The sequence below is a fragment of the Azoarcus sp. Soil_N_20 genome, from assembly GCF_057656155.1.
Genome location: NZ_JBDGKX010000006.1, coordinates 114,125 through 228,512, shown reverse-complemented (window position 1 = coordinate 228,512; position 114,388 = coordinate 114,125). Strand labels below are relative to the sequence as shown.

The 114,388-nt window shown below is 67.8% G+C and carries 97 protein-coding genes, 1 pseudogene and 2 riboswitches (2 of these 100 cut by a window edge); of the genes and pseudogenes, 58 read left to right on the top strand and 40 right to left on the bottom strand.

What is annotated here, in order from left to right; translation table 11 throughout:
- Window positions 1–36, bottom strand: a riboswitch (cyclic di-GMP riboswitch) (it extends 51 nt beyond the left edge of the window).
- A gap of 377 nt (window positions 37–413) precedes the next feature.
- Both AC3A35_RS14125 and AC3A35_RS14120 read left to right on the top strand, forming a co-directional pair.
- Window positions 414–1,382 carry a TAXI family TRAP transporter solute-binding subunit gene (locus AC3A35_RS14125; protein ID WP_487436771.1) on the top strand — a complete coding sequence of 323 codons (969 nt, stop codon included), beginning with the start codon at window positions 414–416 and terminating at the stop codon, window positions 1,380–1,382.
- 153 nt (window positions 1,383–1,535) lie between these two features.
- Window positions 1,536–4,136 (top strand): TRAP transporter permease, encoded by a 2,601-nt coding sequence (locus tag AC3A35_RS14120; RefSeq protein WP_487436770.1) that lies wholly within the window; start codon window positions 1,536–1,538, stop codon window positions 4,134–4,136.
- 54 nt (window positions 4,137–4,190) lie between these two features.
- Here AC3A35_RS14120 and AC3A35_RS14115 read toward each other — a convergent pair whose 3' ends face one another.
- The 5 genes from AC3A35_RS14115 to argS all read right to left on the bottom strand — a co-directional run bounded on the left by AC3A35_RS14115 (window position 4,191) and on the right by argS (window position 8,573).
- Window positions 4,191–4,607 (bottom strand): PilZ domain-containing protein, encoded by a 417-nt coding sequence (locus AC3A35_RS14115; protein WP_487436768.1) that lies wholly within the window; start codon window positions 4,605–4,607, stop codon window positions 4,191–4,193.
- 73 nt (window positions 4,608–4,680) lie between these two features.
- On the bottom strand, window positions 4,681–5,463 hold the full coding sequence (locus tag AC3A35_RS14110) for an SDR family oxidoreductase (RefSeq protein ID WP_487436767.1): 783 nt from the start codon (window positions 5,461–5,463) through the stop codon (window positions 4,681–4,683).
- Window positions 5,464–5,499: 36 nt separating this feature from the next.
- A complete protein-coding gene (locus AC3A35_RS14105; RefSeq protein WP_487436766.1) occupies window positions 5,500–6,147 on the bottom strand; it encodes a thiol:disulfide interchange protein DsbA/DsbL in 648 nt (215 codons plus the stop codon).
- Window positions 6,148–6,218: 71 nt separating this feature from the next.
- A complete protein-coding gene (locus tag AC3A35_RS14100; RefSeq protein WP_487436765.1) occupies window positions 6,219–6,797 on the bottom strand; it encodes an SPOR domain-containing protein in 579 nt (192 codons plus the stop codon).
- Window positions 6,798–6,809: 12 nt separating this feature from the next.
- Window positions 6,810–8,573: an arginine--tRNA ligase gene (argS, locus tag AC3A35_RS14095; protein ID WP_487436764.1), complete on the bottom strand. Its 1,764-nt coding sequence runs from the start codon at window positions 8,571–8,573 to the stop codon at window positions 6,810–6,812.
- A gap of 151 nt (window positions 8,574–8,724) precedes the next feature.
- Between argS and AC3A35_RS14090 the strand changes: the two genes are divergently transcribed.
- From AC3A35_RS14090 to ubiT, 8 genes are all read left to right on the top strand, one after another.
- Window positions 8,725–9,102 carry a hypothetical protein gene (locus tag AC3A35_RS14090; protein ID WP_487436763.1) on the top strand — a complete coding sequence of 126 codons (378 nt, stop codon included), beginning with the start codon at window positions 8,725–8,727 and terminating at the stop codon, window positions 9,100–9,102.
- A gap of 167 nt (window positions 9,103–9,269) precedes the next feature.
- The gene (locus tag AC3A35_RS14085; protein WP_487436762.1) at window positions 9,270–11,366 is read left to right on the top strand and encodes a TonB-dependent receptor domain-containing protein; all 2,097 of its coding nucleotides are present in this window, start codon (window positions 9,270–9,272) and stop codon (window positions 11,364–11,366) included.
- Window positions 11,367–11,478: 112 nt separating this feature from the next.
- Window positions 11,479–13,011 carry a ubiquinone biosynthesis regulatory protein kinase UbiB gene (gene ubiB / locus AC3A35_RS14080; protein ID WP_487436761.1) on the top strand — a complete coding sequence of 511 codons (1,533 nt, stop codon included), beginning with the start codon at window positions 11,479–11,481 and terminating at the stop codon, window positions 13,009–13,011.
- 106 nt (window positions 13,012–13,117) lie between these two features.
- On the top strand, window positions 13,118–15,235 hold the full coding sequence (rocD, locus tag AC3A35_RS14075; RefSeq protein WP_487436760.1) for an ornithine--oxo-acid transaminase: 2,118 nt from the start codon (window positions 13,118–13,120) through the stop codon (window positions 15,233–15,235).
- Between the two features lie 171 nt (window positions 15,236–15,406).
- The gene (locus AC3A35_RS14070; protein WP_487436759.1) at window positions 15,407–16,867 is read left to right on the top strand and encodes a high affinity choline transporter 1; all 1,461 of its coding nucleotides are present in this window, start codon (window positions 15,407–15,409) and stop codon (window positions 16,865–16,867) included.
- A gap of 93 nt (window positions 16,868–16,960) precedes the next feature.
- A complete protein-coding gene (gene ubiU, locus AC3A35_RS14065; RefSeq protein WP_487436758.1) occupies window positions 16,961–17,974 on the top strand; it encodes a ubiquinone anaerobic biosynthesis protein UbiU in 1,014 nt (337 codons plus the stop codon).
- Window positions 17,975–17,979: 5 nt separating this feature from the next.
- The gene (locus tag AC3A35_RS14060; RefSeq protein ID WP_487436757.1) at window positions 17,980–18,876 is read left to right on the top strand and encodes a U32 family peptidase; all 897 of its coding nucleotides are present in this window, start codon (window positions 17,980–17,982) and stop codon (window positions 18,874–18,876) included.
- Window positions 18,877–18,891: 15 nt separating this feature from the next.
- Complete coding sequence (gene ubiT / locus AC3A35_RS14055; protein ID WP_487436756.1) at window positions 18,892–19,407, top strand: ubiquinone anaerobic biosynthesis accessory factor UbiT; 516 nt, start codon at window positions 18,892–18,894, stop codon at window positions 19,405–19,407.
- Window positions 19,408–19,483: 76 nt separating this feature from the next.
- On the opposite strand, the gene AC3A35_RS14050 is transcribed toward ubiT, so the two are convergent.
- The gene (locus tag AC3A35_RS14050) at window positions 19,484–21,121 is read right to left on the bottom strand and encodes a bacteriohemerythrin (protein ID WP_487436755.1); all 1,638 of its coding nucleotides are present in this window, start codon (window positions 21,119–21,121) and stop codon (window positions 19,484–19,486) included.
- Between the two features lie 331 nt (window positions 21,122–21,452).
- On the opposite strand from AC3A35_RS14050, the gene AC3A35_RS14045 reads away from it, so the two are divergent.
- The 7 genes from AC3A35_RS14045 to AC3A35_RS14015 all read left to right on the top strand — a co-directional run bounded on the left by AC3A35_RS14045 (window position 21,453) and on the right by AC3A35_RS14015 (window position 29,047).
- On the top strand, window positions 21,453–22,388 hold the full coding sequence (locus AC3A35_RS14045; protein ID WP_487436754.1) for a ComEA family DNA-binding protein: 936 nt from the start codon (window positions 21,453–21,455) through the stop codon (window positions 22,386–22,388).
- Between the two features lie 362 nt (window positions 22,389–22,750).
- Complete coding sequence (locus AC3A35_RS14040; RefSeq protein ID WP_487436753.1) at window positions 22,751–23,197, top strand: Lrp/AsnC family transcriptional regulator; 447 nt, start codon at window positions 22,751–22,753, stop codon at window positions 23,195–23,197.
- Between the two features lie 375 nt (window positions 23,198–23,572).
- Window positions 23,573–24,655, top strand: a complete 1,083-nt coding sequence (locus AC3A35_RS14035) for a TRAP transporter substrate-binding protein (RefSeq protein WP_487436752.1) — start codon at window positions 23,573–23,575, stop codon at window positions 24,653–24,655.
- Between the two features lie 20 nt (window positions 24,656–24,675).
- Entirely contained in the window at window positions 24,676–25,209 is a 534-nt protein-coding gene (locus AC3A35_RS14030; protein ID WP_487436751.1) for a TRAP transporter small permease subunit, read from the top strand.
- On the top strand, window positions 25,206–26,531 hold the full coding sequence (locus AC3A35_RS14025) for a TRAP transporter large permease (protein ID WP_487436750.1): 1,326 nt from the start codon (window positions 25,206–25,208) through the stop codon (window positions 26,529–26,531). Before AC3A35_RS14030 ends, AC3A35_RS14025 begins: the two co-directional genes overlap by 4 nt.
- A 54-nt stretch (window positions 26,532–26,585) precedes the next feature.
- Window positions 26,586–27,422, top strand: a complete 837-nt coding sequence (locus AC3A35_RS14020; RefSeq protein ID WP_487436748.1) for a sulfite exporter TauE/SafE family protein — start codon at window positions 26,586–26,588, stop codon at window positions 27,420–27,422.
- Between the two features lie 38 nt (window positions 27,423–27,460).
- Window positions 27,461–29,047, top strand: coding sequence for a gamma-glutamyltransferase family protein (locus tag AC3A35_RS14015; RefSeq protein ID WP_487436747.1), 1,587 nt, complete (start codon window positions 27,461–27,463; stop codon window positions 29,045–29,047).
- A 100-nt stretch (window positions 29,048–29,147) separates the two neighbouring features.
- Here the strand turns inward: AC3A35_RS14015 and AC3A35_RS14010 are convergent, their stop codons facing one another.
- The 7 genes from AC3A35_RS14010 to atzF are packed head-to-tail and all read right to left on the bottom strand — an operon-like array spanning window position 29,148 to window position 37,244.
- Window positions 29,148–29,852: a GntR family transcriptional regulator gene (locus AC3A35_RS14010; RefSeq protein ID WP_487436746.1), complete on the bottom strand. Its 705-nt coding sequence runs from the start codon at window positions 29,850–29,852 to the stop codon at window positions 29,148–29,150.
- A complete protein-coding gene (locus AC3A35_RS14005; protein ID WP_487436745.1) occupies window positions 29,839–30,831 on the bottom strand; it encodes an oligopeptide/dipeptide ABC transporter ATP-binding protein in 993 nt (330 codons plus the stop codon). Before AC3A35_RS14005 ends, AC3A35_RS14010 begins: the two co-directional genes overlap by 14 nt.
- On the bottom strand, window positions 30,815–31,849 hold the full coding sequence (locus AC3A35_RS14000; protein WP_487436744.1) for an ABC transporter ATP-binding protein: 1,035 nt from the start codon (window positions 31,847–31,849) through the stop codon (window positions 30,815–30,817). The genes AC3A35_RS14005 and AC3A35_RS14000 overlap by 17 nt, the downstream gene beginning before the upstream one ends.
- Entirely contained in the window at window positions 31,846–32,751 is a 906-nt protein-coding gene (locus AC3A35_RS13995) for an ABC transporter permease (RefSeq protein ID WP_487436743.1), read from the bottom strand. Before AC3A35_RS13995 ends, AC3A35_RS14000 begins: the two co-directional genes overlap by 4 nt.
- Entirely contained in the window at window positions 32,714–33,727 is a 1,014-nt protein-coding gene (locus AC3A35_RS13990; RefSeq protein WP_487436742.1) for an ABC transporter permease, read from the bottom strand. Before AC3A35_RS13990 ends, AC3A35_RS13995 begins: the two co-directional genes overlap by 38 nt.
- Before the next feature lie 47 nt (window positions 33,728–33,774).
- A complete protein-coding gene (locus tag AC3A35_RS13985) occupies window positions 33,775–35,376 on the bottom strand; it encodes an ABC transporter substrate-binding protein (RefSeq protein ID WP_487436741.1) in 1,602 nt (533 codons plus the stop codon).
- A gap of 32 nt (window positions 35,377–35,408) precedes the next feature.
- Window positions 35,409–37,244: an allophanate hydrolase gene (atzF, locus tag AC3A35_RS13980; protein ID WP_487436740.1), complete on the bottom strand. Its 1,836-nt coding sequence runs from the start codon at window positions 37,242–37,244 to the stop codon at window positions 35,409–35,411.
- 309 nt (window positions 37,245–37,553) lie between these two features.
- Here atzF and AC3A35_RS13975 point away from each other — a divergent pair, with 309 nt between their 5' ends.
- The 7 genes from AC3A35_RS13975 to AC3A35_RS13945 all read left to right on the top strand — a co-directional run bounded on the left by AC3A35_RS13975 (window position 37,554) and on the right by AC3A35_RS13945 (window position 42,690).
- Window positions 37,554–38,576 (top strand): VanZ family protein, encoded by a 1,023-nt coding sequence (locus tag AC3A35_RS13975; RefSeq protein ID WP_487436911.1) that lies wholly within the window; start codon window positions 37,554–37,556, stop codon window positions 38,574–38,576.
- A gap of 32 nt (window positions 38,577–38,608) precedes the next feature.
- The gene (locus AC3A35_RS13970) at window positions 38,609–38,935 is read left to right on the top strand and encodes a (2Fe-2S) ferredoxin domain-containing protein (RefSeq protein WP_487436739.1); all 327 of its coding nucleotides are present in this window, start codon (window positions 38,609–38,611) and stop codon (window positions 38,933–38,935) included.
- Window positions 38,932–39,600, top strand: a complete 669-nt coding sequence (locus AC3A35_RS13965) for an alpha/beta hydrolase (protein WP_487436738.1) — start codon at window positions 38,932–38,934, stop codon at window positions 39,598–39,600. Before AC3A35_RS13970 ends, AC3A35_RS13965 begins: the two co-directional genes overlap by 4 nt.
- A gap of 15 nt (window positions 39,601–39,615) precedes the next feature.
- Window positions 39,616–40,227 carry a glutathione S-transferase gene (locus AC3A35_RS13960; RefSeq protein WP_487436736.1) on the top strand — a complete coding sequence of 204 codons (612 nt, stop codon included), beginning with the start codon at window positions 39,616–39,618 and terminating at the stop codon, window positions 40,225–40,227.
- The gene (locus AC3A35_RS13955; RefSeq protein WP_487436735.1) at window positions 40,227–41,234 is read left to right on the top strand and encodes an ATP-binding cassette domain-containing protein; all 1,008 of its coding nucleotides are present in this window, start codon (window positions 40,227–40,229) and stop codon (window positions 41,232–41,234) included. The genes AC3A35_RS13960 and AC3A35_RS13955 overlap by 1 nt, the downstream gene beginning before the upstream one ends.
- Window positions 41,235–41,402: 168 nt before the next feature.
- Entirely contained in the window at window positions 41,403–41,720 is a 318-nt protein-coding gene (locus AC3A35_RS13950) for an antibiotic biosynthesis monooxygenase family protein (protein ID WP_487436734.1), read from the top strand.
- Window positions 41,721–41,904: 184 nt separating this feature from the next.
- Window positions 41,905–42,690: an ABC transporter permease gene (locus AC3A35_RS13945; RefSeq protein WP_487436733.1), complete on the top strand. Its 786-nt coding sequence runs from the start codon at window positions 41,905–41,907 to the stop codon at window positions 42,688–42,690.
- Between the two features lie 24 nt (window positions 42,691–42,714).
- On the opposite strand, the gene AC3A35_RS13940 is transcribed toward AC3A35_RS13945, so the two are convergent.
- Together AC3A35_RS13940 and AC3A35_RS13935 are read right to left on the bottom strand one after the other, a co-directional pair.
- Window positions 42,715–43,764, bottom strand: a complete 1,050-nt coding sequence (locus tag AC3A35_RS13940) for a universal stress protein (protein WP_487436732.1) — start codon at window positions 43,762–43,764, stop codon at window positions 42,715–42,717.
- Between the two features lie 33 nt (window positions 43,765–43,797).
- Window positions 43,798–44,301 (bottom strand): annotated as a pseudogene (locus tag AC3A35_RS13935) (fumarylacetoacetate hydrolase family protein); the annotation flags it as partial.
- 253 nt (window positions 44,302–44,554) lie between these two features.
- On the opposite strand from AC3A35_RS13935, the gene AC3A35_RS13930 reads away from it, so the two are divergent.
- The 5 genes from AC3A35_RS13930 (at window position 44,555) to AC3A35_RS13910 (ending at window position 50,009) form a co-directional block, all read left to right on the top strand.
- Window positions 44,555–44,737 carry a hypothetical protein gene (locus tag AC3A35_RS13930; RefSeq protein ID WP_487436731.1) on the top strand — a complete coding sequence of 61 codons (183 nt, stop codon included), beginning with the start codon at window positions 44,555–44,557 and terminating at the stop codon, window positions 44,735–44,737.
- Between the two features lie 171 nt (window positions 44,738–44,908).
- Entirely contained in the window at window positions 44,909–45,517 is a 609-nt protein-coding gene (locus tag AC3A35_RS13925; protein WP_487436730.1) for a TOL_0243 family YfiR-like periplasmic protein, read from the top strand.
- Window positions 45,514–47,454 carry a sensor histidine kinase, YfiR-like protein-associated gene (locus tag AC3A35_RS13920; RefSeq protein ID WP_487436729.1) on the top strand — a complete coding sequence of 647 codons (1,941 nt, stop codon included), beginning with the start codon at window positions 45,514–45,516 and terminating at the stop codon, window positions 47,452–47,454. Before AC3A35_RS13925 ends, AC3A35_RS13920 begins: the two co-directional genes overlap by 4 nt.
- A gap of 16 nt (window positions 47,455–47,470) precedes the next feature.
- Entirely contained in the window at window positions 47,471–49,567 is a 2,097-nt protein-coding gene (locus tag AC3A35_RS13915) for a putative bifunctional diguanylate cyclase/phosphodiesterase (protein ID WP_487436728.1), read from the top strand.
- Window position 49,568: 1 nt separating this feature from the next.
- The gene (locus tag AC3A35_RS13910; RefSeq protein WP_487436727.1) at window positions 49,569–50,009 is read left to right on the top strand and encodes a response regulator; all 441 of its coding nucleotides are present in this window, start codon (window positions 49,569–49,571) and stop codon (window positions 50,007–50,009) included.
- Between the two features lie 54 nt (window positions 50,010–50,063).
- On the opposite strand, the gene AC3A35_RS13905 is transcribed toward AC3A35_RS13910, so the two are convergent.
- On the bottom strand, window positions 50,064–52,055 hold the full coding sequence (locus AC3A35_RS13905) for a TOL_0244 family TonB-dependent receptor (RefSeq protein ID WP_487436726.1): 1,992 nt from the start codon (window positions 52,053–52,055) through the stop codon (window positions 50,064–50,066).
- A 349-nt stretch (window positions 52,056–52,404) separates the two neighbouring features.
- On the opposite strand from AC3A35_RS13905, the gene AC3A35_RS13900 reads away from it, so the two are divergent.
- Window positions 52,405–53,583 (top strand): DUF1615 domain-containing protein, encoded by a 1,179-nt coding sequence (locus AC3A35_RS13900; RefSeq protein WP_487436725.1) that lies wholly within the window; start codon window positions 52,405–52,407, stop codon window positions 53,581–53,583.
- Between the two features lie 98 nt (window positions 53,584–53,681).
- Here the strand turns inward: AC3A35_RS13900 and AC3A35_RS13895 are convergent, their stop codons facing one another.
- Window positions 53,682–54,179 (bottom strand): VOC family protein, encoded by a 498-nt coding sequence (locus AC3A35_RS13895; protein ID WP_487436724.1) that lies wholly within the window; start codon window positions 54,177–54,179, stop codon window positions 53,682–53,684.
- A gap of 605 nt (window positions 54,180–54,784) precedes the next feature.
- Here AC3A35_RS13895 and AC3A35_RS13890 point away from each other — a divergent pair.
- Window positions 54,785–55,897, top strand: coding sequence for a substrate-binding domain-containing protein (locus AC3A35_RS13890; protein ID WP_487436723.1), 1,113 nt, complete (start codon window positions 54,785–54,787; stop codon window positions 55,895–55,897).
- Window positions 55,894–57,930: an ATP-binding protein gene (locus tag AC3A35_RS13885; RefSeq protein ID WP_487436722.1), complete on the top strand. Its 2,037-nt coding sequence runs from the start codon at window positions 55,894–55,896 to the stop codon at window positions 57,928–57,930. Before AC3A35_RS13890 ends, AC3A35_RS13885 begins: the two co-directional genes overlap by 4 nt.
- Before the next feature lie 27 nt (window positions 57,931–57,957).
- Here AC3A35_RS13885 and AC3A35_RS13880 read toward each other — a convergent pair whose 3' ends face one another.
- From AC3A35_RS13880 to AC3A35_RS13865, 4 genes are all read right to left on the bottom strand, one after another.
- Window positions 57,958–58,746: an enoyl-CoA hydratase-related protein gene (locus tag AC3A35_RS13880; RefSeq protein WP_487436720.1), complete on the bottom strand. Its 789-nt coding sequence runs from the start codon at window positions 58,744–58,746 to the stop codon at window positions 57,958–57,960.
- 19 nt (window positions 58,747–58,765) lie between these two features.
- Window positions 58,766–60,931 (bottom strand): acetate--CoA ligase family protein, encoded by a 2,166-nt coding sequence (locus AC3A35_RS13875; RefSeq protein WP_487436719.1) that lies wholly within the window; start codon window positions 60,929–60,931, stop codon window positions 58,766–58,768.
- A gap of 1 nt (window position 60,932) precedes the next feature.
- Window positions 60,933–61,715 (bottom strand): enoyl-CoA hydratase/isomerase family protein, encoded by a 783-nt coding sequence (locus AC3A35_RS13870; protein WP_487436718.1) that lies wholly within the window; start codon window positions 61,713–61,715, stop codon window positions 60,933–60,935.
- An 89-nt stretch (window positions 61,716–61,804) separates the two neighbouring features.
- A complete protein-coding gene (locus tag AC3A35_RS13865) occupies window positions 61,805–62,767 on the bottom strand; it encodes a MurR/RpiR family transcriptional regulator (protein WP_487436717.1) in 963 nt (320 codons plus the stop codon).
- A 329-nt stretch (window positions 62,768–63,096) separates the two neighbouring features.
- Between AC3A35_RS13865 and AC3A35_RS13860 the strand changes: the two genes are divergently transcribed.
- Window positions 63,097–66,147 carry an EAL domain-containing protein gene (locus tag AC3A35_RS13860; protein WP_487436716.1) on the top strand — a complete coding sequence of 1,017 codons (3,051 nt, stop codon included), beginning with the start codon at window positions 63,097–63,099 and terminating at the stop codon, window positions 66,145–66,147.
- Between the two features lie 60 nt (window positions 66,148–66,207).
- On the opposite strand, the gene AC3A35_RS13855 is transcribed toward AC3A35_RS13860, so the two are convergent.
- Window positions 66,208–67,611 (bottom strand): aspartate ammonia-lyase, encoded by a 1,404-nt coding sequence (locus tag AC3A35_RS13855; protein ID WP_487436715.1) that lies wholly within the window; start codon window positions 67,609–67,611, stop codon window positions 66,208–66,210.
- Between the two features lie 135 nt (window positions 67,612–67,746).
- Window positions 67,747–68,649 (bottom strand): LysR substrate-binding domain-containing protein, encoded by a 903-nt coding sequence (locus AC3A35_RS13850; protein ID WP_487436713.1) that lies wholly within the window; start codon window positions 68,647–68,649, stop codon window positions 67,747–67,749.
- Window positions 68,650–68,915: 266 nt separating this feature from the next.
- On the opposite strand from AC3A35_RS13850, the gene AC3A35_RS13845 reads away from it, so the two are divergent.
- Together AC3A35_RS13845 and cuyB are read left to right on the top strand one after the other, a co-directional pair.
- On the top strand, window positions 68,916–70,271 hold the full coding sequence (locus AC3A35_RS13845) for a dicarboxylate/amino acid:cation symporter (RefSeq protein WP_487436711.1): 1,356 nt from the start codon (window positions 68,916–68,918) through the stop codon (window positions 70,269–70,271).
- Window positions 70,272–70,335: 64 nt separating this feature from the next.
- Window positions 70,336–71,802, top strand: coding sequence for a cysteate racemase (gene cuyB / locus AC3A35_RS13840; RefSeq protein ID WP_487436710.1), 1,467 nt, complete (start codon window positions 70,336–70,338; stop codon window positions 71,800–71,802).
- A gap of 24 nt (window positions 71,803–71,826) precedes the next feature.
- Here the strand turns inward: cuyB and AC3A35_RS13835 are convergent, their stop codons facing one another.
- Window positions 71,827–72,462, bottom strand: a complete 636-nt coding sequence (locus AC3A35_RS13835) for a dioxygenase family protein (protein ID WP_487436709.1) — start codon at window positions 72,460–72,462, stop codon at window positions 71,827–71,829.
- A 151-nt stretch (window positions 72,463–72,613) separates the two neighbouring features.
- Here AC3A35_RS13835 and AC3A35_RS13830 point away from each other — a divergent pair, with 151 nt between their 5' ends.
- Both AC3A35_RS13830 and AC3A35_RS13825 read left to right on the top strand, forming a co-directional pair.
- Window positions 72,614–73,093 carry a metallophosphoesterase family protein gene (locus tag AC3A35_RS13830; RefSeq protein WP_487436708.1) on the top strand — a complete coding sequence of 160 codons (480 nt, stop codon included), beginning with the start codon at window positions 72,614–72,616 and terminating at the stop codon, window positions 73,091–73,093.
- 436 nt (window positions 73,094–73,529) lie between these two features.
- Window positions 73,530–74,126 (top strand): hypothetical protein, encoded by a 597-nt coding sequence (locus AC3A35_RS13825; protein WP_487436707.1) that lies wholly within the window; start codon window positions 73,530–73,532, stop codon window positions 74,124–74,126.
- 20 nt (window positions 74,127–74,146) lie between these two features.
- Here the strand turns inward: AC3A35_RS13825 and AC3A35_RS13820 are convergent, their stop codons facing one another.
- A complete protein-coding gene (locus tag AC3A35_RS13820) occupies window positions 74,147–76,249 on the bottom strand; it encodes a 3-hydroxybutyrate oligomer hydrolase family protein (RefSeq protein WP_487436706.1) in 2,103 nt (700 codons plus the stop codon).
- A gap of 234 nt (window positions 76,250–76,483) precedes the next feature.
- Between AC3A35_RS13820 and AC3A35_RS13815 the strand changes: the two genes are divergently transcribed.
- The 4 genes from AC3A35_RS13815 (at window position 76,484) to AC3A35_RS13800 (ending at window position 81,307) form a co-directional block, all read left to right on the top strand.
- Window positions 76,484–77,191 carry an alanyl-tRNA editing protein gene (locus AC3A35_RS13815; RefSeq protein WP_487436705.1) on the top strand — a complete coding sequence of 236 codons (708 nt, stop codon included), beginning with the start codon at window positions 76,484–76,486 and terminating at the stop codon, window positions 77,189–77,191.
- 278 nt (window positions 77,192–77,469) lie between these two features.
- Window positions 77,470–78,897: an AAA family ATPase gene (locus AC3A35_RS13810; RefSeq protein WP_487436704.1), complete on the top strand. Its 1,428-nt coding sequence runs from the start codon at window positions 77,470–77,472 to the stop codon at window positions 78,895–78,897.
- A 2-nt stretch (window positions 78,898–78,899) separates the two neighbouring features.
- Window positions 78,900–80,474, top strand: a complete 1,575-nt coding sequence (locus AC3A35_RS13805) for a VWA domain-containing protein (protein WP_487436703.1) — start codon at window positions 78,900–78,902, stop codon at window positions 80,472–80,474.
- On the top strand, window positions 80,471–81,307 hold the full coding sequence (locus AC3A35_RS13800; protein WP_487436702.1) for a Rossmann-like domain-containing protein: 837 nt from the start codon (window positions 80,471–80,473) through the stop codon (window positions 81,305–81,307). Before AC3A35_RS13805 ends, AC3A35_RS13800 begins: the two co-directional genes overlap by 4 nt.
- Before the next feature lie 137 nt (window positions 81,308–81,444).
- Here the strand turns inward: AC3A35_RS13800 and AC3A35_RS13795 are convergent, their stop codons facing one another.
- Window positions 81,445–81,981 (bottom strand): outer membrane lipoprotein, encoded by a 537-nt coding sequence (locus AC3A35_RS13795; RefSeq protein ID WP_487436701.1) that lies wholly within the window; start codon window positions 81,979–81,981, stop codon window positions 81,445–81,447.
- Between the two features lie 387 nt (window positions 81,982–82,368).
- A riboswitch (cobalamin riboswitch) is annotated at window positions 82,369–82,564 on the top strand.
- 48 nt (window positions 82,565–82,612) lie between these two features.
- Here AC3A35_RS13795 and bluB point away from each other — a divergent pair.
- From bluB to AC3A35_RS13760, 7 genes are all read left to right on the top strand, one after another.
- The gene (gene bluB, locus AC3A35_RS13790) at window positions 82,613–83,365 is read left to right on the top strand and encodes a 5,6-dimethylbenzimidazole synthase (protein WP_487436700.1); all 753 of its coding nucleotides are present in this window, start codon (window positions 82,613–82,615) and stop codon (window positions 83,363–83,365) included.
- Between the two features lie 180 nt (window positions 83,366–83,545).
- A complete protein-coding gene (gene pqqA, locus AC3A35_RS13785) occupies window positions 83,546–83,620 on the top strand; it encodes a pyrroloquinoline quinone precursor peptide PqqA (protein ID WP_002924740.1) in 75 nt (24 codons plus the stop codon).
- 60 nt (window positions 83,621–83,680) lie between these two features.
- The gene (gene pqqD, locus AC3A35_RS13780) at window positions 83,681–83,974 is read left to right on the top strand and encodes a pyrroloquinoline quinone biosynthesis peptide chaperone PqqD (protein ID WP_487436699.1); all 294 of its coding nucleotides are present in this window, start codon (window positions 83,681–83,683) and stop codon (window positions 83,972–83,974) included.
- The gene (pqqE, locus tag AC3A35_RS13775) at window positions 83,943–85,097 is read left to right on the top strand and encodes a pyrroloquinoline quinone biosynthesis protein PqqE (protein WP_487436698.1); all 1,155 of its coding nucleotides are present in this window, start codon (window positions 83,943–83,945) and stop codon (window positions 85,095–85,097) included. Before pqqD ends, pqqE begins: the two co-directional genes overlap by 32 nt.
- 92 nt (window positions 85,098–85,189) lie before the next feature.
- On the top strand, window positions 85,190–85,699 hold the full coding sequence (locus AC3A35_RS13770) for a hypothetical protein (protein WP_487436697.1): 510 nt from the start codon (window positions 85,190–85,192) through the stop codon (window positions 85,697–85,699).
- On the top strand, window positions 85,677–86,915 hold the full coding sequence (gene serC / locus AC3A35_RS13765; protein ID WP_487436696.1) for a 3-phosphoserine/phosphohydroxythreonine transaminase: 1,239 nt from the start codon (window positions 85,677–85,679) through the stop codon (window positions 86,913–86,915). The genes AC3A35_RS13770 and serC overlap by 23 nt, the downstream gene beginning before the upstream one ends.
- Window positions 86,912–87,754, top strand: coding sequence for a dihydroorotate dehydrogenase (locus AC3A35_RS13760; protein ID WP_487436695.1), 843 nt, complete (start codon window positions 86,912–86,914; stop codon window positions 87,752–87,754). The genes serC and AC3A35_RS13760 overlap by 4 nt, the downstream gene beginning before the upstream one ends.
- Here AC3A35_RS13760 and AC3A35_RS13755 read toward each other — a convergent pair.
- The 6 genes from AC3A35_RS13755 to AC3A35_RS13730 form a co-directional block, all read right to left on the bottom strand.
- The gene (locus AC3A35_RS13755) at window positions 87,744–89,945 is read right to left on the bottom strand and encodes a 4Fe-4S binding protein (RefSeq protein ID WP_487436694.1); all 2,202 of its coding nucleotides are present in this window, start codon (window positions 89,943–89,945) and stop codon (window positions 87,744–87,746) included. The genes AC3A35_RS13760 and AC3A35_RS13755 overlap by 11 nt on opposite strands.
- 20 nt (window positions 89,946–89,965) lie before the next feature.
- Window positions 89,966–90,532 carry a hypothetical protein gene (locus tag AC3A35_RS13750; RefSeq protein WP_487436693.1) on the bottom strand — a complete coding sequence of 189 codons (567 nt, stop codon included), beginning with the start codon at window positions 90,530–90,532 and terminating at the stop codon, window positions 89,966–89,968.
- A gap of 148 nt (window positions 90,533–90,680) precedes the next feature.
- A complete protein-coding gene (locus tag AC3A35_RS13745; protein ID WP_487436691.1) occupies window positions 90,681–91,016 on the bottom strand; it encodes a thioredoxin family protein in 336 nt (111 codons plus the stop codon).
- Window positions 91,017–91,152: 136 nt separating this feature from the next.
- Window positions 91,153–92,265, bottom strand: a complete 1,113-nt coding sequence (locus AC3A35_RS13740; protein WP_487436690.1) for an alkene reductase — start codon at window positions 92,263–92,265, stop codon at window positions 91,153–91,155.
- 38 nt (window positions 92,266–92,303) lie between these two features.
- The gene (locus tag AC3A35_RS13735; protein WP_487436689.1) at window positions 92,304–92,597 is read right to left on the bottom strand and encodes an ArsR/SmtB family transcription factor; all 294 of its coding nucleotides are present in this window, start codon (window positions 92,595–92,597) and stop codon (window positions 92,304–92,306) included.
- A gap of 175 nt (window positions 92,598–92,772) precedes the next feature.
- The gene (locus AC3A35_RS13730) at window positions 92,773–93,780 is read right to left on the bottom strand and encodes a LysR family transcriptional regulator (protein ID WP_487436688.1); all 1,008 of its coding nucleotides are present in this window, start codon (window positions 93,778–93,780) and stop codon (window positions 92,773–92,775) included.
- A 287-nt stretch (window positions 93,781–94,067) separates the two neighbouring features.
- On the opposite strand from AC3A35_RS13730, the gene AC3A35_RS13725 reads away from it, so the two are divergent.
- The 3 genes from AC3A35_RS13725 to AC3A35_RS13715 are packed head-to-tail and all read left to right on the top strand — an operon-like array spanning window position 94,068 to window position 100,051.
- A complete protein-coding gene (locus AC3A35_RS13725) occupies window positions 94,068–95,264 on the top strand; it encodes an efflux RND transporter periplasmic adaptor subunit (RefSeq protein ID WP_487436687.1) in 1,197 nt (398 codons plus the stop codon).
- A 10-nt stretch (window positions 95,265–95,274) separates the two neighbouring features.
- Window positions 95,275–98,502: an efflux RND transporter permease subunit gene (locus AC3A35_RS13720; protein ID WP_487436686.1), complete on the top strand. Its 3,228-nt coding sequence runs from the start codon at window positions 95,275–95,277 to the stop codon at window positions 98,500–98,502.
- Window positions 98,503–98,521: 19 nt separating this feature from the next.
- Window positions 98,522–100,051, top strand: coding sequence for an efflux transporter outer membrane subunit (locus tag AC3A35_RS13715; RefSeq protein ID WP_487436685.1), 1,530 nt, complete (start codon window positions 98,522–98,524; stop codon window positions 100,049–100,051).
- Between the two features lie 200 nt (window positions 100,052–100,251).
- Here the strand turns inward: AC3A35_RS13715 and AC3A35_RS13710 are convergent, their stop codons facing one another.
- The 4 genes from AC3A35_RS13710 to AC3A35_RS13695 form a co-directional block, all read right to left on the bottom strand.
- On the bottom strand, window positions 100,252–101,028 hold the full coding sequence (locus AC3A35_RS13710) for a ferredoxin--NADP reductase (RefSeq protein WP_487436684.1): 777 nt from the start codon (window positions 101,026–101,028) through the stop codon (window positions 100,252–100,254).
- Window positions 101,029–101,234: 206 nt separating this feature from the next.
- Window positions 101,235–102,044 carry a helix-turn-helix domain-containing protein gene (locus tag AC3A35_RS13705; RefSeq protein ID WP_487436683.1) on the bottom strand — a complete coding sequence of 270 codons (810 nt, stop codon included), beginning with the start codon at window positions 102,042–102,044 and terminating at the stop codon, window positions 101,235–101,237.
- A gap of 3 nt (window positions 102,045–102,047) precedes the next feature.
- Window positions 102,048–104,180: a cation:proton antiporter domain-containing protein gene (locus AC3A35_RS13700; RefSeq protein ID WP_487436682.1), complete on the bottom strand. Its 2,133-nt coding sequence runs from the start codon at window positions 104,178–104,180 to the stop codon at window positions 102,048–102,050.
- Between the two features lie 188 nt (window positions 104,181–104,368).
- Window positions 104,369–105,091 carry a winged helix-turn-helix transcriptional regulator gene (locus AC3A35_RS13695; protein ID WP_487436681.1) on the bottom strand — a complete coding sequence of 241 codons (723 nt, stop codon included), beginning with the start codon at window positions 105,089–105,091 and terminating at the stop codon, window positions 104,369–104,371.
- A 101-nt stretch (window positions 105,092–105,192) separates the two neighbouring features.
- Between AC3A35_RS13695 and AC3A35_RS13690 the strand changes: the two genes are divergently transcribed.
- Both AC3A35_RS13690 and AC3A35_RS13685 read left to right on the top strand, forming a co-directional pair.
- The gene (locus AC3A35_RS13690; RefSeq protein WP_487436680.1) at window positions 105,193–106,134 is read left to right on the top strand and encodes a carbon-nitrogen hydrolase family protein; all 942 of its coding nucleotides are present in this window, start codon (window positions 105,193–105,195) and stop codon (window positions 106,132–106,134) included.
- Between the two features lie 29 nt (window positions 106,135–106,163).
- Window positions 106,164–106,598, top strand: a complete 435-nt coding sequence (locus AC3A35_RS13685; protein WP_487436679.1) for a GFA family protein — start codon at window positions 106,164–106,166, stop codon at window positions 106,596–106,598.
- 39 nt (window positions 106,599–106,637) lie between these two features.
- Here AC3A35_RS13685 and AC3A35_RS13680 read toward each other — a convergent pair whose 3' ends face one another.
- Window positions 106,638–107,159 carry a hypothetical protein gene (locus AC3A35_RS13680; protein WP_487436678.1) on the bottom strand — a complete coding sequence of 174 codons (522 nt, stop codon included), beginning with the start codon at window positions 107,157–107,159 and terminating at the stop codon, window positions 106,638–106,640.
- A 65-nt stretch (window positions 107,160–107,224) separates the two neighbouring features.
- On the opposite strand from AC3A35_RS13680, the gene AC3A35_RS13675 reads away from it, so the two are divergent.
- The 3 genes from AC3A35_RS13675 (at window position 107,225) to AC3A35_RS13665 (ending at window position 108,899) form a co-directional block, all read left to right on the top strand.
- Entirely contained in the window at window positions 107,225–108,160 is a 936-nt protein-coding gene (locus tag AC3A35_RS13675) for a LysR substrate-binding domain-containing protein (protein ID WP_487436676.1), read from the top strand.
- 66 nt (window positions 108,161–108,226) lie between these two features.
- A complete protein-coding gene (locus AC3A35_RS13670) occupies window positions 108,227–108,655 on the top strand; it encodes a GFA family protein (RefSeq protein ID WP_487436675.1) in 429 nt (142 codons plus the stop codon).
- Between the two features lie 43 nt (window positions 108,656–108,698).
- Window positions 108,699–108,899 (top strand): hypothetical protein, encoded by a 201-nt coding sequence (locus AC3A35_RS13665; RefSeq protein ID WP_487436674.1) that lies wholly within the window; start codon window positions 108,699–108,701, stop codon window positions 108,897–108,899.
- Window positions 108,900–108,982: 83 nt separating this feature from the next.
- Here AC3A35_RS13665 and AC3A35_RS13660 read toward each other — a convergent pair whose 3' ends face one another.
- Window positions 108,983–110,104, bottom strand: coding sequence for a porin (locus AC3A35_RS13660; RefSeq protein WP_487436673.1), 1,122 nt, complete (start codon window positions 110,102–110,104; stop codon window positions 108,983–108,985).
- Between the two features lie 670 nt (window positions 110,105–110,774).
- Between AC3A35_RS13660 and AC3A35_RS13655 the strand changes: the two genes are divergently transcribed.
- Window positions 110,775–111,176, top strand: a complete 402-nt coding sequence (locus AC3A35_RS13655; RefSeq protein ID WP_487436672.1) for a group III truncated hemoglobin — start codon at window positions 110,775–110,777, stop codon at window positions 111,174–111,176.
- 33 nt (window positions 111,177–111,209) lie between these two features.
- Here AC3A35_RS13655 and AC3A35_RS13650 read toward each other — a convergent pair whose 3' ends face one another.
- Together AC3A35_RS13650 and AC3A35_RS13645 are read right to left on the bottom strand one after the other, a co-directional pair.
- Window positions 111,210–112,211, bottom strand: a complete 1,002-nt coding sequence (locus AC3A35_RS13650; protein WP_487436671.1) for a M48 family metallopeptidase — start codon at window positions 112,209–112,211, stop codon at window positions 111,210–111,212.
- Complete coding sequence (locus AC3A35_RS13645; protein WP_487436670.1) at window positions 112,211–113,728, bottom strand: YjgN family protein; 1,518 nt, start codon at window positions 113,726–113,728, stop codon at window positions 112,211–112,213. Before AC3A35_RS13645 ends, AC3A35_RS13650 begins: the two co-directional genes overlap by 1 nt.
- A gap of 210 nt (window positions 113,729–113,938) precedes the next feature.
- On the opposite strand from AC3A35_RS13645, the gene AC3A35_RS13640 reads away from it, so the two are divergent.
- Window positions 113,939–114,388, top strand: the start of a protein-coding gene (locus AC3A35_RS13640) for an ATP-dependent helicase (protein ID WP_487436668.1). Its footprint extends 1,662 nt past the window's final position; only the first 450 of its 2,112 coding nucleotides appear in the window; the start codon lies at window positions 113,939–113,941; its stop codon lies off the right edge, out of view.

Below are 114,388 nucleotides of genomic sequence, written 5' to 3'. Positions count from 1 at the left end.
CGTCCCCGCCTTTCGACGGGTTTGCCTTTTTCAGGCCGCGACAACAAATACGTTGGCGCGAATATTAATTCGATGTGACGGCAACTGGATTGCCACTAAAGTATTGTTACGCTTTCACATCGCATGCACCATGTCAACGACCGCTCGTGGCTTTTCTTTAGGCCCTTTTGCGACTTTTTTAACGATGATGACCAAATATGCCTAACAGGCAAGACATGGGCATCGGCGACATCGATCGGAGGGGCACGCCCCGATGCGGACTATCCCTAACTGACAGGCGAGTATTTTTGTGAAACCCTGAACTTCAGGTCGTATGCTGGACGCCGTGCAGGTGCCCTTTCAGTGCCATCGCTCTGCTGAAGATACCGCCCACGGCGCACCATTTTTCTATCACTCCCAACGAGGATGAGACTATGAAGGTCTTCACCGCAATCGCAGCCGCAGTCGCGCTCGCCAGCACTGTCGGCGCTGTTCCCGCGCACGCCCAGCAGAAATTCGTGACCATCGGCACCGGTGGCGTCACCGGCGTGTACTATGCCGCCGGCGGCGCGATCTGCCGCCTGATGAACAAGGATCGCGCCAAGCACGGCATCCGCTGCTCGGTCGAGAGCACGGGTGGCTCCGTGTATAACGTCAATACGATCAAGGCCGGCGAACTCGACTTCGGCGTCGCCCAGTCCGACGTCCAGTACAACGCGGTCAAGGGGCTCAGCCAGTTCAAGGATGGCGGCCCGGTCACCGAACTGCGTTCCGTCTTCGCCCTGCATCCCGAACCGCTGACCGTGCTCGCCCGCAAGGAAGCCGGTGTGAGCAAGTTCGAGGACTTCAAGGGCAAGCGCTTCAACGTCGGCAACCCTGGATCGGGCCAGCGCGCCACCGTGGACATGCTGTTGCCGGCGATCGGGATGAAGACCTCAGATTTTTCGCTTACCTCGGAGCTCAAGCCCGACGAGCACGGCGCCGCGCTGTGCGACAACAAGATCGATGGTTTCGCCTATGTCGTCGGCCACCCTGCCGCAAACATCCAGGATCCGACCACGACCTGCGGCGCCAAGTTGGTGCCAATCGTCGGTGCCAGCGTCGACAAGCTGATCAAGGACTATCCGTACTACGCCGCGGTCACCATTCCCGGCGGCATGTACGCGGCCAACCCCGACCCGACCAAGACTTTCGGCGTGGTCGCGAGCTTCGTAACCTCGGCCAAGGTGTCGGACGACGTGGTCTACACCATGGTGAAGGCGGTGTTCGACAACTTCGAGGACTTCAAGAAACTGCACCCGGCGTTTGCCAACCTCGAGCCCAAGAGCATGGTCAAGGATGGCCTGTCGGCCCCGCTGCACAACGGCGCGGTGAAGTACTACAAGGAAAAGGGCTGGATGTAATCCGACGCGCCGACGCCCCGGTGCCGGCGCGATCACCAGGCATCGCGGCAAGACCTCTCGGTTTGCGATGATGCCCGCACCGACTCGCGCAGCAACGTGTCGACAGCATGTTGCTGCGTTTGCGTATTACCCGACCCCAGGGAGGTACGGCACATGGCTCGCCCGGACACAAAACACACCACACTCGAACTGACCGACGAGCAGCTCCGGCAGATCGTCGCGGAGGCGGACACAGGCGGCCGAAAGCCGATCGGCCTTGCCGCCGCAATCATTGCCGGCACAGCCCTCGCATGGTCGTTGTTCCAGCTCTGGATCGCATCGCCGCTGCCGTTCGTGTTCGGTTTCTTCGTCCTCAACGACACCGAATCCCGCGCGTTGCACCTCGCCTTCGCAGTCTTCCTCGGATTCCTCGCCTACCCGGCCTTCAAGCGTTCGCCACGTGACCGCATTCCGCTCGCGGACTGGTTGTTTGCCATCGTCGGCGGACTGTGTGCCAGCTATCTCCTGCTGTACTACCGGGAACTGGCAGGCCGCCCCGGCCTGCCCACCGCACTGGACCTCGGGGTCTCGGTCTGTGGCATGATCCTGCTGCTCGAAGCGGCGCGGCGCGTACTGGGCGTGCCACTGGTCATCCTCGCCACGGTCTTCCTCGGCTATATCTTTCTCGGCCCCTACATGCCGGACGCCATTGCCCACCGCGGCGCCTCGCTGGGCAAGGGCATGAGCCATATGTGGCTCACCACCGAAGGCGTTTTCGGGGTCGCGCTGGGCGTATCGACGAGCTTCATCTTCCTGTTCGTGCTGTTCGGATCGCTGCTCGAAACCGCCGGCGCCGGCAACTACTTCATCAAATCGGCGATCTCCCTGCTCGGCCACCTGCGAGGCGGCCCGGCGAAGGCCGCCGTACTGGCCTCGGCCGCGACCGGCGTGATCTCGGGCTCGTCGATTGCCAACGTCGTGACCACCGGCACCTTCACCATCCCGCTGATGAAGCGCGTCGGCTATGCGCCCAAGAAGGCCGCCGCCGTCGAAGCCGCGGCGTCGGTCGATGGCCAGATCATGCCTCCGGTGATGGGCGCGGCCGCCTTCCTGATGGTCGAGTACGTCGGCATCCCCTACACCGAGGTGCTCAAGCACGCCTTCCTGCCCGCGATCATCTCGTATATAGCGCTGTTCTACATCGTTCACCTGGAAGCGATGAAGGCCGACATCCGCGGACTGCCACGCCGGGTCATCCACCCTGCAGGCCGTCGCATCCTGTCCTTCGGCCTCACCGTCAGCGGCCTATTGATTCTGGCTGGCGTCGTGTATTACGGCCTGGGCTGGATCAAGAGCGTGGCCGGCGACTTTTCGTTTGTCATCATTTCGCTGCTGATGCTGGCCGTCTACATCGGACTGCTGTGGTACTCCGCACAGCAGCCCGAGCTGCACATGGATGACCCCAATTCGCCGCTGATCGAACTGCCCGAGACCGGCCCCACGCTGAAGACCGGGCTCTACTTCCTGCTTCCGGTGATCGCCCTGATCTGGAATCTGATGGTGGAGGAGCTCTCGCCTGCGCTATCGGCATTCTGGGCAACGACTTTCATGATCTTCATTCTTCTCACCCAACGCCCGCTGCAGGCCATGTTTCGCGGTACCGGTGAGCTCGGGGCTGCCTTCCGCCGCGGAGTCGATGACCTCTACACCGGCCTCGTGAGCGGCGCGCGCAACATGATCGGCATCGGCATTGCCACTGCAACCGCCGGCATCATCGTCGGGACTGTCACCCTGACCGGGGTGGGGCTGGTACTGACCGAACTCGTCGAGATCATCTCCGGCGGCAATCTGCTGATCATGCTGGTGCTGGTCGCGGTCATCTGCCTGATCCTCGGCATGGGACTACCGACCACCGCCAACTACATCGTGGTGTCGACCCTGATGGCGCCGGTGGTTGTGGAGGTCGGAGCCCAGAGTGGCCTGCTCGTACCGCTCATCGCGGTCCACCTGTTCGTGTTCTACTTCGGCCTGATGGCCGACGTCACCCCGCCGGTCGGGCTCGCCTCCTACGCGGCGGCCGGCATTGCGCGCTGCGACCCGATCGCGGCGGGGCTCCAGGCGTTCTTCTACTCGATCCGAACCGCGATCCTGCCCTTCATGTTCATCTTCAACACCCAATTGCTGATGATCGGCGTCGACTCATGGTGGCTGTTCGCACTAACCGTCTCGAGCGCGATCCTCGCCAATCTGATGTTCGCTGCAGCGACCCAGGGCTGGTTCCTCGCTCGCAACCGAATCTGGGAATCCGCCCTTCTGCTGCTCGTTACCTTCAGCTTGTTTCGCCCCGGGTTCTGGATGGACATGGTGTATCCCCCCTATGACGCGGTGCCATCCACGCAATTGACCACGCTCGTCGAACAAGCTCCGCGCAATGGCAATCTGCGGATATTCGTCGAAGGCCTGAGCATTGAAGGCGACGACGTCGCGAAAGGCGTGCTACTCCCGCTCGGCAACACCGGCAGCGCTCGCGAGCGCCTCGCAGCCATGGGGGTCACGGTGATGCAATTGGGCGAAGAAATCCAGGTCGCTGCAGTGAAGTTCGGCAGTCAGGCGGAAAAGCTCGGACTGGAACAGGGACTGAAGATCACCCACATCGAAGTTCCGGCCGAACGCCCCGCCAAGGAATGGGTGTTCGTCCCTGCGCTGCTCGTGCTCGGCCTGGTCGTATGGTCCCAGCGCCGCCGCCGGGAAGCTCCGGCCGCGGTCGTCGCGTAGCCTTACGCCGCGCCGGGCGGCATCAATGCCGGTCGGCGCAGTATCGCCTGCGGCCTAGACCAGAGAGCGCCCGCGAACGATCGCGGCGGCATCTTTCTCGCTGATCCGGACGGTCGCATTCACAATCACATGGGCCACCAGCCATTCGTTCAGGCGTTCGGCACCGGCTTCATCCAGCGTCGTGAACCGGCAGCCGGCGGTCAGATTCCCGCCGTCCGCAATCTGGTTCACCACCTCCGCCCAACCGTTGATTTCGTCAGGAATGCCGTCACGCTGCAGGACGAACTGAAAGCTCGATCCAGTGCTCAGCGTCGGCAACGCAAGTAGCGAGAAACCTTCGAGCGAAAGGTCGTTCAGGGCAACCCGCTGCCCATCGAGCACAACCCGGAAGCAGGGATCTCCCCGACGCCGGGCCACGAAGCGCTGGCGAGCACGGCGCTCGGCGGTATCATCGATCAGCGGTGCATTCATCGCGCGTATTCCCGAAGCAGGTAGAGGCGAAAATGGTAGCGCAGCTTCGTCCGCGCAGTCGTGATGTATTGACTCACAAGGGCAGACCGCGCGGCTTACGCCCGGCACGGGCAAACAGGGGATCGAACAGGGCGCGCGGGAGGAGGCGCAGCAGCCTTGCCACCACCCCCATCTGCCAGGGCACCACGGCGTAGCGCTGGCCCCGGTCGATGACTCGCGCGATCCGCCGGGCAGCGACATCGACCGGCAGGATGAACGGCATCGGATAGGGGTTGACCATGGTCATCGGCGTTCGAATATACCCCGGAGCCACGGTCACCACCCGAACCCCGCTGCCATGCAACTCCACCCGCAGGCTCTCGAGATAGGCCAGTGCACCGGCCTTGGAGGCGCTGTAGGCACCGGCACCGGGCAGACCACGAATTCCCGCGACCGACGCGATCCCGACCAGTCGGCCACTGCCGCGGCTGCGCATGGCCTCGACGAAGGGCTGGAAGGTGGCCGCCATGCCGAGCAGGTTGGTACGCAACACACGTTCGAACGCATCGAGATCCGCGGCCGCCTCGGTCAAGGTGCCGACTGACACCCCGGCGTTGGCGATGACGATGTCGGGAACCCCGACCTCGCTGACGAACCGTGCGGCTGCACTGCCGATGGCCTGCACATCGCCGACATCGGCAACGAACAACCGGTGCTCGCCGGGCAGCGCCGCGACCAGTGCACGCATCGGGCCGGCGCGACGTGCCACCAGGCCCAGGCTTGCCCCCTGCGCGGCGTAATCGCGCGCAAGCGCCGCACCCAGACCGCTCGAGGCCCCGGTGATGAATACTCGCTTCGGCTCAATCGCCTCAGTCACCGCTGCGGCGGCGACGGCATGACTGACTCGACGACATCAGCCGCGACGCGGCTCGGTGCGCACCCGGGCGAGCAATTGATCGACCTGCTTCAGGGTGGCTTCGTGGCTGCCGGTCATCGACGCCGCGGTCAGGAAACGGCCATCCACCGCCATCGTCGGCACGCCCTGGATCTTGTAGGCACGCGCCGCCTGGTCGGCACGCTGGACCATGGACTGCACGCCGAAGGACTTGTAGGTGTCCATGAAGGCCTTGACGTCGACCTTGCGCTTGCCCGCCCACTCACGCACACCGTCCTCGGTGTGCAGCGGACTCTTGTCTTCCTGCACCGCGACAAAGACTGTTTCGTGCAGACTCTCGACCTGGCCTGTGACCTCGAGGGTGTAATACAGGCGCGCCAGACCCAGCAACTGGGGGTTACCCCAGATCGCAGGCACCCGGATAAAACTCACATCGGCAGGCAGACGCTTGATCCACTGCCCCAGCAAGGGATCGAAATCACGGCAGTGCGGGCAACCGTAGTGGAAGAACTCGATCACCTCGATCGTGCCCTTGGCCGTCGTCGGCACCGCGGGATCCAGGGTCTGGAACCCCGGCCCCGCAGCGCGCTGGGCGAACACCTGAGCTGCGGGGCTGGCGAGAAGCGCAAGCGCACCGAGTTGCTGAAGGGCATGACGACGATTCATTCTTTACTCCTGGTCGATAACTTGGATTCAGACGCACGCGACGCGGCATTGTTCCGCGCCCGGGGCAGATATCACTGGCTGGCGCGGGTCACCGTGGCGTTGAAGCCGGCCTCGGCGAGCCGGCTACGCACCGGATTCATCTCTTCGGGCCCGGCGAACGGCCCGATCCTCACCCGATGCACGATACGGCCGTCTGCCAACTGACCGCGCTGGGAGCTCGCCTCGACACCCGCCAATGCCAGCCGGGCCTTCAGGTTGTCGGCCTCCGCCGCATTCTCGAAGGCACCAAGCTGCAGGTACACACGATCGGCCGGTTTGGCCGGCGGTGGCGTGCTCGGTGCGGCGGCGGGCGCCTGTGCAGCGGGCACATTGTCGCCCTGCGGCAGGATCTTGTAGAAGTCGAAATCCTGCTTCACCACCGGACGATCCCCCGGCTTGCCTGGCAGGGCAGCCGGCGGCTGATCCGCGGTCGGCATGCGCGGTGCCGCCGGCGTGGACTGGAACGGATTGGCGCGGGTGAAATACCACGCGGCGCCCGCGGCTATCAGCGCCCCCATCATCAGGCCGATGAAAATACCGATCAGGGTACCGCCGCCGCTGCGCGCGGGCGGGCGGGCGGGTTTGCGCGTGGTTTTGCGGTCTCGACTCACAGCTCTCTCCGCTTACATCGACCGGGGCGCAGACACGCCCAGCACGGCGAGGCCGCTCACCAGCACCTGCCGTACGGACTCGGCCAGCGCGAGGCGGGCGAGCTTGAGTGCCTCGTCCTCGACCAGCATGCGCTCGGCGTTGTACCAGCTGTGGAAGTCGGCCGCGAGATCCTTCAGGTAGAAGGCGATCTGGTGCGGCGCGTAGTCCTCGGCAGCCGACTGCACGACTTCCGGGAAGGTCGCGAGACGGGCACAGAGCGCAAGCTCACGCTCGTTCTGCAGTTGTTCCAGATCGGCCGTCGCCAGTTCGGCGCGCTCGCCGCCCCACTGGGCGAGTACCGAGCACACCCGGGCATGGGCGTACTGCACGTAATACACCGGGTTTTCGTTGCTCTGGCTCTTGGCCAGATCGAGGTCGAAGTCGAGGTGCTGGTCGGACTTGCGCAGCACGTAGAAAAAGCGGCAGGCGTCGTTGCCGACCTCCTTGCGCAACTCGCGCAGGGTGACGAACTCGCCCGAGCGGGTGGACATCGAGGTCTTCTGCCCGTCGCGGTAGAGCACGGCGAACTGCACCAGCGCCACATCGAGCTTCTCCGGGGGCAGGCCGAGGGCGGCGATCGCACCCTTCACCCGCGGGATGTATCCATGGTGATCGGCGCCCCAGATGTCGATCATGCGGTCGAAGCCGCGTTCGTACTTGTTCAGGTGGTAGGCGATGTCGGAGGCGAAGTAGGTGTACAGGCCGTTCTCGCGCTGCACCACGCGGTCCTTCTCGTCGCCGAAGGCGGTCGAACGGAACCAGCGCGCGCCGTTCTGCAGATAGACGTGGCCCTGCTGTTCGAGTTGCTTCACCGCACGCTCGACCAGACCGGTATCGAACAGGCTCTGCTCCGAGAACCACTTGTCGAAATGCACGCCGAACTCGGCCAGATCCTCGCGCCCGTCGCTCAACTGCTCGTTGAGCGCGAAACCATGCACCCACGGATAGTCCTCGCCGAGCAGGCCCTTGGCGTTGGCAATCAGCGCGTCGAGATGAAGCTCGCGCTGCTGCTTGGCCTCGTCATCCTTGCGATCGGCCGCCGGCAGACCGGGGGTGCCTTCGAGGAGCTGCGCCGCAGTGACCCGGGCAAAGCGATCCTGGTGGGCATCGCGCAGTTCGCGCGCCATGTCCGCCACATAGTCGCCTTGGTAGGCATTGGGCGGAAACGGGATCTCGATACCGAAACCGGCGAGATAGCGCAACCAGGTCGACAACGCGAGGATGTCCATCTGGCGCCCGGCGTCATTGACGTAGTACTCGCGGGTGACGTCGTAGCCGGCAAAGTCGAGCACGTCCGACAACGAGGCGCCGTACGCCGCACCACGGCCGTGGCCGACATGCAGCGGTCCGGTCGGGTTGGCGGAGACGAACTCCACCTGCACCTTCAACCCCTTCTTCGCGCCACGGCCGAAATCCACGCCTCCCGCCAGCACGGCGCTCACCACGGCGGTCTTCGCCGCCGCGGACAGGGTAAAGTTGATGAAGCCGGCACCGGCCACCTCGGTCTTCGCCACCAGCGTCGACGCCGGCAGCTCGGCCAGCAGCAGGCCGGCCAACTCGCGCGGATTGCGTCGCAGCGGTTTGGCCAGCTGCAACGCGAGGTTGGTGGCGAAATCGCCATGGTCCGCCAGTTTCGGGCGTTCCAGCAGGATCGCGGTATCGGCCAGATCCGGGGCAACGCTTTTCAGCGCGGCTTGCAGCAGATCGGCAAGTAGTACTTTGGGGTCGGCGCTCATCACGGGTGTCGGGACATCTAAACCGGTGATTATAGCGGATCGGTCAACGCTGCCTGCCGCCAACGTGTGAGCGCGAATTGCAGGCGACAGCCAGCTATGGGTCGCGAATCATCTGCAACACCGTTGCGTTTACTTCATCCCCGCTCCTACAATGGCGCCGATGCGCTGCCCGTCCTTCCTCTTCCCGCTGTTGCTGAGCCTGATCCTCGCCCAGGTCGGCGGTCACGCGCACCGGATCGCCCACCTCGGCGAGCAGCCGACATCCGCTCCGGCGATCGACCAGCCGACCGGCACGCGCGCCGCCGTCGCGGCCAAGAACCTCACCGTCAACGACGACGGCGAGCATCCGTACGCGACCGTCTGCGCCGACTGCCTTGCCCTCTGCGGTCTCGACCTGGCGCTGACGCGAGCCGCCGCTGCGATGCCGGCCGCGCCCGCCGACAGCCACCCAGCAGGCCGTCCGGCCATCGCAGCACACAGCTGCGCCGGCCTGCGCCCGCGCTGTCGCGCCCCCCCGACGCACGCGTAAGCCGTTCCCCGCGAGTCGTCTCATGGCCGCCGATGCGGCCCGATTCCGCTCGCGTCACGTCCCACTTCCGCAAGCGGGCGCCATGCCACGATCCCTCTTTCGCCCCGTTGCCTGACGCGGCGGGCGGATCGCGCGCGGCCGCCCCAAAACCGCGTCCAGGAACCTTCATGCACACCAAGCTCCACCCGCTCCACCTGGCTCTGCTGCTCGCCCTCGCCAGCCCGACAAACAACGCCACCGCAGCCTCGCCCGCCGCAGCGCCCGGCAGCAACCCGAATACCTCGGTCGACAACCAGGCTTCCGGGCCGACCCCGACCCTCGACCCCGTGGTCGTCTCCGCCAGCGCGCTGGAGCTCGGCATCCTGGACATGAGCACGCCGGTGAGCGTGCTTTCCGGCGATGAACTCGTGCTGCATCGCGCCGCAACCCTGGGCGAAACGCTGGCCCGCGAGCCGGGCATCCGCAGCACCCATTTCGGGGCCGGTGCGAGCCGCCCCATCATCCGCGGCATGGACGGTCCGCGCGTGAAAGTGCTGTCGGACGGGGCCGAGGTCATGGACGCGTCGACCATCAGCCCCGACCACGCCGTTGCGCTCGAACCCATGCTCAGCGAACAGATCGAGGTGCTGCGCGGCCCGTCGGCGCTGGCCTACGGCAGTGGCGCCATCGGCGGGGTGGTGAACGTGCTCGACCGCAAGATCCCGAGCGCGATTCCCGAACGCGGGGTCGAGGGCAGCGTCGAGGTGCGCGGCAATACCGCCGCGCATGAAGGGGCCGGTGCTTTCGAGGTGAGCGCCGGCGCCGGCAGTTTCGCCATCCACGCCGAAGGCCTCAAGCGCGACGCCGGCGATTATCGGGTCGGACATGGCTGGTCGGAAGGCCGCCGCGTGGACGGAAGCGCCAACAAGACCGAAACCGGCAGCCTCGGCCTGTCGTGGATCGGCGACCGCGGCTGGCTCGGACTGGCCTACACCCATCAGCACAACGAATACGGCCTGCCCGGTCACAGCGGCGAGCTCGAGGAGTGCCACGCCGAGGGTGATCGCCTGGACTGCGGCGACGGTGCGGACGACGACCACGATCACGAGGCGGCGCACGGCGAGGTGCCGTTCGTGGATCTGATCAGCGCGCGCTGGGACCTGCGCGGCGAATACCGCGAGCCCTTCGCCGGCTTCGCCCGGATCCGCGTGCGCGCCAGCCATACCGACTATCGTCACGACGAGATCGAGGGCGGCGAGGTCGCCACCCGCTTCCGCAACACCGCCCACGACGGACGGATCGAACTGGAACACCATGCGCTCGCCAGCTGGCGCGGGGTCATCGGCCTGCAGACTTCGCGCCGCGACTTCAGCGCCACCGGCGAGGAAGCCTACCTCGAACCCACGCTCACCGGGAAACACGGCCTCTACGTCGTCGAAGCCCTCGAAGCCGGCGCCTGGCGCCTGGAAGCCGGCCTGCGCCGCGAATGGCAGCAGATCGACAGCGATGCGGCGGCCCGTGATCGCAGCCACCACGGCAATTCGCTGTCGCTCGGCGCCCTGTGGACCTTCACCCCCGGCTACACCCTGGGCGCATCGTTCGCGCGCGCACAGCGCCTGCCCACCGCCGAAGAGCTCTACGCCGACGGGCTCCACCTCGCCACCCGCACCCTGGAGCGCGGCAACGCCGAGCTCACGCCCGAGACCTCGCACAACCTCGACCTCAGCCTGCGCAAACTCGCCGGCGACACCACCTTCTCGGTCAGCGCCTTCCGCAACCGGGTGTCCGACTACATCTATGCGCGCACCCTGGATGAACACGAGGGCCTGCAGCTGATCGAGTACGCCCAGCGCGACGCCACCTTCACCGGCATCGAAGGCCAGATCCGCCAGCGCCTGAACGCCATGTTCGGCCTCACCCTGTTTGGCGATCACGTCCGCGCGCGCCTGAGCGGTGGCAGCGGCAACCGCGACCTGCCGCGCATCCCCGCGCATCGCGTCGGCCTGCGCCTGGATGCGCACTGGCAGGGCTGGAAGGGAGAGGCCGAAGCCTACCGCGTCGGCCGGCAGGACCGGATTGCCGACTTCGAAACCAGCACCCCCGGCTACACCATGTTCAACCTCGGACTGAGCTACAGCGGACGCTTCGATGCGCTGCCGTACAGCGTCTACCTGAAGGGCACCAACCTCACCGACCAGCTCGCCTACAGTCACACCTCCTTCATCAAGGACGCGGCCCCGCTCACCGGACGCAACCTCACCGTGGGCGTGCGCGTGTCGTTCTGACCCGGCATGTCGGCCGTCCGCAGGGTCGGGCCGGCCGACATGCCGACGGCGCCCTTTCGCGCCCCCCGCTTTCCGGCTACAGTCCGGCCTTTGCGGCTGCCCCCTCCTCCCCGTGCGCATTCTCCGTCTCGCCAAGATCGTTTCCGTCAGCCTGCGCTTCGGCCTCGACCGCATGATCCTCGACGCGGATGCCAGCGGACGTCTCGGCCGGCTGTGGCACAAGGTGTTCTTCTGGCGCACCTATGACGAACCGCGCGCGGTGCGCTTGCGACGCGCGCTCGAGTCGCTCGGGCCGATTTTCGTCAAGTTCGGGCAGATGCTGTCGACCCGCCGCGATCTGCTGCCACCCGACCTTGCCGACGAGCTGGCGATGTTGCAGGACAAGGTGCCGCCCTTTCCGACGGAGCAGGCGCTGGCCCTGCTGCGGGACTTCTACGGCAGACCGGTCGACGAGGTGTTCCGCAACTTCAACCGCACCCCGGTGGCGTCGGCCTCGGTGGCGCAGGTGCACTTCGCCGAACTGCCCGACGGCACCGAAGTCGCGGTGAAGGTGCTTCGCCCCGGGATCGAGCGCGTCATCGCGCACGACCTGGCGCTGCTCGAAGTCGCCGCCATGGTGCTGGAAAAGATCTGGCCCGAGGGCCGGCGGCTGAAGCCCCGCGAGGTGGTCGCCGAGTTCACCAAGTACCTCAACGACGAACTCGACCTGATGCGCGAGGCCGCCAACTGCTCGCAGTTGCGGCGCAACTTCAAGGACTCGCCGCTGCTGGTCGTGCCCGAGGTGTACTGGGACTGGTGCGGGCGCAAGGTCATGGTGATGGAGCGCATGCACGGCGTGCAGATCTCCCAGACCGAGGCCCTCAAGGCCCAGGGCACGGACCTGTCCGCGCTGTCCCGCGCCGGGGTCGAGATCTTCTTCACCCAGGTGTTCCGCGACGGCTTCTTCCATGCCGACATGCACCCCGGCAACATCTTCGTCCGCCTCGACGGACGCTACATCGCGCTCGATTTCGGCATCATGGGCACGCTCAACGAGGTGGACAAGGCCTACCTCGCCACCAACTTCCTCGCCTTCTTCAAGCGCGACTATCACCGGGTCGCACTGGCCCACATCGAAGCCGGCTGGGTGCCGGCCAAGACCCGCGTCGACGAGTTCGAAGCGGCGATCCGCACCGTATGCGAGCCGATTTTCGACAAGCCCTTGAAGGACATCTCCTTCGGCAAGACCCTGCTGCGCCTGTTCCAGACTGCCCGCCGGTTCGAGATGGAAGTCCAGCCGCAGCTGGTGCTGCTGCAGAAGACCCTGCTCAACATCGAAGGGCTCGGTCGCCAGCTCGACCCCGAACTCGACCTGTGGAAGACCGCAAAACCCTTCCTGCAGCGCTGGATGGACGAGCAGATGGGCTGGCGCGCGATGGTGCGCGGGGTGAAGGAGGAAGCGCCGGGCTGGGCCGCCACCTTGCCGCAACTGCCACGCCTGGTGCATCACGCCCTGACCGACAGCGGCAAGCAGCAGGCCGCGCAGCAGCAGCAACTCGACGAGATCGCCCGGCTCCAGCGCCGCCAGGGGTGGACGCTGACCCTGGTGGGACTGCTTGCGGCCGCCTTGCTCGCAGTGGAGGCATACCGGCTGTTGAGCGCCTGAGCCGGGACGTTCGGCGGTCGAGACGCGAACGATTCCTCGCCAACGTCATCAAATGGAGGCAACGTCACGCAAGCACCCGCCATCGGGGCGGAATGGGAGGTGCACCATGACGAAGACAGGCAATCTACCGGCCGGGCCGCATGCCCTGCTGGCCATCATCGGCGCGGCGTCCGCACTCGGCGCTCCTCCATCCGGCGCGGCGGACGGCCCCGAATCGCTGCGCCTGCACGGCTTTCCCGAACGCCTGGCGAATGCCGGAATCCTCGCCGAGTGGACCGAAACGGTGCGCCCCCTCGAGCATCCACCCAACGATGCGGACATGGCGACCCGTCTGCGCGCCAACGCCGCCTTTGCCCACCGCCTCGCCGACCATGTCGCCGCGCTCGACCCGGCGTACTTTCCACTGGTCATCGGCGGCGATCACGCGGTTGCGGTCGGCACCTGGCGCGGGATCGCACGCCGCGCCGGCGGGGCACCCGGGCTGATCTGGATCGACGCCCATCTCGACAGCCATACCGACCAATCCACCCACTCCGGCAACATCCACGGCATGCCGCTCGCTGCGCTGCTCGGGGAGGGAGATCCGACCCTGGCCGGGGTACCCGGACCACGGCTCGATCCGGCACGGGTCTGCATCATCGGCGCCCGGGCCTGGGAGCCCGAGGAGCGTGAGCGCCTGGATCGCCTCGGCGTACGCATCTTCGACATGGCCGAGATCCACACCCGCGGACTGCCCACGGTGTTCTCCAATGCCCTGTCGATCGTACGCGCGGCAGGTGGACAAACCGGTTTCGGCCTCAGTCTCGACCTCGATGCCCTCGACCCGATCGCGCTGCCCGCGGTGACCTGCCCCGAGGGTGCAGGCATCGCGCCGCAGGCGTTGGCCGACGTGCTGCTCACGCTGCGCAGTTGCGGCGACTTCATCGGCATGGAGATCACCGAATACCGGCCCGATCTCGACCCCGACGGCAGTGGCGCGCGCTGGGTGGCCGAACTGGCCTGCGCCGCGCTCGGTCCCGCCACCTACTGGTTGCGCGAGAAGGAGCGTCACTTCGGCGCCAACAACTATGCCCCGCTGCCGGTGGTGTTCCATCGCGGTGAAGGGGTGTGGCTGTGGGACGTCGAGGGCCGACGCTATGTGGACATGATGAGCGCCTACTCGGCGGTCAGCTTCGGCCACAGCCACCCGCGCCTGCTGCGCGCGCTGGAAGACCAGGCCCGGCGCCTGGCCCTGACCTCGCGCGCCTTCTCCAACGACCGCCTGCCCCTGCTGCTCGAACATCTGTGCGCCACTTTCGGTTACGAGCGCGCACTGCCGGTCAATACCGGCCTCGAGGCGGTCGAAACCGCACTCAAGGCCGCGCGCAAGTGGGCCTATACGGTCAAGGGGGTGGCGCCGGAGCGCGCCGAGATCATTGCCTGCGACGACAACTTCCACGGCCGTTCGATCACCATCGTCGGCCTGTCGTCCAAGGAGCAGTACCGCGAGGGCTTCGGCCCCTTCCCACCCGGCCTGCTGCGCATCCCGTTCGGCGATGCCGCCGCGCTGGAGGCGGCGATCACCCCCGAGACCGCGGCCTTCCTGGTCGAGCCGATCCAGGGCGAAGGCGGCATCATCGTGCCGCCGGCGGGCTACCTCGCGCACTGCGCCGACATCTGCCGCCGCTATCACGTGTTGCTGATCGCCGACGAGGTTCAGACCGGACTCGGCCGTACCGGTCGCCTGCTCGCCTGCGATCGCGACGGCGTGCGACCCGACGGCCTGATCCTGGGAAAGGCGCTCGGCGGCGGCCTGCTGCCGGTATCGGCCTTCCTTGCCGACCGCGCGGTCATGGACGTATTTCGCCCCGGCGACCATGGCTCCACCTTCGGCGGCAACCCCTTGGGTGCCGCCGTTGCGCTCGAGGTCCTTGCGCTGCTCGCGGAAACCCGTCCCTGGGAACAGGCCGAACGTCTTGGTGAGCGCCTGCGCAACCAGTTGATTGCAGCGCGCCTGCCCTGCGTACGCGAGATCCGCGGCCGCGGGCTGCTGGTTGGCATCGCCCTCGACCCGGTGACGGCGCCGGCACAACTGGTGGCCGAGCGCCTGCTCGCCCGCGGCATCGCCACCCGCGACACCAACGGCAACGTGATCCGCCTGGCGCCGCCGCTGACCATCGACGAGGAGACCCTGGACACCGCCGCCGGCATCGTCATCGACACGCTTTCCGCTCTCGGGCACTGAGTCTCGATTTCAGGCACCTGCGGCAGCGCACCATCACGGTGCGCCGGCGCAGCGATAAAGACTGTATTTTCAGGCTGTTAAAGCTCAATCCAGCGCCCACTTTCGGCGATTCGTTGTTACACTTCCGCGCTCCGAACCCCGCGTTCCTTCTACTCCGGAAGAGGCCTGTCCATGTTGCTCTGGCTCGTCGTCGCCTATCTGCTCGTCTCCATCGGTATCGGCCTGGTCGCCGCGATGCGGGTGCACAATGCCCGCGACTACATCACCGCCGGGCGCAATCTGCCGATGGCGGTGGTGCTGGCGATGGTGTTCGCCACCTGGTTCGGTGCCGAGACCGTGCTCGGCATCTCCGCCACCTTTCTTGAAGAGGGTTTTCGCGGCCTGATCTCCGATCCGCTCGGGGCCTCGGTGTGCCTGATCCTGTTCGGGCTGATCTTCGCGCGCCCGCTGTACCGCATGAACCTGCTCACGCTGGGCGACTTCTTCCGCCAGCGTTACAACCGCAGCACCGAATTGCTGCTGTCGATCTGCATCGTGCTCTCCTATCTGGGCTGGGTGGCCGCGCAGATCACCGCGCTCGGCCTGGTGTTCAACGTGCTGTCGCAGGGTGTCGTATCGAACAACGAAGGCATGCTGATCGGCGCCGCGGTGGTGCTGCTCTATACCTTGTTCGGCGGCATGTGGTCGGTGGCGATGACCACTTTCGTACAGATGATCGTGATCGTGCTCGGCCTGTTCTACGTCACCTGGCTCGCCGGCGACATGGCCGGCGGCTTCACCCATGTGGTCGGCCAGGCCGCGGCCGAAGGCAAACTCGACTTCCTGCCCACCCTCGATGCGGTGGACATGATCGGCTGGATCGCCGCCTTCCTGACCATGGCGCTCGGCTCCATCCCGCAACAGGACGTGTTCCAGCGCGTCAACTCGTCGCAGAACGAACGGGTCGCGGTATGGGGCACCACCCTCGGCGGGGTGTCCTATTTCTTCTTTGCCGCGGTGCCGCTGTTCCTCGCCTACACCGCGCAGATCATCGACCCGGCGATGGTCGAGCGCCTGATGGCAGAAGACTCCCAGCTCATCCTGCCGACCCTGATCCTGCAATACATGCCCTTTGCCGCCCAGGTCATCTTCTTCGGCGCGCTGCTGTCGGTGATCATGAGCACCGCTTCCGGCACCCTGCTCGCGCCGTCGGTGACCTTCTCCGAGAACGTGCTCCGGGGCTTCATTCCCGGCATCAGCGATCGCCAGTTCCTGTGGACCACGCGCATCACCGTGATCGTGTTCACCGCGCTGGTCACGCTGTACGCCACCGCGACCGAATCGACCATTCACCAGATGGTCGAAAACGCCTACCGCATCACCCTGGCCGGCGCCTTCGTGCCACTCGCCGCCGGCCTGTTCTGGAAGCGTGCGAACAACCTCGGTGCCGCACTGGCGATCACCTTCGGCCTGTTCACCTGGCTGTTTCTCGAGTTCACCGCGCCCGAGGGCGACGTCGAACCGCAACTCTTCGGTCTGCTGGCAAGCACACTGGGCATGGTGGCGGGCGGCTTCCTCGGTCCCCGGACCCACCATCGCCCGCAGGCGGGCCATCATCACGCCGCGGCGGCGACCCACCACACGACGCCCTGACCGTCCTTCCGTTTGACCCGGGTCAAAGCGCCCGGGCGGGGGTGGCACTATGGTGGCGGGGCTTCGCAACCCTGCCACCCTCCTGTCCCCCACATGACCTCGTCCAAGCAGATCGAACTCGTCTGCCCCGCCGGCAGCCTGCCGGCCCTCAAGACCGCCATCGACCACGGCGCCGACTGCGTCTATCTCGGCTTCAAGGACGCCACCAACGCGCGCAACTTCACCGGGCTGAACTTCGACCCGGCGCAGATGCGCGACGGCATCGACTATGCCCACCGCCGCGGCGGCAAGGTGCTGCTGGCGCTCAACACCTATCCCCAGACCGCCAACTGGTCGAGCTGGACTGCCGCGGTGGACCGCGCCGCGGAGATGGGCATCGACGCGGTGATCCTCGCCGACCCCGGGCTGATGGCGTACGCCGCCCGGACCCACCCGCAGCTGCGCCTGCACCTGTCGGTGCAGGGCTCGGCCACCAGCTATGAGGCGATCAACTTCTACCACGAGCGCTTCGGTATCCAGCGCGCGGTGTTGCCGCGGGTGTTGTCGCTGGCCCAGGTCGAACAGGTGATCGCCAACTCGCCGGTGGAGATCGAAGTGTTCGGTTTCGGTGGGCTGTGCGTGATGGTCGAGGGCCGCTGCGCGCTGTCCGCCTACGCCACCGGGGAGTCGCCCAACTGCAACGGCGCGTGCTCGCCGGGCAAGCACGTGCGCTGGGAGCAAACGCCCACGGGCATGGAAACCCGGCTCAACGGCATCCTGATCGACCGCTTCGCCGACCGCGAGCGCGCCGGCTATCCCACGTTGTGCAAGGGCCGCTTCGAGGTCGAAGACGAAACCTATTACGCAATCGAGGAGCCGACCAGCCTCAACACCCTGGAACTGCTGCCCGAACTCGCCCGCATCGGCGTGCGCGCGATCAAGATCGAAGGCCGCCAGCGCAGCCCCGCCTACGTCACCCAGGTCACCAGGGTATGGCGCGCGGCACTCGACCAGGTCATGCGCGCGCCGGCCGAATTCAAGGCCCTGCCGTCGTGGATGACCGAACTCAACAAGGTCTCCGAGGGCCAGAGCCACACCCTCGGTGCCTACTACCGCCCGTGGAAATGAATCCGATGAAACTGTCCCTCGGCCCCCTGCTCTACTACTGGCCGCGCCAGAGCGTGCTCGACTTCTACGCCGGCATCGCCGACAGCCCGGTCGATATCGTCCATCTCGGCGAAACGGTGTGTTCGCGCCGCCACGAGCTGCGCCTCGACGACTGGCTGGAAGTCGCCGCCATGCTCGCCCACGCCGGCAAGGAAGCGGTGCTGTCGACCCAGGCGCTGATCGAGTCCGAGTCCGACCTCAAGACCCTGCGCCGCCTCACCACGCAGGAGCGTTTTCGGGTCGAGGCCAACGAAATGGGCGCGGTGCGGCTGCTCGCCGAGGCCGGCCGCCGCGACTGGATCGCCGGCCCCACCCTCAACGTGTTCAACCCGCACACGCTTGCGCTGCTGCTCGACGCCGGCGCCAGCCGCTGGGTGGTCCCGCCCGAGATGTCGGGCGAAGTCCTGGCTGGGCTGCGCAGCGCGCTGCCGGCAACGGCCGAAACCGAAGTCTTCGCCTATGGGCGGCTGCCGCTGGCGCACTCGGCGCGCTGCTTCACCGCGCGCCGCTACAACCTGCAGAAGGACACCTGCGAGTTTCGCTGTCTCGGCATCAGCGACGGGCTCACCCTGCGCACCCGCGAGGGCGAGGCCTTCCTCACCCTGAACGGCGTACAGACCCAGTCGGCCCGCGTGCACAACCTGCTCGCCGACCTGCCGGCCGTGAACGGCCATGCCGAGGTGCTGCGCATCAGCCCGCAGGGCAAGCACACGCGGGAGATCGTCGACCTGTTCCGCGCCGCCCTCGATGGCCGGCAAAGCCCGCGCGCAACCTTCGATGCCAGCCTGGCGCTGATGCCGGACGCGCCATGCAACGGCTTCTGGCACGGCAAGCCCGGCGTCGACCAGCTCGTCGGCGTGTAAACGGAGCCCGCCATCATGACCAGCACCTTCCCCCTTCCCGTTCCCCGCCTCGCCCACCTGCTGCCCGGCAGCCTGCGCCAACGCATCGAGCGCCGCGTTGCCGCACTGCGGGTGCCGCCATTCACGGTGCCGGCCGCGCTCGCGCGCATCGCGGCCCGCCTGCCGCAACAGCCGCCGACCATGGCGCTGACCACCGCACTCAATCTGGCCCTCGACCGCATCCTGCCGCGCGCGCAGCTCGAACCGCTGGCTGGCCGCCACCTGCGCGTCAAGGTCAGCGACGCCGGCCTCACCCTGGACTTCACCCTCGCCGGTCGCGGCTTCCGCGCCGCCCGGCCGGTGGCGAAACCGGACCTGATCCTGTCCGCCAGCGCGCGCGACTACCTTGCGCTCGCGCTGCGCGAGGAAGACGCCGACACCCTGTTCTTCAGCCGTCGCCTGGTGATGGAAGGCGACACCGACCTCGGCCTGCTAGTCAAGAACACGCTCGATGCGGTCGACTGGAACGCGCTGTTCGGCACCCGCAACTGAACGAACGCAGCCCCCGATCGCGGGTCATTCGCGCCCATCGCAGCGCCGCACCCGCCGGACCGTCCGGAAATCCGCACTACCCGGCCGCATCGCGGGCACGATAGCGCACCAGCGCCTCGCGATCGGGAATCGTCACATAGCGGCGGGTGACGTTGATCAGGCCGGCCTCGCTGAGTTGCTGGAACGCACGCGACAGGGTCGGCGGGGTCAGATTGAGCCACGACGCGATGATCTGCTTCTGCGCCGGCAGCATCGCCTCGAGGACGCCGTGGCTGTTGATGCCGGCGTGCTCGAGCAGGTGGTCGATGATCCGCTCCATCGCCGTATGCAGGGTCAGCGCCTCGACGTCGCCGATGACTTCATGCAGCCGTCTGCCGAGGTAGGCCGCGGCACCTCCGGCAAAACCGAGGCTGGACGCCTGTAGCGTACGCACGGTCGCCACCGGAATCATCAGCACCACGGTCGGGGCAAGACTCTGTGCCGACATCAGACAGCGGCTGCCGGAGAAGACCTCGACTTCGCCGAACACCTGCTGCGCGTCGACGATCCCGAGCACTTTCTCGGCACCGCGACTGTTCGACACGGTCAGGCTCACCTGGCCGCTGATCACCATGTACAGGCCCGCCGGGTCGTCGCCCTTGTGAAACACGACCTGCCCCTTGCCCAGGCGGATAAGCCTGGAGGTACTCTCCACGCCCGCCAGCTCGCTCCGGGTCAGCCTGGTGAACAGGGGATGACGCGAGAGCACGGTCCCGCCGGGGCCGAGCGCCGGCGTCCCGGCGGGCGCCGCGCTGCGGGCATCGGCCGGGTGCGCGGCGTACGGGCGTCGCACCTCCGCGGACGCACCGAACACCACCAGAATGGCCATCTGCCCATGCACAAACAGGGGGGTGACGCGCACCTGCGCACGCGTCGCCCCGGCCTCCGCCCCGACCCACTCCAGCGCGCCTTCGAAGTGGCCGCTCACCAGCACTTCGCTCATCAGCACCGGGAAGCGTCGTGTCTCGTCGGCGCCGAACAGGCTGGCGACCGGGCAGTCCTTCAGCGCTTCCGGGCTTCGTCCCAGACGCGCCGCGGCAGCTGCATTCGCCTGCACCACGGTCGCCGGCATCAGGGCGCCATCGAGCGCGATCACCAGCGCGCCCTGGGCACTCCCGGCAACCAGCGCGAGCACGCCGGCCTCGCTGGCGTGGAGCATGGCGCTGCCGCCCGCGAGGGCCTCGACGAAGGGCAGCGCCGGTTCGGCGCCACCCGCCTGCCCCGGCGTCGGCCGCGTCGCCGCCAGGGCCGGGGATTCGGCCAGGCGTGCGGCGTGCAGGCGTCTGGCCAGACCCTGATCCTCGCCCTGGATATGGCGGATCAGCCAGTCACCGAGAAAGGCCAGCACTTGCCGGGCGTCGGGCATACCGTCCTCGCCCACCTCTTCGAGCATCTCCCCGACATGGGCCAGAAAGCGCGCGTGGTTGCGATGGTGGCGCTCCATATAGTCCGGCGCCAGATCGAACAGCGCCATCAGCGCTTCCTCGGTACCGAAATGCACCTCCGCGTAGTCCTTCAGATAGCCGAGCAGCGCGCGCGTCTCGTCGGTGCCGAGAGCCGCATCGGCGTTCAGTCTGGCCGCGGTGGCATTGACCGTATCGACCAGGCCGCGATGCTGCTGGTCGATGACGTCGATATGGGTCTTGAGCGCATCGTTCCACGCCAGAAGTTGCATGCACATTGCCTCGGTGAGTGGGCAGCCTGCCAGCCAGGCGCCGCCGGGTAACAACCGGATTCCTGCCACGGATTGTCATCAAGGCGGCCGCGGCCCATGTTGATGGACATCAAGCCCGGCGGGATCCCCCATTCTACCGCCCGGTGAGAGGGCGGCGCAGCGCGACGGGGCGCACCGGCCGGGCAGCCACAGTTCGTGAGCCGCACCATCCAAGGGAACATTGTGCCTCCATTCAGTGCATTGAAATTACTGATTATTCCTGCCTTGTGCCACACCGGTGCACTGCAGCAAAATCGGAGGCGAGTCCATTACACTCGAGGCGCGACGGCTCATGCCGCACCCGAACTCCGCCCCCGCAGCGCCAGCGCTCGCCCAGTTCGGCAACGTCCACGGCTACGCCTTCGACGGCGATCAGGTCGATGTTCATGCCGAAGTACGGGTGAGCAACCCGGCTGCGGCCGTCACCCTGCGCTGGGTACTGCAAGTCTGGAGCAGCGACACCCTGATTGCCGAGGCCGAGTGCGGCCCGCTCGATCCGGATCCATTCGGCATCGCCCGCATCGAGGCCCGATCGCCCGCCCGCCTGCCTGCGGGCACGGGCGAGCACATCCTGACCCTGGTCCTGGCGTGCGACGATGGCAGCGGTCTGCGCGCTTGCGACGCGGCGAGCTATCCGCGCGGCGAACGCTTCGTACTCCCGCGGCTCGAAGGCGCGGTGAGCTACTCGCTGCACCCCGGGTGGACCGAGATCACCGCCGGCGGCATCAGCAATCCACGCCCCGCCACCAATCTCAGCGGCTCGCTGGTGCTCGAACTGTGGGCCTTGCCCGCGCCTTATCGCGGCGGTGCGTTCGGCGGCATCCTGATCGGCAGCGAGTATGTCGGTGCCCTGGCCGGACAGTCGCTGTGGACCAATGTCGCTACCCGCCTGCCCGCTTGCGTGCTGCCCGAAGGATCGTGGCATTTCGTGCTGATGCTGCGCGAATGGTTCGGCGACGCCTACCTGACCCGCGACTACCGCAACTTCGCCTTGCCGGTGACCGGTCCGCTGCCGGTCACGCCTGCCGATTCCGCGGAGCCGGTGGCCGGCCGCGCATCGGTCAATCGCGCCACAATCGGCGAACTGCGCTGGGTCCGCGGGATCAGCCGCGAGATCGCCGCCGGCATTGTCGCAGGCCGGCCATGGAAGCGGCTCGACGATCTGCTCGCGGTCAGGGGCATCGGCCCCCGACTGCTCGCCCGGATCAAGCCCCGGCTCAGGCTCTGATCCTGCGGCCGGCGCCGTCCCAGCCGCAGCCCGGCCGGATGCCCGACCCGCGCCCCGCCGGCCGGACGCGCCCCGGCCGCGGCGAACCGGGACGGCGGGCGCGAGCCCCCCGTGGCGGCGGCCCGATGCGCCCCAGATTCACCCCGATGGCGACGCCGACGTCGCTCCGCAGTCGAGAGCGACGAGGCCACCGCTCGTTTCCGCCTTGTGCCGGGCCCGCGCGCTGCATCAGAATCGGGGCAGGCCCCACGGCATCCGTGCCACGGTGCCCGATGCCGCACCCGAATATCCGGATCCCGCCCGCCGCTCCGGGCCGGCCAGCCCGCCTCGCATGCCGCCACCGAACTTGCCGAGCCACGACCATGAACAAACTCGACAGCGCCCTGCTCAATATCCTGATCAAGGACGCCCGTGCCTCCTTCGCCGACATCGCCCGTCAGCTCGACGTCTCCCGTGCCCATGCACGGGCACGGGTCCAGGCCCTGGTCGAAAACGGCGTGATCGAACAGTTCTCCGCGGTGGTCAATCCGGAGAAGCTCGGCAAGGTGATCTCCACCTTCATCGACCTCAGGGTGGCCCCCGCAGCGCTGGAGCCGATCTCGGAGGAACTCGCCGACTGCCCCGAGGTGGTCAGCCTGTACATCATGAGCGACCTCCAGAGCCTGCACATCCACACCCTTACCGACAGCTACGAGACCTTCGACGCCTTCGTGCGCCGGCGCATTTTCAACCGTCCCGAAATCCTGTCGGTCGACTGCAAGACCCTGATGACGCGGGTCAAGAACCGCCGGGGCGGGGCGCGCCTGTAACCCGGCCGACGCTGCTGCCCGTGCATCGGAGCCCCGTTTCGGTGCGGACGAGGCCAGCATAGTGCATACAAGCCATTCGGCACCGCACGGTGCCACCGGACGGACATCCGACACCAAGCGGCGGCACGACACTTCCAAATGTTCACAAAAGGCGACCAGAGCTGCCATTTGTAAATGACGGAATACCCCGGTGCGCCCCATATTGTGCAGCGCAGCGATATCAACCCTGAACAAGCAATGGTAACTTACATAATAAATACAATAACTTAATAAGAAACCCATTCTGGCACAGGCATTGCTAATCCTGTCGGGAGTCACTTTACAAACGACACCCATCGAGGGCGTGGCCCTCGATCCCGACAGGAGCAAGCCACCATGCCGCTGAATCGCCGCAAATTCCTCACCGGTGCCGCCGTTTCCGGTGCCATCCTCGGCGCCCCCGCCATCGCCCGTGCGCAGTCCACGACCCACTTCAGCTGGAAGATGACCAACGCCTACGGCCCCGGATCGCCCTTCTACGTGCAGGGCCCGGGCAGCCCGACCGACTTCTGCAAGAAGGTCGAGGAGATGTCCGGTGGCCGCCTGAAGATCCAGCACTTCGCCGCGGGCGAGTTGATCCCGGCGCTCGAGGGCTTCGATGCGGTGTCCAAGGGCATGGTCGAGATGAACGCCGCCAATGCCTACTTCTGGGCCGGCAAGATCCCGGCCGCGCAGTATTTCACCGCGGTGCCCTTCGGTATGAACACCCAGGGCATGAACGCCTGGATCCAGCATGGCGGCGGCCTGCAGCTGTGGCACGAGCTCTATGCCGCACAGGGCCTGATCGCCTTTCCGATGGGCAACACCGGTACCCAGATGACCGGCTGGTTCCGCAAGCCGATCGAGAGCGTGGCCGATTTCAACGGGCTCAAGATGCGCATCCCCGGCCTCGCCGGCAAGGTGTACAGCGAGCTCGGTGTGGCCGTGCGCCTGCTGCCCGGGGGCGAGATCTTCCCCGCGCTGGAGCGCGGCGTGATCGACGCCGCCGAGTTCGTCGGCCCCTACCAGGACCGCCGCCTGGGTCTGCACAAGGCGGCCAAGAACTACTACACCACTGGCTGGCACGAGCCGACCAACGTCACCGAACTGATGATCAACAAGAAGGCCTGGGACAGCCTGCCCAAGGACCTGCAGGCCATCGTTCAGGCCGCGGCGCTGGCCTGCAACAACGAGAGCCATGCGTGGTGCGAGGCGGTCAACGCCGACGCCCTGACCGACCTCGTCACCAACCAGGGCGTCACCGCGCGCCCGCTGCCGGCCGACGTCGTCACCCGGCTCAAGGCGGTCACTGCCGACACGTTGGAGAGCCTGGCCAAGGCCGACCCGGCCACGCGCAAGGTGCACGACGCCTTCATGGCCTTCCGCAGGAAGCATGAGTCGTGGGCTGCGGTCAGCGAAAAGTCCTTCCTTTCGCTGTGAGCACCTACCGGGAGACCCTGATGGACAGGCTGCTGAAGCCGCTCGAGCGCGTGATCCTCGCGCTCGGGTGGGTCGCCCGCGCCGCGGTGCTGGCGCTGGTGTTGCTGGTGGCGGCCAATGTGCTGCTGCGCTACGCCTTCTCCTGGAGCCCGGTGGGGCTGCAGGAGACCGAATGGCATCTGATCTCGCCGATCGCGCTGCTGGGCATGGCCTATGCCGTGTACCACCGCGCCGACGTCCGCGTCGACTTCCTCTACGACCGCTTCGGCGCGCGTACGCGTGCCGCGATCGACCTGCTCAGCGGGCTGTTGACGTTGGCGGTGGGCGCGGTGATCGCGTGGCTCGCGATTCCCTATGTGATGCAGGCCTACGACATCGGCGAAGCTTCGCCCGACCCGGGCGGGCTGCCGTACCGCTACCTGTTGAAGGCCTTCATCCCGCTCGGCTTCTCGCTGCTCGCCATCCAGGGCCTGCTCGACACCCTGCGCGCCTGCGCCACGCTGTGCCTGGGTGCGCCGCCCACGCCCCACGATTCGCTCGAGGTGCGCACATGAGCGGCAACGAATGGCTTGCACTGGGCCTGATCGGCACCTTCCTCGGCCTGATGGTGATCGGCATCCCGGTCGCGATCGCGCTCGCCGTATCCGGCTTCGTCGCCGGCTACCTGGGGTTCGGCACCATGCTGTTCTCGCTGCTGCCGGCACGGCTCTATGGCGTGGTCACCAACTACACCATGCTGGCCATCCCGTTGTTCGTGTTCATGGGGGTGATGCTGGAGAAATCCCGCGTCGCCGACGAGATGCTCGAGACCATCGGCCGCGCCATGGGCGGGCTCAACGGCGGCATGGGCATCGCCATCATCCTGGTCGGGGTGCTGATGGGCGCGTCCACCGGCATCGTCGGCGCCACCGTGGTCACCGTGGCCATGCTCACCCTGCCCACGCTGATGCGGCGCGGCTACAAGCCGAGCATCGCCTGCGGCACGATCTGTGCCTCGGGCACCCTGGGCCAGATCATCCCGCCCAGCCTGGTGCTGATCCTGCTCTCGGAGATCGTCGGCGAGTCGGTCGGCACCCTGTTCGCCGCCGCCTTCATCCCCGGCCTGGTACTGGCCGCGGTGTATGTGGTCTTCCTGCTCGTGCTCGGCAAGCTGCGCCCGTCCTGGGTGCCGGCGATCCCGGCCGAGGAACGCGCCCGGGCCGAACCCGGCACCCTGGCGCGCGACCTCGTGCGCACGGTACTGCCGCCGCTGCTGCTGGTGGTGGCGGTGCTCGGTTCGATCATCGGCGGCATCGCCGCACCGACCGAGGCCGCCTCGATGGGCGCACTCGGCAGCGCACTTATCGCACTCGGCGCACGCCGCCTGGACTGGAAGCTGATCCGCGAAACCCTGCACGGCACGCTGACGATCAGCGCAATGGTGTTCTTCATCCTGCTCTGCGCCCAGCCCTTCGCCCTCGCGTTCCGCGGCCTCGGCGGCGAAACCATGGTGCATGACCTGTTCGCGCTGGTGCCCGGCGGCGAGACCGGGGCGCTGCTGTTCCTGATGCTGCTGCTGTTCGTGCTCGGCTTCTTCCTCGAGTGGATCGAAATCTCCTACATCGCGCTGCCGATGTTCCTGCCCGTGTTCCACGCCTACGGCACCGACATGGTGTGGCTGGCAACGCTGGTGGCGCTGAACCTGCAGATGTCCTTCCTGACCCCACCCTTCGGCTGGGCGCTGTTCTTCCTCAAGGGCGTCGCCCCGCCGGGCATCACCACCCGCGACATCTACGCCGGTGCGCTGCCCTATGTGCTGCTGCAGATGCTCGCGCTGGCGCTGCTCTTCCTCTTCCCCGGCATCGCCACCTGGCTACCCACGGCGATCGGCTGGTAATCGACCACGGCCTGGCGGCGAGCCGCCGGGGCCGCATTCAACGGAGCGACACACATGGAATTCATCAACGGCCACAGCACCGCCTGGCTGCTCGGGCTCGCCGCCGCGCTGCTCGTCACCGGCGTGGTCGCGGGCGTGCTCGCCGGCCTGCTCGGCGTGGGCGGTGGCATCGTCATCGTGCCGGTGCTCTACCACCTGTTCACCCTGCTCGGCATCGACGAGTCGGTGCGCATGCATGTGGCGGTGGGCACCTCCCTCGCCACCATCATCCCGACCTCGATCATGTCGGCACGCGCCCACCGCAGGCGCGGCAGCCTCAACCGCGAACTGCTCGGCCGCCTGATCCCGCCGGTGGTGGTGGGGGTGCTGATCGGCTCGGTGCTGTCGGGATACTTCAGCGGCCGCGTGCTGACCATGATCTTCGCCACCGTCGCCCTGCTGGTGGCGCTCAACATGGCCTTCAAGCGCGACGGATTCGCGCTCGGCGACGGCCTGCCCGGCCCCGCCGGCACCGCCCTCATCGGGGTGTCGATCGGCGGCATCTCGACCCTGATGGGCATCGGTGGCGGCACCCTCTCGGTACCCCTGCTCAACGCCTTCCGCACGCCCATGCACATGGCCGTGGGTACCGGTGCGGCGCTCGGCATGATCATCAGCCTGCCGGGCGCGATCGGCTTCCTGATCAACGGCATCGGCGTCCCCAACCTGCCGCCGGCCACCGTCGGCTACGTCAACCTGCTGGGCATGGCGCTGATCGTACCGGCCACCATGCTGACCACCGCATGGGGTGCGCGCCTGGCGCACGCGATCGACGCCCGCCGCCTGCGCCAGGTATTCGCCGCCTTCCTCGCCCTCACCGCGCTGCGCATGTTCTATGGCCTGCTGGCCTGAACACGACCGAACCCACTCCACCCGCGAAGGAAACAACGATGCTGCACACTCTCACTGCCCTCGGCGGCATGCAGGTCGCCCCCCACCACCTGGCGGCCCAGGCCGGCCGCGACGTGTTGCGCGACGGCGGCAACGCGATCGAGGCGATGGTGGCCGCCGCCGCCACCGTTGCCGTGGTCTATCCGCACATGAACGCGATCGGTGGCGATGGTTTCTGGCTGATCCACGAGCCGGGCAAGACGCCGGTGGCCATCGACGCCTGTGGCTTTGCCGCCGGGCGTGCCGACCGCCAGTTCTACGCCGGACTGGACGCCATCCCGTCGCGCGGCCCCAAGGCCGCGCTCACCGTGGCCGGCACCGTGGGCGGCTGGGCCAGGGCGCTCGAAGTCGCCGCCGACTGGGGTCCAGCATTGCCGCTACCGCGCCTGCTCGCCGACGCCATCCGCCATGCGCGCGACGGCGTGGCAGTCACGGCCAGCCAGTCGGCACTCACGCGCAGCAAGCTCGAGGGCCTGAAGGATGCGCCCGGCTTTGCCGACACCTTCCTCGTCGAAGGCGCACCCCCTGCGTTCGGCCACGTGCTGCGCCAACCGGCACTGGCCCAGACCCTCACTACCCTGGCCGAATGCGGCCTCGACGACTTCTATCGCGGCAGCATCGCGGCCCGCATCGGTGCCGAACTCGAGCGCCTCGGCAGCCCACTGCGGGTCAGCGACCTCGCCGCCTACTCGGCACAGATCGTCGATCCCCTGTCGGTGCGCCTCGGCGACAGCATCATCTACAACCTGCCACCCCCGACCCAGGGCCTGGCCGCGCTGATGATCCTCGGCATCTTCGAGCGCCTCGGTGTCGGTGAAGGCGAAGGCTTCGCTCACATCCACGGCCTGGTCGAATCCACCAAGCGCGCCTTCCGCGTGCGCGACCGCGTGGTCACCGACCCGCGCCGCCTGCCGGCCGCCCCGGCGAGCTTCCTCACCGCCGCCGCCCTCGACGACCGTGCCGCCGACATCGACCGCCAGCGCGCGCTGCCATGGCCGGACCCCGCCGCCCCGGGCGACACCGTGTGGATGGGCGCAGTCGACCGCGACGGCCGCGCGGTGAGCTTCATCCAGAGCGTGTACTGGGAGTTCGGCTCCGGCGTGGTGCTGCGCGACACCGGCATCAGCTGGCAGAACCGTGGCATCAGCTTTGCGCTCGACCCCGCTGCGCTCAACGCGCTGGAACCCGGCCGCAAGCCCTTCCACACGCTGAACCCGGCGCTCGCCCTGTTCGACGACGGTCGCGTCATGCCCTACGGCACCATGGGCGGCGAAGGACAGCCGCAGACCCAGGCCGCGGTATTCACCCGCTACGCCCGCTTCGGCCAGCCCCTGCAGCAGGCGGTCAGCGCCCCGCGCTGGCTGCTCGGGCGCACCTGGGGCGACGTCACTACCAGTCTCAAGCTCGAGAACCGCTTCGCCCCGGAACTGGTCCAGGCACTGCGCGACGCCGGGCACGAGGTGGAACTGCTGGATGAAGCGTGGAGCGACACCATGGGCCACGCCGGTGCGCTGGTGCGGCATCCGAATGGACTGATCGAGGGCGCGGTGGATCCGCGCAGCGACGGGGTGGTGGCCGGGGTGTGAACGCGCCGCCGATGGCGGACCTACGCGGGAGCGGCTCGCGGCAACCGCGCAAACCGCCCGCACCTTCGATGAAAAACCGCTCGCAGCGCCGCGGGCGGCCTCAGGCCACCCCGATCAGCCCGCGCTGGCGCGCCTCGTACAGCATGTGCAGGGTGATCTTGTGCACCTCGGCCTTGCTCGCCTCGATGTGCGAGCGCAGGTTGATCGCCGCCTGTGCCGCCTTGCGCTGGGTGAGCAGGCGCAGGATCTCCTGGTGTTCGTCGTAGGTGGCATCGATCCGGCGCTCGCGGGTGAAGTCGAGGCGACGGATGATGCGGATCTTCTCGGTCACATCCTGATGCACGCGCGCCATTTCGAGGTTGCCGGTGGCCCTGACCAGGCCCTGATGGAAGGCTTCGTCGAGTGCGCCCACATGCTTGCCGTCGGTGAGCCGCTCTGCCACCGGAACCGCCCAGATCTCCTGCAACTCGCGCAGATCGGCGGCGGCCTCGGCCTCGCACAGGCGGTCCACCGCCGCCAGTTCGAGCACGATGCGCAGGTCGTAGAGCTGGTCGAAGCGGTTGAAGTCGAACGGACGCACGCTCCAGCCGCTGCGGAAGGCCACCTGCAGATAACCCTCGCGTTCGAGCCGGTACAGCGCATCGCGCACCGGGGTGCGCGACACGCCGCAGCGCGCGGCCATCTCGCTCTCGGTGAAGCGGTCGCCGGGCAGCAGCACGAAGTTGAAGATATCGTCCTTGACCTGCTGATAGACCTGTCCGGCAAGGAGGTTGGCCTTGCCGGGCGGAACACTATTGTCGGACATGCTGGACCACGGTTGGATAGTGACAGGCGACCTGGCGGAGATGACCGATGTCGGTCAGCTGCGGGCCCGTTTCGCCGCACGGCGCGAGGCCGCGCGGGCAGCGCCCGAGCAGACGGCAGCGATTGGGATCGGGGTCGATCGGGCTTTGCGGATCGCCGCCCACCAGCAGGTCGGACGCGCTGGCCTGGCCGTTGGCGAGCCCGCCGGGCAAGGAGGCGATCAGCGCCCGCGTATAGGGATGGGCCGGCGCACGGAACACCGCGTCGGTGGGGCCGGACTCGACGATCTGCCCGAGATACATCACCAGCACGCGGTCGCACAGCAGGCGAACCACGTTGAGGTCATGCGAAACGAACAGGAAGCTCATGTCCAGCTCACGCTTGAGGCGATCGAGAAGCTGCAATATTACCGTCTGCACCGACACATCGAGCGCCGCCGTGGGTTCGTCGAGCACCAGCAGCGCGGGCCGGCCGACGATGGCGCGGGCAATGCCGACGCGCGCCTTCTGCCCGCCCGAGAGCTGGTGCGGGTAGCGGTCGAGCAGCGCGTGCGGGAGGCCGACCCAGTCGGCCGCCTCCTCCACCCGCTCCGCGGCCGCGGCACCCTTCATGGCGCACAGCAGGCGCACCGATTCGGCGATGGTCTGACGCGCGGTATAGCGCGGGTTGAGGCTGTCGGTGGGGTCCTGGAACACCATCTGCACGTCCTTGCGCTGCGGGTGCAACGCCATTTCGCGGGCGCGGATCAGGCCGAGGTCATTGTTGCGAAAGCGCACCTGGCCGTCGCTGAGATCGAGTGTGCGGGTCAGCAGCCGTACCAGGGTGGATTTGCCGCAACCGGATTCGCCCACCAGGCCCACCGTCTCGCCCGGCGCAAGGTGGAAGTTGATCCCGTCCACCGCGTGGAGCCGACGCGTTTCGCCGCCCTTGTTCACCGCGAACCAGCGCTTGAGGTCGATGATTTCAAGCAAGTGCGGCATGGTGTGCCTCCGCAGTGTGCTGGTCCAGCGGGCGATGACAGGCCACGCTGTGCTGCGCGCCGACCGCAGCCAGCGCGAGCGGCGCGTCGCATTCGCTGCCACGGCGCGGACAGCGCTCGGCAAAGCGGCACGCTGGCAGATCGGTGCGGCGCAGATCGGGCAGATTGCCCTCGATCGCCGCCAGCTGGTCGAGCGCGGCCGCCCCCACCGGGGTGGCCGCGATCAGGCGCTCGGTATAGGGGTGGCGAGGCGCGCCGAACAGGGTTTCGGTCGGCCCCACCTCGACGATATGACCGGCGTGCATCACCGCGATGCGGTCACAGTACTCGCGCGCCAGGCCGAGATCGTGGGTGATCAACAGGGTGGCCATGCGGCGCCCGGCCGCCAGCTCGCGGATCAGGCGCATGATCGCCGCCTGGGTGGTGACATCGAGCCCGGTGGTGGGCTCGTCGGCGATCAGCAGGCGTGGCTTGCACGCGAGTGCGATCGCGATCATTACCCGCTGGCACATGCCGCCGGAGAGCTCGAACGGATAGGCGGCGTGGCGCCGCTCGGGGTCGGGGATGCGCACTTCGGCCAGGCACTCGATCGCGCGCTTGCGCCGCGCGGCGGCGTGCAGATCGGTGTGGCGCGCGAGCACGTCCTCGATCTGGCGCCCGACCGCACGGATCGGGTTGAGCGCCACCCGCGGGTTCTGGAAGATCATCGCCATCTCGCGCCCGCGCAGCGCCTTCATCGCCGCGCCCTTGTTCGCCAGCAGGTCCTGCCCGGCAAAGCGCAGGCTGCCGGTGCTGATGCGCGCGGCCGGATCCTGGATGCCCATCGCCGCGTAGGACAGCACCGACTTGCCGGAGCCGGATTCGCCGACCAGGCCCACGGTCTCGCCTTCGCCCAGCGCCAGGCTGACGTCCTCGAGCGCACGCACGGTGCCGCTGCGGGTGCGGAACTCGATCGCCAGGCGCTCCACCTCGAGCAGCGTGTTGGCGGCGGCGGACGCATTCGCGGCGACGACACTCATGTCCTTCTCCTCGGATCGATCAGGTCGCGCAGCGAGTCGCCGAGCAGGTTGAAGCAGAACACCGCGAGCATCAGCACCAGACCGGGGAAGAGCGCGATCCACCATTCGCCGGAGACGATGTACTGGGCGCCCTCGGCGACCATGATGCCCCACTCCGCCTCGGGGGGGCGCACGCCCAGGCCGATGAAGGACAGGCCGGCGGCGTTGAGGATGGCCCAGCCCATGTTGAGCGAGATCTGCACCATCATCGGCGGCATGATGTTGGGAATCAGGTGGTGGAACAGCAGGCGCAGTTCACCGTTGCCCGCCAGCCGCGCGGCCTCGACGAAGCCGGCCTCGCGCAGCACCCGCACCTCGGCGCGCGCCACCCGCAGGTAAAAGGGCAGGTTGATGATCGCAGTGGCAAGCACGATGTTGGCCACGGTATTGCCCATCGCGGCGACGATGCCCATCGCCAGCACGAACAGCGGAAAGGCCATGATGGTGTCGGAGATGCGCGTGCTGGCACGGTCGAACCAGCCGCCGAAGTAGCCGGCGAAGGCCCCCATCAGGCCGCCGATCACGAACGACAGCGCCACCGCCGCCACCGCGATGCCGAGGTCCAGCCGGGTGGCCACGATCACCCGCGACAGGATGTCGCGCCCGAGCGCATCGGTGCCGAACCAGTGCGCAGCCGACGGCGGCGACAGCGGCTCGCCGACGTGCGAGGCGAGCGGGTCGAAGGGCGCCAGCCACGGCCCGAACAGCGCCAGCAGCACGAAGCCGACGAAGAGGCCGGCGGCGATCGCCGACAGCGGGTTTTCTCCCACCACGTAGCGCAACACGCGCCACTGGCGAAGAAGCAGGCCGGGCCCCGGAGGGGTCTCAGGCCTGGAGGCGAGCGCGCGGGTCGACGAGGCCATATGCGATATCGATCATCAGGTTGAGGAGCACGTAGAGCAGCGCCATGGCGAGCACGAAGCCCTGCACCGGCGCGTAGTCCGAGGCCACCAGCGCCTCGATCGCGAACGAGCCGATGCCGGGCCACGCGAACACCTTCTCCACCAGCACGTTGGAGCCGAGCAGGAAGGAGAACACCATGCCGAGCGTGGTCAGCACCGGTAGCAGCGCATTGCGGAAGGCATAGGTGAACAGCACCGTCAGCGGATGCAGGCCGGAGGCGCGCGCGGTGCGGATGAAATCGGCCGACAGCACCCCCAGCATCGACGCCCGCGTCATCCGCGCCAGCGGCGCGAGCACGAACAGCGCCAGCGTGATCGCCGGCAGCGCCAGCTGCGCCGCAACGGCGGCGAAAGTCTCGAGGTCGCGCGCGATCAGGCTGTCGATCAGGTAGAAGCCGGTGACGAAGTCGGGCGCGCTGGTGTAGGGGTCGAGCCGTCCGAGCGGCGACGGCGCCCAGCCGAGCAGGAAGTAGAAGATGTAGGCCAGCAGCAGGCCGGTGAAGAAGGTCGGCAGCGACACCCCCGCGGTGGTGATGCCGCGGCACAGGTGGTCGATCCACGACCCGGGCCGGGTCGCCGCCAGCACGCCGAGCGGAATCGCGACCACCACCGCCAGCAGCAGGCCGACCAGGGTCAGTTCGAGCGAGGCCGGCAGGCGCTCGCCGATCTCGGTCAGCACCGGCTGGCCGGTGGTCAGCGAACTGCCCCAGTCGCCGCGGGCAAGGTCGCGCACGTAGAGGAAGAACTGCTCGGGCAGGCTGCGGTCGAGGCCGAGCTTGACCCGCACTTCCTCGATCGCCTCCTGCGAACCGGACGCGCCGGCGAAATAGGCCGCCGGATCACCGGGCAGCGCCCGGGTCAGCACGAAGGTGACGACGATCACGCCGATCAGCGCGGGCACCGCACCGAGCAGGCGTTTGAGTATGGCCTTGATCATCCTGGCTCCTCGGCCGCTGCCGCCCCGCGGGGCGGCAGCGGCCATGCTTACTGCTTGTAGATCTGGCGATAGTCGGGCTGCAGGTGGAACCAGTAGGTGAGCCCGTGCACGTTCTTCTGCATCGCCACGTCCATGCTCGGCTGCACCACCGGAACGCGCGGCGCCTCGGTGTAGGCGATGTCGATGAAGCCCTGCACCTGGCCGGCGTACTTCTTCGGATCGGTCTCGAAGCGGGCCGACTCGATCAGCTTGTCCATCTCCGGGTTCTGGTAGCTCATGGTGTTGAACACCGCGTTCTGCCCGTGATAGGTCCAGAAGAAGAAATACTCCGCATAGTTCAGCCAGCCGCCGAAGCGGTTGAACAGCATCGGCATGTCCTTCTTGGCGATCGCAGCGCGCCAGTTCGAACCCGGCACCTTGTTGATGGCGACCTTGATCCCGATCGCGGCGAGCGACTCCTGCACCAGGATCGCGGTCGGCTCCGACACGGTGGCGGTGCCGAGGTCGAAGGACAGCGTGGTGGAGAAGCCATTCTCGTAGCCGGCCTCCTTCATCAGCGCCCGGGCCCTGTCGAGGTCGGTCTTGTAGGCACTCGGCTGCGGCCAGCTCCCGTCCTTGACCCCGTCGCTGCCGAACAGTGGCATGCCGCGCCCGTAGAAGGCGTTCTGCATGATCTTGTCGTAGGGCATGGCGTAGGCCACGGCCTGGCGCACCTTCGGGTTGTCGAACGGCGGGGTCTTGGTGTTCATGCCGAGGTACCACATCGAGTTCTCGATCGGTACGCTGGCCACCTTCACGTTGCCCTTCTCCTGCGCCATCTCGGAGAAATCCTTGGGCGGCAGTTCGAAGGTGATGTCGATGTCGCCGCGGGTGAGCAGCGCGCGGCGGTTGCCGGCCGAAGGCACATCGCGCTGGATCACCCGTTTCAGTTTCGGCAGCGGCCCGTTCTTCCACTCGTCGAAACGCTCGTAGACGATCTCCTGGCCCGGCTTCCACGACACCACCTTGTAGGCGCCGCCGCCGGCGGTGTTGGTCTTGAGCCAGGCCGCCGCCCACGGGTCGTCCGCGGTGGCGTGCTGCTTCGCCAGCTTGGCGTTGTAGATCGCCGCCACCGGGACCGCCACGTCGGGCAGGGTCATCTTGTCCTTGCGCAGGAACTTCAGGCGGAAAGTGTGGGCATCGACGACCTCGAACTGCTCGGGCTTCTCGATCGAACCGGCTTTCATCTGGAAGGTGGGGAAGCCGCCCATGCCGAGCGCGCGCTCGAACGACCACTTGACGTCCTCGGCGGTGACCGGCGAGCCGTCGTGGAACTTCGCGTCGCGGCGCAGGTGGAAGGTCGCGCTCATGCCGTCGGCGGCGATCTCCCAGCGCTCGGCCAGTTCCGGCTCCAGCCTGGTGAAGTCGTAGCTGTCGATGCCGTCGCCCAGCGACTTGCGCCCGTAGGTGAGCAGGCGGTCGTAGGCCAGCCACGATACGCCGTAGGCCGGACGGTTGGCGCCGAGCCCCTGGATGTCGAGCATGTTGGGCCCGAACTCGTTGGCTACCACCAGGGTCTCCAGGCGCTTGTCCTGGGCCTGGCTCAACGCCGGGGACAGGGCCAGCAGGGTCGTTGCCAGCGGCAGGATGAGCCTTCTCAGATTTTTCATTGTGGCACTCCGGGGGAAAAGCTGCGGGGGTATCAGACAGGAACAGCGGCGGCACGCTCGGCGAGGTAGGCGCGCCAGCCGCCGAGCGCGGTGACATCGGGAGCGCCGGCGAGCGCGGCGGCTTCGCACACGAAGCCCTTGACCTCGCGGCCATCGGCCAGGGTCAGGGTGCCGATGCCGAGCGGCGCGGGAATCTCGGCGACGAAGCTGCCGAAATTGCGCACCGGCAGCGCCCAGACCTCGACCTCGAGCGCGCCACCGTCCTCGGCCACCCGTACCATGCCGGGCTTGGGCGGGGTGGTCCCGGGCAGGGCATGGAGCCGGTACAGCGGCGCGGTGCGCGTGGTCTCGAGCAGACGCGCGCCGCGCTCGACCAGCTGCCAGTTGAGCGGCAGGCCACTCAGATGGGCGCCCACCACCGCGACCTCGACCACTGGCTCGGCAAACGGTAGCGCTTCGAGCGCCGCGCCGGCGGTCGCGGGACGCTCGGCGCTCAGGCCCAGCCGGCCATGCAAGCGCGCCTGCAGGCGACGTCCGAATTCCGCCAGACGATGATCCGCCCCGGCCGCCCCGAGCAGGGTCACCCCGGCGGGCAGGCCATCGGCACGGAACGGCCCCGGCAGCGCCAGGCCGGCCATGCCGAGCAGATTGACGAAGTTGGTGTAATAGCCGAGCTGGCTGTTGCGCTCGACCGGCGCCTCGGCGATGGCGGCATGGGTATGAATCGTGGGCGCGGTCGGCACCAGCACCAGGTCGGCCTTGTCCAGTTCGGCGCGACAGACCCCGCGCTGTGTCTCCAGCGCATAGCGGGCGCGAAAGGCGTCGACCGCGCTCATGCCGTCGGCGCGGGCGATGATGCCGCGCACGGTCGCATCCATCGCGTCGCCGTGCGCATCCATGAAGTCCTCGATCGCCGCCCGCCGCTCGGCCACCCACGGCCCGTCGTACAGCAGCCGGGTCACCGCGTGGAAGGGCGCGAGGTCGATGTCGACGAACTCCACCCCGGGCTCGGCGGCCACCGCGTCGAGCGCGGCGCGCCAGGCCTGCTCGGCAAGTGGGTCGCCGAAGAACTCGAGCACCGTGGGCACGCCGACGCGCACCGTGCGTGTCACCGGCCCCAGTGGCAGCGGGGGGGCCGAGAACGGATCGCGCGCGTCCTCGCCCGCCAGCACGCCGAGCACCGCCCAGCCGTCCTCCACCGTATGCGCGAACACCGATACGCAGTCGATGCTGCGGCAGGCGGGCACCACCCCGGCGCTGCTCACCAGCCCGGGGCTCGGCTTCACGCCGACCAGGTTGCACGCCCCGGCGGGCACCCTGCCGGAGCCGGCGGTGTCGGTTCCCAGCGCGAACGCGACCCAGCCGCGAGCGGTGGCGGCGGCCGACCCCGAGCTCGAACCGCCAGTCATATAGGCCGGGTTGAACGGATTCTTCACCGCACCATAAGGCGAGCGGGTTCCGACCAGACCGGTGGCGAACTGATCGAGATTGGTCTTGCCGATCAGGATCGCCCCGGCCGCGCGCAGGCGCTCGACGACGGAGGCATCGGCCGCGGCCTCGTAGGCGAACGCGGGGCAGGCCGCCGTCGTCCGCAACCCGGCCACGTCGATGTTGTCCTTGACCGCGAACGGGATGCCCAGCAAGGGCAGGGCAGCGCGTGCCGCCGGATCGGCCAGCCGGGCGGCACAGCGCTGCGCCTCGACCAGCACCGCGTCGCGGTCACGCAGAAGGATCCATGCCTCTCCGCCCTCTTCGGCGGCCAGACGGTCGAAGATCCGGTTCACCACCTCGACCGGTGAAGTTTCACCGCCCAGATAGGCGTGGCGGAGCGTGGCAATGGTAAGTGGAGAGAGGACTGCGGTGTTCATGTGCACCTTCTTGGATACAAGATCGTATTCAAGAAGAAGCGAGTACCATGCCAGTGCATGGTCGCAACATATCGTGTTGTTTTAATTGAAAACTAAAGAAGAAAAGCGGACCCGACGTAACGACCGACGCACCAGACTGGGGAATCGCGCCCCGCACCGGTGCGCACCCGGCCGTCGGCCGGCGCCGACGCCTGTTGGCGACGGAAGCGGACGGCCGGGTGCGGGGTCGGCTAGACTTCTCCAACCGCCACTTCCCCCGCAGCCGTGCACCGCCCCTCCCTTCCCCGCAATCTGGCCATCGCCTACGCCATGCTCGTGGCCTACGCCTGTCTGCATCCTTTTTCCGAATGGCGGGAGAGCGGGTTGCCGTTGTTCGACTACCTGGTGGCGCCCTGGCCGAAGTACTTCCAGATCGAGGATCTGATATTCAACGTCCTCGGCTACTTGCCGCTCGGCCTGATCCTCGCCGCCGCCCTGCCGGTGGCCTGGACCGGATTGCGCCTCGCCGTGGTCGCCACCCTGCTCGCCAGCCTGTTCAGCTTCGGCCTCGAGACGATCCAGCACTTCCTGCCGTCGCGGGTGTCGAGCAACATCGATCTCGGCGCCAACATCGTCGGCGCGCTGCTCGGCGCAGTCCTCGGCGCGCGCTGGGGCCACGCCCTGTTCGCGCCACGCGGCGGCCTGTCGCGCTGGCGCGGAGAACACGTCATCGGCGGACATACCGGCGACCTCGGACTGATTCTGCTCGGTCTGTGGGTGCTCACCCAGCTCACGCCGGACAGCCTGCTGTTCGGCAGTGGCGACATTCGCCGGCTGCTGGGCATTCCACCGCCGCTGCCATTCCGCCCCGAGCGCTTCATCGCCTTCGAAACTGCGCTCACCTCCGCCACGCTGGTCGCCATCGGTCTGTTCGCGCGGTGCATGATGCGCACCGCCGGCCCGGGCCCGATCGCGGTCTTGCTGGTCCTCGGCATCGGTGCCAAGACGGTGGCTGCGGCCAATTTCTTCGTTCCGCCCGACCCGCTGGCATGGCTCACCCCCGGCGCCGAACGCGGACTCGCCTTCGGCCTCGCGCTGCTCACCGCCGCCTTGCTGCTGCCGCGCGTGGTGCAGCACGCACTCGCCGGCACCGCCTTGCTGATCGCCACCGCGCTGGTCAACCTGATGCCCGAAAACCCCTATCTCGGCAACGGCCACGCCGTGCTCAACCGCGGGAATTTCCTCAATTTCCACGGTCTGACCCAGCTCGTCGCCAGCCTGTGGCCCTTCGTCGCACTCGCCTACCTGTCGGCGCTGGGGCTGTGGCGGGGCGAACACCTCGACAGTGCGTGACGCCTATAATCCGCACTCCAACGGAGACCAGAATGAGCTATTTCAAGCACCACGTTTTCTTTTGCTGCAATCAGCGCGCGCCCGGCGAATCGTGCTGCAACAACCTGGGCGCGAGCGCCTTGCAGGCCTACGCCAAGGACCGCACCGCCGCACTCGGCCTGCGCGGCCCGGGCAGCGTGCGGATCAACAAGGCCGGCTGTCTCGGCCGCTGCGACGACGGCCCGGTGCTGGTGGTGTACCCCGACAACGTCTGGTACACCTATCTCGACGAGGAAGACGTCGACGAAATCATCGACCAGCATCTGGTCCACGGGCGCATCGTGGAGCGCCTGCGCCTGCCCGACGGAGAGCCTGCATGAGCCGCCCGCTGCCTACCGAATCCGCCTTGCTGCGCGGCGCCGCAGGCGCCATCGAGGTGCTGATCGACGCGCCCGAGACGGTGCGCGGCATCGCACTGGTGTGTCATCCGCATCCGCTGTTCGGCGGCGCCAATACCAACAAGGTGGCGCACACCCTGGCGCGCAGCTATCGCGACCTCGGCTTTGCCGTGATCCGCCCCAATTTCCGCGGGGTGGGCAAGAGCGAGGGCGAGCACGACCACGGCAACGGTGAAACCGAAGACATGCTGTCGGTGATCAGCTGGGCGCAGTCGCGCTGGGGCAGTCTGCCGCTGGCGCTGGGCGGCTTCTCCTTCGGCGGCTTCATCCAGACCCGCATTGCCAACCGCCTCGCCGAAGACATCAATCCGCCGCGCCAGCTGGTGCTGGTGGGCACCGCCGCGGGACTGGCCGCCGACGGCGCACGCAGCTACGACACCCCGCCGGTGCCCAGGACCATCCCCACGCTCGTCGTTCATGGCGAACTCGACGAAACCGTGGCGCTGTCCAACGTGCTCGACTGGGCGCGACCGCAGGAGCTGCCGGTGGTCGTCATCCCCGGCGCCGATCACTTCTTTCACGGCAAGCTGCACCTGATCCGCGACCTCATCGTCCGCAACGTACCCCCTGCCGCGCCGCGCGGCTGAAAACCGGAGACCCTGATGAAACTCCTCGCCTCGCTCACCAGTCCCTACGCACGCAAGATCCGCATCCTGCTCGCTGAAAAGAATCTGCCCTTCGAACTCGTCGTCGACTCGCCGTGGGAAGCCAACACCCGCGTGCCCGAGGTCAATCCGCTGGGCAAGGTGCCGGCGCTGGTGCTCGACAATGGTGAGGTGTTCTTCGACTCGCCGGTCATCGCCGGCTATATCGAGACCCTTGCCGCGCAACCGGCCCTGCTCCCGGCCGGTGGCATCGAGCGCGTGCGCGTACGCCAGACCGAGGCCCTGGCCGACGGCATCCTCGACGCCGCCGTCGCCGCCTTTCTCGAGAGCCGCCGCCCCGAGGCCCAGCAAAGCGCGCCGAGCATCGAACGCCAGTTCGACAAGATCGGGCGCAGCCTGGACGAACTCGAAAAACGCGCAGCGGGCCATCCCTGGTTCGACGGCGAGACGATGCAGCTCGGTGACATCACCGTCGGCGTCGCGCTCGCCTACCTCGACCTGCGCCTGCCCCAGGTCGACTGGGGCAGCGGCCGGCCGGCGCTGAAATCACTGGCCGAACGCCTGTTTGCACGGCCGAGCTTCACCGCCACCCTGCCGCCCGCCGGTTGATGACCGCCGCGCTGCCCGTTTCGACGCGCGCCGCGCCCGCATCCATGGCCGAGGGCGAGCGCCCGTCGCCGCTCGTGATCCGCGGCCTGGTCAAACGCTACGGCGATGCCGAGGTCGTGCGCGGCGTCGATCTCGAGGTCCGCGCCGGCGAATGCTTCACCCTGCTCGGCCCCAACGGCGCCGGCAAGACCACCATCCTGCGCTGCGCGCTCGGCCTCGCCGCACCCGGCGCCGGCACCATCCGCCTGTGTGGCGAACCGGTGCCCGAACGCGCCCGCGAAGCACGCGCGCGGGTGGGCATCGTGCCGCAGATCGACAACCTCGACCCCGATTTCACCTGCGCCGAAAACCTGCTCGTCTATGGCCGCTACTTCGGTCTCGCCGACGCCGTGATCCGCGCCCGCATCCCCGAGCTGCTCGCCTTCGCCGGGCTGGAGGGCAAACGCGACGCCCACATCCAGTCGCTGTCCGGGGGCATGAAGCGCCGCCTGACGCTGGCCCGCGCGCTGGTCAACCGCCCCGAGCTGCTGGTGCTCGACGAACCCACGACCGGCCTCGACCCGCAGGCCCGCCACCTGATCTGGGAGCGCCTCAAGCAACTCCTGCGCAGCGGCACCACGGTGCTGCTCACCACCCACTTCATGGACGAGGCCGAGCGCCTGTCGGATCAGCTCGCCATCCTCGACGCCGGCCGCATGCTAACCACCGGCAGCCCGCGCGAGGTGATCGCCGCGCAGATCGAACCGCAGGTGGTGGAGGTGTTCGGCGACTGGGAGGGCCACGCGGTGGCCGAGCGCGGCGGCGGCGCCGCGGCCTGGGCCGCGACCCACGCCACTGCGCTGGCCGAGCGGTTCGAGATCAGCGGCGAAACCGCCTTCTGCTACCTGCACGACCCCGCCCCCCTGCTGGCCCACCTCGCCACCCAGCCCGGCCTGCGCTACCTGCACCGCCCGGCCAACCTGGAAGACGTGTTCCTGAAGCTCACCGGGCGCGAGTTGCGGGACTGAGTTCTTCGCCACGGAACTTGGCGAGACGGCAACGACCAAGGATTTGCTGGCAGTTCGATCGGAGGGCACGCGGCAGGCAAGGCGAAATGTTCGCCATGTTGTGCTTGAGTAACCCGCGTCTCGGGGACGATGCTGCCTCAATGGCGCCAACGAGGACAGGAGGGTTCCATGCTGTACCTATTCGAAGTGCACATCAAAGCCGGATACACCGCCGAGGATTATGCCGACGCCTGGGTTCGTGCGAGTCGGCTCATTCAGCAGGCGCCGGGGGCTCGCGGTACCCGGCTGCATCGCAAGCTGGACGACCCGTCGGTGCTCATCGCTATTGCCCAGTGGGACACCAAGGCCGAGCGCGATGCGATGGAGGCGCAGCATCGGCCCGACGTGGCGGCGATCATTCGCAGTGCAGCGCCGTTCTGCGACATTCGCCCGCTCGGCGAGTTCGACGAAGCCGAGTGGGTGGTGTTGCCGCCGGGCAAGGCGTGAGCACAGCCGGATCATTCTTGCTCGGCGACTCGGGTTGCCGTCGCCACCGGACCAGACGCTTCGTGCAACGCCGATTTGACGACAAACCCCTATTTCGCCAAGACTGCGACGCCACACTCGCTGCCTGCTCATCGTCACCCCATTTTTCCAACGTCCGTCGAACCCGGCGCTATCTGCCCTGTCCATGACCCCCAACCCGTGGCGCCCGCCCGTCCTCTCCCGCCGCTTCGTCCCGGTATGGCGGCGCAACTTCCTGGTCTGGCGCAAGCTCGCGCTGCCTTCGGTGCTGGGCAACCTGGCCGATCCGGTGATCTACCTGTTCGGGCTCGGCTTCGGTATCGGCATGCTGGTGCCGGAGGTCGACGGGGTGCCCTACATCAGCTTTCTCGCCGCCGGCATGGTGTGCTACTCGACGATGAACAGCGCCACCTTCGAGGTGCTGTACTCGAGCTTTTCCCGCATGCACGTGCAGCGCACCTGGGATGCCATTCTCAATGCGCCGATTGCGCTCGATGACGTGGTGTTCGCCGAACTGGTGTGGGCGGCGTCCAAGGCGCTGCTGTCGGGGGCGGCGATCCTGCTGGTGGTGAGCCTGTTCGGCCTGGTCGACACACGCTACGTGCTGTGGCTGCTGCCGCTGATCTTTCTGGTCGGCCTGAGCTTTGCCGCGCTCGGCCTGATCGTGACCGCGCTGGCGCCGAGCTACGACTTCTTCATGTACTACTTCACCCTGTTCGTCACCCCGATGATGCTGGTGTCCGGTGTGTTCTTCCCGATCGAGCAGCTGCCGGCCGCGCTGCGCACCGCCACCTCGATGCTGCCGCTGTCGCACGCCGTCGAACTCGCCCGCCCGCTGCTGCTGGGCCGGGCGCCGGAAGCGATCGGCCTGCATCTGGCGGTGTTGATGGGCTACGGCGCGGTGGCATTCTGGGTGGCGCTGGCGCTGACCCGCCGACGGCTGCAGAAATAGGACGGCGCGAGCCGCCCCGGGGATTCATCGACCGGCCGGTCCCGCATTTGCGCCGGCGGGCGCCGCCGCCAGGTTGAGGATGCGCGCGAACATGCGGCGGAACTGCCCGTCCGGTGCGGCCCCGAAACCCGGGTCACCGTTATCGTCGAAGGCCTGCGCGATCTCGTCCCAGTCAGCGTCGTCGAAATGCGCCTGGGCCGCTGGCAGGATGAGCTTTTCCTCCATGCTCATGTGCTCCCATTCGAGCTCGGCAAAGTTCTCCAGCGCGAGGGCGAACGGTCCGACGCCGACGCGCCCTTGCTCGAACGCATCGAGTGCGCCATGCAGCGCGACAAAGCGCAGGGCGCCGTCGCGGTGCTGTTTTTCGAGCACGTCGAGCGTCGGCACCAGCTCGGGAACCCGTTGGCGCAGGCGGCCGAACAGCCAGGCCTCTTCCTTGGGGTGGTGCAGCGCCTCGGGGAAGGCGCGGATGTAGTGCAACGCCGCGCGCAGCAGCTTGAAATCCGGGGGCGCGCCGCGCTCGCGCACGTCCTGCACCAGATGGCGCAGGCCGTGGATCACCGCGGCCAGCGAGCGGTGTTCGTCCTTGATGATGGCGATCGCGCGTTTCATCTCGCGGTCCGCCGCATTGCTCTCCACCGTCGACACCAGCACCGGGATGCGGGTGTGCTGCAGCACCTTCTGCGTCTGCGAGCCCAACATCAGCCCGCGGACGCCGCGACGCCCGTGCGAAGCCATGAAGATGAGGTCGCATCCGCAGGTTTCGGCGGCCTCGACGATGGCCTCGTAGGGCCGGTCCGAGGTGAGTGCAAGGGTGTCGTGCGCAATGGCGGCCGCGCGCGCCGACACTTCGGCCTTGGCCAGCACCGCACGCGCATGCCCCTCCGCCACGGCGGCGAATTCGGCCGGCGCCAGGCTGCGCTGCAGCGCACCGTCCTCGGTGGCGCCGTAATCGGGGCGCGCATGGAAGAAGGTGATGCGCGCACCGAGCGGGCGGGCCAGATCGATCGCACGGGCGACGATATCGACCGCCAGTTCGGAGTCGTCGAGCGGGACCAGCAGGTGACGGTACATGGCAATACCCCCGGAAAAGTGGGAAGGAAGAACCTACGAAGCAGCCGCGATGCACGGAATGCGCTGCACGCCGATGCCGACGATCGCGCCCTCCATGACGTCGCCGGCACGCAGGTAGCGATCGTAGTGTGAACCGTTGCCCGCGGGTGAACCGGTGATCAGGATGTCGCCGGGGGACAGCCGCACGCGGCTGGTGAGGTACTCGATCAGGTGCGCGATGGGGAAGATCATGTCCGCGGTGCTCTCGTCCTGCATGATCTCGCCGTTGAGTTTGAGGGTGATGCGCAGCGCCCGCGGATCGGGCACCAGGCGGGCGGGCACGATATAGGGCCCCATCGGCGTGTAGCCGGGCAGGCACTTGCCCATCACCCAGTCGCTGCCGAGGGCCTTGAGGTCGGTCCGGTGCACCAGCTCGCGGTTGGTGATGTCGTTCACGATGGTGTAGCCGGCGATGTAGTCGTGCGCGTCCGCGCGCCTGACGTGGAAGGCCGGCTTGCCGATGACCACCGCGAGCTCGAGCTCCCAGTCGGGCTGTTCGCGAGGCGACGGGCAAAGTGGCTACCCAAGGCCCCCGCGGCGCCGGTGATGACCGCGACCCGGTCGTGGTGACTGTGGCTCATGGTGTCTCGTCTCCTGTTCTCTTGTTCAGGCCCCCGTCTGATACGGGCGCCCGGCCGTCGCAGGCTGTATCCGCCTCGTACGCGCTCTTGGGATGAAACGATAGCGCCCCCGGACCTATCCGAACAATCGTTTGTCAGGATTTGAGGAATCGACGGGACGGATAGTTGAGATGAATCCTGAACTCGACGAATCCACGGCAGTCCTAGATAACCAGTGCTGCAATGCAGCAGCCGCTGACGCGCATGCCGACAGGTTTCCGCGCCATCCGCGCCGGCTTCAGCATGCCTTGGCGGACCGATCTGAATTCAGCCTGTCGGACAGCGGAAAAATGCGGGTTTGCTATGCTTGTTGAGCAAGGCACATTCATCGAGGATAGGATGAGACGATGCGAGCGCTCACCCGGGAACTCATTCGACGGCAGGGCGGGGTCGGTGGCTGACCCGGCCTGTCCGGATCAGCCGGTCCGCTACAGGACGCCGATTCCGCGCGGCAAGCCCGTCGGCAGCGTCGCCCCGGGGCGCCCATGGCGTTCCTGATTGCGCGCAGCCCGTGGCTGGGACTGAGCCCGGTGCCGGGGTTGGGCGCCATGCTGCGCCTGGCGCTGACCGTGCTGGTGGGCGCCGCGAGCATGGCCTACGCCGTCGACGGCGATCCGGTAACCCTCGAGCAACGGGTGAAGGCTGCCTTTCTCTACAAGTTCGCCGGCTACGTCGAATGGCCGGCGCCCGCCTTCGTCGGTCCCGATGAACCGGTGGTCATCGGCGTCATCGGCGCCGACGCACTCGCCCACGAACTCGAGCAGGTCCTTGCCGGGCGCCGTCTCGGCACCCGCCCGCTGATCATGCAGCGCCTGAGCACGGTCGATCCGACCACCCGGGTCCATGTCCTGTTCGTCGGCCGCGACGTCGATCAGGGACAGGTCTCCGCCGTGCTGACGCAGACCCGGGGCAGGCCGGTGTTGACGGTGACCGAGTCGGACAGCGGCTGGCCCGCCGGCAGCGTGATCAACTTCATCATCGACAACGACAAGGTCCGCTTCCAGATTTCGGCCCCGGCCGCCGAAAACAATGGCTTGCGGGTCGGATCGCAGTTGTTTGCCGTCGCCCGCGAGGTGAAGAGGGATTCGCCATGAGGTGGCCACTGCGCCTGCGCTCGGTCCGCGCCAAACTGCTGGCGGGCGTCCTGTTCACCAGTGTCGCGGCGCTGCTGATCAATGGCGTCGCGCTGCTGTTCTACGATCTGCGCAGCTACCGCGAGGCGGGCACCACCGATCTGACCACCCAGGCCGGCCTGATCGGGCGCGCTACCACCGCCGCGCTGCAGTTCGACGACCCCGAATTCGCCGCCAATATCCTGGCCTTGCTGCGCGAACGGCCGAACGTGCGCGCAGCCGCCCTCTACAACAGCCGCGGGGCGGTGTTTGCGCGCTACTTCAGGTCCGATGCGGCGACGGACGTGTTGCCGCGGCTGCCCGAAGCCAACAGCGTGACGGTGGCCGGCGAGCGGATGACGGTATTCCGCCGCGTCGTCGACAACAACGAGATTCTCGGCACGGTCTATCTCGTGGCCGACTACGAGATCTACCGCCGCGTGACCAACTATGGCGTCATCGCCGGCAGCGTGATGCTGATTGCCTTGCTCGTCGCGCTGCTGCTGTCGGCATGGCTGCAGGCGGCGGTCACCCGGCCGATCATCGGAATCGCCGATCTTGCCCGCAAGGTTGTCGGGCAGCGCGACTACTCGGTGCGGGCGAACAAGAGCACCGATGACGAGATCGGCGTGCTCGTCGATGCCTTCAACGATATGCTGTCCGAGATCGAGCGTCGCACCGCGGCGCTCGAACAGTCGAAAACCCAGCTCGAGCGCGAGGCGGCCGAGCGCAGCGAGGCGGTGCGGGCGCTGCGTACCAGCGAGGAACGCTACCGCTCGCTGGTCGTGGTCAGCGCGCAGATCGTGTGGACGACCGACGCCGACGGGCGGGTGGTCGAGCCGCTGCCGACCTGGCAGACCTACACCGGGCAGGCCGACAGCGAGGTGATGGGGCTGGGCGCGCTCAATGCGATCCACGCCGACGAGCGCGAGCCCACGCTCGAGTCGTGGCGGCACGCGGTCGAGCGCGTGGCCCCGTTCGCGACCGAGTTCCGGCTGCGGCGCAAGGACGGCGTCTACCGCTGGTTCGCCGCGCGCGGCGTGCCGGTGAAGCACGCCGACGGCAGCGTCAAGGAATGGGTCGGCACATGCACCGATATCGACGACCAGAAGATCGCGATCGACGAAATCCGGCGCCTGAACGAGGAGCTCGAACAGCGCGTCCGGCAGCGCACGGTGCAACTCGAGGACAAGAACCGCGAGCTCGAGGCGTTCTCGTATTCGGTGTCGCACGACCTGCGGGCGCCGCTGCGCGCGATCGACGGCTTCAGCCAGGCACTGGTCGAGGACTTTGGCGGGCAGGTCGACGAGGAAGCCCGGCGCTACCTGTCGCGCATCCGTTCGGCAACCCAGCGCATGGCCCAGCTGATCGACGATCTGCTGACCCTGTCGCGGATCTCGCGCGTCGAGCTGGCGTGGTCCCAGATCGATCTGAGTGCGATGGCGCACCAGGTCATCGACGAGCTGAAGCACGGCGAACCCGCGCGCACCGTCGAGGTGTCGATCTGGGAAGGCATCGTGGTTCAGGGCGACCCGCGGCTGCTGCGGATCGCGCTCGAAAACCTGCTCGGCAACGCATGGAAATTCACCACCAAGACGAGCGCGCCGCGCATCGAGTTCGGCGCACTCGAAGACAGCGAGCGCTCGACCTTTTTCGTCCGCGACAATGGGGCCGGTTTCGACATGGCCAACATCGGCCATCTGTTCGGCGCATTTCAGCGCCTGCATGCGGTCACCGACTTTCCCGGCACCGGCATCGGCCTGGCCACCGTGCAGCGCATCGTGCACCGCCACAACGGCCGGATCTGGGCCAAGGCGCAGCGTGGCAAAGGTGCCACCTTCTTCTTCACCCTCGGTCAGGCCGAAGGTTTTGCCCAGGCGGCGGACGATGCCGGCCACAATGCGTCGGGGGCATCGTGAACAGGGGGCACCGGACATGGCCGAGGCGATAAAGGTATTGTTCGTCGAGGACCAGCCCGACGATGTCGAGCTCATCCGCTTGCGCCTGCAGCGTGACGCGCTGGAGATCGAGGGACGGACGGTCGCGAGCGAAGCCGGGCTGCGCGCCGCGCTGGCCGATTTCCTCCCCGACGTCGTGCTGTGCGACTACACGATTCCCGGCTTCTCCGGCCGCGAGGCGCTGGGCATCGTCCGCGCCCGATCGCCATTCGTTCCGTTCATCTTCGTGTCCGGCACGATCGGCGAGGACACCGCCGTCGAGTGCCTGCGCGAAGGCGCCACCGACTACCTGCTCAAAGGCAACCTGAGCCGCCTCGCGGTGGCGGTACGGCGCGCGATCGCCGAGGCCGCGGAACGGGCGCGCATCCGCGACGTCGAGCAGGCGCGGGCGCACCTGGCCGAGATTCTCGAAGCGACCAGCGATCTGGTCACGATGGCCGACCTCGGGCGCAAGGTGACCTTCATCAACGAGGCCGGCTGCCGGCTGCTCGGGGTAACCCGCGACCAGGCCGTGCACAGTCCCGCAGACGACTTCTACGCGCCGTGGGCGCGCGAGCGGGTCCATAGCGAGGCCATCCCGGGCGCGCTCGCGCACGGCACCTGGCAGGGCGAGACCGCGGTGGTGGCGCGCTCCGGCGAGGAAATCCCGCTGTCGCAGGTGCTGGTCGCGCACAAGGGCGCGGACGGCCAGGTGCGCTTCTTTTCGACGATCGCGCGCGACATCCGTGAGCGCAAGGCCTACGAAGCCCGCCTTCGCCACCTTGCGAATTTCGACGCCCTGACCGGCCTGCCCAACCGGTCGCTATTGGGCGACCGCACCGCGCAGGCGCTGGTCCACGCCCGCCGCACCCGAAGCTGCCTGGCGGTGGTGGCGATCGGCCTCGATGGCTTCAAACGGATCAACGAGGCCTTCGGCCACGCGGTCGGCGACCGGGTTCTGGTGGAGGCGGCGGCGCGCCTGCTCGCCAGCGTGCGCGAAGGCGACACCGCAGCCCGCATCGGCGCCGATGAGTATGCGGTCCTGCTCTCCGATCTCGCCCGCCCGGAAGACGTCTATCCGGTGGTGCGCAAGCTGCTCGACGCGCTGGCGCAGCCGCAGCTGGCCGGGGGCCAGGAGCTGCGGGTGACGGCGAGTGCTGGGGCGGCGGTCTTCCCGGCCGACGGCGAGGACTTCGAGACCCTGGCGAACAATGCCGGCGCAGCGATGCGCAAGGCCAAATCGGTGGAGCGCGGCAATCTCCACTACTACTCGACCGACATCACCGACGAAACGCTGGCGCGGCTGAAGATCGAGAGCGGCCTGAGAGCAGCGTTGCACAACGGCGCCCTGATGCTCCACTATCAGCCTCAGTACGCTCTGCACGGCGGATTGATCACCGGCACCGAGGCGCTGATGCGGTGGACGGGGGCCGACGGCATGCCAATCAGTCCGGCGCACTTCATTCCTGTCGCCGAGGAGATGGGGCTGATTCGCAAACTCGGCGAATGGGCGCTGATCGAGGCATGCACCACCGCACTCGAATGGACACGCCCCCCCGGGCCGCCGCTGACCCTCGCGGTCAACGTCTCGCCCATCCAGCTCCACGGCGACGGCTTCGCCGCGGTGGTCGAGCGCGCGCTGCGCACCAGCGGCTTCCCGGCCGCGCAGCTCGAGCTCGAGATCACCGAGGGCGCCCTGATGTCCGACCAGGCCGGTGCGCTCGAAGCCCTTGCCCAGCTCAAGGCGCTGGGAGTGAGGATCGCCATCGACGACTTCGGCACCGGCTACTCGAGCCTGAGTTATCTGTCGCGACTGCCGATCGACTGCCTGAAGATCGACCAGTCGTTCATCCGGCGGATGATTGCCGATCCGCGCGATGCGGCGATCGTGCGCGCGGTGATCCTGCTCGGCCACGGCCTGGGCCTGACCGTACTCGCCGAGGGCGTCGAGACCCCTGAACAATTCGACATGCTGCACGACATGGGCTGCGATCAGGCACAAGGCTTCTACCTGTCGGCGGCGGTACCCGGCGACCGGCTGCAGTCGCTGCTTGACGCGCCACCGCACACGCGCCCGCATTCGCAAGGAGACTGAGATGGATGCAAAGACAATTCTGGTGGTCGAGGACAACCCGGACGACGAGGAACTGACCCTGCGCTCGCTACGCCGGGCCCACATCGCCAACAAGGTGGTGGTGACGCGCGACGGCAGCGAAGCCCTCGACTACCTCTACGCCCGCGGCGAGTATGCCGGACGCGATCCGACCCAGATCCCGGCCCTGGTGCTGCTCGATCTGAAGCTGCCCATCGTCGGCGGGATCGATGTCCTGAAGCGGATTCGTGCCGAGCCGGTCACGCGCTACCTGCCGGTGGTCATCATGACCTCGTCGAGCGAGGACGAAGACATGGTCAAGAGCTACGACAGCGGCGCCAACAGTTACGTCCGCAAGCCGGTCGATTTTTCCGAGTTCGCCACCGCCGTGCAGCACCTCGGCCTGTACTGGCTGGTGCTCAACAATGTGCCGAAGCTGGTGTGACGCCGCCGCTCCGCGCGCTCGGCACGAACGCCCGCGGACAACGGCGCGCGCCGCTCAGAAGCGCGTCACCACCTTGAAGAACACGCTCCGTCCGACTTCGGTGCGGGTCGCCGGATCGCCAAACTCGGCATGTTCGCTCCCGAACAGGTTGTGGCCGGCGATCGACAGTTCGAGATCGGAGCGCGGTTTCCAGCCCAGACGGACGTCCACCGCCGTATAGGACGGCACCGCGGGATCGGACAGTGCGGCGACGTGGCGCACGGTCGCATCGATTTCGGTCTGGCGCGCAAGATTGAGTGACGAGCGCAGCATCCAGCTGTGTGCCGGATCGCGCCCCTCCTGGGCCACAGAGTCCGCCGTATCGGTACTGCCGGCCTTGAGCCACAGGCGCTCGCGCAGCGTGTTGAATCCGGCGCTCAGCCGCCAGTTGGCGGTCACCTGATAGGAACCCCACATCTCCAGGCCGGTGGACTTACCCTCCATTTCGCTGCCGAACACGAGGAAGGTGCCGCTGGGCGCGATCTCCTGCGTGCGCAGGTGATCGTAGATCGTGTGGAATGCAGTGACCGAATACGAGATCCGCTGGGTGGGCTGGCCGCGGTATCCGAGTTCGTACACCTTGGCCACCTCGGAGCGTACGTCCGACCCGCCGGCAAGAAGGAAGGGCGGGCTCGCCGGCACGAACACGTCGCGGTCGAGCCGCGACGGCGCCCGCACGGTGCGCGACGCCGCGGCCCACAGCAGGTGCTCCGGCGCCACTTTCCAGGCCAGCCGAAGGCTGGGCAGGAATTCGTTGCCGGTGTAGTCGTTGCGCTCCAGGCGTGCCCCCAGGGTCAGGCGCAGATCATCGCGCAGTCGCATTTCGTCCTGCGCGAAGATGCTCGACCAGGTCTGTTCGAGCTTTTCCGGCAGCAAACCGAAAAATGGCCGGGCTGGCGGCCCGAACGCCGTGGTGAGGAAGGTGGCATTCTTCACCCGGTCCCAACCGTGGCGGTACTCGGCGCCCCACACCAGCGCATGCATGCCGATCGGCTGGAGCGCATGCTGGAACTGCAGGTCGACGAGGGTGAGCGTCTCGGAGAACGAAGGCGGAACCTCGCGCTTGGTGCGGTCGACGTAGGCCTGGAAGCTCACGTTCGACTCGCCTTCGAGGCGGCGACTCCAGCGCGCGCTCAGGTTGGCGCCGGAGATCGAGATCGTGCCGAGCGGGAATGCCACGCCGCCAATCTGGATGGTGCCCGGCAGTGGCTGGCCCTGGGAGCCCTCATAGGCGTTGCCGTGCACGGTCAGCGTGTCGTCGCCGCGACCCCAGTCGGAGCGGAATCCGGCCTGGCTCTTGTGCCACGCATCATCCCTGCGACCGCCGTCCTCGGTCCGGGTGCTGAAGCGGTCGAAGTACTTGGCGTACACCCGGTAGTGGCCGTCATCGCCGAATTTCCCGCCATGACGCACGGCGACATCGTTGTCGCGGTTGCCCGTTCCCGCCGCGACCAGGGTACCCTGAGTATCGGCGGCGGCACGGGTGATGACGTTGATGACTCCATTGACTGCATTGACGCCCCACAAGGTCCCGCCCGGCCCGCTGATCACCTCGATGCGTTCGACGTCTTCGAGCACCACGTCCTGGACATCCCAGAACACCCCGGAGAACAGCGGAGAATAGACGGATCGGCCGTTGATCAGCACCAGGAGCTTGTTCGCCGCGTTGTTGTTGAACCCGCGCGCACTGATCGCGTAGCCGGCGGCGCTGGTCTGCGCGACGTGCAGGTTGGGCGCGAGTCGAAGCACCTCGGGCAGGCTCCTCGCCCCCGAGTGACGGATGTCGTCCGCGGTAATGACGAAGACCGATGCGGCGGCGTCGGAGAGGCGCTCGGCGCGCTTGGAGACCGAGGTGATCTCGATGTTGCTCAGTTCTTCGAGGCTGAGTTCGGCAAGGCTGGCGGGAGACACATGCTGTGTCGCCCCGGCGCCGGATTGAAAGACCAGCACGCAGGCCGACGACAGCCAGCATGCACGGAAGCGAGTCGATATTTTCCATTGAATCATGGTCGCGTCTCCCCTTCCCTATCCGCACGATTCCAGGATCCGGGTATTCATTCTCCCTCTCCCCGGCAATGGTGGCGCGCAAGCACCATGACAGCGGCAAATCCTAACGCCATGGGGACGCGAGTTCAAGTTACAAACGGAAACCATTCCACATTTATTGGCCGCGATCGCGGATCGGCCGCCCCATGCCCGGGCGCAAGGGCCCGGCCCGCCTTCCCGGGCGCCCATCGTCGCCCGGCCCGACCGCCGGGCGTCGCCGACGGTGGATCGACCTGTTCGCGTGCGAGGCCACCCCGTCGCCCCGTTTTGCCGCTACAGTCCGCCGCCTCCGTCCTGGCCTCGCCATTGCATGTCCCCATCACCCGAATCATCCGTTTCACCATCGTTTCCGCGCCGCCCCCGGGTCCTCCTTGCGGCCCTGGGCCTGGGCCTGGCCCTGCTCGCCGGCTGCGCCAGCGACGTGCGCCTGCCCGAGCCGGTGCCACCACGACCTGCCGATGTGCGGGCCCAGATCGTGCGCCTGTTGCCCGCCAGCACATCGGATCGCGCGGGCTGGGCGGTCGATATCTACGCCGCGTTTGCCGCGCTCGAGATTGCGCCGAACCTGTCGAACCTGTGCGCGGTGCTGGCCGTGACCGAACAGGAATCGACTTTCCGCGCCGATCCGCCGGTGGCCAACCTGCCCCGCATCGCGTGGAACGAGATCGATAGCCGGGCCGAACGTCTCGGGCTGCCCAAGTCGGTGGTGCGCGTTGCGCTGCAGTTGTCCTCGCCCAATGGAAAGCGCTACAGCGATCGCATCGACGCGGTCCGCACCGAGAAGGAGTTGAGCGCGATCTTCGAGGACTTCATCGGCATGGTACCGATGGGACAGCGCCTGTTCGGCGACATGAATCCGGTCCGTACCGGTGGCGCCATGCAGGTGAGCATCGCCTTTGCCGAGCAGCATGCGCGCGCGCGCGGCTACCCCTACGTGATGAACGGCAGCGTCCGCCACGAGGTGTTCAGCCGCCGCGGCGGCATGTACTTCGGCATCGCCCACCTGCTCGACTACCCGGCGGCCTACGACCGCCCCCTGTACCGCTTCGCCGACTTCAACGCCGGGCGCTACGCCAGCCGCAATGCCGCCTTCCAGCGCGCGGCCAGCCTCGCGTCGGGCATTCCGCTCGAGCTCGATGGCGACCTGATCCGCCACGGCGACAACGATGCCCAACGCCCGGGCAGCACCGAACTTGCGGTGCGCTCGATCGGCAAATCCATCGACATGGACCACCGCGCCATCCGCCGCGCGCTCGAACAGGGCGAGCGCGCGGAGTTCGAGCGCAGCGCGCTATACCAGCGGGTGTTCGCACTGGCCGAGAAGTTCGAGCGTCGCCCGCTGCCACGCGCGGTGGTGCCGCAGATCGCATTGAAGGGCCCCAAGATCCAGCGCAAGCTCACCACCGAGTGGTTCGCCAAGCGCGTGGACGAGCGCTATCGCAAGTGCGTCGCGCGCGGAACGGCGACGTCGGAGCCGGCCGGCATGTGACGAGTCGGGGCGCGGCCGTGCCGTATCGGCAACCCGTGCGGTCGCTCCCGCCGGTGCATCAGGGGCTGTGCCCCGGCGCCCGGCACGCGTGCCCGGCCTCATCCCGCGGACGCCCGCTTCAGTCCGGCGATGTCGATCTTCTTCATCTGCAGCATCGCCGCCATCACGCGCTGCGAGCTGTCGTAGTCGGGGTCGTTGATCAGCTCGATCAGCGCGCGCGGAACGATCTGCCACGACACCCCGTACTTGTCGGCGAGCCAGCCGCACTGCTGGGCCTGCTCGGCACCGCCGGCGGACAACCGGTCCCAGTAGTGATCCACTTCTTCCTGAGTCTCACAATTGACCTGGAACGAGATCGCCTCGTTGAACTTGAACATCGGCCCGCCGTTGAGCGCGGTAAACGCCTGGCCGTCGAGCTCGAAGGCGACCGTCATCACCGATCCCTTCGGCTTGCCGTGGAACTCGTATCCGGCTTCGCCGTAGCGCGAGATGGCCACGATCCGCGAGTTGCTGAAAATCCCGATGTAGAACGTCGCCGCCTCTTCGGCCTGGTCGTCGAACCACAGACAGGGGGCGATCCGCTGCGTGAGCTTCATGGTGCGTCTCCTCGGTGCTGGTCACGGCCGGGGGTGGCCGTGGGTTAACCGTAGACGTCCGGCGGCCGCGTGGATCGACACGCCACGCCGCGACCGCCATGAGCATTGCAGCCGTGCTGCAGTGCCTGGCCGATGCGTTCGAGTTCGTCGGCCACGTCCGATGCCCGAAGTGATCCGGTCGGCGAGCGAGATCGCGCCGACGGTCTCGTTCGAGCTGCCGACCCCGAGCGACGCCCCAGTGGATGCGCGACCTGATCCACGGTACCGCCCGCTCCCTCGGCCGCTGACCTCGGCGCAGGGCCCGCAGCGGCGCGGGCCGCCCCTGGGACATGCGGACACGGCTGCGCGCCAAGCCGTGCTGGCGCAGCGGCGCGCGGGCGAGAACCGCCGTCATCCCTTTTGCGGCGCCCTGCGGGCATACGCCCTTAGTAGTACCCTACGGCGCGCTGACAATACGTCCTTGGTCGTATCGTATGCAACACTGTTCATACTTCTTCCGATGACTGCCGCGACGACGACGGAGGATAATCGATGAAAACAAACAAGCTGAATGGCCACCTACAGGAGAAGGCAATATGACTCGGCAGCGCTCCATTGGAGTCCGGATGACGGCATGGCTGTGCACGATCGCCGCCGTGCTCGGATCGGTCGCGGTGATGGCGCAGCCTGCGATGGTCGAGGCCGGCATGGCGCTGCCCCGGATCGAAATGCAGCGTCGCGTCGAGGCGGCGAGCGCCCCCGCCCCGCGCTGGCAGGGCCCCGAGTCCGGTCCGCAGGGACAGACCGGAAAATCGGTCGCGATCGTCAGCGAGGATCTGCGCAACGGTGGCGTCCTCGGCGTCGCGCAGGGCATTCATGAAGCGGCCAAGGTGATGAACTGGAGCGTCAGGGTGTTCGACGCCGGTGGCAGCGCCGCGGGACGGAGCAAGGCCGCGGCCGATGCCCTGGCGTCCCGTCCGGACGGGCTGATCCTGGTCGGCGTCGATGCCGCCGAAATGCAGCCGCACCTGACCCCCTTCGCCGAACGGGGAATCCCGATCGTCGGCTGGCACGTCGGCCCCGAGGCCGGCCCGGTCCGCGACAGCGCAGTGGCGATGAACGTTTCGACCGATCCGCTGGAAGTCGCGCGGATCACCGCCATGGCTGCGGTCATCGCTTCTGGCGGGCGGGCCGGGGTGGTGATCCTCACCGACTCCAATTTCGCCATCGCCATGGCCAAGGCCAATGCCATGGCGGAGGTGATTCGCGCCTGCACCGGGTGCACGCTGCTCGAGATCCGCGATGTGGCGATCTCCGCAAGTGCACAGCTCATGCCGGCAGTGACCCGGGAACTGCTCGCCGGTCACGGGGCGCGCTTGACCCATGTGCTCGCCATCAACGATATCTACTTCGACTACGCGGTACCGGAGCTGATCAAGGCCGGGCAGGCGAACAGCAGCGTCAGCCTGTTGTCGGCGGGCGATGGCAGCGCGGCCGCATTCATGCGCATCCAGACCGGGACCTTCCAGACCGGCACCGTCGCCGAGCCGCTCAACCTGCACGGCTGGCAGCTCGTCGATGAGCTCAATCGCCTGCTGGCGCGACAGCCGGTGAGCGGCCATGTGGTCCCGGTTCACCTGGTGACGACGGAGAACATCGCCTTCGACGGGGGCGCACGCTTCCAGTACGACCCCGACAATGCCTATCGGGATGTTTATCGACGCATATGGAAGCGATGACACGCGTGGACACCGCACCGCCGCGCCGTCGCGGCCTGCGGCTGCCGAGATCGTTGCGCCGCCAGTTCATACTCGCGCTGAGCGCCTTGGCACTGCTCATCGTTGCCGGCGCGCTGACCGCCGTGTACGCGCTGCGCCTGTCGGCCGACGCCACCCGCGATCTCGCCGCAGAGCGCCTGGTGCTGATGCACGATGCGCAGGATCTGGTCCAGCGCACGATGCTGATCGCGCATGAATCCGAACAGTTGCTGGCGGCGAACTCGCTCGACAGCGTACGCGGTGACTATGCAAACATCGTCGTTCAGCTCGATGCGCTGGATCGCCTCGTCGAACGGCTGGGCGGAGCGAGCGATGACGTCTCGGTGCTGGCGCTGTACCAGTCGGGCCAGCTCTTCCGCAACACGGCACACATCGTGGCCAGATTGCGGGAAGGCGAGCTGCAGGCACGCGCGACGTTCGCCCGCGCGCTGGAAGCGCGTGCCCGATCCCTGGCGGACAGCGTCGATCCGGCGACGATGGCGCTGGTCATCCTGCTCTATCGCCTGCCCGAAGAAAACCGGCCGGCCGGCGTCGAAGGCCTGCGCGACCAATTCAAGCTGCAGGCGGAAAGAGTGTCCGGCCTGCCGGCGCTGGTCGCCGACGACCTGGATGCGCTCACCACGCGGGCGGCAGAAACCGGCGCCGCCGACCGGTCCGCGCCGGGCGACCCGTTCTCCTTGCGCCTGCACCTTCTCGATCAGCAACAGAAGCTGTCCCACTTTCACGGCGAACTGCGCCGCCAGGCCGTGGCCATGGTCGCCTCGGCCCAGACCCAATCCACCCGCTTCACCGACGACTACCGCGGCGCGATCCTGGAGCTTGCCGAGACCTCGAAAACCAACCAGCGCCTGGTCGTGGCGCTGCTCGCAAGCAGCCTGGTCCTGGCCTGGCTGGTGTCGCGTTTCTTCCTCGGCCGCCAGGTGCTGACCCGCCTGCAGCAGGTCAGCCACTATCTGCGGCACGGGGCCACCGACACCGAACATCCCCGGGTTCCGGTCCAGGGCAGCGACGAGATCGCCGACATGGCGCGTGCGGTCGAGCAGTTTCTGGAGGATCGCCGCCAGCTTGCCGCCGCAAACGTCGCCCTGACGGCCGAGCGGGCACGCCAGGAAGCCCTCATCGTAAAACTCGCCGAAACCCGGAGCCAGTTGCTGCAGGCGGAGAAAATGGCCTCGGTCGGTCAGCTCGCGGCGGGGGTGGCGCATGAGATCAACACCCCGGTCGGCTTCGTGAACTCGAACCTGGGCAGCCTGCAGCGCTATGTCGGCGACCTGCTGCGGGCGCTCTCCGCCTACGAGATCTGCGAAGGCGAACTGTCGGCGGAAACCCGCGCGGGCATTGCCGGCCTGAAGCAGACGATGGACCTCGGCTACCTGAAGGAGGATGTGGTGAGCCTGATCGCCGAGTCGGCGCAGGGCCTGCAGACGGTCAAGCGCATCGTTCAGGACCTCCGGGACTTTGCCCACGTGGATGAGTCCGACAAGCAGCTGGCCAGTCTGGAGCGCGGCCTGGACAGTACGCTCAGCGTGGTCGCCAACGAACTCCGGAACAAGGCCGACGTCGTCCGCGAGTACGCCGGCATTCCGGAGATCGAGTGCATCCCTTCGCAGCTCAACCAGGTGTTCATGAACCTGCTGGTCAACGCTGCGCATGCGATCGAGGACCACGGCCGGATCACCGTCCGCACCGGCATCGAAGGCGAGACCGTATGGATCGAAGTGGAGGACACCGGCAAGGGCATCTCGCCCGAGCACCTCGACCGGATCTTCGACCCCTTCTTCACCACCAAACCGGTCGGCCAGGGGACCGGCCTGGGGCTGTCCCTGTCCTACGGTATCGTCGCCAAACATGGCGGGCGGATCGAGGTCAGGAGCGAGTCCGGCACCGGATCGGTGTTCCGGGTGGTGCTCCCGATCCACCCCGGAGGGCGGCAGGACAGCGGCAGCGCCCACGCCACCGGCGCGCGGCCCGCCGGCGGCGCGGGCCTGCATTAGCGGATCCGGAGCCCTCCCCGCTGCGGCCTAAGCCTCCAGCATGCGCCGCACCGCTTCCAGGTGCTCGGCCTCGTTGTGGCACATGCCCTGGAAGGCGGCGCTCAGGTCGAGGAAGTCTTTCAGTTCCATGCGCTGCGCCATCTTCATCAGCCGCTTGGTCAGGCGCACCGCTTTGGGGGGCTGGGCAGCGAAGCGCGCGGCAAGTTCGCCGGCACGGGTCATCAGTTCGTCCGCGGGCACCACGTCGAGCACGATGCCGAGCTCCTTCGCCTCGGCCGCGGCGACGATGCGCCCGCTCAGGGTCAGCTCGAAGGCGCGCTGGTAGCCGATCAGGCGCTGCATGAACCACGCCCCGCCATCGCCGGGGATGATGCCGAGGTTGAGGAAGGTTTCGCCGAACTTCGCTTTTTCGGAGGCGATGCGGATGTCGGCCATGTTGGCGAGGTCGAAGCCGGCGCCGATCGCCGGACCGTTGACCGCGGCGATGATCGGCACCTCGACCTGCTGCAGCGCCAGCGGAATGCGCTGGATACCGCGGCGGTAGCGGGTGGCGACTTCGGCCACGTCGCCGGCGAAGTCGCCGCCGCGCTCGGCCATGTCCTTGACGTTGCCGCCCGACGAAAACGCCGACCCGGCACCGGTGATGATAAGCACCGAGACGTCGTCGCAGCGGTTGACCCAGTCGGCCACCGCGATGATGTCCTCGATCAGGCCTGTGCCGGTCAGTGCGTTGCGTACGTCGTGGCGGTTGAGGGTCAGGATGGCGACCCGGTGCTCCAGCGTCAGCACGGCGTCGGCGAGTTGCGGCAGGTTCATGGTGCGGTCTCCGGCGGGTTCAGAGGACGGAACGGTTGATGATGACGCGGGCGTCGACCGCGGCATAGCCGTCGGGGTAGGCGATCACCGGGTTGAGATCGAGCTCGGAGAGCTGCGGATAGGCGGTGACGATGCCGGAGACCTTGAGCAGCAGGTCGACCAGCGCATCCTTGTCGATCGGCGGCTCGCCGCGCACGCCCTCGAGGATCCGGCTCGCCTTGACCTGCTCCACCATCGACCGCGCATCGTGGTGCGACAGCGGAATGGCGCGGAAGGCGACGTCCTCGAGGATCTCGACGAAGATTCCGCCGAGGCCGAACATCAGCACGGGGCCGAAGATCGGATCGCGGCTGACGCCGATGATGACCTCGGTGCCCTTCTTCGCCATCGGCGTCACCAGCACGCCACGGATGTCGGCATCCGGCGCATAGGCATGACAGGACGACATAATCCGGTCGTAGGCCTCGCGCAACTCGGCTTCGCCGCGCAGGTTGAGCTTCACCCCGCCGGCATCCGATTTGTGCAGGATGTCTTTCGACACCACCTTCATCGCCAGCGCCTGATCGCCGAACTGAGCCGCCACCGCCGCCAGCTCGTCGGCGTCGCGCACCACCGCTTCCGGCGCAACCTCCACGCCGTGGGCGCGCAGCAGCGCCTTGGCTTCGAACTCGAGCAGGTCGCGGCCCTCGTTCTGCGCGCGCGCGAACATGGCCTGGATCGCTTCCAGCGGCGCATGCGCCGGCGCCAACGGCTGACCGGCATGGCTCTTCAGGTACTCGCCGCGCTCGCCGAGGGCGGCCAGCACGCGCACCGCGTATTCGATCGAGGTGTACACCGGGAGGCCGGCTTCGTGCAGGCGACGCAGGGCGGGCGGCTTGATCGGCGCGTACAGGCTGTACACCACGACCGGCTTGTCGATCCGGTGCGCGAGTTCGATCATCGACTCGGCCCCCCGCATCTCGCCGCCGAGCAGCCCTTCGGCAAAGCGGATGCTGTAACCGCCGAACATGCCGACCAGAAACACGCTGTCCACATTGGGGTCTTCGGCCACGATCTCCATGCACTCGGCGAGCAGCGCCGGATTGGCATCGCTGCTGCCGGCCACGTCCACCGGGTTTGCCAGCGAGGCCTGAGGAAACAGGATCGCGCCGAGCCGGCCCCTGGTCAGTTCGCTGAGCTCGGCCAGCTCCAGCCCGGCCTCGGCGAGCCGGTCCGAGGCGATCGTGGCCTGGCCGCCACCGTCGGAGATCACCGCCACGCGCTTGCCCGCCGCCTTCTGCAGCAGGCCGAGGCCTTCGGCTACCGGCAGGATTTCGTTCGAATGCTGGACCACGCTCACCCCGACCTGGCGCAGCAGATCGACGGTCATCGCATAGCTGCCGGCGAGCGCGCCGGTGTGCGAGCTCGCCGCCTTCTTGCCCTGTTCGGTGGAACCCGACTTGTACACCACCACCGGCTTGAGCGCGGTGATCTCGCGTGCGACCTGCAGGAAGCGCTGGCCGTCGCGGAAGCCTTCCACATACAGGGTGGCGACCCGGGTATGTTCGTCCTCCCCGAGATAGCGCAGGTAGTCGTTGAAGCCGATATCGGTCTGGTTGCCCGGCCCGACATAGGTCGAAAATCCCACGTGCCCGTTGTGCTCGGCCTCCAGCACCAGGGACAACAGCATGTTGCCCGACTGCGAAATGAACCCCACGTCGCCCGCCTTGATGTTGGCGAGCGCCAGCAGGTTCACCTTCTTGTGCAGGTTGAACATGCCCGAGGTGTTGGGGCCGATCACGCGCACGCCCCCGGCGCGGGCCGCATCGAGCACCTGCTGCTCGAGCTTCGCCCCCTCCGGCCCGGTTTCCTTGAAACCGCTGGCGAGCACGATCGCGCCCTTCGCCCCCTTGCGCCCGCATTCGGTGAGCAGCCCGGGCACGGTGGCCGCCGGGGTGCAGATCAGGACCAGATCGACCGGCCCCGGCAAGGCATCGATCGACGGCCAGGTCTTCACCCCCAGCACCATGTCGATCTTCGGATTGATCGGATAGATCGCGCCGCGGTAGCCGTCCTTGATCAGGCCGACCATGGCCTTGTAGCCGCGCTTGGTCGGATCGGCGGACGCGCCGATGATGGCAATCGACTCCGGCGCGAGGATGTCGTGCAGCGGGCTGCGCTTGCAGGCGTGTTCGATGCTGTCCATGTCATTCCCCCCTGAATACCGGATCGCGCTTCTCGGCAAAGGCGTCGACACCCTCCTGCCAGTCGCGGGTGGTACCGACGAACATCATGCCTTCGAGTTCGGCGGTGAGTGCGGCGTCCAGCGTGCGCTCGGCCGCCATGTTGAGTTGTTCCTTGGCGAGTTGCATCGAGAACGGCGCCTTGCCCGCGATCTTGCGCGCAAATGCGCGCGCCGCGTCCAGAAACCCGTCGTCGGCAAAGACCCGGTTCGCCAGCCCGATGCGCACCGCCTCGGCGCCGTCGATGCGCTCGCCCAGGAAAACCAGTTCGCGCGCCTTGGCCAGGCCCACCAGGCGCGGCAGCAAGTAGGTCACCCCGCCACCGAGGAAGTTGCCGATGCTGATCTCGGGCAGGCCGATCTGCGCGCTTGCGGCCATCACCACGAAGTCCGAGGCGATCGCCATCTCGGCGCCGGCGCCCAGCGCATAGCCGTTCACCGCGGCGATCACCGGCTTGCCGAGCAGCAGCAGGCGCTTGCATACGACTTGCTCGCCCTGCAGATACTGGCGGCGGTCGAACGCGCTGCGGCCGGCCTTGTGTTCCTTGAGGTCGGCCCCGGCGCAGAAGGCGCGCCCTTCGCCGGTGAGCAGCACCACCCGCACCAGCGGATCGGCCTCGGCGCGGTCGAGCGCGGCATCGAGTTCGGAATAGAACTGTGCAGTCACCGCGTTCATGCGGTGCGGGCGATTGAAGCGGATCTCGGCGATGCCGTCGGTGAGGCTGAACAGGATGGTTTCGTAGGGCATGATTTTGGTGGCCTCGGATCAGTGTCGATGGGGAAGGTCGGGCGGGCCGCGAGCTTGCAGGACCGCACGGCCCTCGCGGTCGTTCGGGGTCAGCGGATCTGGATGGTGAGTTCCTCGATGAAGCGTTCCTGGCGTGCCAGCGCCTGCAGCGCCCGGGTGCCGAGTTTGCGCGCGACGAGGTTCACCAGCCCCTCGCAGAAGACCACGTAGGCAGCCATGCTGTTGCTGATGAAACTGCTGTCGTGGGGAACGAAGAAGGCCTCGCTCGCGTGGGCCGCCAGCGGTGATGCGCGCGAGTCGGTGATCGCCATCACCGGGATACCGGCCGCCGCCGCGACCCTCGCCACCTCGACCACCTGCCGGCTGTACGGTGCCGCGCTGATCACCACCAGCACGTCACCGCGATCGAGTTGCGCGAGCGGCGGCGCCACCCCCTGACCGGGGCCGTCGAGCAGACCGACGTCGGCACGGATCAGCCCGAGGCCGTAGGCGAGCAGGCTCGCGACCGAGTGCATCTGCCGCACCGCGTGCACCCGGATCCGGCGCGCGCGCGCCAGCCGCCGTGCCGCCGCGGTGAGCTCCGCCTCGCCCAGCTGACCCAGAAAGCCGTCGATGTTGCGCACCGATTCGCGCGCCAGCCGGGCAACCACACCAATGGCTGCGGCCGTCTCGCCGCTCGCTTCGCCGCCGAGCAGACGCTCGCCCTGCTCGCTGTAGAAGCGCTGGTGGGCCTGGGTCACGCTGTTGCGGAACACGCGCTGGAAATGGACAAAGCTGTCGTAACCCAGGCTGCGCGCGAGCCGTGACAGGGTCGAGGCATTGACTCCCAGCCCGGCGGCAAGCTCGGTGATGCTGCGCATCGCCACCTCTTCCGGACGCTCCACCAGACGGGCGAGCACGTTGAGCGCCTTGGCCCCGAGCACGACGGCCGTCTCGCCACGGCCGATGCGCACCACGAGTTCGCGCAGCCCCTCCACGGTGTCGGGCGCCCGTGCCCCTGCCGCCACGGACGCCGCCGCCCTGCGCGCCTTCTCCACCTCGCCGACCACCATCCTGACCTCCCGCCCGAAGGAACGGAGTTTCCTGCAAGTGGACTTGCACAATCGACCATTCACGCAATCATAGTTGCACCGCCGGCATTGCCGCAAGTCATGTTGCGCACATGCCACTGTCCCCGTTCAGTGCAAGATGCGCGGCAATCGCGACGCGCGGGAGCAGGCAATCGACATCGACCGCGTCCTTGTTCACGGTCGCCCACGCCTGCGCGCGGTACATTGCCTGCGGCCCGGTGCCAGCCGCCAAGCAGCGTAGAATCGCAGCCGGCGGATCCGCGCGGCGGCTGTCCAGCGAATGATCAACACAGAAACGAAGAGCCTGGCCCGTGAGCACTGTCGCGCACCTGAAGTATTCCGACCTCGTCGACATCCCCAAACTGCAGGCGCTGATGGAGAGCTTCAGCGCGGTCATCGGCATCGCCAACGCGGTCATCGACACCGAGGGTACCGTCATCGTCCATGCGGGCTGGCAGGACGCCTGCACCGACTTCCACCGGGTGAATCCGGAAAGCTGCCGGCGCTGCATCGACAGCGACACTTCATTGGTCGAGAGCATGACGCTCGGGACGCAGTTCGCGACCTACCGTTGCCACAACGGCCTGATCGACACCGCGGCCCGGATCGTGGTCGATGGCGAACATCTGGCGAACGTGTTCACCGGCCAGTTCCTCACCGCCCCGCCCGATCTCGAGTTCTTCCGCGGCCAGGCCCGGCAGTTCGGCTTCGACGAGCAGCGCTACCTGGCGGCCGTCTCCCGGCTTCCGGTACTGCCCCAGGAACGGGTGGAAGCGGTCACCCGGCTCTATGCGCAACTTGCCGCCATGCTGGCCGACAGCGGCCTGGACCGGCGCCGGCAGCTGGAAGCGGCGAACAAGCTGGTCGACCTCAATACCGGGCTGGAGAGCGCGGTCGCAGCGCGCACCCGGGCACTCGCCCGCGCGAACCAGGAACTCGCCGCACGGGAGACCCTGCTCAGGCAGATCCTCGACACCTCCAGCGTGGCAATCTTCGTCGTCGACCTGGACGGACGCATCACCCGGGCCAACCAGCGCATGGCCGAAATGTTCGGCTGTCCGCCCGATGCGCTGGTGGGCGCCGAATACGTCGCGCTCATCCATCCCGCCGAACGCGAGGTCGGGCGCCAGAAGATGCTCGCCCTGCTGGCGAGCGCGATCCCGTCGGTCGATCTGGACCGGCTGTACTGGCGTGCCGACCGCACCGAGTTCTGGGGGCACCTGACCGGCCAGCGTTTCCACGACACCAACGGTGTCGACCTCGGTCTGGTCGGCGTAATCGCGGACATCGACGCCCGCAAGCAGGCCGAACAGAAACTCGAACTCGCCGCCAGCGTGTTCAGCCATGCCCGCGAAGGGATCATGATCACGGCCGCCGACGGCAGCATCATCGACGTGAACGACGCCTTCACCCGCATCACCGGCTACGCCCGCGACGAAGTTCTGGGTCGCGACCCGCGCCTGCTCGCATCCGGCCGTCACGACCACAGCTTCTTCAGCGCGATGTGGGACGCGCTGATCGGCCAGGGTCACTGGCACGGCGAAGTCTGGAACCGGCGCCGCAGCGGCGAGGAGTACGTGCAGCTGCAGACCATCAGCGCGGTGCGCGATGCACGGGGGAAGGCCAGCCAGTACGTCACCCTGTTCTCCGACATCTCCACCATCAAGGCCCACGAACGTGAGCTCGAGCGCAGCGCCCACTACGATGTGCTGACCGGCCTGCCCAACCGGGTGCTGCTCGCCGACCGCCTGCACCAGTCGATGGCACAGGCGCACCGACGCGGACAGCGCCTGGCAGTGGCCTATCTCGACCTCGACGGTTTCAAGGCGATCAACGATCGCCACGGACACGACACCGGCGACCAGCTGCTGATCGCCCTTGCCGCAAGCATGAAACTGGCCCTGCGCGAGGGCGACACCCTCGCCCGCCTGGGCGGCGACGAATTCGTCGCCGTGCTCGTGGACCTGCCAGACGCCGCCGCGGTGGAACCGCTGCTCGCGCGCCTGCTTGCCGCCGTCGACCTGGCGGTGGCGGTCGGGGAGCTGGAACTACGGGTCTCGGCCAGTCTCGGCATGACCGTCTATCCGCAGGACGACGAGGTCGATGCCGATCAGCTGCTGCGCCAGGCCGACCAGGCCATGTACCAGGCAAAGCTCGCCGGCAAGAATCGCTACCATGTGTTCGACGCCGAGCAGGATCGCAACGTCCGCGGCCACCACGAAAGCGTCGAGCGCATCCGCCACGCCCTGAGCGACGGCGAGTTCGTGCTGCACTACCAGCCCAAGGTAAACATGCGTACCGGCGCGGTGATCGGTACCGAAGCCCTGATCCGGTGGCAGCATCCGGAGCGCGGGCTGCTGCCGCCGGCGGCCTTCCTGCCGGTGATCGAGGATCATCCGTTGGCGATTGCCGTGGGCGAGTGGGTGATCGCCAGCGCGCTCACGCAGATGGAAGCGTGGCAGCGCGCCGGCGTGCACCTCCCGGTCAGCGTCAATGTCGGCGCACGCCAGTTGCAGCAGGCCAACTTCGTCGAGCGCCTGCGCGCACTGCTGGCGGAGCATCCGGCGGTCGATCCGGCGAACCTCGAACTGGAAGTGCTGGAAACCAGCGCCCTCGAAGACATGACCCAGGCTTCGCTGGTGATCGCGGCCTGCCACCGGATCGGGGTCCGATTCGCCCTCGACGACTTCGGCACCGGCTATTCATCGCTGACCTACCTGAAACAACTGCCGGTCGCCATGCTCAAGATCGACCGCAGCTTCGTGCGCGACATGCTCGACGACCCCGATGACCTGGCCATCCTCGAAGGCGTGCTCGGACTGGCCACCGCCTTCCGCCGCCAGGTCATCGCCGAAGGCGTCGAGACCCTCGCCCACGGCCGCCTGCTGTTGCAACTGGGCTGCGAACTGGCTCAGGGTTTCGGCATCGCCCGGCCCATGCCGGCACACGAACTCCCCGCGTGGGCGGCGGCGTGGCGTCCCGATCCGGCGTGGGTCAACCTGCCCGCGGTGAGCCGCGACGATCTGCCGCTGCTCTTTGCCGGCGTCGAGCATCGCGCGTGGATCGCGACGGTGGAGAACTGCCTGAGCGGCGAGTGCCAGGCGCCGCCATCCATCGAGCACCAGCAGTGCCGCCTGAGCGTGTGGCTGGCCGGCGAAGGCGCGGCCCGCCACGACGTGCAGCCCGTGCTCCACAACATCGCGAACCTGCATCGGCAGGTGCACGCGCTGGTGGCGGAACTGCTGGCGAGCCAGGCCCGGGGCCGCAACGCCGAGGCGCGGGAAGGACTGGGCGAACTCCACGCGCTGGGCGCGGCCCTGCTCGAACACCTGAACGCGGTGGCCACCCGCCGCCGCCAGTAGGCGACGGGAGCGGCCGCTTACGGTGGCACAGGCCCCGCCCGGGTCCGGCCACCCGTTCGCTCAGAGCGCCCGCGGCGCGGTCAGGACCTCGGGGCGCAGGGCCTCATTGAGCGCCGCCTGGCTCATCAACCCCTTTTCCAGCACCAGTTCGGCCACGCTGCGTCCGCTGCGCAGCGCTTCGCGCGCGGCCCAGGTGGCGTTCTCGTAACCGATGTGCGGATTGAGCGCGGTGGCCAGGCCGGCCGAGCAGCGGACCCGTTCGGCGAGCAGTTCGCGGTTGGCGGTGATGCCCTTCACGCAGTTCTCGGTCAGGGTCCGGCAACCCGCGGCCAGATGCTCGATACTCTTGAACAGCGAGTGACCCATGATCGGCTCGAACGCGTTCAACTGGAGCTGCCCGCCCTCGGAGGCCATGGTGATGGTCACATCGTTGCCGATGACTTCGAACGCGATCTGGTTAACCACTTCGGGGATGATCGGGTTGACCTTGCCCGGCATGATCGAGGAGCCGGCCGCGCGCTCGGGCAGGTTGATCTCGTTGAGGCCGCCCTGCGGCCCGCTCGACAGCAGGCGCAGGTCGTTGCAGACCTTGGACAGCTTGCACGCAATGCGCTTGAGCACGCCCGAGAGCTGGACGAAGGAGCCGGTGTCCTGGGTCGCCTCGATCAGGTTGTGGGCGGGGATCAGCCTGACGCCGGAGAACTCCGACAGCAGCTCGGTGGCCAGCCGCGCGTAGCGGATGTCGGTATTGATCCCGGTGCCGATCGCGGTGGCGCCGAGGTTGATCTCCTGGATCAGCGCGGTGGCCTCCTGCAGGCGCGCGATGTCCTCGCCCATCATCACCGCATAGGTCATGAATTCCTGACCCAGGGTCATCGGCACCGCGTCCTGCAACTGGGTACGGCCCATTTTGAGCACGTCGGAGAATTCGGCGGCCTTGGCTTCGAATGCGGCCTGCAGCCCGTGCATCGCCTCGAGCAGGATCTGGATGCCGAACACGATCGCCAGCTTCAGCGTGGTCGGATAGACATCGTTGGTGCTCTGCGCCATGTTGACATGATTGAGCGGACTCAGGGCCTTGTAATCGCCCTTGGGCAGACCGAGCTTTTCGAGCGCGAGGTTGGCGATGACCTCGTTGGCGTTCATGTTGGTCGAGGTCCCCGCCCCGCCCTGAATGACGTCCACCGCGAACTGGTCGTGGAGCTGTCCCGCCTCGATGTCGACGCACGCGGCGGCGATGGCATCGGCACGCCGCGTGTCCAGATGGCCGAGCTGCTCGTTGGCGCGTGCAGCGGCGCGCTTGACCAGCGCGATGGCGCGGATGAGTTCGGGATAGCTGCCGATCGTGCGCCCGCTGATCGGGAAGTTCTCGATTGCGCGCAGGGTATGGATGCCCCAGTAGGCGTCGGCGGGGACTTCGCGGTCGCCGAGGAGGTCGTGTTCGATGCGGAGGGTAGCGTTCATGGTCGTGAGGTCCGGTTGGGTGACGGAAGCATTCTGCCCAAGGACCGGCGTCCACTTGATGCTGTTTGCGAATCGTCTATGCATCCCGCGCATGAGGAATCCGCCCCGCGACATACCCGCGCTGTGGCCCGCCGCTCAGCTGCCGGACATGCCGAGGCTGGCCGCCCAGATCCGCTCGACCTCGGGCCGGGTGAGTTCGGCCTTGCGATACAGCGAGATCGCCAATGGCGCGGTGTGGCGATCGTCGCCGGCAAGGACGAGCGATCCGGCCGCCAGTTCGTCCCGCACCGCGAGCTCGGGGATCCACGCAATCCCGGCGCCCGCCACCACGCCGCCCTTGAGCACGTCGGACATCGAGCACTCATAGCGGAAGTCGAGGCGGGCGGCGAGGTCCTCGCGATCGATCACCGTCGAAGTCAGCCGTCCGAGATAGCTGTTGCCCGAATAGCACAGATAGGGGAGCACCTTGTTGCCCCGCAACGAATAGCGCGGGCTGCCGTCGGGCGCCGGCGCACTGACCGGAACGAGTCGTTCATGGGCGAGCGGGGTCGATGGATAGCGGTCCATGTCGGCCAGGGTCGGCAAGGCCGCACTGCTGTAGGCCAGCATCAGGTCGCAGTGCCCGGTGATCAGCGCCTCGACACAGCCGGCGACGTTGTCGGCGATGACCCGTGCCTTGATCGCACCGATGCCGTCCTGCATGCGGGCGTGCCAGTCCGCAAAGAAGCTCACGGCAATCGTGTGCGAGGCGGCGATCAGGACGATCTCTCCCGCCTTCGGCATGAAGCCTTGCGCTTCCTCGCGACCGTTGCGCAAGGTATCCAAGGCCTCCTGGGCCGTCTTGCGGAAGGCATTCCCCGCCGGGGTCAGGTTGATCGGAAAGAGGCTGCGATCGACGAGCATGGCGCCGACCCAATACTCGAGATTGCGGATCCGCCGGCTGAACGCGGGCTGGGTCACGTTGCGCAGCTCGGCCGCGCGCGAGAAGTTGCGCGTGACCGCCAGGGTCAGGAAATCCTCCAGCCAGTTCAATTCCATGACGCTCTCCGCCTTTTGTCGAGGGATACACAGGATCACCGGAGCCAGTTTATCGCCGGGCGGAGGGGAACCCGCAGGGCGATGCAGAATTTGCATGACACATCCAAAAAAGGAATTGGGCAAGTCAATTCAGACTCCGTATAAATCGGCCATCAAGGCCGAGCAAAAGAGCCCGATTCCTCCTCGCGGCGGCGCCCGGCGCGAGCTAAAACAAACACCATGGCAACCCTGTCCCGGACGAACCGGGCACAGACCAGGAGACCGAAATGAAGCAAGCACCCCCACCCGCCCGCCGCGGAATGTTCGCATTCTGGACCGGAATGCAACTCTGGAAGCAGATCCTCATCGCGCTCACTGCCGGACTGGCGCTGGGGGTCGTGCTCAACCAGACCGGCAACGCCGATCTCGCCACCAGCATCAAACCGGTTGGCGACCTGTTCATCCGCGGCATCAAGATGCTGATCGTGCCGCTGATCTTCGTGTCGCTGGTGACCGGGGTGGCATCGCTGCAGGACCTCTCCACCATGGGGCGGCTCAGCGCCAAGACCTTTGCCCTCTACCTGGGAACGACCGCAATCGCGATCACCATCGGTCTCGCCCTGGCGGCCATCTTCAAGCCGGGGATCGGGATCGAGCTCGGCACCGCCAAGGCGGTCACCGTGAAGGATGCGCCGACGCTCGCCGACACCATCCTGGGCCTCGTGCCGACCAATCCGATCGAAGCGTTCGCCACCGCCAACGTCCTGCAGATCATCGTGTTCGCCATCCTGTTCGGCCTGGCGATCACGCTCGCGGGCGAGGTCGCGAAACCGGTGAAGACCTTCTTCGAGTCGGCCGCCGAGGTGATCTACAAGCTCACGTCCATCGTCATCTCGTTCGCGCCCTACGGCGTGTTCGCGCTGATGACCTGGGTCGCCGGCACCTACGGGCTGGACGTCCTCGCGCCGCTGGCGAAGGTGATCGGCATGGTCTATCTCGGCTGCGCGGTCCACGCCGTGGTGGTCTATGGCGGACTGCTCAGGTTCCTGGCCGGGCTCAACCCGGTGCGCTACTTCCAGGGCTGTATCGAACCGGTCATGGTCGCATTTACGAGCACCTCCAGTTCCGGGACGCTGCCCGTCACCATGATGTCCGCCGAACGCAATCTCGGCGTCTCGCGCAGCGTCTCGAGCTTCGTGTTGCCGCTGGGGGCGACCATCAACATGGATGGCACCGCCCTGTACCAGGGCGTGTGCGCCGTCTTCATCGCCCAGGCCTATGGCGTCGACCTGAATACCAGCCAGTACCTGACCATCATTCTTACCGCTACCCTGGCCTCGATCGGCACCGCCGGGGTACCGGGCGCCGGGCTGATCATGCTGTCGCTGGTACTGGCCTCGGTCGGATTGCCGATGGAGGGGGTCGCGATCATCGCCGGCATCGACCGCATTCTCGACATGGCCCGTACCGCGTTGAACGTGGCCGGCGACTGCGCGGTGACCTGCGTGGTCGCGAAGAGCGAAGGCGAACTGGATCAGGCCGTTTATGATACGGCCCACGTCCTCCGGGCCGACGAACTCCTCGGCGCCCGGGACCTGGTGACGGACACGGGTTTACCGTCATCCCCGCAGACCTCGGCCTGACCCGACACGGGGCCGATCCGGCCCCGTGACCTTACCCCGGCACCCCATGACCAGGAGACAATTCGTGTCTAACCCCGCCGGCAAGACCCCGCAGCAGCGCCGCTACGGCGTGGTCGGCGGTTTGGGCGCGGTGGCGGGCGCCGACCTGCTGCTGAAGATGATCCGCGCGACCCAGCGCGCCGCGGAGCGGCCGGCCGCCGACATCGCCTTCGAGCAGCGCCACTTCGAGGACGGGTCGGCCATTGGCGAGCGGACCTACGATCCGACCCGGCGCAAGTTCTATGTGTACAACGCGCTCAAGGACATGGAGGCGCGCGGCATAGACATCGCGCTGGTGCCGTGTTTCCTGTCGCACACCTTCCTGCGCGAAATCACGCCGGAACTCGACATGCGCGTGGTCAGCATGTTCGATGCCCTGCTCGACCGGGTCGAGCGGGAACATCCGGAGGTGCGGACGATCGGCATCCTGACCTCGACCTATGTGCAGCAGGCGGGCGTTTTCGAGCGCGCGTTCGAGGGCAGGGCCCGCGTCGTCTATCCGGACCCGGAGGTTCAGTCCGACCAACTGATGCGGGCCATCTATGGCACCAACGGGGTCAGGGCGGGCCACCATGGCGGCGACTGCGTCGACCTCCTGGTCGAGGTGTGCGCCCACCTCGTGGCCAAGGGGGCGGAGATCATCGTCCCGGGGATGACCGAGGTACCGCTGCTGATCGACCTGCTGCGTCCGCGCGTACCGGTGCCGCTGCTCGACTCCAATCTGGTCTATGCCGAGTACGCCTTGGGCGCCGGCACGGCAGTCCCCGAGCGCGAGTTCAAGCTGGGGGTGGTGGGCGGCGTGGGCCCCGCGGCGACGGTCGATTTCATGCACAAGGTGGTGCAGCTGACCCGGGCCACGCGCGATCAGGACCACATCAAGATGGTGGTCGAGCAGAACCCGCAGATCCCGGACCGCACCGCTAACCTGATCGGCAGCGGCGAAGACCCCACCATCGCGCTGCTCGCCACCTGCAAGCGCCTCGAGGCCGACGGCGCGAGCGCGATCGCGATTCCCTGCAATACCGCGCACGCCTATGTCGACCGCATCCAGCCCTACCTCGACATTCCGATCGTCAACATGTTGTCCGAGGTGGTGCAGCACATCCGGTCGCAGCTGCCCGCGGTAAGCCGGGTGGGATTGCTGGCGACCTCGGGGACGGTGGCGAGCGGGGTGTATCGCGACATCGTCGCCTCCGCGGGGATGGAACTGCTGGTCCCCGAACCGCCGGTTCAGGAACGCGTCATGGAGGCGATCTACGGCGACGCCGGGGTCAAGGCCGGGATCACCGCGGGGGAGTGCAGCGCTCACCTCGAAGCCGCGATCGCCCATCTGGCCGACCGCGGTGCCCAGGTGATCATCCTCGGATGCACCGAACTGCCGCTGATCCGCATCGGCGGCGGGCAGCGCCACGTCATTCCCCTGCTCGACCCCACCGCGGTCCTGGCCGCCCGCTGCGTCGAGCTTGCGCGCAAGACCCGGCTCGAGTCCTGAGCCGCGTTGCGCCGGCGCACCACATCAGGCGGGCTGCAGCACGAACACCACCTCGCCCGCCATCCCGCCACCGTCGTCGCGGAAGGCGATCCAGCGGCAGCTCTCGGGGTCGCGGTCCACCCCGTCGCGGCGTTCGCGCGCGGTGCCGCGCTCGTCCTGCCAGTAGGTCTGGGTCACCAGCGCGCGATGGCCGTCGGCAACCAAGCGCCAGTGCAGGTGGCGACGGCGGTTGCCGTAGTGCGCGGGCACGATGCTGCGAAAGCCGAAACGGCCGTTGGCATCGGTGACGACCTGGCCGCGCAGGTTGATCTCGTCGGCGCGGTAGCGTGCGATGTCGCCGTTGTCGTCCGGATGGTAGTGGCCGTCGCCGTCGGCATGCCACAGCTCCACACGGGCATCGGCCAGCGCGCTGCGCCCGTCGCGCCCGCCGAGCACGATGCCGGAAACCTGCATCGGCGTGCCCGCCATGTGCAGCAGGTTGATGTCCATCGTCACCGGTGCATTGCTCACATAGAAGGGCCCTGCGGTGGCGCTGCCGGTGGGGCCGCAGGTCGTGCAGTCGGCTGGCGCGCACTGCGTTCCGGCGGCAAGGACGTGCCGCCCCGCCGCAAGCAGCAGGCCGGCGCCCAACGAGGTGATCAGGGTGCGGCGGTCGGTCATGGCGGCGACTCCCGGAGGACGGATGTGCACCCTTTGTTCCCGCGCCGCCGCACTGGTTCCCGCCGCCGCGGCGGTCGCGGCCCACCCGCCGGCTGGCCGCCGGGCTTCCTGCCCCGGTAGACTGATACGCCCGATAGCCCGGAAACCCGCCATGCCCAGAATCGGCCTCATCTCCGACACGCACCGCCTGCTGCGGCCCGAGGCCCTCGCCTTTCTGCGGGGCTGCGACCGGATCATCCACGGCGGCGACATCGGTGCCGCCGCCATCCTCGATGGACTGGCCGCCATCGCCCCGCTCACCGCGGTACGCGGTAACAACGATGCCGAGCCGTGGGCCGACGCCCTGCCGGAAACCGCACTGCTCCGGCTGGGCCCGGTGGCGATCCTCGCGATTCACGACCTCGCCGACCTCGACCTCATGCGACTCGACCCGGTGCCGAGGGTGGTGGTGTCGGGTCACTCCCACCGGCCTTCCATCGTGGATCGCGATGGCATCCTGTTCGTCAATCCGGGCAGCGCCGGTCCGCGCCGCTTCAAGCTGCCGGTATCGGTCGGCGAACTGGTGATCGGCGCCGACGGCACGGTCACGGCACGCACGGTGGAACTGACGGTTCGGAATCAGATTCGCTGATTGCCGAGGGCATGCCCGACGACGCCGCCTCACTGCGTTCGCTGCAGCTCTTCCTCAATGACAATTGCTTGCGGCTTGCGGCTCGCGCCGGCACCGGGCGTGGCACCGGCAGTAACCTTGCCGGCGCGTCCGGCGCGCCGGCGGCGTTCGCGGCTGGTCTCCGGCGCTGGCAATGGATCGCATCGGGTGCACAATTTTGTGCGTTCCGTGCGGGCGCCGATCGTCCGCGATCATGACGTGCAGGCTCGGCTGAAGATGACGATCAACTAAATCGAAGCAGGAAAATTGCGCCAGATATCCTATTCTTCAAGTAACAATCACATCGAGGTCCGGGACGGCGTCGGCATCCGGGATTGACGCACGACAAACTGCAGCAAACGCGTGTGAACATGCTTGAACCATCGAGTCGCAACTAGATAAACGAGGAGACAAGACCATGCAAGCAACAGCGATCCATGACGCACCGGACTTCAGCCATGCCGAATACCTTCCTCCGCTCGACGAGCCCTGGGTGTGGGGGCTGCCTTGGGAGCGGCAGCTCGAGGCGGTATATGCGTGGCAGGAAACCTATGCCACCGTCGACGATGAGGCGTGCCAGTGGCGCGATGCATTGGCACCCTCCACCCCGGCTGCCAGCCCGGTGATCACGATGCAGACCGTAGTTCGGCTGAATACGCTCAACGTGGCATTGCGCGAGCGGCTGATGCAGATCAGCAACGAGGTGTCGAACATCGCCATTGCCGAGATGGCGCGGCGCAAGGACGGACCGGCCGACGGCAGCACGGTATCTGCGGCCAGCCCGCCTGCCGCGCCCGAACCGGTCGACGAGCGCAATGCGCAGCGACTCGCCGAACTGACCCGTGGCTGGTTCGAGCTGGTCGCTGCTGCGCAGGCCGGGATGAGCGCCTTGACCGGTTATGTGCCGCGCAGCGGCCAAGCCGATACGACCCAATCGGCGGCCAGGCGCCCGCTGGTGGAGCGGCGACAGTGCGTGATCGCGGTCGACTTCGCCGACCGCCGCAAGGCCGGATAAGCGCACCGGCGGGGCACTGATCAGTCCGGCACCTGCACCGTGCCCCGCTGCACCGTGATCAGATCCGCACCGGCCGGAGCCGCAGCAATCGCCGGCAGATTGGCCGTGGTCACCGCTGGGGCGGCTCCCGGGGTGCCACCGCGCGGCACGGTACGAACGACCTGCGAAGGCGGCAACGGAACGCCGTCGACGAGATGCGCCCACATCAGGTCGAGCGCCTGGCCGCCGTAGTAGTGCAGCGGAAGCAGGCGCGTGTCGTAGCCCGCCAGCGGCAGGAATGCGTCGAAGTGCTGACCGTTGGTGACCTCGATGTAGGACAGGCGACTGCGCCCGCCCTCGCGAAGGCTGTTGAGGCCCAGGTAGGGCCGCGACGTGTGGTTCACCGGCACCAGCGTGTCCGAGCGGCCGTGCACGATGAGGGCCGGCCGACCGTCGAGGTCGCCCGTCACCCATGCCCGGGCAATTGCCTTGGTCACCCTGCGTTCGTCCGCCAGTGCACGCAGGCAGGCCGCGCCGTCCCAGTAGTAGTCGGCCAGACCGGTCGATGCCGAGACCGCGAGCGCCTCGCGGATCGGCCCGTTGGCCGCCCGTTCGGCAATCAGGTTGATGCCGGTCGACGGCGGGACGCCGTTGTTGCTCGCCCACAGGGTGGGCATGGGGCTGGTCACCGGGGGCGCCGGCAGTCCGCTGGTCGCATTGGTGGTGCCCATGGAATATCCGCACAGATCGTCGACCACCCGCGCCTGGGCGTAGGCGTTGGCATAGGTCACGCTCACCGCCGGGGTCGCCAGCGCGAAATGGGACGCGTGCAGCAGCGCGCTGTCCGCCTCCCACCCATACGCCACCAGCCGATTGCGCGCATCCTCGGCCTGCGCCGCGGCGGTCGCGCCCTCGACCAGGCCGGCGTTGGCCAGCGCCCGGCAGCGATTCTCGGCGAGCGCGGGGACGATCAGCGTCAGCAGCGGGCTGTCCGCGTTCGATGGCGCAATGGCGGCGCAGGGCTGCAGCAGGTTGGCATAGGTGGTGTAGTCGTAGAGCGGCCGACCGGCGTCGGGCACGAGCGTGCCGCCACGCATCACGCGCACGTGCCGGGCAGGTTCGAGATTGATCTGGGGCTCGACCACCACCACCGCGTCGATCAGCCCGGCACGGTCCTGCTCCGCCGCCGCAATGCTCGCGCCGCCACCGTTGGAAACGCTGGCGGCGATGACGACGGTGTTGTCGGGATGGATCGCCGCCCGATGCCGGCCGCGCCCGGCCGGCTGACCACCGTTGTGGTGGGCGTTGAGCACATGGAACGCGAACTCGATCGAATGCAGGGTCGCGCGCCCCCAGACGCGCTCGGGGTTGTCGCCGGAGTGGGCATGTTTCATCGCATAACGGTCGGGGTGCCCGGCCAGGTAGGCAGTGCGTTCTGCAGCGCTCAGCCTGGCCGCGAACAGGGCGTCCTTGCCGACCGTGGCCGCGTCCGCCAGCGTGCCGTCGATGCGAGTCACCAGGTTGGTTTCGAGTTCGTGCCCCCCCGCGCCGGTGCCCTTGTCGGTATACGCCACCGCGCAGCCACGCTTGAGCGCCCATTCGCCGGTGACGCCGATGGCGCCATACACGCCGCGCGAACCGCTGGACGGGCCGGCAACGATGCACGGGCGCGCCACATCGAAGCTGTCGGGCACCTGCACCATCACGGTGACATTGCGTACACCGTACACATTCCTGACGAAGGCGAGATACTCGGTGCCGGGAATCAACCCTTCACCCAGGGTGTCGTTGCCGGCGAGATCGATGTTGGGTCCGTACAGACGGCCGTAGCCGCCGTTGCTCGTGGTGTCGATCAGTGCCCGGTAGTTGGTGTGGATCGCGCGCCGGCGGAGTTCGGCCGGGGTCGGTGCGGCCGGATCGGCAATCGGCGGCAAGTCGGGCGAGGCAAGTCCGGTACGTCCCAGCCCCGCGGTCAGCAGGTCGTCGCCGTTCGCATGACGCGTGACGATGATCTCGCCCAGACCGGGCGGCCGGAAGTCGTGGCCGCCGAAACCGAACAGCAGGCTGCTGACGAGTATCGCCCCTGCGATCTGCAGGCGGTTGCCCGCAAGGTGCGCACAACGCGCGCGGCTATCACGATTCATGTTTCCTCCTGTCGATGCTTCAGGTACAACAGAACCATAGATAGCCCAAAGGCATTCTTCAATTCATTTTGCACTTTATCGCGAACGCGCCGGGCACCCGTGACGACGCCCGTGCACGAGTCGCGGATCGGGGATGACCGTCACCCATTGAAGCCGTCGGCATGGTGCCCGGCCCCATGCCGGCACCATGATCGAACGCAAGGTCTCATGACCAATCGACCACCAGGAGCTCCCGTGAGTACACCAATCTTTCATGACGACAGTTATGCCCGGAGCTGCGAATCCGTGGTGACAGGCGCCGACGCCGCCGGCGTGGAACTGGATCGCACCGTGTTCTACCCTGCCGGCGGCGGACAACCCGGCGACCGCGGGGTACTCGTACTGGAGGACGGCAGCCGCCTGACCGTGGTCGATACCGTCAGGGGCGACGGCGGCGCGGTCGTGCACCGGCTCGCCGAAGGCTCGCTCCCACCGGCAACCGGCGCGCGCGTCACGGCCGAGATCGACTGGGCCCGCCGTCACCTGCTGATGCGCTACCACACCTGCCTGCACCTGCTGTGCGCGGTGGTCGGCGCGCCGGTCACGGGCGGACGCATGGCCGAGGACAAGGCACATCTGGACTTCGACATCGAGATGGAAAAACTCGCCGCGGACGAGATCGAAGCTGCGCTCAACGCACTGATCGCCCGTGACCTGCCGGTGGATATCGGCGCGATCACCGATGCCGAGCTCGATGCCAACCCCGGTCTGGTCAAGACCATGTCGGTGCAGCCGCCACGCGGGCAGGGCTCGGTGCGCACCATCCAGGTGGCCGAAGTGGATCTGCAGCCCTGTGGCGGTACGCATCTGCGCCGAACCGGCGAGATCGGCATCGCGCGCGTGGTGAAGATCCGTTCCGAGGGCAAGCGCAACAAGCGGGTAACGATCGTGCTCGAGGCATGAATCCGGCGGAGCCGGCGTCATTCACCGGCAGCGCAGGATCCCGCCGCGGTCCTCGGGACGCTTCCGGCAGCCGGGTTCCGCAGCACGACCGCGTTGACGATGGCGTGGATGGTGCGGGCCATGGTCATGACTGCCGATGCCTGCACGAGCATCCGGGGGCACGTCGACAACAGCGCGGCGGAGGACGCGCCTGCCGTTTCCACGGTCAGTGACTTCTGCTCGACCGTCTTTTAGGGCCGATCAAAGTCTAGACGCCGACCGAGTGCTAGGATGCCGCGATGGATCAATCTGATCGTCGGTCTCCGCACGGCATCCACGCCCGTTTGTCGCTCCTGGTCGACACCCTGGAGCGCGGCCTGGTGGAGCGCCGTCGGGTGGTGCGCCTGATCCTGCTCGCGGCCCTGGCCGGCGAGCACAGCCTGCTGATCGGTCCCCCCGGCACCGCCAAGAGCGAGCTGGCCCGGCGCCTGCATGCGGTGTTCGGCGACGCACGCTATTTCGAGCGCCTGCTGACCCGGTTTTCGGTACCGGAGGAGCTGTTCGGGCCGCTGTCGATCAAGGCCCTCGAAGACGATCGCTACGAGCGCCATACCGCCGGTTTCCTGCCCGATGCCTCGGTCGCGTTCATCGACGAGGTATTCAAGGCCAACAGCGCCATTCTCAACGCGCTGCTGACCCTGCTCAACGAACGCGAGTTCGACAACGGCGCCGGCCGCCAGCGCTGTCCGCTGATCAGTGCCATCGGCGCCACCAATGAAGTGCCGGAAGACGAAGTGGCGGAAGCCTTTTTCGATCGCTTCCTGGTGCGGGTGCCGGTCGAACCGGTGAGCGCCGCCGGTTTCGGCCGCCTGCTCGAGACCGACGCCTGGGCCGGCTGGGTCGCGCCGTCGGCCGAGCTGCGCCTGGACGCCGGCGATCTTGCCGCCCTGGGCGAGCTGGCACGGCAGGTTGTGCTGCCCGCCGAGGTGGCCTCGATCCTCGGTGAACTGCGCGCCCATTTTGCGACTGAACAGATTTATGTTTCCGACCGGCGCTGGGTCAAGGCGGTGTGGTTGCTGCGCGTGGCCGCCGCGTGCGAGGGGCGCGACATCGTGACCCTGTGGGACGTGCTGCTGCTACCGTGCTGTACCGCCCCCGATGCACCGCGCCAGGCCGCCGTCGGCGACTGGCTGCAGGCGCGCCTCGGCGTGCGTGCGGCGCTTGCGCCGCAGCGTCTGACCCGGGTGGTCGAGGCCTTCGAGGCCCAGCTCGACGCCGAGCAGAAAGCCAACGACCTCGACTACGACGAAGCCGGTCGTCTGCGCTTCTCCGCTAGCGAACTGGCCGGCGAGATCGGCGACGCCAAGGGCGGTGCCAGCGCACTGCGCATGAGCTACAGCCGCCAGCGCCGCTATGGCGCCCGTCACATCGCCGCCCGCACCGGCCAGATCGACGAGCTGATCACGCGCATCGACGGCTATGCCGACGAGTTGGCCGCCCGGCGCAACGGTCTCGCCGCCTACCGTGCGTCCAGCCTGTGGCTGGACGCCGCGCTTGCCGACCGCGTCGACGCCAATCTGGCCGCCCTGGCCACGGTGCTCGCCGGCCTGCGGCGGCGCGTGGCGGTGGCGCGCGAAGGCTACACCCGGCTGCCGCCCTTGCCCGCACACGAGGACCGCGGCGACGCGCCGGAGCCGGTGCCCCACCCCGTCCTCGACGGTGACTGAAGATGGTTTCCCCCGGTTCGCTGCTGTTCGAAGCCCGCGAGCTGCGTCTGGCCGCCCTCGACGACTTGTCGCGCAAGCTGTGGCTGGGCGGCATGACCAATGCGCAGGGCGAGCTCGAACCGCGTCTGCACGGGCTGGCGCTGCTTTACCAGGGCTTGCTCGACGGCGGCCTGCGGCCGGTCGGCGACTGGCCGTGGCCGCCGCCTGCCCTCGCCGCCGCCCTGGCCGGGACCATGAACGGCCTGGGCCTGCCCGCCTACTGCCGGGACCAGCAGGAGCTGAGCGTTACCGTCCTTATGAGCGTGCTGTTCCACCTCGACCTGATCGTCGACTATCGCGACCGCGGCGCCAACGCTGACGAGGCGGCAAACATGGCACTGGAGGCCTTCGCCGCCGACTGGAAGACGCGCTGCGGCCAGATCGACGAGCTGGTCGAGGTCTTCGGCATGCTGCCCGAAGGGAGCAAGAACACGCGCTGGGACATGATCTGCGGACTGCTGCGCAGCGAGGGCTGGCAGGAGGTGGTGCGCATCCGCCGCCTGCTCGAGCGCCTGCCCGAACTGGGCCGGCTGATCCGCGGCCTGGGCCGCAGCCGGCGGGCGGATGAGCCCGACGCCGCCAGCCAGCACCGCGTACAGGTCATGGAGCAGGCCGTTGCGCAGCGCCCGGAGGCGCGCACCGTGCACGTGCCCGACATGCCGGGCGAGACGCGCGGCATCAAGCGCTCCGACCGCATCGCCCGCATGCTGCCGGCCGAGGCCATGCTCCTTGGCCATCCCCGTCTGCGCCTGGTGTGGCATGCCCGCCGCGCCGAACGGACCCTGCTCGCCTATGAGGACGACGACCGGATGGAGGAAGTGCATCTGCACCAGGCACCCGTGTGGCGACCGCATCCGCAACCGGAACCGGACAAGCGCCTGGAGATGGGACCGATCATGGTGTGTGTCGACACCTCGGGTTCCATGCAGGGCGGCGCCGAGGCGGTCGCAAAGGCGACCGTCCTCGAAGCCGTGCGCACCGCCCACGCGCAGCAGCGGCCGTGTCACGTGTTCACGTTTGGCGGCCCCGACGAAGTGGTGGAGATGGAACTGGGCGTCGACGCCGACGGTATCGAACGCCTGATCCGCTTCCTCGGCCAGACTTTCAGCGGTGGCACCGACATCTGCGGCCCGCTCGACAGGGCGATCGAAAAACTCGAGGACACGCGCTGGCAACTGGCCGACCTGTTGCTGGCCTCGGACGGCGAGTTCGGCGCTACCCGGGACGTGGTTGCACGGCTGGAACGGGCCAAGACCGAACTGGGTTTGCGCGTGCAGGGCATTCTGATCGGTGACCGCGAGACGGTCGGCCTGCTCGAGGTGGCGGACGACATCCTGTGGGTGCGCGACTGGCGCCGTTACGGCAGCATCGATGCCGACTCGCCGGTGCATTCGAAGAGCCTGACCGCGATGTACTTCCCCGGCGCACTGCGCAGCCCGGAAAACCGGCGATCCACCGTGTCCGGCGACACCGCCTCGGCGGCCGTGCGCGCCGGTTTGCACCGCGGCGAGCATTGCCCCGACCAGGAGCATCCATGAGTTTTTCCACCGACTACCTCGCCCAGCTCGAACGGTTTGCCGCCCGCGGCCCGCTGCCTCGCATCCGTGCCCTTCATCTGCCGCCGGCGCAGCCCAACGCCGACAATCGGGGCGAGTTCTGCGCCGTGGAACTGGACGACGGCGCGCTCGGCCTGTCCTACGTGCTGCTCGACGACACCCTCGCCCGCCTGCATGACACGGCCCACCCCGCGGCACTGGCCGGCGCCGACGCGCTGGAAGTGGCGCGACGTTACGCCGGCGGCACCGGCATCGACAAGACCATCGGCTTCGCCGCGGCCAATGCCCTGACCCGCTGCCTGTACGACCGCGCCGGCTTCCGCCCCGACAACAGCGCCGACTCCATCGGCCAGCTGCAACCGCAGGCCGGCGAGTCGATCGGCATGATCGGCCTGTTCATGCCTTTGCTCGGGCGCATCCTGGACTCGGGCGCAAAGCTGACCGTGGTCGAACTCAAGGCCGAACTCGCCGGGGAACACGCGGGCTACCGGGTCACCACGGATGCCGCCGAACTCGCCGGCTGCACCAAGGTGATCTCGACCAGCACGCTGCTGCTCAACGACACCCTGGACCGCATGCTGGCCTGTTGCCGCGACGCACGCTGGATCGCGATGATCGGCCCCAGTGCCGGCTGCCTGCCCGATGCGCTGTTTGCCCGCGGCGTCACCTTTGTCGGTGGCAGCTGGGTGACCGACCGTGCAGCCTTCATCGACGCCCTCGAGTCCGGCGCCTCGCGCACTGCGAGCGCCGAGAAGTACGCCCTGACCCGCGCCAACTACCCGGGCTTCGACGCACTGCTGGCGCGCACCTATTAAACCGGCAATGAGAGACGTGAAGTCTGGGTCGGCACCTTGTCCCTCCCCCTCCAAGGGGAGGAAGGAGCCCGAGGCCGCAGTTGCCCCGCTGTGACGAAGTTGCGACCGTGCCCGTCCCTCCGGATCGAAGCGAGGGATCAGTACCGGCGCAGAACCCCTGCGTTGTCGATGTATACCCGGTCGCCGACGCGGAAATCGGCAGTCATCCCTTGCGTCAGCACCTGATGGGCGCCCTGTTCCATGCGAACGGTGAACCGGTAGTCGTCGCTCACGGTCTGTGCCGGAGCGTTCCGGTTCCGGTTCTCGAGGACGTGACCGGCGTAGGCACCGCCGGCGACACCGACAACCGTGGCGATCGTCTTGCCGGAGCCTCCTCCGACCTGGTTGCCGACGAGCCCCCCGACCACGGCCCCCGCCACGGTACCAAGGCCGATCGAGCTGCCGCCGATACCCGTGTTCGCGCTCGTGACCGGCTGCTGGACCCGCTCGATCGCCTGCAGCACGCCATAGCCGGAGTAGATGTTGGACGATGATACGTTCTCGGTGACCGGGTAGGACTGAGTACCGACACCAGTGCCGGCGGCGCTTCCGGGCAACCCCATGTTGGTGCACCCGCCAAGGGCGGCGACGAGCGCGAGGGCGAGCGCTGTCTTGAAACAAATGATCGTGTGCATGGCAAGCTCCTGCTCTTTATGCTGGATCGGGCCGTGCTCGCCGGACGGTCCGCAACTGAACCGAACGGCACGGGCTGGCCAGCTCGAGTCGTCCTGGCTGGTCCACCTGCATGCACCCATCAGCATCGACACTGCCGGCGCCGCGGAGCGGGGCCATCAAGCAGGATCGTTATCAACAGTGTGTTCCCGATTGCGCGCGGCCTCTGTGCGCACGAGTACATTGGGCGGCGCCGGCCCGATCACCATCGGCCGTCGCTGCGCGACCATTCCCGACCGCGACGGCCTGCTGCGCTTGCGCGACCTGGGCTGCGGAGTCGGGTCTGTGCGCCGGCACACCCGCGACGGGAGGGCGGCAGCTGCCGGTGCCGCCGCCGATCCCGTAGAATCACGCGTTTTCTGCTTCGAGGTGCCCGCGCCCTGCGCGCGGGAGAATCGGGAAGGCGGTGAGATTCCGCCACGTGCCCAGCGCCGTGATGGGGATTGTCCGGGCAAGCTTGTGCCCAGCCACTGGTCCGCGAGACCGGGAAGGCGTCCGGACGAAATGATCCTGAGTCGGAAGACCGGCCTCGAAGCGTTTCCGCAACGGCCTGGTCGGCCGCTGCCCACTGCTCGACGACAAGGGGAATACTTCATGAGCAGCCCACGGCAAGACCCGCAACAAACCATCCAGAGCAACCCCGGCTTCAGCACCGCGGAGCGTGACGCGGTGTACCGCGCGATCCACACCCGTCGCGACGTCCGCGGCCAGTTCCTGCCCGATCCGGTGCCCGACGAGGTCCTCGCGCGAGTGCTGACCGCCGCCCACCATGCGCCCTCGGTCGGCTTCATGCAGCCGTGGGATTTCATCGTGGTGCGTTCGCCCGAGATCAAGGGCAGGGTCAACCAGGCCTTTCGCGCGGCGCATGCCGAGGCCGAGTTGATGTTCGACGAGGACAAGCGCAGCACCTACCGCAAGCTCAAGCTCGAAGGCATTCTCGAGGCGCCGATCAACCTGTGCATCACCTGCGACCGCAGCCGCAACGGCCCGGTCGTGGTCGGCCGCACCCACATCGCGGCGATGGACGTCTACAGCTCGGTGTGCGCGGTGCAGAACCTGTGGCTGGCCGCGCGCGCGGAAGGCCTGGGGGTGGGCTGGGTCAGCATCTTCGAGCAGCAGGCGCTGCGCGAGGCGCTCGGCATCCCGCCCGAGATCATCCCGGTGGCCTACCTGTGCATCGGCTACGTCAGCCACTTCCATGCCCGACCCGAGCTCGAGGCCGCCGGCTGGCTGCCGCGCATGGCGCTCGACCAGCTGCTGCATTTCGATCGCTGGCAGGGGCAGGCCGACGCGGCCGGCAGCGCGCTGCTCGCCCAGATCGGCAAGGTCCGGCCGATCCTGCCTTAACCCATATCAAAAATCCGGAACGCGGCACACGAATCATGATTTTCGCCGCTGCCGGCTCATGATCCTGCTGATGCCTGAACGCTGATTTTACGGTTCCGGCCGACGGGCCCACGCGGGGAGAATGGTTCCGGACCGGTCACCTGGCCGGTTCGCATTCCATCATCCTCGAGGAGCCCTACCATGCAGTGGACCGACCCCGCGTATTGCGACATCCGTCTCGGCTTCGAAGTGACCGCCTACGTCTACGTTCGCTGAGCACATGCACTGTGGCCGGGGCGGCGCACGCCGCTCCGGCCGCAGCAAGGAGTCCGCCGCATGACCGAGACCAGCCGCCCCGCCGCCGGCGAGCGCTACGCCCTCAATCCGATGTACCTGTTCCGCTGGGAACCCACCCAGGACGCCCACGTCCTGCTTTACCCCGAGGGCATCGTCAAGCTCAATCCGACCGCTGCCGACATCATCGCGCGCTGCGATGGCCAGCGTACGGTCGGCGAGCTGGCGGCCGAGTTGCAGCAACGCTATCCGGGCGATGACGATCGCGTCGCCGACGGCGTTTACAAGTTCGTGGAGGTGTTCCGTGCCAAAGGATGGATCCGTCGTCAGGCTTGACGGTCAGGGCAAGCCGCTGTGGCTGGTGCTCGAACTGACCTATCGTTGTCCGCTGAAGTGCCCGTGGTGCAGCAACCCGGTCGATTACACCCGTCGTGAAGACGAAGAGCTGTCCACCGCGGAATGGAAGCGCGTGCTGCGCGAGGGCCGCGAACTCGGCGCGGTGCAGCTCGGCTTCACCGGCGGCGAACCGCTGCTGCGCGACGACCTCGAGGAACTGGTCGCCGATGCCAGCGCGCTGGGCTATTACACCAACCTGATCACCTCCGGCGTGGGCCTGTCCGACGAGCGCCTGGTCGCGCTGAAGCAGGCCGGCCTCAACCAGATCCAGCTCTCGCTCCAGTCCAGCGAGCGCGAGCTCACCGACCGCCTGGTCGGCGCGCGCGTGTTCGACCTCAAGGTCAAGGTCGCCCACCTGATCAAGGCCCACGGCTTCCCGATGGTGCTCAACGTCCCGGTGTTCCGCCACAACATCGACCAGGTCGAGGACATCCTCGCGCTGGCGGAGCACATCGGTGTCGACTACCTCGAGTTCGCCAACATCCAGTATTACAACTGGGCGTTGATCAACCGCGACGCGCTGCTGCCCACCCGCGACCAGCTCGACGCCGCCGAACGCGCGGTCCAGGCGGCGCGCGCGCGTCTGGGCGAGCGGATGACGATCTACTTCGTCATCCCCGACTACTTCGAGGGCCGTCCCAAGGCGTGCATGAACGGCTGGGGCTCGATCCACCTCACCATCGCGCCCGACGGCGCGGCGATGCCGTGCCAGGAGGCGCGCGTCATCGAAGGCCTGGAATTCCCTTCGGTGCGCGAGCAAAGCCTCGCCTGGCTGTGGAACGAATCGCCCACCTTCCGCAAGTTCCGCGGCGACGAGTGGATGCGCGAGCCGTGCCGCTCGTGCCCGGAGAAGGAACAGGACTTCGGCGGCTGCCGCTGCCAGGCCTTCCTCCTCACCGGCGACGCCTGCAACACCGACCCTGCCTGTGCGCGCTCGCCGCAGCATCACCTGGTCAGTGACGCCATTGCCCGCGCGCAAGCGCCCGCGGCCCGGCTGCAGCCGCTGGTGATGCGCAACGACCACAATTCGTGGGCACGCATGGAGTTCGAGCGCGATGAGTAGGATCCTCGATTCCTCGCTCACCACCGTGCTCCTCGGCGTGGCCCTTACCGCCATGCTCGCGCTGCTGCTGCGGCTCGCCGGCTGAGGGCGCGATGATGGAAAACATGGTGCTCGAAGCGATTGCACGCTGGTTCCACTTTGCCGGCGCGCTGGTGTGGATCGGCCACAACTACGCCACCGCGGTCACCCGCTCGCGCTACGTGGCCCTGAATGCGGCCGACCTGAGCGACCCGGACAGCCCGCGCCAGCGCGCGCTCATGCAGCGCGAGCACGGCACCTTCCGCTACGCCTCGCTGCTGACGCTGGGCAGCGGGCTATTCATCCTGTGGCAACGCGGCTGGCTGTTCGAGGCCCTGAGCCTGCACGGCAGCCTGGCGCCGCTCGGGATCGGGATCTGGATCGCGGCGCTGATGGTGTGCAATCTATGGTTCGTGCTGTGGCCGTACCAGAAGCGGGTGCTGGGCTTCGTGCCCGCCCCGCTCGACGAGCGCCTGCGCGCCTCGCGCATCACCTTCCTGTCGGCGCGGGTCAACACCCTGCTGTCGATTCCGGTGCTGTTCTTCATGGGCCTGGGCGCGCATGCCGGCGCGCTCTTTTCCTGAACCCTTCGCCGCCTGGCAGGCGGCACCCGGATTCAGCTTTTCCGCTGCGGCCGGCGCGCTGCCGGGGGTGGTCGCGAACGAGGTCGCCGCCGCGTGTCGGCCAGGACCGGGCTCGATCCTGAGCCTGCCCTTCACCACCGCCGCCTTCCGCAGCCTGCAGGCGGAAACCGAAGCCTGTCTGCGCCGCCTGCTGGCGATCCCCGAGGCTTTCGCGGTGCTGTTCATGGGCGGCGGCGCCAGCGCCCAGTTCGCGCTGCTGCCGATGAACCTGCTGGGCCACCGCGAGGACGCCGCGGACGCTGACGACAGGGCGGCGGGGAGCGGCGCAGCGGGCCGGGCACTCTATATCGACAGCGGGTATTGGTCGCGCCGTGCGCTGGCCGAGGCGCGGCACTACGGCGACGTGCGCGTGCTGGCCCTGGCCGCCGACGGCCGGATGGACGGAGACGATGTGCGCAGCACCGATCCGGACCGGTTTGAGGACGGGTCCGCGATCGACTGCCGGCGCTTTGCCTATGCCCACTTCACCAGCAACGAGACCGCCGACGGCGTGCAGTTCCATGCCTTGCCCGAGCTCGATCTGGCACTGGCGGCGGACATGACCTCCGACTTCCTCACCCGCCCGCTGGACTGGAGCCGGCTGGGCGTGGTCTATGCCGGCACCCAGAAGACCATCGGCACCCCCGGCCTCACCGTGATCGTCGTGCGCCGCGACCTGCTCGGCCACGCGCGTGCCGACACCCCGCGCATGATGAACTACGCGGAGCAGGCCGCGGCCGATTCGCGCCTGTGCACGCCGCCGGTGCTGCCGATCTTCGTCGCCCACCGCATGCTGCACTGGATCGAGGACGCGGGCGGGGTGGCGGCGATGGCGAGCCGGCTCGTGCAGCGCAGTGCCGCCGTGCACGGGGCGATCGACGACGCGAATGCGGGCGCGGGCGGGTTCTACACCCGGCGCGTGGCGCCGGCCTGGCGCTCGCAGGTCAATCCCTGCTTCGATCTGCCCGACACCACCTGCTGCGAGGACTTCATCGCCGCCGCGGACGCAGCGGGGCTGCGCGACCTGCGCGGCCATCCGCAGCGCGGTGGCGTCCGGGTGAGCCTGTACCACGGTCTGCCCGATGCCGCGGTCGAGGCGCTGGTCGCATTCATCGGCGATTTTGCCCGGCGCGGCCGGCGTACCGGCAGCACCCCGGGCCGCGTGCACAAACCATGATCGCCCGACTGACGCCACGCGCCCTGCGCACCCGCTGGGCGCTCGAAGCTCTGCTGCGCGCTCCTGCGCACCGGGGCGAACGCGCGGCGCCGCTGCCGCAGCCGGTGCGGACCATGGGGCTGGTGTTTCCGTCGCCACTCGGGCTCGCAGCCGGCTTCGACCGCCACGGCCGCCTGCTCGCGCACGGCGAGCGGCTGGGCCTGGGCGCGGTCGAGATCGGCAGCCGGTGGACGCTCGCCACCGTCCCGCCGGCGCGAGTGCGGGCGCACCGCCACGGGGTGCGGTGCGGTCTCAGTCTGGTCAAGCCGCCGGCGCTCGACTGGTCGCAGGCGGAAACGGCGGTCCTGAACGCCCTCACCGCGTGGCACGGAGCGGCCGACTACCTGACCCTGAATCCGGGGCGTGACTGCCCATCGGCTGCGCATTTCACCGCTCTGCTGGCCGCGCTTGCGCAGGCACGCGCGGGGCTGCCCCGCCGCCACCGACTGGCGCTGGTGGCCAAGCTGCCGGCGGCGTGGCTCGAGCACCGCGGGCGGGTCGAACTCGCCCGCCGCTGCGTCGATGCGGGCGCCGATGGCCTGTTGCTGTCGGCCGAAGGTGCCGCGGGTTTGGCCTGCGCCCGACTGGCGGAACTGGCCGCGGCGCTCGGCCCCGCGGTGTGCCTGATCAGTGTCGGCGGCATCGCCTCGGTGCATGAAGCACAGGCCCGGCTGCAGGCCGGCGCCGCGCTGGTTCAGGTCCATCGCGCGCTGCTGCGCGGCGGTCTGCCGACCCTGCGCCTGCTGACCCGGCTCGCCAACCCCGGCTCGACCGGGGCGGCCAGCCGGGTCAGCCGCTGATCCCGAGCGCGCCTCCGGCGTTTGCCGCAACGGCTGTGGTTCCGACCACGCCGTGTGCCTGCCCGTCCGCGCGCGCGCCCGGACGCCGCTGACCGCCCTCCCCGAGCTTCCATCCCTTGCGCCGGTACAGGATCAGCGGCGCGCAGCGCGTGTCGTCATGGTAGATGCCGACGCAGTCGAGGCACTGGAAGCAGTTGTCGTAATCGATCGTCCCGTCGCGTTCGATCGCATCGTAGGCGCAGCGGTGGCGGCAGGTCTGGCAGGGCTGGCCGCATTCGGCGCGGCGCACCAGCCAGGCGGGCATGCGCAGGCGGCCGCCGAGGGTGATCGCCGCACCGAGCGGGCACACGAAGCGGCAGAAGAACTTGTAATACACCGCGCTGATCAGCAGCATCGCCACCGTGTAGGCGACGAAGGGCCAGCTGCGGTCGAAACCGACCGTAATCGCGGTCTTGAACGGCTCGATCTCGACCAGTTGCTCGGCTGCGCGCGGCGCCCACAGCGCAGCCACCACCAGTGCGGCGAGAATGAAGTAGCGCCCGCGATCGAGCACGCGCGCCAGTCGGAGGGGCAGGCGACGCGCACGCACGCCGAGTCGGCGCCCGAGGATGGCAACGAACTCCTGCAGCGCGCCGAAGGGGCACAGCCAGCCACAGAAGGTACCGCGCCCCCAGACGAAGAAGCTAATCACCGTAAACGCGATCAGCAGCAGCGAGATCGGATCGTAGAGAAAACTGCCCAGCCCCTGGCCGGCATTGAGCGACTTGATCGCCCCGGTGATCTGCACCACCGAGAGCTGCCCCTGGCCGTACCAGCCGATGAAAACCAGGGTGAAGGCGAGAAAGGACAGGCGGAAGACGCGCAGCCGCGGGGCGCTGATCGAGATCCAGCGCGGGCGGGCGAGGACGACCGCGAGCAGTGCGAGGGCGGCGGCGATGATGGCGAGATCGCGGGCGCGGTCCTGCCAGGCGATGAGCCATTCCGGCAGCGGCTTGGGCGGATAGCTCAGCAGTGCGGCCGGCGGGACATAGTCGAGGCTCACCGTGCGCTCGGTGACGATCGGCAGGATCGCACCACGGGCACGGCTGAGGGTGAGCCCGAACTGCGCAACCTGGCCCGGATCGAGTCCCGACATGGGCGGGATCTGGACCGCCAGCAAGCTGTTGAAGCGCGGCGCGCCGGCGGGCGGGACCAGATCGAGGTCGAGATCGCGCGCCTCGTAGGGCACCTTGTCCTGGCTCAGCGCCAGGCGCTGTGGTGTCGTGCCGCGGACGAAGTGTGCGTCCACCAGCGCCGTCCGCCCGGCGGTGGCGACCCAGTAGGCCTGCTGCCCCGGCTCCAGGCTGCGCATCAGATAGGCATACATCGCATCGCCGAGCAGCGCGCGGCCGATGGTGGGCGCATTGAGCCAGGCGACGTAGAAGTCGACGCCGATCTGGTCGGGGGCGGCCAGGCCCTCGGCATCCTGGCCGGCGCCGTCGGTGCCGGCAAAGCGCTGCTCGACTTCATCGTTGCGCAGACTGAGGCGGCCGATATGGCCGCCTTGCACCAGCGCCGCGAAGTCGAGGCGCTCGAACACTTCGGCGCGGACCTGCGCCGGCGGGCCCGCTTGTGACGGCGCGGCGAACGCAAGCTCGGCGCGCGCCACCGCCAGCGCGGAGGTCAGTACGGTCTGGTTGAGGATGCGGATCGACGCGGTGGCCTTGCTCACGCCGTCGAGCACCACGCGTTTGTCGTCGCCGGTGCGCTTGGCGCTGCCGTAAATGGTGGCCACGCTGATCTGCTGCAGCAGGCTCTTGCCCGCGTACTGACGAACGAACTCGTGCAGCGGTACCTCGCCGAGGCCACTCAGGAACACCGGTTCGTGCTGGCGCAGCACTTCCACGCCCAGATAGGTGCCCTTGCGATCGATCGCGATCAGCACATTGAACGGCGTGCCCTCGAAGCCCGGGATGGGCGCCAGGTCGATGGATTCGAAGGCGTAGGCGACCGGCCCCGCATCCGGCTCCAGTTCGCTGCCGATCGGCCACGCGGGAATATTTTTCAGCTTGTCGCCGACCTGCAACGGCGGCGGGAAGCGCCGTTCCAGGTCGGCCTTGCCGAGCTCGCCGGCGTGGGCGGACAGGGTCGCGACGGCCACCATGGCAAGGAGCGCGGCGCATTGCCGGAAGCAGCGTCGAAAGCGACTCATGGTGCGATCGACAGGGCTGCCTAGCGGATCGTCAGCTTGCCGATCCAGCGGCTGCCGGGTGTAATCTCGCTGCGCTCGGCCGGCACGTAGGGTGCCACCGCAGCATCGGCGGGCGGCGCCGAAATCAGGTTCAGATCCACCGCTTCGGCGGTACCTACGATCCCCTCGTCGGTGATCGCCATCCGGTAATAGAGCCCGTTCCACAGGCGGGCGCCGAAATCCGACGGCGCCTTGTACAGGAACAGCAGCGCGTGTTCGAGCCACGACAGGTCGCTGCGGGTCACGGTCGAGGGATTGGGGTAAGGATAGGGGACGTGACACTGGATTTCGGCGCCTTCGAGACACTTGAACTCCTTCATCGACAGGAAGAAGTCCTTGAACGGCTTGTCGTCGAGGTGGAGCACGAAGCCGGTGTGCTCGCCCCGGGGCTCGAAGGTGACGGTGCCGATCCGGATGGCCTCGCCGTCGCGGGTGTGCATCGTCACCGTCCGGGTTCCTGCCATGTCCCACGCCGACGCCGCTGCGGGCGCCGCAAGCAGGAAGGCGCTCAGGACGATTGTCGCAAACGGGTGCGCTGTCGGTTTCATCGCTGCTCCTCCTCGGCCCGGCCCGATCGATGCGGTCGCGCTCGGCTCCACAGATTACGCCTGCAGCAGGAAAACCGCAGCCCGCATCGGGGAAGCGAGCGTTCACCTCCGCCCCGGCACGCGGGCCGCCACCCTCTTTCGTCGGCGCTCAGGGCGTCCGCAGGTGCGACGCCATCACCGCGAACGCATGGTCGATCTGCGCCGGATCGCCCGGTCGCACCAGACGGGCGACCTCCTTGCCGTCGGCGAGGAAGACCAGTGTGGGCCACAGTTTGACCTTGTAGCTGCGCCCCGGACGGCGGCCGGGACCGTCCTCGATCCTGATGTGCCGGACCTGTGGCCGGGCGGCGAAGGCCGGCGCCAGCAGCGGCTGCGCGGCGCGGCAGTAGCCGCACCATGAGGTGCCGAATTCGACCACGACCGCGCCGGGCAGGCTGTCGAGTTCGGCGCGGGTGGGTTCGGCTGCGGTATCGCCCGTTTTCATGGTCATGTTCCTTGCTGATGCCGGCCGCGTCACCGCCTTCCGCGCGGGCAGTGCCGGCGACACGGCGTGATCGAATCGGTCCTGCCCCCACCTGCGCGCAAGGCGCGGCCGCGAGCTTCCGGGCTGGAATGCGCGATCAGGCCAGCGCCGGATAGTCGATGTAGCCTTTCTCGCCTCCACCATAGAACGTGGAAGTATCGAACGGGTTCAACGGCGCTTCCTCGCGCAGGCGGGTGACCAGATCCGGGTTGGAGATGAAGGCCTTGCCGAAGGCGACGAGGTCGGCGCGTCCTTCGGCCACGGCGGCTGCGGCCAGTTTGCGGTCGTAGCCGTTGTTGACCATCCACGCCGCCTTGCCGCCGGCTCTGGCATAGGCGGCTTTCAGCGCCCCGTAGTCGAAAGGCTGGTCGCCCTGCTGGAAGTCGCGCGCGCCGCCGGTGGCGCCCTCGATCACGTGCACGTAGGCGAGCGGCCAGCGTGCAAGCTGCTCGACGACATGGGTGAACAGCGGCTGCGGATCGGGGTCGGCGGCGTCGTTGGCCGGAGTGACCGGCGAGATCCGGATCGCGGTACGGCCGGCCCCGATTTCGGCGCTGACCGCAGCCATCACTTCGACCAGCAGGCGGGCGCGGTTTTCGATGCTGCCGCCATAGGCGTCGGTGCGATGGTTGCTGCCCGAGCGCAGGAACTGGTCGATCAGGTAACCATTGGCGGCGTGCACCTCCACGCCGTCGAAGCCGGCGTCGATCGCGGCACGCGCGGCACGCCGGTAGTCCTCGATGATGGCCGGCAGTTCGTCGATGTCGAGTGCGCGCGGTGCCGAGGTGGGCACGAAGGCGCCGCTACCGTCAGGGTTGATGACGTAGGTCTTGGTTTTCGCGGTGATCGCCGAGGGCGCCACCGGCGCACCGCCGCCCGGTTGCAGCGAGGTGTGGGACACGCGGCCGACATGCCACATCTGCACCACGATCTTGCCGCCGGCCGCATGCACCGCATCGGTGACACGCTTCCAGCCGGCAAGCTGCTCGGGCGCATACAGACCCGGCACGTGGGCATAGCCCTGCCCCTGCTGGCTGATCGCGGTGGCTTCGGTGATCAGCAGGCCGGCGCTGGCGCGCTGGGCATAGTAGGTGGCGGTGATCGCGGACGGCACCGCACGGGGTGCGCGGTTGCGGGTCAGCGGGGCCATGGCGATGCGGTTGGCGAGGGCGATGTCGCCGGCGGTGATCGGGTCGAACAGGGTGGTCATGGTGCGATATCTCCGGGGTAGGTGGAGGGAAGGCGGAATCAGAGTTCCTTGCCGATCTGGCGCAGGAACTCGGTGATGGTGTCGTCGTTGCGCTTGTAGAACACCCACTGGCCGATGCGCCGGGTGGTGACCAGCCCGGCGCGCTGCAGCACCGCCAGGTGGGTGGAGACGGTCGATTGCGACAAGCCGCAACGCTCGAACTTGCCGGCGCAGACGCCGACTTCGAGCGGATGCTCCTGGTCGGCGAAGTGCTTTTCGGGCTCCTTCAGCCATTGCAGGATTTCGCGCCGCACCGGATGGGCCAGTGCCTTGATGACTTCGTCGAGGTCCATGTACGGTACTCGCAGTGAATGGTTGTATCGCCCTTATCCGATTCTTTAATCGGAACACGGCGAAATTAATATCTAATTTAGACGAATTATATATCTACTTTTTACGAAACATCAATCGTATTTTTTCGATATGTTCGTTCAGCGCCATGCTGACGGTGCGTCCCGAAGCGGGAACTCAGAGCACGCTTTCCGCCAGATTGTGCTGCTCGACCAGCGAGCGCAGGGTATTGCCGCTGGCCTTGCCCTGGTAGCTGCAGCAGTAGTCGACCGCCATGCTGCCGCCGAGCAAGGGGCAGGCCGCGAACAGTTCGGCGACCCAGTCGACGAAGGCGCGCACCTTGGGCGACAGGTGGCGGTTGGCGGGATAGATCGCCGACATCGGCATCGGCGACGGGCTCCATTGCGGCAGCACCTCGCGCAACGCGCCGGACTCCAGATGCGGCAGCGCCATGAAGCGCGGCGCCTGCACCAGACCGAAGCCCTGCAGCGCGCAGGCAAGATAGGCATCGCCGTCATTGACCGAGACCACGCCGTCCATCTTCAGTTCGGTGACCACGCCATCGACGACGAAGTCCCAGTCGAGGATGCGGCCGGTGAGACTGGAGAAGTAATGCACCGCGCGATGGCGGGCGAGGTCTTCGAGGGTCTGCGGTTCACCGTAGCGCTCGAGGTAGGACGGCGCCGCGCAGGTGACGCCGAAGAAAGTGCCGATGCGCCGCGCGACCAGCGAGGAATCGGGCAAGGCGCCGACGCGGATGGCGCAATCGACCGCCTCGCGCACCATGTCCACCGGACGGTCGCCCATGCCGATCGCGATCTCCACCTCCGGGTAGCGTTCATGAAACTCGCACAGCCGGGGAATCAGCACCAGGCGGCCGATCGAGGCCGGCACGTCGATGCGCAGCCGCCCGCGTGGTGCCCGCGCCGCCTCGCGGAATGAGGCCTCGGTGTCTTCCACCTCGGCGAGGATGCTCACGCAGCGTTCGTAGTATGCCGCGCCGTCCGGGGTCAGGCTCAGGCGGCGGGTGCTGCGGTTGAGCAGGCGCACCTGCAGCAGGCGCTCGAGGTTCTGGATGATGTTGGTGACGGTGGCGCGCGGCAATCCGAGGCTGTCGGCCGCGCGCGAAAAACTGTTGGCGTCTACCACCCGGGTGAACACCTGCATAGCCTGAAATCGATCCATATCTCCTCCACGAGCAAAGCGGCGCTGAGCGGATTATCCATCAATCAGCGCGCGGATTATTCGCCATGAGCGAATAGTGTTTCCAGATTTCACCCATTTATCCGGCCAGAAACAACATCCATGATTGATGCACTGCGGCAAACCGAAGGTCTGACCCGGTCGGGTCGGACCGCCGGAATGGCGCAATGCAGTCACGTGTCGGCCGAGCTTCGCGGCGGACACCCGGCAACCAAACACCAATCGCTACCCGGCACGCCGGCGCAGCGAAGCCCGACAGGAGCCCCGCGATGTCTCTCTTGCGCAAACCCTATGCCCTCGCTACCGCAGTCGCAATCGCTGTCGCGCTCGGCGGCGGACTCGCCACCCTGGCCGTGCAGGCCGGCACCCAGCCTGCCGGCGCGAGCGCCGCGCCGGCACCGAGCCCGGTCGACGTCGCCACCGTCGCCGCCCGCCGCATCACCGACTGGCACAGCTACTCCGGTCGCCTGGAGGCGGTCGACCGGGTCGAGATCCGGCCACAGGTCGCCGGCACCATCACCGCGGTCCATTTTCGCGACGGGGCGCTGGTCGGCAAGGGCGACCCGTTGTTCACCATAGACCCTCGTCCCTATGCCGCAGCACTGGACCAGGCCCGCGCCGGACTTGCCGCGGCCGAGGCCCGTGCCGCCTACACCGCCACCGACCTCGCCCGCGGCGAGCGCCTGATCGCCGACAACGCGATTGCCCGCCGCGACTTCGAAGAGAAGCAGAACGCCGCCCGCGAGGCCGCGGCCAACCGGCTGGCGGCACGGGCCGCGGTGGAGTCGGCACGACTCAACCTCGAATACACCCGCATCACCGCACCGGTGGCCGGCCGCGTATCGCGTGCCGAGGCCACCGTCGGCAACGTGGTCGCCGCCGGTCCGGGTTCGGCGCCGCTCACCACCCTGGTGTCGGTCGCGCGCCTGTATGCCGCCTTCGATGTGGACGAGCAGAGCTTCCTCGCGCTGATCAACGGTCGCACCGGCAGCGTGCCGGTGCAGCTCGGTCTCGCCAATGAGGACGACTACCCGCGCCACGGCACGGTGAGTTCGGTCGACAACCGGGTGGACACCTCGTCCGGCACGATCCGGGTGCGCGCGGTGTTCGACAACCCCGACGGCACCCTGCTGCCCGGTCTCTACGCCCGCATCCGCCTCGGCAGCAGCGCCCCGCGCGACGCCCTGCTGGTCGACGAGCGGGCAATCGGCACCGACCAGGACAAGCGCTTCGTGCTGGTGGTCGACGACGCCAACCGCACCGCCTACCGCGAGGTCACCCTGGGCGCCGCCCACGGCCCGCTGCGGGTGGTCGACAGTGGCCTGCAGGCCGGCGAGCGCATCGTGGTCAACGGCCTGCAGCGCACCCGCCCGGACCAGACCGTGAGTCCCAACCCGGTGCTGATGTCGGGTGTCGCCGATCCGGCCGCGCCCCGTGCGCGCGCCGCCATCGCCGACAACAGCTGAGGCTGCCGCCATGAACATCTCGAAATTCTTCATCGACCGCCCGATCTTCGCCGGCGTGCTGTCCGTGCTGATCCTGCTCGGCGGCCTGCTGGCGATGTTCCAGCTGCCGATCTCTGAATACCCGGAAGTGGTGCCGCCGTCGGTGGTGGTGCGCGCCCAGTACCCCGGCGCCAACCCCAAGGTGATTGCCGAAACCGTGGCCTCGCCGCTGGAGGAGTCGATCAACGGCGTCGAAGACATGCTGTACATGCAGTCGCAGGCCAACAGCGACGGCAACCTCGCGCTGACCGTGCATTTCCGCCTCGGCGTCGATCCGGACAAGGCTCAGCAGCTGGTGCAGAACCGCGTGTCGCAGGCCCTGCCGCGGTTGCCCGAGGACGTGCAGCGCCTGGGCGTGACCACGGTCAAGAGCTCGCCGACGCTGACCCTGGTCGTCCACCTCGTGTCGCCCGACGACCGCTACGACGCCACCTATCTGCGCAACTACGCGGTGCTCAACGTCAAGGACCGCCTCGCGCGCATCCCCGGCGTTGGCGAAGTGTCGATCTGGGGTGCCGGCAACTACGCGATGCGGGTGTGGCTGGACCCGAACAAGGTCGCCCAGCGCGGGCTCACCGCGAGCGACGTGGTGCGCGCGATCCGCGAGCAGAACGTGCAGGTCGCCGCCGGCGTGATCGGCGCCTCGCCGACGCTGCCCGACGTGCCGCTGCAGTTCTCGGTGAACGCCCGCGGGCGCCTGTCCACCGAGACCGAATTCCGCGACATCGTGCTCAAGACCGCGGCCGACGGCGGTGTCACGCGGCTGGCCGACGTCGCCCGGGTCGAGCTCGACGCCTCCGAATACGGCCTGCGCTCGCTGCTCGACAACCAGCCGGCGATCGGCATGGGCATCATGCAGTCGCCCGGCGCCAACGCGCTGGCGGTGTCCGAGCAGGTCCGCGCGGCGATGGCCGAGCTCAAGCAGGACTTCCCCAGCTCGGTCGATTACCGCATCGAGTACGACCCGACCCAGTTCGTCCGCGCCAGCATCAAGGCGGTGGTGGTGACCCTGCTCGAGGCGGTGGCGCTGGTGGTGCTGGTGGTGATCGTGTTCCTGCAGACCTGGCGCGCATCGATCATCCCGCTGCTGGCGGTGCCGGTGTCCATCGTCGGCACTTTCGGCCTGATGCTCGCCTTCGGCTATTCGATCAACGCGCTGTCGCTGTTCGGCATGGTGCTGGCGATCGGCATCGTGGTGGACGACGCCATCGTCGTGGTCGAGAACGTCGAGCGCAACATCGCCGCCGGGCTCAGTCCGCGCGATGCCACCTACCGCGCGATGCAGGAAGTCAGCGGGCCGATCATCGCGATCGCGCTGACCCTGGTCGCGGTGTTCGTGCCGCTCGCCTTCATGACCGGGCTCACCGGTCAGTTCTACAAGCAGTTCGCGATGACCATCGCCATTTCCACGGTGATCTCGGCGTTCAACTCGCTGACCCTGTCGCCGGCGCTCGCCGCGCTGCTGCTCAAGCCGCACCACGGCAACGAGCGCCCCGACTGGCTGACCCGGGTGATGAACCGGCTGTTCGGCGGCTTCTTCGCCCGCTTCAACCGCTTCTTCGGCCGCGCCTCGGAGGGCTACGGGCGCGGCGTCACCGGCGTGATCTCGCGCAAGGCCTCGGTGATGGGCGTGTATGCGGTGCTGCTGGGGCTCGCCGCGGCCGTGGCGTGGATCGTGCCCGGCGGCTTCGTGCCGGCGCAGGACAAGCAGTACCTGATCAGCTTCGCCCAACTGCCCAACGGCGCCTCGCTCGACCGCACCGAGAACGTGATCCGGCGCATGAGCGAGATCGCGCTCGAGCAGCCCGGCGTGCAGAGCGCGATCGCCTTCCCCGGGCTGTCGATCAACGGCTTCACCAACAGCTCCTCGGCCGGCATCGTGTTCGTGACCCTGAGGCCCTTCGACGAGCGCCGCGCGCCGGAGCTCTCCGCCGCGGCGATCAGCGCCGCGCTCAACGGCGAGTACGCCGCGATCAAGGACTCCTTCATCGCCGTGTTCCCGCCGCCGCCGGTGATGGGGCTCGGCACGCTGGGCGGCTTCAAGCTGCAGATCGAGGACCGTGGCGCGCTCGGCTACGCCGAACTGGACGCCGCCGCCAAGGCCTTCATCGCCGCCGCGCAACAGGCGCCCGAGCTCGGCCCCACCTTCACCAGCTACCAGATCAACGTGCCGCAGCTCGACGTCGACCTCGACCGGGTCAAGGCCAAGCAGCTCGGGGTGTCGGTCACCGACGTATTCGACACCATGCAGATCTACCTCGGCTCGCTGTACGTGAACGACTTCAACCGCTTCGGCCGCGTGTTCCAGGTGCGCGCCCAGGCCGATGCGCCTTTCCGTGCGCGGCCGGAAGACATCGGCCAGCTGAAGACGCGCAACGCCGCCGGCGAGATGGTGCCGCTGTCCTCGCTGGTGCGGGTCAGCAACGGCTTCGGCCCGGAAATGGTGGTGCGCTACAACGGCTACACCGCCGCCGACATCAACGGCGGCCCGGCGCCGGGCTACTCGTCCGACCAGGCGCAGGCCGCGGCCGAGCGCATCGCCGCGCAAACCCTGCCGCCGGGAATCAGGTTCGAATGGACCGACCTCACCTACCAGAAGATCCTCGCCGGCAACGCCGGGGGATGGATCTTCCCCTTGAGCGTGCTGCTGGTATTCCTGGTGCTGGCCGCGCAGTACGAGAGCCTGACCCTGCCGCTGGCGGTGATCATGATCGTGCCGACCAGCATCCTGGCCGCGCTCACCGGGGTATGGCTGACCGGCGGCGACAACAACCTGTTCACCCAGATCGGGCTGATGGTGCTGGTCGGGCTGTCGGCGAAGAACGCGATCCTGATCGTCGAGTTCGCCCGCGAGCTCGAACTGCAGGGCAGCAGCGCGCTCTCCGCCGCGATCGAGGCCAGCCGCCTGCGCCTGCGTCCGATCCTGATGACCTCGATCGCCTTCATCATGGGCGTGGTGCCGCTGGTGCTGTCGTCCGGCGCCGGCTCCGAGATGCGCCAGGCGATGGGCATCGCGGTGTTCTTCGGCATGCTCGGCGTGACCCTGTTCGGTCTGTTCCTGACCCCGGTGTTCTACGTGCTGCTGCGCACCCTGGGCCGTGGCCACAAGCTGCACACCGCCAGCCCGCATGCGGCGCCACTCATTGCGCCCCAGACCGCGCCCCACGCAGACCCCACCGCCGCGCCGCACGGCGCCTGACCCAGACGGAGCCCAGACCATGAACACGCAATCCGCATCCCGCGCACCGGCCCGGCGCATCCCGCTGCTGCTCGCCACCGTGCTGGTGGTGGCCGGCTGCTCGCTGACGCCGGTGTACGAGCGCCCCGCATTGAACACCCCGGCGGCCTTCAAGGAGGCCGACCCCGCGGCCGAGGCCGCCGCGGCCGCACGCTGGAAGACCGCCGCACCGGCCGAGGACGCACACCGCGGCCAATGGTGGACGGTGTTCGGCGACGACACGCTGAACGCGCTCCAGGCCGAAGCCCTGGCGGCCAACCAGGACCTCAAGGCCGCGGCCGCCCGCCTGGCCCAGGCCCGCGCGCTGGAAGGCAGCACCCGCGCCGAGCGCCTGCCGCAGGTCGACGCCGGCTTCGGCCCCACCCGCCAGCGTCCCTCGCCGGCCTCGCAGGGGCTGGACGCCGACGCCTCCACCGCGACCACCACGCTGTGGCGGGCACAGGCGAGCATCGGCTACGAAGTCGACCTGTTCGGCCGTGTCGCCGCCACGGTGGACGCCGCCGGCGCCAGCATGCAGCAGAGCGAGGCCCTGCTGCGTTCGGTGCAACTCGCGCTGCAGGCCGACGTCGCCCAGGCCTACTTCCTGCTGCGCGAACTCGACGCCGAGCAGGCGCTGTTCGGCGCCACCGTGGACCTGCGCGGCGAGGCGCTGAAGCTCGTGCAGCGCCGCTTCGACGCGGGCGACATCGGCGAGCTCGACGTCGCCCGCGCACGTACCGAACTCGCCTCGGCGCAGTCGGAAGCGCACGGCATCGCACGCCGCCGCGCCGCCGCCGAACATGCGCTGGCCACCCTGCTCGGCAAGCCGCCGGCCGAGTTCAGCTTCGCCCCGCAGCCGCTCGGCCGCGTCGCCGTCGCGGTTCCCGCCGGCCTGCCGTCGGCGCTGCTGGAACGCCGTCCCGACATCGCCGCCGCCGAGCGCGCGATGGCTGCGGCCAATGCCCGCATCGGCGTCGCCCGCGCCGCCTTCTTCCCGCGCCTGACCCTGACCGGCGCGCTCGGCTACGAGTCGGCCGAGCTCGGCGATCTGTTGCAGTGGTCGAGCCGTACCTTCCTGCTCGGCCCACTGGCCGGCACCGTGCTGTCGCTGCCGATCTTCGACGGCGGCCGCCGCCAGGCCGAGCTCGACCGCAGCCGCGCGGCCTACGAAGAAGACGTGGCGCGCTACCGCCAAACCGTGCTCACCGCCTTCCGCGAAGTCGAGGACGGCCTCGCCGCGGTGCGCATCCTCGGCGACCAGGCCGGCACCCAGGACGCGGCGGTGGTCGCCGCCGAGCGCGCCGCGCAGCTGTCGCAACTGCAGTACCGCGAAGGCGCGACGAGCTTCTTCGAGGTCATCGACGCCGATCGCAGCGTATTGCAGCAGCGCCGGGTGGCGGTACAACTGGACGGCGAGCGGGCACGCTCGACGGTGGCGCTGATCCGGGCGCTGGGCGGCGGCTGGGATGCGCCCCCTGCCCTCGGTGACGGCCCCGCGCCCGACGCCGAACGGATCGCCCGGCGCGATTGAGTTTCGGCGTCTGCCCGCATCCGCGCAGGCACAGCGCGTCATCGGACAATGCCAACGTCGCCACCAAATCCTGGTCGGGGGCAATCGGTGCGCGCCGGTGTATCCCCTCTCCATCCGCATTCCCCGGGCCGTTCCACACTGGCGATCGCAGGGCGGGGACCAGGCCTGCCCGGCGAACTCGCCCCCTTGGTCCCGCCCTGCTATTTCTCGATGAAGGCGTGCTCGATCACATAGTCGGCGATGTCGCCGATCCGTTTCGCCATTCTGAAGCCTCGCGCGTCGAGCATGGTGCGGCAGTCCTTGAGCATGGCCGCGCTGCCGCAAATCATCGCCCTGTCGACAGCCGGATCGAGCGGGGGCAGCCCGATGTCCTGGAACAGCTTGCCGTTCTCGACCAGGGTCGTCAGGCGCCCCTGGTTGCGATAGGGCTCCCGGGTAACGGTGGGGTAGTAAATCAGCTTCGCGGAAATGGCTTCGCCCAGGTACTCATGGTGGGGGAGTTCACGAGTGATGAAATCGTGGTAGGCCAGTTCGCTGACGTAGCGCACACCGTGCACCAGCACCACCTTCTCGAAGCGGTCGTAAATATCCAGGTCACGGATCACGCTCATGAACGCAGCCATGCCGGTACCCGTCGAAAACAGATACAGGTTTCTACCGGGCAGCAGGTCGGATAGCAGCAAGGTACCAGTCGGCTTGCGCGACACCAGCAGGTCGTCCCCAAGCTGAAGATGCTGCAGCCGGGAGGTCAGCGGACCATCCTGCACCTTGATGCTGAAGAACTCGAGCGTTTCTTCATAGTTGGGACTGGCGATCGAATATGCCCGTGTGAGCGGACGACCATCGACTTCCAGGCCGATCATCACAAACTGACCGTTCTCAAAGCGGATGGACCGGTCGCGCGTCGTAGTAAAGGAAAACAGGGTGTCGTTCCAATGATGAACGCTGAGAACTCTTTCGGTGATATAGGCGGCCATGAGTATCGTATCGAAGCGATGGGCGGTTTGCTGGAAAACGCTAATGATAGCGATTCTCCGGTTACTGCAAGTTAGCTCAGGTCAAGAAGAGGCTGGCATTGCCCCCGCGTCGTCAGCGTGGCTCCTGTACCACTGAGCCCGACCCGGTCGATCGTGCAGCCAACGGCAGCAACTGCGTGCAGCCCGTCGTCTCTGCAGGAACAGGGTCAACCCGGTAGAAGAATGCGCCGCAGCACCTCGTCCGGGGTGCCGGCGTCCGCGAGCCGCTCGGTCAGTCTGCGTGCGGCCAGGCGTGCGATCTGCGCGAGTACGAGCCGGCGCTCGGGCACGTCACGCGGGCCGACAAGAACGATGACCACCTGTAACGGTGCCCCATCCGGGGTGTCGTAAACGAGCGGCGTCCTGAGGGTGATTACGGCCGCAGCCGGCTCGGCGCCTGCGAGGTAGGCGCAAGGCACCGCGACGCCGCTGCCGATCGCGCTCGATACCTCGGCCTCGCGTGAGCGCAGCGCCGCCGATATCGCGGCCACAGCGGTCCGCGGACAGGCGTCGGCCAGCCGACCGGCAGCAACGTCGAGAATATCCTCCATTCCGGAGCACATCAGGCCCAACACGATACGGTCCGTGCGTAGCAGTTGGGCAAGCCCTTGGGCAGGCGCGGTGCTCTGCACGCCGGCGGAAGGAAAGCGCTCGTCCAGCAGCGTGCGAAGCTCGGCCAGTTGGCCGGCGTCGAGGCGTCGATGGGCGATATCGAGAAAGAGCGAGCCCGCTTCCGGAACCTGCATCACGTAGTCGACCACCAGCGGACTAACCCGGTGGGCGAGATCCATCAATACCTGGGGTGGCAAACCCAACTCACGTGCCATCACGGCAAGCCGCGCCGAGGTGGGCGCCGCGTCGAGCCCGTTCTCCACTCGACTCAGGTAGGCGCTCGACACCTCCAGCCGCCGCGCCAGATCGCGCAGGCTGAGACCGGAGTCAAGACGCAGGAGGCGAAGCGTGGCCCCGAAATGCATTGCTCAGACCGGCTGTTCGATTGTGTAGGGGAAGGAAGGAGCGGCATCGGCTTTCACGACCGCCGGCGCGGTCGGTGGATGAATGGCAAGTATCGAAACTGGCGAGTCAGCGAGCAGTCGGCGCCGGATCGGACTGGTCATGGTCGCTGTCAGTCCCCATTTCTCGTTCATTCCGAGGATCACGAGGTCGTAGCCGCCACGCATTTCCTTCAGGACTGCCAGCTGCGGCGAGGAGTGCTCGACGACCCGGGTGTGAATGAAGAGTCCGTCAAACTCTGGCGGGAGGCGCTGGCTTTCCATCTGGGCGGCCGCGCCCAGCTTGACCACATGGAGGAGGGATAGCTCGATACCCGGCACCGCACTTAGGCGGCGGGCGAACCGCAGCGCTTCGACATCCTCCGCGCAGCCAGCATAGGCCACCAGCACGCGCTCAACCTTGGTCAGGCCGCGGTCCACCAGGACGCCAACGGTACTGTTTGCCTGACCGACAACCTGGCTGACCGTGCCGCCGAGCCGACCTTCCAGCAGCAGCGGCTTATGTGCTCCGAGCAGCACAAGCGAAACCTGCTTCGCTTGTGCGGTGCGGCAGATGTCGGCGGCCGGTTCGTCGGAAACGAAGCCCAGCGGGCGCACCTCCAGCATCAATTTGCGCGCATGGTGTAGGAGTGGACCGAGTGGCCCCTCCTCATGGTCCTGCGCGTGCCGCAGTTCGACCGAGGGCCGGTCGCTGGGACGGCGAAGGTGCAACGCAAAGAGGCGCGCCGGCTCCCCTCGCGTCAGCGCCGCCGCCACCACCGCCAGTCCGGGGCCACTATCGCTACTCGAGACGCAAATCATGGCGGTGAAGGGCACGGGAGCGTGCGGGACGGTCTCGGGGGGAGCGGCCAGGCGATCACGCGCCAACTCGTGGTCGGGGTAGACCCACGCAAGCACCGGAGTGGTGGCAAAGGTAGTGACCAGCGCCATGATCACCATCATGGTGAAAATCGTCGGCGAGATGACACCCAGGTCGAGACCGATGTTGAGCACGATGAGCTCCATCAGGCCGCGCGTGTTCATCAGGATGCCCAGTGCGCTTGCTTCCCGCCAACGTAGCCCGGTGAGGCGCGCGGCTACGGCGCTGCCGCCGAACTTGCCGAGGGATGCCAGCCCGATCAAGCCCAGCGCGACCAGCCATTCCTGGGGCTGACTGACGAGCGCGATCTCGGTACGCAAGCCGCTGTAGGCGAAGAACAGCGGCAGAAGGAGAACCACCGCGACGGTTTCCAGCTTCTCGGCCAGCATTTCCGCCAGGCGCCCCTCCTTAGGAAGGATGGCGCCGAACAGGAAGGCACCGAACAGCGCATGGATACCGATCAGCTCGGTAATGGTGCTGGAAACGATGAGCAGCAGCAGAATGACCGCCATCACCGTTGAAGTCAGCCCTTCGCGGCTCATGACGCGAGCGCCCAATCGGAGCAGGAAGGGGCGCACCAACGCCAACATGACGAGGACGAAGGCGAGCGCAAGCGCGGTTGTCCACAGTGCCTGGGCAAAGCCTTGAGCACGGGCCACGGCGACGACGAAGGCCAGGATGCACCATGCCGTGACGTCGTCCACGGCAGCGCATGCGAGCGTGAGGGCGCCAACCCGTGAGCCGAGCAGGTGGCGCTCGGACAGTATCCGCGCCAGCACCGGAAAAGCCGTCACGCTCATGGCTACCCCGAGAAACAGCACGAACGACAGGTACGGTACATCGACGGGTGAGTAGCCGTCGTACAGCCACCATCCAGCCATGGCCCCGAGGGCAAAGGGAACGACGATGCTGGTATGGCTTATGACGATCGAGGCATGAGTGCGTCCCTTGAGCAAGCGGGTATCGAATTCGAGACCGACCATGAACATGAACAACACCAGGCCGACCTGGCTCAGCATCTGCAACACCGGCATCGAGCCTGGCGGGAACAGGCTCACCATCGCCTCCGGCCACAACCACCCGAGCAGCGACGGCCCCAGAACGATGCCGGCGAGCACCTCGGCGATCACAAGCGGCTGGCCCATCCAGCGGGTCACGAGGCCGAGCGCGCGGGACACTACCAGCACCGCCGCAATCTGGGCCAGCAACAGACTGAGAGCACTGAATTCTAGATGCGGCATGGTGTCTTCCTCCAGCGGGCCCTCATCCGGCCCGCATGCAATGGCATGCAGGTTCCTGAGTGCGCCCCCATGCAAAGTTGCCACTTAACACCGGCTGGCCGGTTGGAGTCAAGGTGGCCGCCCATGTTCGGCGGTGCGCCGCACCCGCAAACGAACATGCGCTTCCGGCCGTCTTCGGTCGGCTACCGCTAATCCACGCGATCTGCCGCGGCCCCCTGCCCGGCCCGCGCGAGTGCCGCCCGGCGGGTCGCGGCAAACGCGCTGTTGCCCAGCCAGCGCCACAGGTCGTCGGCATCCTGCGCCGCGCCGCTGACGCGCAGTTCGCGCGAGGCCAGCACTTCGCGCGCTGTGCGGTCGCCGGTCCATACCTCGGTCAGCGCGCGCACGGTGGCATCCACCACCAGCGTAAGCTCGCGCCCGGGGTCGTCGCGGCACAGGTCGGCCACGCCCTGCTCGACCACCAGCCACCAGTTGGCTTCGCCGGGCCGGGCGTCGCGAAAGGCGAACTGGATGACCACCGGCCGCGGCGGGAATTCGTCGACGCGGGCGAAGCGACGCATGTCCCACATCAGCAGCCCGGCATCGAGCTGGTCGTCGCGCAGCCGGCTGCCGATCCAGCGCGCCCCCCAGTGGCCCAGCGCCATGACGATGGGGCGCAGGTCCTCGCCGGCCTCGGTCAGCGAGTATTCCCAAACCTTGCCGGCGGCGGTGCGCTGCACCACGCCGATGTCCTCGAGATGGCGCAGGCGCTGCGCGAGCAGGGTGGTGGACATGCGCGGCACGCCGCGGTGCAGGTCGTTGAAGCGCTTGCTGCCGCACAGCAGCTCGCGCACCACCAGCGGCGTCCACCGTTCGCACAGCGCCTCGGCACCGCGCGCCACCGTGCAGAACTGGGCATAGCTGTCGTCCATGGCACCACCCGCGGGTCAGAAGGAGTTCAGATTCTGGACTAGTCGGGCACCTTCGGCGAGCGCACGCTGAAATCCCGTCGCAGCCCATCCAAGGAGACATCATGCACACGATCGCAATCATCCAGCGCCCGCCCGTCCTGCTCGACCGCGGAGCCACCCTGGACCTCGCGGTGCGCTCGGTGGCCGAAGCCGCGGCGGCCGGCGCGGCGCTCGTCGTCCTGCCGGAAACGTTCATCCCCGGCTACCCGTCGTGGATCTGGCGTCTGGCGCCCGGCAGGGACGGCGCGCTGGTCGGCCAGCTGCATGCGCGCCTGCTCGCCAACGCGGTCGACGTGGGCGCCGGCGAACTCGACCCGCTGCGCGAGGCGGCGCGCGCCCACCAGGTCAGCGTGGTCTGCGGCCTCAATGAATGCGACCGCCGGCACGGCGGCGGCACGCTCTACAACACCGCGGTGCTGATCGGCCCGGACGGCGAACTGCTCAACCGCCATCGCAAGCTGATGCCGACCAATCCGGAACGCATGGTGCACGGGCTGGGCGACGCGAGCGGGCTGCGCACCGTGGACACGCCGCTCGGGCGCGTCGGCACGCTGATCTGCTGGGAGAACTACATGCCGCTGGCGCGCTACGCGCTGTACGCCGACGGCGTCGAGATCTACGTGGCCCCCACCTACGACAGCGGCGACGGCTGGCTGAGCACCCTGCGCCACATCGCGCTGGAAGGCCGCTGCTGGGTGCTGGGCAGCGGCACCGTGCTGCGCGGGCGCGACGTTCCCGAGGACTTTCCCGGCCGCGCGCAGCTGTTCCCCGACCAGGACGAGTGGATCAACCCGGGCGACTCGGTGGTGATCGACCCGCAAGGCCAGATCGTCGCCGGCCCGCTGCGCCGCGAGGAAGGCATCCTCTACGCCGAGATCGACACCGTCCGCGTCGCGCCCGCGCGCCGCGCGCTGGATGTCAGCGGGCACTACGCCCGGCCCGACATCTTCGAGCTGCACGTGCGGCGCAGCCCGGCCATGACGGTGCACCATACCGACCAATGAACACCCTGCCAGTCGCACAGGAGGTCTTCATGAGTACCGCACAGTCCCATACCGCGCACTGCTTCTGCGGCGCGGTCGAATTCACCGTGAGCGGCGAGCCGGCCGCCATGGGCTACTGCCATTGCGAATCCTGCCGGCGCTGGTCGGGCGGACCGATCAATGCCTTCACCCTGTGGCCCCCCGAGGCAGTGCGGGTCACCCGTGGCGCGGAGCACATCGGCAGCTACGCCAAGACGCCGAACAGCCTGCGCCACTGGTGCACCCGCTGCGGTGGCCATTTGTTCACCGAGCACCCCGCCATGGGCCTCACCGACGTGTACGCGGCGCTGATCCCGGAGCTCGGCCATGCCCCGGGCGTGCATGTGCACTATGGTGAAACCGTGCTCCCCCTCCATGACGGCCTGCCCAAGTTCAGGGATCTGCCGGAAGCGGCGGGCGGGTCGGGCGCGCGCATCGCCGAATAGCGCGCCCGTCCTATCGCCCCGCGGGGGCGGCGCCCGTTGTCACGGGATCAGGCTGCGCCCGGACCGATCGGTCTCCAGGTAGGCGGCGCTTGCCGCCGGCCCTCCTCGTCCGCCACGGAGCGCCGCATTCGAGTCGACGCAGCCCGCCACGCCGTTCGGCAGCGGGCGAATCTCAAGCACGTCGACCGCGCTGTCATGCAGTCCCTCGACGGCAGCCAGCAGTGGCCCTACGGACATCGGCCCACAGTGGTCAAGGCGCACGACAGCGCGCGAACCATGAGCCAACGCAGCCTGCAGCGCGGCAAGGTCGCCGAAGCGTTGCTCGTCGACCGCATAGTGGTCCGGGAACACCTTCACGTGGATGGTATTCGCGGTCGCAAGCTCGGCAGAGAACGCCTGTAATGGTATGGCGAGTGCGAGCATGGCCGCCATGCGGCCGAGATCGCGATGACTGCATATCGGAATCGGATGGATCGTGTTCATGGCTGCCTCCTCCGGCTTCACCGCGGCAGGTTCACCGCGAACGCCGCGCGTGATCGCTTCAGTGAAAAAATTGTCCACCCTGCGACATGCGTCGTTCAAGCGACCAAATTTCATTGCTCCGATGCGCACAGGGAATGGATGGCATGGACCGGAACCCGAGGATTTCCCTTCACCTGGTACGCGGTTTCTGGGCTGCGGCGCGCACCCTGAGCTTCACCCGTGCGGCGGCGGAGTTGTTCGTCACCCAGTCGGCGATCAGCCGCGAAGTCAAGAAGCTGGAGGAGCAGCTCGGCCAGCCGCTGTTCCACCGCGTCCATCGCACCTTGCGCCTTACCCCCGCCGGCGAGGAACTCTACACGGCGGTCGACGAGGCGCTTGCGCTGATCGACGCGACTACCGAACGACTGACCGGCCCGCAAAGCAGCGTCGCGGTGACAACGACCATTCCGCTGGCCTCGCTGTGGCTGGTGCCCCGGTTGCCCCGCTTCATGCGACACCACCCCGATATCGACGTGCATATCGAAGCCAGCAACGACGTGCTCGATCTGGTGCAGTCGCATATCGACATCGCGATCCGCCATGTGCGCGTTGGCAACACCCCCGGCCACGAAGAGCGCTTGATGGGCTACAGCATCTTTCCGGTCTGCTCACCGGCCCTCATCCATGATGCGGTACGCCCTCTGCGCAGCATCGCCGATCTCGCGCAGCACGTGCTCCTCGAGTTCGAGACCACGGTCAATGGCCGGCCCTGGTACGACTGGGAGCAATGGTTCAGGGCCATGAATATTGCACGCTTCAGACCTGCTCACCGCCAGCGGTTCTCGCACTATGATCAGGTCGTCGAGGCGACGCTCGCGGGGATAGGCGTGGCCATCGGCAAGCGGCCGCATCTCAACGCCAGGTTGCGGGATGGCACGCTATGCGCGCCGCTCGGCACCGAGAGCGCGGCCGAACTGGGGGGCTTTCACCTCGTGGTTGCCGAAGCCGCGCGCGGGCGCAAGCCGGTGGAGGCCTTTCTCGGCTGGCTCCGCAGCGAGGTACGCCGCGACGGGCAAGCGCCCTTGCTACGGCGGGATTGAATCCAGTCCGGGGCGCGCCGCGTACATACGGAAACCGCGACCACGTCGCACCGCGAAGGAGAGCAGATGACCGACGGCACCCCGCATCCATCCCGCCTCGGTGGCTGTCAGTGCGGAGCGGTGCGTTATGCGCTGACCGGTGAACCGATGAAGATCGTCGTGTGCCACTGCCGCGAGTGCCGCAAGCAGTCCGCCTCGGCGTTTGGCGTGTCGGTGTTCGTGTCACGCACGCAGTTGCACCTGACGCGCGGCATGCCAAAGCTCTGGTCACGCCCTACGGACAGCGGAAACACGCTGATATGCGCCTTCTGCGCGGAATGCGGGTCCCGTCTGTGGCATCAGCGGGTCAGCACCCCGGGGACGATCAGTGTCAAGGGCGGGTCACTCGACGACCCGGTCGACTTGCGCACGGCGATTCATATCTGGACCGCGCGCATGCTGCCGGGAATCATTGTGCCGCACGACGCCGTGCAATTCCCCGGCGAGCCCGAGTAGTCTCGGGAAAACTCCCGACTCCGACGGAAAACTCATCGACTGAATGCGGAATGGCCTGGCCGATGCTGCCGGCAAACCGCTGCGCCAGGCGCTCACGCACGAAGACGTCGACGACGTAGTCGATGAACACGCAGGTCTTGGCCTCGGTGGCCCGATCGAGGACTTTGCCTTCAAAAACCGTTCGGGTCTTGCCCGGCCCGCGTGTCACTTCACGGAAGCTGAAAAACGCACAGGGCGCCCCTGAGGACGCCCTGTGGCGGAACGTGCACGCAGCCGACGCCAAAAACCCGAAACCTGGCGCCGGCGGTGTTGCGGAAGGTCGCGAAGTTAGAAGCTGTGCTTCATGCCCACGGCGACGCCTTTGACACCCACACCACTCAACCCTTGCGAATTGCCCTTCGGGTTGATGGTGAACGCGGCGTTGGAGTCGTTGCTGATCCGGGCGTAGTCGGCATACAGCACGGTCCGCTTGGACAAGGCATAACGCGCACCGATCGCCCACTTGCTCGCGTCGGCATCCGACAAGGTCTTGTCCTTGACCTGGCCGTAGCTCGCCAGCACGTGCGTACGCTCGGTCACCGGGATGTCAACACCGACGAACCAGTTGCGCCGATCATAGCTTTCGTCAGCCGGCAGCCCGCCCAGATTGACACCGCCGCCCAGGTCGATATTTCCGCCGATCAGCGAGTTCGGGTCGCCCTTGATGACGTCGTACACACCCGACAGCTTCACCATGCCAAAGTCGTAGGAGGCACCCGTCGTCACCACATACAGGCGGCTGTCGGAATAGTCGACGGCCGTGGTGGTTTCGTAGTCGAGATCGACGCTCAGCGGGCCGTTGGCATAGATCAGGTTGATGGAATAGAGACGGTCGTCACCGGTGTCGCCCCCTGACGCCTTCGCGGGAACGTGAACGCCGTTCAGCGCGCCCTCCTGGGTCTGCGTATTGGTCGCAGCGGCCAGAATCAGGGTGAAGCCGCTGAAACTCGGGGAGATATAGGCCACCGCATTGGAGGCACGATCATACTGCGTGGTCATCGAGGCAAAGTTGCCGACGGAGTAATTGCCGAACGGGTTGTACTTGCCGTAGATGCCGTAGCGCAGACCGTCCAGCTTGCCCGCGACCGCGGTACCGAAGCCGCCGGTCAGTCCAACGTAGGAACGTCCGAGTCCCGACGAAGTGCCCACATCGGGATCGATCAGGTACTGCAGATCGAACAGGGCTTTCATGCCATTGCCCAGATCCTCAGCCCCCTTGAAGCCGAGATAGCTCTCGGAGGCGGCGCTTTCCATGGCACGCTGCGACTGCCCACTTGCCACAGCTCCGTCACTGCCACTGCGGTACACAAAGCCCATATCGACATTGCCGTAAATGGTGACATTGCTCTGGCCGAAAGCGGTGCCGGAAGCAGCGGCAACAATCGCCATCGCGATGATTCTCTTCGTCATGGATCGTCTCCAGGTGTTTCTCATTGATGTGTGCTGCCGAGTCTATCCACCCGTACAGCGTCCCCCCTTGCCATTGCAGGAATGGCGTGGTCGGCAGTGCGGTGCAACAACCGTGCCTGCATCGCGCCTTGCGGAAGAAGATGTCGGCAGAATGCTCGAAAGCAAGCCTTTACGCCGATCACCTAATACCGACGGGTAATCAGATGGTCATGATCGGCGCAAAGTGTACCGTACCATTTCTATACAACTGCCACAGGACGTAACGAAAAGCGAACACGCATCGAGGGCGCCACGCTCGTCTGATCGTGCGGATCGCCCCGGCGTCTTTTTCCCGGGCGTGGCATGGAGGCATGTAAGCGGAGCCGAGGCCTGGGTCGAGCGCCGCAGTGGATGGCGGTTTACCGCGTGGGCGATCTGATGCGCAAGCACCGCGACCGGTTCCTCGCCATGCCGCTTCAGCGCGACGAGCGGTCGCGAGGCGGACCGACGATCGCTCGCGCTTCACCTCGAACGTCGGTTTGCAAGTCACGCGCTCGAAGAAAGGGACAGGGTGACAGGTTGACACGGGGTGTCCTGACCAGGTGCCGCTCACCCTGCCCAGCAGCCGCAACAGATCACGTCGGGCAGGCTGCTGCGCTATATTCGGTGCACGCCGAACAAGGAGCACCCCATGCCGGAACCCGTCGCAAATGCCGAACTCACCGAAGAGATGATCGCCCACCTGGTGCAGGTCTTCTACGACCGCGCCCGCCTGCACGATGAGCTCGGCCCGCTGTTCAACGCCGCGGTGGGCGATTGGGACCACCACCTCGCCATCGTCACCGACTTCTGGTCGAGTGCGCTGCTCGGCACCAAGCGCTACGCGCGCCATCCGTTCCCGGTGCACATGAACCTGCCGATCGAGCGCGAGCACTTCGGATTGTGGCTGACGTTGTTCCGGGAAGCCGCCGAGGAGACCTTGCCGCCCGAGGCCGCGCGCCAGGCCATCGGCCGCGCCGAGTTCATGGCAGAGAGCTTTCGTGCCGGACTGTACCCGTTCGATCCGGTGCGCCCGCCGGGAAAACGCGACTGAGCGCGGCCGGGCCTCGCCGCCGGGCCGTTCCGTTCAGTACGCCCCGATCTGCTGCACCCGTTCCGGCGTGGGCGGATGCGTCGACAGGTAGCCGTGCGTGTCCTGCGACGGGTCGAGGCGCTGCAGCATGTCGGCCAGGCGCCGCGGGGCGACGCCATGGCGGCGCAGCATCTCCACCGCATGGCGGTCGGCCTCGGCCTCGAACGCACGCGAATAGCCCAGTTCGGTCAGGATCAGCGGCACCGCGGTGACCGCCGACGACACCGAGGACACGTCGCCCATCACCAGCATCGCGAGCAGACCCATTGCCGAAGCCTGGATCGAGCGCCGCAGCGCATGGCGGTTCACCGCATGTCCGATCTCGTGGCTGAGCACTGCCGCCAGTTCCTCGTCGTGGCGCGCCAGGGCAACGAGCTGGTCGGTGATGACGATGGTGCCGGCCGGCAGGGCCAAGGCATTGGGGCCGATGGTGCCGCCCGCATCGCGGAACAGCACCCGGATGGGGGGTTGATCGCCGGCATCGGCGACGAAGGGGGCGAACACCGCCTGCAGACGCGTTTGCTCGGCCGCGGGCAGTTTGCTCGGCGCAAGGAACTGGCGGTCGAGCAGATCGAGCACCACGCGGTCGGCCTGCGCATTGACATCGGCCGGCAGCGAGAAGGCGGCCACCCGGGCCAGGGCCGGCACACCCCACTGCACCCCGGCCCACACGAAGGCGATGGTGACGACCAGGCCGAGCACCACGAAGCGCAGCCGCGACTCCAGCCGATGCGCCCACCCGCTGGCCCGCGAGCGACCGGCGACGAGGCGGTCCACCGCGTCGTTGTCGGTGGTCTCGAAGCTGGCGCCGCCGGGCAGGCGCAGGAAGCGCGGTGTATTGCCCACACGCGAGGACACCTCCACGTCGGCGATCGCCACCGCGGGGAGCAGATCGGCATCACCGGCGTGCACCTGCAGCAGCCCGCCCTCGACCGTCACGCTCGCGACCTGCCTGCGCGAACTGTTGCCGTCGAAAAAGCCGCCCTCGATGCGCATCAGATCCCGACGTCCATGTCGAACAGGTCGCCAATCTCGCTGCCCATCGCGGACAACTCCGCACGCTGACCGGCGGCGAAATCATCGAGCTCGCCGTCGGCCTCCAGCCGGATATGTTCGGCCGCATAACGCGCGGTGCGCACCCGCGCCCACGGGTAGAACAGGCCCAGCGTCAGCACCAGGGCGAGCATGTTGGTGACCATCAGCGTCGCGTAGGAGGCGAGCCGGTAGTCGGCCTGCAGGCGATGGCCCTCGACGGCCGTGTTGTTGAATACCAGGTTGGTCATCCGCACGTTGAACAGGGCGAACGCCGTCAGATAGGCCACGACCACGATCAGGGGCCCCACCGCCGGGAGCACCGGCGACAGGATGGCGGCAAGGACACCACCGACGAACAGCAGCCCGATCAGCGGCAGGAACAGCCTGTAGAAGGCACCCGCACGCGCGTCGAAGGCGAACGGCGTCACCCCGTAGCGGCTGTTGCCGACGATGAAGGCCTGCTGGCGGCAGAGCGCATACGGAAACAGCAGGCCGAAGCTGAGCACCCCGAACAATGGCCACAGCAGAAAGCCCTTGTAGGCCTCGCCCATGGCGCCGCCGAAACCGAAGCGCACTCCGCGCCACGCGGAATAGTGGTTGCGGAAGGCCAGGCCGCGCACCATCACCCACGGGAACACGCCGATCAGCACCAGCATCAGGATGGCGCCGAGGAGCGGCACGAACTGATCTGCCAGCATGTAGACGAGCAGGAAGCCGAACGCGATCAGGCGCCCCTTGAGGATGCGGATCGGGTCGGCAAGGTACTCGAAGCTGGCGCCGTCGAGCCGGGTGTTGCCATAGAAGTAGCGCTGGGTCCGCACCTTGGCCCAGGCCGAATACACCCCGAGGGTGACGATGCTCAGCACGAGGTTGACGATCCAGATGCGGAAGAACTCGAAGCCGTTGCCGAAGAACTCGAACGGCAGCTCGCGGATCGATTCGGCCGGACTGCTGGCGGGACTCGCCGCAGTGGCGCGGGGCGGTGCACCTGCGGCCCGCGCCGCCGACTGCGCGGCCGCCGCATCGCCCGCCCCGGGGCTCACCGCCGAGGCGGAAAAAGCCGCGCCGGCGGTTGGCACGACATCTCCCGCTGCCGCCGTACCCATTTCCTGCACCGACTCGGCCGCCGGTGCGGACTGCGGCGTCACGGCACCCGACGGAATGGTCGCGGCAGCAGCGTCAACCGGCACCAGGAAGAGCGGTGCGGACGCCGTGCCCGGGGCGGAGGACGTGCCAGCCGGCGCGCGGACCCCGTCGAGCTTCACCGCCATGCCGATACCCTCGAGGCGTTCGCGGAAGGCATGGGCGGCATCGCGGTTCAGGTTGCGCTTGAGCACCACCCGCGGATGGCCGAACACGCGCTCCACCTCCTCGACCGGCAGCCCGAACAGCTCGCCAAAGCGCTGCATCACCTGGGCGCGCTCGAACCCGTCGAGTACGTTTCCCTGGAAAACCAGGGCATAAGTTGCATCCGGCATGACAGCTCCACACAAGAACGATGACCGCGGTGGTGCGGCAACGGCCCCGAGTGACGCGCGCAGACGACGGGACCGACGATGAGAATGATGACAAATGCTATCAGCCGCCCCCGCATCATGTCATTGCACTAAGTCACGCTCGGCGTGCTGCCGGGCAGCCGAGCCCGGACCGCCTTCGCATTGCCCGATGAACTGGATAGAATTACAGGCATGAACATCATCCCGCAGTCTTCCGTCCCGCCTCCCACGGCCGCCGCGCCGGGCTGGCTGGAGCGACTCAACCCCGCGCAGCGCGAGGCAGTCGAATTCGGGGCGGAAAGCGGGAGCGACCGCCTTCCCGGCCCGCTGCTGGTGATCGCCGGCGCCGGCTCGGGCAAGACCAACACCCTGGCCCATCGCGTCGCCCACCTCATCCTGCACGGGGCCGACCCGGGGCGCATCCTGCTGCTCACCTTCTCGCGCCGCGCTGCGGACGAGATGGGGCGCCGGGTGCAGCGCATCCTCGGCCAGGCGGCGGCCGACCATCCGTGGCTGGCACAGGCTGCGCTGCAGTGGTCGGGCACCTTCCACGGCATCGGTGCGCGCCTGCTGCGCGAGTACGCCGGGCACATCGGACTGGACCCGGCCTTCACCATTCACGACCGCGAGGATTCGGCCGAC

Excerpts from the sequence above, each read along its gene's own strand:
- AC3A35_RS13655 (WP_487436672.1), top strand. The coding sequence starts at position 110,775 with ATGCCGGAACCCGTCGCAAATGCCGAACTCACCGAAGAGATGATCGCC.
- AC3A35_RS13995 (WP_487436743.1), bottom strand. The coding sequence starts at position 32,751 with ATGGCCTCGTCGACCCGCGCGCTCGCCTCCAGGCCTGAGACCCCTCCG.
- AC3A35_RS13905 (WP_487436726.1), bottom strand. The coding sequence starts at position 52,055 with ATGATTCAATGGAAAATATCGACTCGCTTCCGTGCATGCTGGCTGTCG.
- AC3A35_RS13945 (WP_487436733.1), top strand. The coding sequence starts at position 41,905 with ATGACCCCCAACCCGTGGCGCCCGCCCGTCCTCTCCCGCCGCTTCGTC.
- AC3A35_RS13865 (WP_487436717.1), bottom strand. The coding sequence starts at position 62,767 with ATGGTGGTCGGCGAGGTGGAGAAGGCGCGCAGGGCGGCGGCGTCCGTG.
- ubiU (WP_487436758.1), top strand. The coding sequence starts at position 16,961 with ATGACCTCGTCCAAGCAGATCGAACTCGTCTGCCCCGCCGGCAGCCTG.
- AC3A35_RS13870 (WP_487436718.1), bottom strand. The coding sequence starts at position 61,715 with ATGCCCTACGAAACCATCCTGTTCAGCCTCACCGACGGCATCGCCGAG.
- AC3A35_RS13880 (WP_487436720.1), bottom strand. The coding sequence starts at position 58,746 with ATGAACCTGCCGCAACTCGCCGACGCCGTGCTGACGCTGGAGCACCGG.
- AC3A35_RS13820 (WP_487436706.1), bottom strand. The coding sequence starts at position 76,249 with ATGAATCGTGATAGCCGCGCGCGTTGTGCGCACCTTGCGGGCAACCGC.
- AC3A35_RS13755 (WP_487436694.1), bottom strand. The coding sequence starts at position 89,945 with ATGAGTCGCTTTCGACGCTGCTTCCGGCAATGCGCCGCGCTCCTTGCC.
- AC3A35_RS13825 (WP_487436707.1), top strand. The coding sequence starts at position 73,530 with ATGCAAGCAACAGCGATCCATGACGCACCGGACTTCAGCCATGCCGAA.
- AC3A35_RS13985 (WP_487436741.1), bottom strand. The coding sequence starts at position 35,376 with ATGAAAAATCTGAGAAGGCTCATCCTGCCGCTGGCAACGACCCTGCTG.
- AC3A35_RS13890 (WP_487436723.1), top strand. The coding sequence starts at position 54,785 with ATGACGGCATGGCTGTGCACGATCGCCGCCGTGCTCGGATCGGTCGCG.
- AC3A35_RS13690 (WP_487436680.1), top strand. The coding sequence starts at position 105,193 with ATGCACACGATCGCAATCATCCAGCGCCCGCCCGTCCTGCTCGACCGC.
- AC3A35_RS13855 (WP_487436715.1), bottom strand. The coding sequence starts at position 67,611 with ATGAACGCTACCCTCCGCATCGAACACGACCTCCTCGGCGACCGCGAA.
- AC3A35_RS13695 (WP_487436681.1), bottom strand. The coding sequence starts at position 105,091 with ATGGACGACAGCTATGCCCAGTTCTGCACGGTGGCGCGCGGTGCCGAG.
- AC3A35_RS14005 (WP_487436745.1), bottom strand. The coding sequence starts at position 30,831 with ATGCCGCACTTGCTTGAAATCATCGACCTCAAGCGCTGGTTCGCGGTG.
- argS (WP_487436764.1), bottom strand. The coding sequence starts at position 8,573 with ATGAGCGCCGACCCCAAAGTACTACTTGCCGATCTGCTGCAAGCCGCG.
- AC3A35_RS13940 (WP_487436732.1), bottom strand. The coding sequence starts at position 43,764 with ATGTACCGTCACCTGCTGGTCCCGCTCGACGACTCCGAACTGGCGGTC.
- AC3A35_RS14060 (WP_487436757.1), top strand. The coding sequence starts at position 17,980 with ATGAAACTGTCCCTCGGCCCCCTGCTCTACTACTGGCCGCGCCAGAGC.
- AC3A35_RS13920 (WP_487436729.1), top strand. The coding sequence starts at position 45,514 with ATGAGGTGGCCACTGCGCCTGCGCTCGGTCCGCGCCAAACTGCTGGCG.
- AC3A35_RS13960 (WP_487436736.1), top strand. The coding sequence starts at position 39,616 with ATGAAACTCCTCGCCTCGCTCACCAGTCCCTACGCACGCAAGATCCGC.
- AC3A35_RS13795 (WP_487436701.1), bottom strand. The coding sequence starts at position 81,981 with ATGCACACGATCATTTGTTTCAAGACAGCGCTCGCCCTCGCGCTCGTC.
- AC3A35_RS13835 (WP_487436709.1), bottom strand. The coding sequence starts at position 72,462 with ATGACCGACCGCCGCACCCTGATCACCTCGTTGGGCGCCGGCCTGCTG.
- AC3A35_RS13685 (WP_487436679.1), top strand. The coding sequence starts at position 106,164 with ATGAGTACCGCACAGTCCCATACCGCGCACTGCTTCTGCGGCGCGGTC.
- AC3A35_RS13805 (WP_487436703.1), top strand. The coding sequence starts at position 78,900 with ATGGTTTCCCCCGGTTCGCTGCTGTTCGAAGCCCGCGAGCTGCGTCTG.
- AC3A35_RS13715 (WP_487436685.1), top strand. The coding sequence starts at position 98,522 with ATGAACACGCAATCCGCATCCCGCGCACCGGCCCGGCGCATCCCGCTG.
- AC3A35_RS14125 (WP_487436771.1), top strand. The coding sequence starts at position 414 with ATGAAGGTCTTCACCGCAATCGCAGCCGCAGTCGCGCTCGCCAGCACT.
- AC3A35_RS13895 (WP_487436724.1), bottom strand. The coding sequence starts at position 54,179 with ATGAAGCTCACGCAGCGGATCGCCCCCTGTCTGTGGTTCGACGACCAG.
- AC3A35_RS14050 (WP_487436755.1), bottom strand. The coding sequence starts at position 21,121 with ATGCAACTTCTGGCGTGGAACGATGCGCTCAAGACCCATATCGACGTC.
- AC3A35_RS13915 (WP_487436728.1), top strand. The coding sequence starts at position 47,471 with ATGGCCGAGGCGATAAAGGTATTGTTCGTCGAGGACCAGCCCGACGAT.
- AC3A35_RS13760 (WP_487436695.1), top strand. The coding sequence starts at position 86,912 with ATGATCGCCCGACTGACGCCACGCGCCCTGCGCACCCGCTGGGCGCTC.
- AC3A35_RS14030 (WP_487436751.1), top strand. The coding sequence starts at position 24,676 with ATGGACAGGCTGCTGAAGCCGCTCGAGCGCGTGATCCTCGCGCTCGGG.
- AC3A35_RS14070 (WP_487436759.1), top strand. The coding sequence starts at position 15,407 with ATGTTGCTCTGGCTCGTCGTCGCCTATCTGCTCGTCTCCATCGGTATC.
- AC3A35_RS13990 (WP_487436742.1), bottom strand. The coding sequence starts at position 33,727 with ATGATCAAGGCCATACTCAAACGCCTGCTCGGTGCGGTGCCCGCGCTG.
- AC3A35_RS13970 (WP_487436739.1), top strand. The coding sequence starts at position 38,609 with ATGAGCTATTTCAAGCACCACGTTTTCTTTTGCTGCAATCAGCGCGCG.
- AC3A35_RS14040 (WP_487436753.1), top strand. The coding sequence starts at position 22,751 with ATGAACAAACTCGACAGCGCCCTGCTCAATATCCTGATCAAGGACGCC.
- AC3A35_RS13965 (WP_487436738.1), top strand. The coding sequence starts at position 38,932 with ATGAGCCGCCCGCTGCCTACCGAATCCGCCTTGCTGCGCGGCGCCGCA.
- AC3A35_RS14010 (WP_487436746.1), bottom strand. The coding sequence starts at position 29,852 with ATGTCCGACAATAGTGTTCCGCCCGGCAAGGCCAACCTCCTTGCCGGA.
- AC3A35_RS13930 (WP_487436731.1), top strand. The coding sequence starts at position 44,555 with ATGAATCCTGAACTCGACGAATCCACGGCAGTCCTAGATAACCAGTGC.
- AC3A35_RS14085 (WP_487436762.1), top strand. The coding sequence starts at position 9,270 with ATGCACACCAAGCTCCACCCGCTCCACCTGGCTCTGCTGCTCGCCCTC.
- AC3A35_RS13770 (WP_487436697.1), top strand. The coding sequence starts at position 85,190 with ATGATGGAAAACATGGTGCTCGAAGCGATTGCACGCTGGTTCCACTTT.
- AC3A35_RS13670 (WP_487436675.1), top strand. The coding sequence starts at position 108,227 with ATGACCGACGGCACCCCGCATCCATCCCGCCTCGGTGGCTGTCAGTGC.
- AC3A35_RS14025 (WP_487436750.1), top strand. The coding sequence starts at position 25,206 with ATGAGCGGCAACGAATGGCTTGCACTGGGCCTGATCGGCACCTTCCTC.
- AC3A35_RS13725 (WP_487436687.1), top strand. The coding sequence starts at position 94,068 with ATGTCTCTCTTGCGCAAACCCTATGCCCTCGCTACCGCAGTCGCAATC.
- AC3A35_RS13910 (WP_487436727.1), top strand. The coding sequence starts at position 49,569 with ATGGATGCAAAGACAATTCTGGTGGTCGAGGACAACCCGGACGACGAG.
- ubiT (WP_487436756.1), top strand. The coding sequence starts at position 18,892 with ATGACCAGCACCTTCCCCCTTCCCGTTCCCCGCCTCGCCCACCTGCTG.
- AC3A35_RS13710 (WP_487436684.1), bottom strand. The coding sequence starts at position 101,028 with ATGGCCGCCTATATCACCGAAAGAGTTCTCAGCGTTCATCATTGGAAC.
- AC3A35_RS13645 (WP_487436670.1), bottom strand. The coding sequence starts at position 113,728 with ATGCCGGATGCAACTTATGCCCTGGTTTTCCAGGGAAACGTACTCGAC.
- AC3A35_RS13875 (WP_487436719.1), bottom strand. The coding sequence starts at position 60,931 with ATGGACAGCATCGAACACGCCTGCAAGCGCAGCCCGCTGCACGACATC.
- AC3A35_RS13720 (WP_487436686.1), top strand. The coding sequence starts at position 95,275 with ATGAACATCTCGAAATTCTTCATCGACCGCCCGATCTTCGCCGGCGTG.
- AC3A35_RS13675 (WP_487436676.1), top strand. The coding sequence starts at position 107,225 with ATGGACCGGAACCCGAGGATTTCCCTTCACCTGGTACGCGGTTTCTGG.
- AC3A35_RS13955 (WP_487436735.1), top strand. The coding sequence starts at position 40,227 with ATGACCGCCGCGCTGCCCGTTTCGACGCGCGCCGCGCCCGCATCCATG.
- AC3A35_RS13735 (WP_487436689.1), bottom strand. The coding sequence starts at position 92,597 with ATGGACCTCGACGAAGTCATCAAGGCACTGGCCCATCCGGTGCGGCGC.
- AC3A35_RS13750 (WP_487436693.1), bottom strand. The coding sequence starts at position 90,532 with ATGAAACCGACAGCGCACCCGTTTGCGACAATCGTCCTGAGCGCCTTC.
- AC3A35_RS13730 (WP_487436688.1), bottom strand. The coding sequence starts at position 93,780 with ATGGATCGATTTCAGGCTATGCAGGTGTTCACCCGGGTGGTAGACGCC.
- AC3A35_RS13900 (WP_487436725.1), top strand. The coding sequence starts at position 52,405 with ATGTCCCCATCACCCGAATCATCCGTTTCACCATCGTTTCCGCGCCGC.
- AC3A35_RS14035 (WP_487436752.1), top strand. The coding sequence starts at position 23,573 with ATGCCGCTGAATCGCCGCAAATTCCTCACCGGTGCCGCCGTTTCCGGT.
- AC3A35_RS14120 (WP_487436770.1), top strand. The coding sequence starts at position 1,536 with ATGGCTCGCCCGGACACAAAACACACCACACTCGAACTGACCGACGAG.
- AC3A35_RS13740 (WP_487436690.1), bottom strand. The coding sequence starts at position 92,265 with ATGACCACCCTGTTCGACCCGATCACCGCCGGCGACATCGCCCTCGCC.
- AC3A35_RS13665 (WP_487436674.1), top strand. The coding sequence starts at position 108,699 with ATGCGGAATGGCCTGGCCGATGCTGCCGGCAAACCGCTGCGCCAGGCG.
- AC3A35_RS13925 (WP_487436730.1), top strand. The coding sequence starts at position 44,909 with ATGGCGTTCCTGATTGCGCGCAGCCCGTGGCTGGGACTGAGCCCGGTG.
- AC3A35_RS13800 (WP_487436702.1), top strand. The coding sequence starts at position 80,471 with ATGAGTTTTTCCACCGACTACCTCGCCCAGCTCGAACGGTTTGCCGCC.
- rocD (WP_487436760.1), top strand. The coding sequence starts at position 13,118 with ATGACGAAGACAGGCAATCTACCGGCCGGGCCGCATGCCCTGCTGGCC.
- AC3A35_RS13850 (WP_487436713.1), bottom strand. The coding sequence starts at position 68,649 with ATGGAATTGAACTGGCTGGAGGATTTCCTGACCCTGGCGGTCACGCGC.
- AC3A35_RS14105 (WP_487436766.1), bottom strand. The coding sequence starts at position 6,147 with ATGAATCGTCGTCATGCCCTTCAGCAACTCGGTGCGCTTGCGCTTCTC.
- AC3A35_RS14115 (WP_487436768.1), bottom strand. The coding sequence starts at position 4,607 with ATGAATGCACCGCTGATCGATGATACCGCCGAGCGCCGTGCTCGCCAG.
- AC3A35_RS14090 (WP_487436763.1), top strand. The coding sequence starts at position 8,725 with ATGGCGCCGATGCGCTGCCCGTCCTTCCTCTTCCCGCTGTTGCTGAGC.
- AC3A35_RS13830 (WP_487436708.1), top strand. The coding sequence starts at position 72,614 with ATGCCCAGAATCGGCCTCATCTCCGACACGCACCGCCTGCTGCGGCCC.
- AC3A35_RS13950 (WP_487436734.1), top strand. The coding sequence starts at position 41,403 with ATGCTGTACCTATTCGAAGTGCACATCAAAGCCGGATACACCGCCGAG.
- pqqD (WP_487436699.1), top strand. The coding sequence starts at position 83,681 with ATGACCGAGACCAGCCGCCCCGCCGCCGGCGAGCGCTACGCCCTCAAT.
- AC3A35_RS13845 (WP_487436711.1), top strand. The coding sequence starts at position 68,916 with ATGAAGCAAGCACCCCCACCCGCCCGCCGCGGAATGTTCGCATTCTGG.
- AC3A35_RS14000 (WP_487436744.1), bottom strand. The coding sequence starts at position 31,849 with ATGAGTGTCGTCGCCGCGAATGCGTCCGCCGCCGCCAACACGCTGCTC.
- AC3A35_RS13885 (WP_487436722.1), top strand. The coding sequence starts at position 55,894 with ATGACACGCGTGGACACCGCACCGCCGCGCCGTCGCGGCCTGCGGCTG.
- AC3A35_RS14045 (WP_487436754.1), top strand. The coding sequence starts at position 21,453 with ATGCCGCACCCGAACTCCGCCCCCGCAGCGCCAGCGCTCGCCCAGTTC.
- AC3A35_RS13650 (WP_487436671.1), bottom strand. The coding sequence starts at position 112,211 with ATGCGCATCGAGGGCGGCTTTTTCGACGGCAACAGTTCGCGCAGGCAG.
- atzF (WP_487436740.1), bottom strand. The coding sequence starts at position 37,244 with ATGAACACCGCAGTCCTCTCTCCACTTACCATTGCCACGCTCCGCCAC.
- serC (WP_487436696.1), top strand. The coding sequence starts at position 85,677 with ATGCCGGCGCGCTCTTTTCCTGAACCCTTCGCCGCCTGGCAGGCGGCA.
- AC3A35_RS13975 (WP_487436911.1), top strand. The coding sequence starts at position 37,554 with ATGCTCGTGGCCTACGCCTGTCTGCATCCTTTTTCCGAATGGCGGGAG.
- AC3A35_RS13700 (WP_487436682.1), bottom strand. The coding sequence starts at position 104,180 with ATGCCGCATCTAGAATTCAGTGCTCTCAGTCTGTTGCTGGCCCAGATT.
- AC3A35_RS14020 (WP_487436748.1), top strand. The coding sequence starts at position 26,586 with ATGGAATTCATCAACGGCCACAGCACCGCCTGGCTGCTCGGGCTCGCC.
- AC3A35_RS13705 (WP_487436683.1), bottom strand. The coding sequence starts at position 102,044 with ATGCATTTCGGGGCCACGCTTCGCCTCCTGCGTCTTGACTCCGGTCTC.
- AC3A35_RS14015 (WP_487436747.1), top strand. The coding sequence starts at position 27,461 with ATGCTGCACACTCTCACTGCCCTCGGCGGCATGCAGGTCGCCCCCCAC.
- AC3A35_RS13660 (WP_487436673.1), bottom strand. The coding sequence starts at position 110,104 with ATGACGAAGAGAATCATCGCGATGGCGATTGTTGCCGCTGCTTCCGGC.
- AC3A35_RS13810 (WP_487436704.1), top strand. The coding sequence starts at position 77,470 with ATGGATCAATCTGATCGTCGGTCTCCGCACGGCATCCACGCCCGTTTG.
- AC3A35_RS13745 (WP_487436691.1), bottom strand. The coding sequence starts at position 91,016 with ATGAAAACGGGCGATACCGCAGCCGAACCCACCCGCGCCGAACTCGAC.
- bluB (WP_487436700.1), top strand. The coding sequence starts at position 82,613 with ATGAGCAGCCCACGGCAAGACCCGCAACAAACCATCCAGAGCAACCCC.